Below are 115343 nucleotides of genomic sequence, written 5' to 3' on the forward strand. Positions count from 1 at the left end.
GCAGGTCACCAAGGAAGTGGGCCCCGTCGATGTTCTGGTGAACAACGCCGGCATCACGCGCGACATGACTTTCAAGAAAATGAACAAGGCCGACTGGGATGCGGTGATCAGCACCAACCTCGACTCCGTGTTCAACATGACCAAGCAGGTCATGGAAGGCATGCTCGAGCGCAAGTGGGGACGTGTGATCAATGTGTCCTCGGTAAATGGTCAGAAAGGCGCATTCGGCCAGACCAACTATTCGGCCGCCAAGGCCGGCATGCACGGCTTCACAAAGGCGCTGGCGCTTGAAGTTGCGCGTAGCGGGGTGACGGTCAACACCATTTCGCCGGGCTATATCGGCACCAAGATGGTGATGGCGATTCCGCAGGAGATTCTCGACTCGAAGATCCTGCCCCAGATTCCGGTGGCCCGTCTGGGCAAGCCGGAAGAGATTGCAGGTCTGGTTGCCTACCTTTCTTCCGAGGAGGCGGCATTCGTGACGGGGGCCAATATCTCGATCAACGGCGGTCAGCACATGTTCTGAGCGGTCTTTGCCGCGATATGGACGGCCTGTCCCGGGAGGGGCAGGCCGTTTTTTCTTGCCCTATTGCAACGCAGCATTTCTGCAAGAGTGCGTTTATACTGTTGGTGTTATGTGGCTGACGCGCTGCCGCAAGACAGGTGTGGGCAGAGGCGGCATCAGGCTGCGCTGTCCGAAAACGATAACTCGATGCAGAAGGATTCGATGATGTCTCAGAAAATTGCACTCGTTACGGGCGCTATGGGCGGCCTCGGTACCGCAATTTGCCAATCCCTCGCAAATGGTGGGATGAAGGTTGTCGCCAACTGCCTGCCTGCTTTTCCCCAGAAAGATGAGTGGCTGATGCAGCAGAAGGAGCTGGGCTTCGATTTCGTGGCAGCTGAGGGTGACGTCTCCGACTATGAGTCGTGCAAGGCCATGGTTGCAAAGATCGAGGCTGAAGTGGGTCCGATCGACGTCCTCGTGAACAACGCCGGCATCACCCGCGACAAGTTCTTCCCGAAGATGGAGAAGGGCCAGTGGGATGCGGTGATCAACACCAACCTCAACAGCCTTTTCAACGTCACCCATCACATTTCGCCGAAGATGGCTGAGCGTGGCTGGGGCCGTATCATCAACATCTCCTCGGTTAACGGTGTCAAGGGTCAGGCGGGTCAGGCCAACTACTCCACGGCCAAGGCCGGTGTACTGGGCTTCACCAAGGCTCTGGCGTCCGAGCTGGCAACCAAGGGTGTGACCGTCAACGCGATCGCCCCGGGTTATATCGGCACCGACATGGTCATGGCAATCCGTGACGACATCCGTCAGGGCATCATCGACACCGTGCCGATGAAGCGTCTGGGCAAGCCGGAAGAGATCGGCGGGCTGTGCGCCTACCTGTCGTCCGAGCTGGCCGGGTACATCACCGGCGCGACGATCAATATCAACGGCGGCCTGCACATGTGCTGATGCCGCATCCGTGGATATTGCGGATTTGCGTAACCCCGTCCTGTGGCGGGGTTTTTCTTTTCGCAGCGCGGTATAATTTCAAAGACAAGTTAGAGCGGAACCCACCGCCGCCGAGGAGGACTTCACCATGGCCGACAAATCGCGCCTGATCAAGAAATACCCGAACCGTCGTCTGTACGACACCCGGACCAGTTCCTACATCACCCTGTCGGACGTGAAGGAGCTCGTGCTAGGAAACGAAGATTTCCAGGTGGTGGACGCCAAAACGGGCGACGACCTGACGCGCAGCATCCTGCTGCAGATCATCCTCGAGGAAGAGGCCGGTGGTGCGCCGATGTTCACCAGCGACCTGCTCTCGCACATGATCCGCTTCTACGGCAATGCGATGCAGGGCATGATGGGCAAGTACCTTGAGAACAACATCAAGGCCTTCACCGACATGCAGGGCAAGCTCCAGGAGCAGGCCCGCGGCATCTATGGCGAGAACAGCCCGATCAGCCAGGATCTCTGGGCCCAGTTCCTGAATTTTCAGGGGCCGGCGCTGCAGAGCATGATGGGCACCTACGTCGAGCAATCGAAGAAGATGTTCCAGCAGATGCAGGATCAGGTCGAGAGCCAGACGCGCAACATGTTTACCGGTTTCCAGTTTCCGGCCTATACACCGCCGACGGCGGAAGACAAGGCAGAAAACGCCGAACCCGACGTCAAGACCCGCACCGACAAATAAGGTGCAGCGCCCCGGACAAGGGGCGTTTTTTCTAACAGGCCGTACCCAGCATGACCACCCTCAAAAAACCTGACGTGCCGCGTGTCGGTTTCGTCAGCCTTGGCTGCCCGAAAGCGACAGTCGACTCCGAACACATCCTTACCCGGCTGCGCGCCGAGGGCTATCAGATTTCCGGTAGCTACGAAGACGCAGACGTGGTGGTGGTGAATACCTGCGGCTTCATCGATGCTGCCGTCGAGGAATCGCTCGATGCCATCGGCGAAGCGCTGGCCGAGAATGGCAAGGTAATCGTGACCGGCTGTCTCGGCGCCAAGGACGGGGTGGTCATGTCTGCTCATCCGCAGGTGCTCGCCGTTACCGGTCCGCATGCGACCGAAGAGGTGATGCAGGCAGTGCACAAGCACCTGCCCAAGCCGCACGATCCGTTCATCGATCTCGTGCCCGCGCAGGGCATTCGCCTGACGCCGCAGCATTACGCCTACCTGAAGATTTCCGAAGGCTGCAATCACCGCTGCACCTTCTGCATCATCCCGTCGATGCGCGGCGATCTCGTCAGTCGTCCCATTCACGAGATCATGCGCGAGGCCGAAACGCTGGCCGAGTCTGGCGTCAAGGAGATCCTGGTAATCTCGCAGGACACCTCGGCCTACGGCGTGGACGTCAAGTACCGCACGGGTTTCTGGAGCGGCAAGCCGCTCAAGACCAAGCTGTACGACCTGGCCAATGCACTCGGCGAGCTCGGCATCTGGATCCGGATGCACTACGTCTATCCGTATCCGAGCGTGGATGACCTCATCCCGCTGATGGCCGAGGGCAAGATTCTTCCCTATCTCGACGTGCCTTTTCAGCACGCCAGCCCGCGCATCCTGAAGGCAATGAAGCGTCCGGCAAATGCCGAGAATGTCCTCGAGCGGGTACAGAAGTGGCGCAGCATCTGCCCGGATCTGACCATCCGTTCGACCTTCATCACCGGCTTTCCGGGCGAGACCGAGGAAGATTTCGAGCAACTGCTGCAGTTCCTCGACCAGGCTCAGCTCGACCGCGTCGGTGCGTTCGCCTATTCGCCGGTTGAAGGCGCAACGGCAAACGAGCTGGCCGATCCCGTGCCCGACGAAGTGCGCGAGGAGCGTCGCGCACGCCTGATGGATTTCCAGGAGGACATCTCCACTCAGCGTCTTGAGGCCAAGATCGGTCGCGAAATGACCGTGCTGGTCGACGACGTCGATGAGGAAGGGGCGCTAGCCCGTTCGCCCGGCGATGCGCCGGAGATCGACGGCATGGTGGTGATTCCCGATGGCGACGATCTCGCACCGGGCGACTTTGTCCGCGTCCGGATTACCGACTGCGATGTGCACGACCTGTACGCAGAGCGTATCGAGGGCTGAGTTCATGCTTGGCCTCGAAGGCTTCGCGCACGTCTTCCATTCACGTCGGAGCTTGCTTGCATGACGGCGTTTCCGATGGTTTCGCACAGCGGCAGGCAGCCCGTCATTGGCTTGGCGCTGGGCAGTGGCGCGGCGCGGGGCTGGGCGCATCTCGGCGTCCTGCGTGCGCTGGAGGAGGAGGGGATCGTCCCTCAGGTGATCTGCGGCTGCTCGATCGGCGCATTCGTCGGGGCTGCCGCCGCTGCGGGAGAGCTCGGCAAACTCAGGCGCTGGGCCGATTCACTCAAGTGGAAGGATGTGATCGGCCTGCTCGATGTCAGCCTGCGCAGCGGCCTGATCAAGGGCGAGAAGCTGATCCAGTACTTCGAGCGCAATTTCACCGATCGGGACTTCACCGACTTGCCGGTTCGCTTCGCCTGCGTGGCAACCGAGCTGTCCTCCGGGCGTGAGATCTGGCTTCATTCCGGCAGTGTGTCCGAGGCGGTGCGTGCATCGATTGCGCTGCCGGGTCTGATGACACCGGTTGCTCGCGATGGCCGGCTGCTGGTCGATGGCGGTCTGGTGAATCCGGTGCCGGTGTCACTGTGCCGGGCGATGGGCGCGGATATCGTCATCGCGGTCGATCTCGGGTCGGACATGATCGGGCGGGCATGGCGGCACACATCCGCCGAACCCGCACCGGAAGAAGAGACCGAAGCGAGCTGGAGTGACCGTCTGCTGTCCCGGCTGGGGCTTGGGGGCACCGGGCTGGCGGGCAATGCTCATGGCGACGGTGGACCCGAGGAGAGCCTGCCTTCCCTGGTCTCCGTACTCAATGCCAGCATCAATATCATGCAGGTCCGAATTTCGCGCAGCCGTCTTGCCGGCGAGCCGGCCGATGTGCTCATCTCGCCCCGTGTCGGCCAGCTTGGCCTGATGGACTATCACCGTGCCGAGGAGGCGATTGCAGAGGGTGAGGCCGCCGTGGTGCGCGCGAAACCCTTGCTGCGATATGCGTTGGGGCGTGCAGACGACGCTGGCGCCTGAGGGAGCTCCTGATGGATGAATTTCTGAGTACGCTGGCCGCGATTGTCGGTCGTGACTACCTGCTTGTCGACGGCGCGGAAACGGCTCCGTATCTGAACGACTGGCGCGGCCGCTACCGTGGGGCTGCGCGCGCGGTTGTGCGTCCGGCCGACACTGCTCAGGTCGCCGCCGTGCTGGCAGCCTGCCATGCGGCTGCTGTGCCGGTCGTGCCGCAGGGCGGCAATACCGGTCTTTGCGGTGGCGCGACCCCACTGCCGGACGGGCGCTCGGTGCTGCTCAGCCTGTCGCGGCTCAATCGCGTTCGTGCGCTGGATCCGGACAACAATACCTTGTGCGTCGAGGCTGGCTGCAAGCTCTCTGCGGTGCAGGCGGCGGCGCACGAGGCCGGGCGCCTTTTCCCGCTTTCGCTTGCCTCCGAGGGAAGTTGCGAGATCGGCGGCAACCTCTCGACCAATGCAGGTGGGGTTCAGGTGCTGCGCTACGGCAACATGCGCGACCTCGTGCTCGGGCTCGAGGTGGTGCTGCCGGATGGCCAGGTGTGGGACGGCTTGCGTGGCTTGCGCAAAGACAACACGGGCTACGATCTGAAGCATCTGTTCGTGGGGGCGGAGGGCACGCTCGGGGTGATCACCGCTGCGACGCTCAAGCTCTTTCCGGCACCGCAGGCGCGCGCGACCGCCTGGGTTGCCGTGCCCGATCCTGCTGCGGCCGTTGCGCTGCTCGCGCATATGCGTGGCGGCTGCGGTGATCGCATCACCGCGTTCGAAATCGTCGGTCGTCCGGCGCTGGATCTCGTTCTTCAGCACATCGAGGGGGCGCGTGATCCGCTCCCCGGGTCGGCGCCATGGGCGGTGCTGGTGGAGCTCTCGGACACGCTGCCCGACGCCGCACTTGAAGACATGTTCGAGCGCGAACTCGGCGCCGCCATCGAAAAGGGCCTGGTGCTTGATGCGGCGGTCGCAGGCAGTCTGGCGCAGGCCGAGGCGTTGTGGGCCTTGCGCGAGAACATCTCCGAGGCGCAGCGCCTGGAAGGGGTCAGCATCAAGCATGACATTGCTGTGCCCGTCAGCCGTATCCCGGCGTTCCTGAGCGCTGCCGGGAGCCGCCTGAGGGCTGTCTGGCCCGATGTGCGCATCGTTGCGTTTGGTCATATCGGCGACGGCAATCTGCATTACAACCTGTCCAAGGCCGCGGCCGAAGAAAACGCCTCCTTCATCGCCAGAACGGAGGAGGCGAACCGGGTGGTTCATGATCTTGTGGCAGAACTTGGTGGCTCGATTTCGGCTGAGCACGGTCTCGGCCAGCTCAAGCGCGAGGAGATTCGCCGCTACAAGAGTGAGCTCGAGTTGCTGCTCATGCGCAAGATCAAATCGGCGCTGGATCCGGCTGGTTTGATGAACCCCGGCAAGCTTCTGTGAGTGCAGGGGAGGGACCGGCAAGGCGTGGTTTCAGGGTTTTTTGTGCAGGCCGGCAGATAATTGTCAGAAGGTGCTTTACAAGGCTGAAAGCGCTGCCTATAATGCGCGCTCTTTCGAAGGGGGTATAGCTCAGCTGGGAGAGCGCTTGCATGGCATGCAAGAGGTCAGCGGTTCGATCCCGCTTACCTCCACCATCGAAAAGTTGTATTGCGGTACTTAGGTCCCCATCGTCTAGAGGCCTAGGACACTACCCTTTCACGGTAGGTACCGGGGTTCGAATCCCCGTGGGGACGCCAGATTCGGCATGCTAGCCAAGGCGGGCATGCAATCCGGCAGAGATGTCGGGCAAGGTTTTGGAGTGGTAGTTCAGTTGGTTAGAATACCGGCCTGTCACGCCGGGGGTCGCGGGTTCGAGTCCCGTCCACTCCGCCAGCTACATAGCAAGACTTCGGTTTTGCAGGTTTCGAAAGTTTTACGAAACCATTGCGGTGAGCTTGATTCAGGAGTTATAATCGCCGGCTTGTTGTGGGGGTATAGCTCAGCTGGGAGAGCGCTTGCATGGCATGCAAGAGGTCAGCGGTTCGATCCCGCTTACCTCCACCAAAAGAATTTGTTTTACGGTACATAGGTCCCCATCGTCTAGAGGCCTAGGACACTACCCTTTCACGGTAGGTACCGGGGTTCGAATCCCCGTGGGGACGCCAGTAAAGGCGGATTGATCAGCGCGGTCAGTCAGCTTCGGCAGCAGTTGTTGCCGATACAGTCAAGCGCGGAGTGGTAGTTCAGTTGGTTAGAATACCGGCCTGTCACGCCGGGGGTCGCGGGTTCGAGTCCCGTCCACTCCGCCAACAAATCAAGCAGGAAGGGAAGCTACGGCTTCCCTTCCTGCTTTTTGCCGTTCACCTCATCTGCGCCGGGGCGAGTCTGTGCCGCCTGCCGGCGTCGCCTTTCGGTTTCCTGCAGATCTCGCCTGCGTGATCGGATGTCATGGCGCGCCTCCGCTTTGTCGCCACCGATTTGTCCTTTATGATGCGCTTCAGTTTGTCCAGGACAAAGCGAATTTGTGCCGGCTCAAGGTGTGATGGAGTGCCGATCTGCGGCATCGGTCTGCTTTCCATGTCGCTGAGTGCGCTGCGCTTCCGCGCATCCCGGCGAAGGGGGGGCTGGTCGGCGTTTCAATTGAGAGGTGTGTATCGCATGAAGGGAACATTGCATGTTGCTGTGGTGGGGGCGGGTATCGCAGGCCTGTCGTGCGCCGGGTTTCTGGCACAGGCCGGGCTGAGCCCCGTCGTGTTCGACAAGAGCCGCGGTCCGGGAGGGCGCATGAGTACCCGTCGAGGCGAGGGGTGGCAATGTGATCATGGTGCGCAGTACTTCACGGCCCGTGATCCTGATTTTCGCGCCGAGGTCGAGCGCTGGCTTCAGGCGGGTGTTGCGGCGCGGTGGGCGCCGCGCCTGCGGGTTCTGGGCGGCGACTTGGGGCATGATGCTGATTCGGGCCTGGCGCGATTTGTCGGTACGCCCAGGATGACTGCGCCAGCCCGGCTTCTTGCGGAACGACTTGAGCTTCAAGCCGGCACGACCATTCACCAGCTTGAACGCGGCGCAGAGGGCTGGCGTCTCCTGTCCGCCGAGCGGGGATGGGTGGATGGGTTCTACGATGCGGTCGTCCTGGCGCAGCCCGCGCCACAGGCTGCTTCGCTGCTGCGCCAGTCGTCCTTGCACAACGCCGCTGCGTCAGGCCTGGTGACGCTCGCCGAGGGCGTTGTGATGCGGGGCAGCTGGGCCTTGATGGTGCGCTTTGCGGACCCGGTTGCGCTTCCCTTTGATGCGGCCTTCGTCAACGCTGGTCCGCTGCGCTGGATTGCGCGCGATAGCAGCAAGCCGGGGCGCGACGGTGTCGAGTCCTGGTTGCTGCATGCGAATGCGCAATGGAGCGAGGCGCATATCGAGGATGATGCCGACGACGTTGCTGCAGCCATGCTGCAAGCCTTTCACGATCTGGGTGGCCCGCTGCCGCAGGCCTGGACGGCCCATCGCTGGCGCTATGCCGATAGCGAGCCCGCGGGCGACATGGTATGTGCGTGGGATGGTGACACGGGCGTCGGATTGTGCGGTGACTGGCTCAACGGTGGCAAGGTCGAGGGCGCCTGGCTGAGCGGAAGGGCGCTCGCGCAGCGGATTGTGGATGGTCTGCGCGTGGTCGGCTGACGTCGGCGGTCGGGATGCAGGCGGGCATCGAGCCGGAGATCGAATGACTGGCTGTGCTCACAGGGGTGCGTCGACATGATCACCGGGTCTGCTGTTGCCCCGTTCCGCGTTCGGGTCCGGGGCTGGCGCCACTCGTCAGCTTGCGTTACATTTACTCCATACGCAACGGTATGGAGTTGATGAGCCGGGGCGTGACCGCTAACAGGAGACAACAGGTATGAGCATCAGCAAGATTGGAGTCGTCGGCGCAGGCACGATGGGTAACGGAATCGTTCAGGCCTTCGCCGTCGCAGGCTACCCGGTGGTAATGACCGATATCGCCGACGCCGCCCTGCAGCGCGGACTGGGAACCGTTGCCGGCAGCCTGGATCGTCTGATCAAGAAAGAGAAAATGAGTACCGCCCAGAAAGAAGAGGCGATGGCCAAGATCTCGGTGTCGACCGACATGGGTGCCTTGTCCGACTGCGACCTCATCATCGAGGCGGCGACGGAGAATCTTGAACTCAAGCTCAAGATCTTCGCGCAACTCGACGCCGTCGCCAAGCCGGAGGCGCTGCTGGCCAGCAACACCTCCTCGATCTCGATCACCAAGCTCGCAGCCTCGACCAAGCGTGCTGACCGCATGATCGGCATGCACTTCTTCAATCCGGTGCCGATGATGGCGCTGGTCGAGCTGATCCGTGGCCTGCAGACCTCTGACGAGACCTATGCTGCGGTTGATGAGGTGGCGAAAGCGATCGGCAAGACGCCGGTGCAGGTGCGCAACAGCCCGGGGTTCGTGGTCAACCGGATGCTGTGCCCGATGATCAACGAGGCAGTTTTCGCGCTGGGCGAGGGCCTGGCCACGGCAGCGGAGATCGACGAAGCAATGAAGCTGGGGTGCAATCACCCGATCGGTCCGCTCGCACTGTGTGACATGATCGGTCTGGATGTCGAACTGGCCGTGATGCAGGTGCTGTTCGAAGGCTTCAAGGATCCGAAGTACCGTCCGGCACCCTTGCTGGTGGAGATGGTGGAAGCGGGCTATCTCGGCCGCAAGACGGGCAAGGGCTTCTTTGAGTACGGCAAGTAATCGCTACTCACAGACGAAAGAAAGCCACCTGCGAAGGTGGCTTTCTCATGTGGGGCGCCTGATTTCTCAGCGTCCCGAACGCATTGCGTCGAAGAACTCGGCGTTGCTCTTGGTGGCCTTGACCTTGTCCAGCAGGAACTCCATCGCGTCGATATCGTCCATGCCGTACAACAGCTTGCGCAGGATCCAGGCTTTCTGGAGGATGTCCGGCTTCATCAGCAGCTCTTCGCGGCGTGTGCCCGAGCGATTGACGTTGATGGCCGGATAGACGCGCTTCTCTGCCATGCGGCGGTCGAGGTGGAGCTCCATGTTGCCGGTGCCCTTGAATTCCTCGTAGATCACGTCGTCCATACGGCTGCCGGTGTCGATCAGCGCGGTGGCGATGATGGTCAGCGAACCGCCTTCCTCGATGTTCCGCGCGGCGCCAAAGAAGCGCTTGGGCTTCTGCAGCGCGTTGGCATCGACGCCGCCGGTCAGGACCTTGCCCGAAGCCGGTACGACCGTGTTGTATGCACGTGCCAGTCGCGTCAGGGAGTCGAGCAGGATGACGACATCCTTCTTGTGCTCGGTCAGGCGCTTGGCCTTCTCGATCACCATCTCGGCAACCTGAACGTGACGGGAGGCGGGTTCGTCGAAGGTGGAGGCTACAACCTCGCCCTTCACCGAGCGCTGCATTTCCGTCACTTCTTCCGGGCGTTCGTCGATCAGCAGCACGATCACCACGACGTCGGGGTGATTGGACGTGATTGCATGGGCGATATGCTGCAGCATCACCGTCTTGCCGCTCTTTGGCGGGGCGACGAGCAGACCACGCTGACCCTTGCCGATGGGCGCGATCATGTCGATGATGCGGCTGGTGACGTTTTCCTCGCCACGAATCTCGCGCTCAAGCTTCAGGCACTCCTGCGGATGCAGGGGCGTCAGGTTCTCGAACAGGATCTTGTGCTTGCACTCCTCGGGAGGGCGGCCGTTGATCTTGTCCAGCTTGACCAGTGCGAAATAGCGTTCGCCATCCTTGGGGGTGCGAATTTCACCCTCGATGGTGTCGCCGGTGCGCATGTTGAAACGCCGGATCTGCGACGGCGACACGTAAATGTCGTCGGTACCCGCGAGATAGGACGTATCGGGCGAGCGCAGGAAGCCAAACCCATCGGGGAGGACTTCGAGTGCGCCGTCGCCGCTGATCGGCTGGCCCTTGCGTGCGCGATTCTTCAGCAGCGCAAAGACGAGCTCCTGCTTGCGCAGGCGATTGGCGCCTTCGACATCATTTGCGACTGCCATCTCGAGCAATTCACTGACGTGCAGTGCCTTGAGCTCGGACAGGTGCAGGGCAGGGATGGCCGGATCGGTGGGCGTACCCGTCTCGCCAGACGATTCTGCGTCAAGCAGGTCGTCATCGGACGGAATGTTTTCGGGAGGATTACCGTCGCGGTGCCGGGGGCCCCGGCGGCGGGCGCGCGTCGCACCGCGAGAACGGGCCGGAGCGGTTTCCGGCTTAGATGTTGCTGTCAATGAAGGCTGTCAGTTGAGATTTTGAAAGGGCGCCGACTTTGGTCGCCTCGATGTTCCCGCCCTTGAAAAGCATCAGGGTGGGAATGCCACGAATGCCGTACTTTGCTGGCGTTTCCTGGTTTTCGTCGATGTTGAGCTTCGCGACCTTGAGCTTGCCGGCGTAGTCTTTGGCGACTTCGTCCAGGATCGGCGCGATCATCTTGCAGGGACCGCACCATTCAGCCCAGTAGTCGACGAGTACCGGCGTCTGGGACTGCAGCACTTCGGACTCGAAGTTGCTGTCGGTCACGTATTGAATATGCTCGCTCATGATTCCTCGCATCAGGGGGGAGATGTGTTGCGTAATACTTGATACTAGAGAGATGAAGGGTCGCTGGGGACCCGTTCGGCCAGGCACTGGGAAGGGTGCCCGGAAGAAGGTTTCCCGAAAGTTATGCGATGACGTCCGTCACGTCAAGGTGTTATCCGCCCAAAGCCCGGAAAAAGTGCATTGTCGTGGCGAAAAAGCAAAGCGCTGGACTATATTGTCGCCTGTGAGCACGAATGCCTATCCAGAGGCAGGTGTCGTTACCCGTGAGAGCAAAGCAATGACCTATGTTGTGACCGAAGCCTGTGTGCGCTGCAAATATACCGATTGCGTGGATGTCTGTCCCGTCGACTGTTTTCGCGAGGGGCCGAATTTTCTGGTCATCGATCCGGAGGAATGCATCGACTGTACGCTTTGTGTTGCCGAGTGTCCGGTCGAGGCCATTTTCGCGGAGGATGATGTGCCCGCCGGCCAGGAATCCTTCATCGCGCTCAATGCTGAACTGGCAAGCCAGTGGAAGCCGATTGTTGAGCGCAAGGACCCGCTTCCCGACGCTGACGAGTGGGCGAAGGTGAAGGACAAGCTCGGCGAGCTGAAGCGATGACCGTGCCCTGAAGGCCGGCCTCCGGCGCGGCTTTCAGGGAGTTCCCCAATGCACTAAGATGGCGCACAGCCTCAAACTGAACAAAATATCCGAGGAAAACTATCATGCTGGTAAGCGAGATTCTCGCGATCAAGGGGAAGGTGCTTTACACCATCTCGCCAAACAAGAGTCTGGCCGAAGCGGTGACGATCATGACCGAGCAGGACGTCGGTTCGCTGGTGGTCTTCTCCAAGGGTCAGATGGCCGGCATGCTGACTTTCCGCGAGGTGCTTCAGGCCGTTCAGAAAGGCGGAGCAGCCTGGGCCGACATGCTGATCGAGCAGGCCATGCTGGCCGTGCCCATGGTGGCTGCACCCAACATGGAGATGGACGAGCTGCGTCGCCTGATGGTTGATCACCATCAGCGCTACCTGCCGGTAATGGACGGCAGTACCTTGCTCGGTGTGGTGAGCTTCCATGATGTGGCCAAGGCGGTGCTCGAAGAACAGAGCTTCGAGAACCGCATGCTCAAGAACTATATTCGCAACTGGCCGGGCGAAGGCGCCGAGAGCTGATTTCGCGTTTGATCGTATTGGAGGCGACCTGCCGGAGTCGCGTCTGCGTCGAGTAAATGAAGCGCAACCCGCGTCAGACGGGGCGCTTCTGGTTGGAACGGGGCGGCTTGCTGCCTTGACGCCTCGGGAGGGCGGGCTTGTGCGACCCGTTGGTCGCGCCCAAGCTTTTTCCAGCGATACGAGGAGACAACGTGGAAAAGATCTGGCTCAAGAAATACCCGCCCGGTGTACCCGCCGAGGTGGATGTGAACGAATTCGCTTCGCTCGGCGATCTGTTCGAGCAGGGGGTTCGCAAGTTCGCAGACCGAACCGCCTTTGTCTGCATGGACAAGCGCATCACCTACAGGGAACTGGATCGCCTTTCTGCGAATTTCGGTGCGTACCTGCAGTCCGAACTCGGCTTGCCGCGCGGTACGCGTATCGCGCTCATGATGCCCAATCTGCTGCAGTACCCGGTGGCAATGTTCGGGGCGCTGCGGGCCGGTTACACGGTCGTCAACGTCAATCCGCTCTACACGGCGCGTGAGCTTGAGCATCAGTTGCGTGACGCCGGGGCGGAAGTGATCGTCATTCTCGAGAACTTTGCCCATACCCTGGAGCAGGTGCGAGATCGGCTGCCGCTCAAGCACGTGCTGGTGACCAGCATCGGTGCCATGCTAGGTTTTCCGAAAGGGCTGATCGTCAATTTCGTGATCAGGCGGGTCAGGAAGATGGTGCCGCCCTGGTCGTTGCGGGGGAGCATCGATTTCGGCGCGGCCGTGCGCAAGGGCGCGCATCATGCGCTCAAGCCGGTCGAGGTCGGTGCTGAAGACATCGCTTTCCTGCAATACACCGGCGGCACGACCGGGGTGGCCAAAGGCGCAGTGCTCACGCACGGCAACATCGTGGCCAACCTGCAGCAGGCACATGCCTGGATCAAACCCTTCCTGCATGAGGGCGAAGAGGTGATCATCACCGCGCTGCCGCTCTATCACATCTTCTCCCTCACCGCGAACTGCCTCACCTTCTTCAAGATCGGGGCGACCAACGTGCTGATCACGAATCCACGCGACATTCCGGGCTTCGTCAAGGAGTTGGCGAAGTACCGGTTTACCGCGATTACCGGGGTGAACACCCTGTTCAATGCCTTGCTGCACAACGCCGAGTTTGCCCGGCTGGATTTTTCCTCGCTGCGGATTTCGCTCGGAGGCGGGATGGCCGTGCAGCAGGCTGTTGCCGAGAAGTGGAAGGAAGTGACCGGTCTGCCGCTGATCGAGGCCTACGGGCTGACGGAGACTTCACCCGCAGTGACGATCAACCCGCTCGATCTGCCGGAGTTCAATCACGCGATCGGGTTGCCGATCTCGTCGACCGATGTGAGTATCCGCGACGACGACGGCACCGAGCAGGCGATCGGCCAGCGCGGCGAACTGTGCGTGCGCGGGCCGCAGGTGACGCGCGGTTACTGGAACCGGCCGGAAGATACGGCGCGTGCATTTACCGCCGACGGTTTCTTCCGCACCGGCGATGTTGCGGTGATGGACGAAGAGGGTTTCATTCGCATCGTCGATCGCAAGAAGGACATGATTCTGGTGTCCGGCTTCAACGTCTATCCCAACGAGGTGGAAGATGTCGTCGCCAGTCATCCGGGTGTGCTTGAGGTGGCCGCCATCGGCGTGCCGAGCGAGCACAGCGGCGAGGCGGTGAAGGTGTTCGTGGTGCGCAAGGATCCGGCGCTGACCAAGGCCGATCTGATCGCTCACTGCCGGCAGAACCTGACCGGGTACAAGGTGCCGCACATGATCGAGTTCAGGGACGAGCTGCCCAAGACCAATGTCGGCAAGATTCTCCGTCGTGTGCTGCGCGAGGGAGGCGACAAGGCTGACCAGGCTTAGCCCGGGGCAGATGCGCGGTCCGGAAAATGCTTGTTTTCGGGCCGCGTTTATGATTTCATTCGTGCCACAACTTGTCTGATCCGAACATGAACCGTCGTTTCCCGTCCCTCTCTGTATCCGTAGTACGCGTAGTAGTAGGCGTAGGGACGCGCGCGTCGTAGCGGATCAGGACAGGCAGTACCAAATCCAGAACCCCCGCCGGCGCGAAAGCCCGGCGGGGGTTTTCTTTTATGCCGCCGGTCAGAAACGCCGCAACATGACTTGAAGGAGATCAACATGAATCAAATGACCGGCGCCCAGCTGATATTGCGCCTGCTCGAACGCCAGGGTGTGCGCACTGCAGCGGGCATCCCCGGCGGCGCAATCCTGCCGCTTTATGACGCGCTGTCGGGCAGCGACGGCATTCACCATGTGCTTGCGCGTCACGAACAGGGCGCCGGGTTCATGGCTCAGGGCATGGCGCGGGTGTCGGGCAAGCCCGAGGTCTGCTTTGCCTCCAGCGGCCCGGGCGCGACCAACCTCGTGACCGCGATCGCCGACGCAATGCTCGACTCGATCCCGCTGGTGGCGATCACCGGCCAGGTGCCGCTGTCGATGATTGGTACCGATGCCTTTCAGGAGGTCGATATCTACGGCATGACGGTGCCGATCACCAAGCACAACTTCCTGGTCCGGTCGGCGGAGGAGTTGCTCGAGGTCATTCCCGAGGCCTTCCGGATTGCGATGTCGGGCCGTCCCGGTCCGGTGCTGGTGGATGTGCCCAAGGATGTGCAGTGCCAGCTCGTCACCTTCGACGAGTTCCCGCCCGTCGCGGTGCGTGACGCGGCGCCCCAGGCGCCGATCGAGCTCATCGAAGAAGCCGCGCGCATGATCAACGAAGCGGAACAGCCGGTGCTCTATCTTGGTGGTGGGGTGGTTCATTCCGGCGCTGCGCAACAGGCGGTGACCCTAGCCGAGCAGGCCGGGCTGCCGACGACGATGACACTGATGGCGCTCGGGGCGATGCCGATGGATCATCCGCTCTCGATCGGCATGCTGGGCATGCATGGCGCGCGCTACACCAACTTCGTGCTGGAAGAGGCAGATCTGCTGATCTGCGTCGGCGCGCGTTTCGACGATCGTGCAATCGGCAAGGCGGCGCAATTCTGCCCGCGGGCAAAGATCGTTCATATCGATGTCGACCCGTCCGAGCTGGACAAGATCAAGAACGCCCATGTCGCCATCAATGGTGATGTCGCCGAGGTGCTTGATGCGCTGATTCCGCGCGTGAAGGTGCAGTTGCGCAAGCGCTGGCTGTCGCATGTCGATAGTCTCAAGACGCGCTTTCCGATGCAGTTCGACGCGCTGGAGAATCCGCGCAGTCACTACGGGCTGATCAACGCCGTTGCCGCTGCGCTCGACGATGAGGCCATCATCACCACCGACGTGGGTCAGCACCAGATGTGGGTGGCTCAGGCCTATCCCTTCCGCCGTCCACGCCAATGGCTTACATCGGGGGGGCTCGGCACCATGGGCTTCGGCATGCCGGTAGCGCTCGGTGCGGCGCTGGCTGCGCCCGAGCGCACCGTGGTGTGCTTCAGCGGTGATGGCAGCATCATGATGAACATCCAGGAGCTGGCGACCCTTGCTGAGCAGGGGCTCAACGTCAAGATCGTGCTGATGAACAACAACGCGCTCGGTCTGGTGTACCAGCAGCAGAGCCTGTTCTATGGCAAGCGCACGTTTGCGTCGCGCTGTGCCGGGGCGCCGGACTTCATGAAGATCGCGGAGGGCTTCGGCATTCCTGCGGTCGATCTCGATCTCGCGGCCAACCCGCGCGCTTCGCTCGCACAGGCCTTGCAGACCCCGGGACCGTGCCTGATTCATGCCTCGATCGATCGCGAGGAGTTTGTTTACCCCATGGTGCCGCCGGGTGCGGCCAATACCGAGATGATCGGAGGTTGATGATGGAACAAGTTGCCGAACCGCTGCAGCAGTCGGGTTTTGCCAAGGTCGTGCTCGAGCTCGAAGTGAACAACCATGCAGGCGTGATGAGCCACATCTGCAATCTCTTCGCCCGGCGTGCTTTCAACATGGAGGGCATCATGTGCATGCCCATCCCCAACGGCAACCGGAGTCGCATCTGGTTGCTGGTGTTCGAGGATCAGCGCCTTGAGCAGATGATTCGCCAGCTGGAGAAGCTCGAGGACGTGCTGGCCGTAAATCGCCATGGCGCGGAGCACGAGGTATTCGTGCGCATGGAGGAGTTCTTCCTCTGAGTCTGGTGAGAGCGGGGTGGCTGGCGGCCTGTGCTAAACTCGCCGGCCTCCCCGCCAGAACGCTACGAGTCTCCCATGTCCGGCAATTCCATCGGCACGCTTTTCTGCGTCACGTCTTTCGGTGAATCCCACGGCCCGGCCATCGGCTGCATTGTCGACGGCTGCCCTCCCGGGCTCGCGATCAGCGCGGCCGAGATACAGCTGGAGCTCGATCGTCGCAAGCCGGGTACGTCCCGTCATGTGACGCAGCGCCGCGAGCCGGACGAGGTGGAGATTCTGTCCGGTGTATTCGAGGGTGTGACCACGGGTACGCCGATTGCGCTGCTGATCCGCAATCAGGATCAGCGCAGCAAGGACTACGGCAATATTGCCGACACCTTCCGTCCCGGCCATGCCGATTACCCCTACTGGCAGAAATACGGTATCCGCGATTACCGCGGCGGCGGTCGTTCATCCGCACGTGAAACCGCCGTGCGCGTGGCCGCCGGCGCAATCGCAAAGAAATGGCTGGACGAGAAGTTCGGCATCGTGATCCGGGGCTACATGGCCCAGCTCGGCCCGCTTTCGATTCCCTTCGAATCCTGGGACGAGGTCGATCGCAACCCCTTCTTTGCGCCCAATGCGTCCCTTGTGCCCGAACTCGAGCAGTACATGGACGAACTGCGCAAATCGGGCGACTCGGTCGGCGCCCGCATCAACGTGGTGGCCACTGGTGTGCCCGTGGGCTGGGGCGAGCCGGTGTTCGATCGTCTCGATGCCGAGATTGCCTACGCGATGATGAGCATCAATGCGGTGAAAGGCGTCGAGATCGGTGCCGGTTTCGACGCCGTGTCCCAGCTTGGCACGCAGCATGGTGACGAGATGACGCCCGAGGGCTTCCTCTCCAACAATGCGGGCGGTGTGCTTGGTGGCCTGTCCTCCGGGCAGGACATTCTGGTGAGCATGGCAATCAAGCCGACTTCCAGCATCCGGCTCGACCGCGCGTCGATCAATCGTCAAGGTGAGCCTGTCGTGGTCAATACCCACGGCAGACACGACCCCTGTGTCGGCATTCGCGCCACACCGATTGCCGAGTCCATGCTTGCGCTGGTGCTGATCGACCACGCATTGAGGCACCGGGCGCAGTGTGGTGATGTCGTCACCACCACGCCGCGCATTGCCGGACTGGCGCCGGCAGGGCATCAGGCGGTCCCCTCTCCCGTGCGGCGTTGAGGCGCGCGTCACGCGCTTTCCCGCGCAAGGCTTGCGGAGCCGGAGGTGGGCTGATTCGCGCCCGAATGTCTGTCGGCATCCGGGTGCGGTGTCCTGACGGGTGCCGCCGCCCCCTTGCCATGGGGCGCTGAGATGGGGACGACGCTGCCGTACTGGCGACTTTCGTTCTACTACTTCTTCTATTTCGCCTTCGTCGGCGCATTCTCGCCGTATTTCACGCTCTACCTTCAGTCGCTGCAATACCCTGCAACCGACATCGCCATCCTGATGTCGCTGATGCAGCTCATGCGTGTGCTGTCGCCAAACCTCTGGAGCTGGCTTTCCGAGCGCCTGGGCATGCGCCTGCCGATTGTCCGCCTGTCGGCTGCGATGAGCCTCGCGGGTTTCTCGATCTTCTTCATGACGCAGGCGTTCTCCGGCATTTTCGTCGGCATGGCGCTGATGGCCTTTTTCTGGAGCGCCGCGTTGCCGCTGGTCGAGAGCGTAACCTTCGTTCATCTCGGCGCGCAGGGGCATCGTTACGGCAGCATCCGCGTGTGGGGGAGTGTGGGCTTCATCGTGGCCGTACTCGGGCTCGGGCTTCTGCTCGATCATTTCGCAATCGATGTTGTCCTGTGGGTGACCGCGTCGATCCTGCTCGGCATTCTTGTGTGCGGGATCCTGGTGCCCGAGGCGAAGCCGAGCGTGAGTTCGCACGTGACCGCCAGCTTTGGTGCCACACTGCGTCGCCCGGAAGTGCTCGCGCTGTTCGGTGCCTGCTTTCTCATGTCCGCCGCACACGGCGCACTGTATGTCTTCTATTCGATCCTGCTGGTGGATCACGGTTATGACAAGGTTGTGGTCGGGTCGCTGTGGTCGCTCGGCGTGCTGGCTGAGATCGGGGTGTTCCTGGTCATGCCGCGCGTGATGCGCCGCTACTCGCTGCGCACCATCCTGCTGGTGGCGTTTGCCTGCGCCGTGCTGCGCTTTGCAACCATCGGCTGGGGTGTGGGCAGCATGCTGGTACTGATCCTTGCGCAACTGCTTCACGGCGCGACCTTCGGCGCCTACCATGCGGCGGCGATCGCGGCGGTGAACAAGTGGTTTCCCGGGCGTCTCCAGTCGAGCGGGCAGGCGCTCTACGGAAGTGTGTCCTTTGGTGCCGGCGGCATGCTGGGCGGCTTGATCAGCGGTTACACCTGGGACACTATCGGATCTGCGTGGACCTTCACGCTGGGGTCGGTTTTTGCGCTTGCGGGGTTTGTGTGGCTGGCGTTGAGCTGGCGGGAGCACGGCCCCGAGCGCACGATTTGAGAGGAGTGCTGAATGCTGATATTCAAGAAAAGCCTGTTTCCGGTGCTGATTGCCGCGCTGCTGAGCGTGGGATGCCAGACGGTGCAAACCACCGGCGGAGGCGCGGTCGGGGTGGACAGGGGGCAGATGATGATGATCCCGGCGAGCGATATCGAGCAGGCATCGTCGCAGCAATACCAGGAGATCATTTCCGAGGCGCGGAGCAAGAACCTGCTCAACCGTGACGCCCGACAGGTGCAGCGCGTGCGGCAGGTCGCCTCGCGGCTGATTCCCCAGACCGGCAATTTCCGTCGTGATGCGCCAGGCTGGAAGTGGGAGATCAACGTGCTCAAGTCCGATGAACTCAATGCATGGTGCATGGCCGGGGGCAAGATCGCCTTCTATTCGGGCTTGATCGACCGCCTCGGCCTGAGTGATGACGAGATCGCAGCGGTGATGGGGCATGAGATTGCACATGCGCTGCGCGAGCATGCGCGCGAGCGCGTGTCGAAGAGCATGGCGACCGGCCTCGGCATCTCGGTCGCTGGCGCCTTGCTCGGGGTTGGCGAAGTGGGGCAGGACCTGATGGGGTCGGTGGCGAAAGTGACTTTTGAATTGCCCAACTCGCGCCTGCACGAAACCGAGGCCGACCGCATTGGCGTGGAACTGGCTGCACGCGCGGGCTATGATCCGCGCGCGGCAGTGACGCTGTGGACCAAGATGGCTTCCCAGTCGTCGGGTGCGCCACCGCAATGGCTGTCCACCCACCCCTCGCACGACTCGCGGCAGAAGGATCTGGCCGAGTACGCTGCCCGGGTCATGCCGATCTACGAGCAGACACGGCGCAGATAGCGCCAAACGGAGCGCAGGGCGGGCGCTGCTACCCAGGCGCACGCCCCTGTGAAATAATCGAAACCTTTTCTTTCCGCGGAATACACTGGATGGAAGCCCAAACGCTGTACGAAAAACTCTGGTCGAGCCATGTCGTTCACCAGGAAGCCGACGGCACTGCGCTGATCTATATCGATCGCCACCTTGTACACGAGGTGACCAGCCCGCAGGCCTTCGAAGGTCTCAAGCTCGCGGGACGCAAACCCTGGCGGATCTCGTCCATCGTTGCGACTGCCGACCACAATACGCCGACCGATCACTGGGATCAGGGGATTCTCGACCCGGTCTCGCGTCAGCAGGTCGAAACCCTCGACAGCAATATCCGCGAAGTCGGTGCGCTGGCCTACTTCCCGTTTCGCGATGCCAAGCAGGGCATCGTGCATGTGATCGGACCCGAGAACGGTGCAACCCTGCCGGGCATGACGGTGGTGTGTGGCGACTCGCACACTTCGACCCACGGTGCGTTTGCCTGTCTGGCGCACGGTATCGGTACGTCCGAGGTCGAGCATGTGATGGCGACGCAGTGCCTGCTGCAGAAGAAGTCGAAGACGCTGCTGGTCAAGGTCGATGGCGAACTCGGGCGTGGCGTGTCGGCCAAGGATGTCGTGCTCGCGATCATCGGTCGCATCGGCACCGCGGGCGGCAACGGCTATGCCATCGAGTTCGGCGGCAGCGCTATCCGGTCGCTGTCCATGGAAGGGCGGATGACGGTGTGCAACATGGCGATCGAGGCGGGTGCCCGCGCCGGCCTGGTTGCCGTCGACGAAACCACTATTGCCTACCTCAAGGACAGGCCGTTCGCACCGAAGGGTGAGCAGTGGGACGCGGCGGTTGCCTACTGGCGCACGCTGACGTCGGATGCCGGCGCGAAGTTCGACAAGGTCGTCGAACTCAACGCGGCCGACATCCTGCCGCAGGTCACCTGGGGTACGTCGCCCGAGATGGTCACCACGATCGCCGGTCGGGTGCCCGACCCCGCAGGCATCAACGACCCGGTGCGCCGCGAAGGCATCGAGCGCGCGCTCAAGTACATGGGGCTGACGGCCAATACACCGATCAACGAGATCGCCGTAGATCAGGTCTTCATCGGTTCGTGCACCAATTCGCGCATCGAAGACCTGCGTGAGGCGGCTGCGGTCGCCAAGGGGCGGACCAAGGCGGCCAATGTGCGCCGCGTGCTGGTGGTGCCGGGGTCCGGGCTGGTCAAGCGCCAGGCCGAGGCCGAAGGGCTGGACAAGGTGTTCATCGAGGCAGGATTCGAATGGCGCGAGCCGGGCTGTTCGATGTGTCTGGCGATGAACGCCGACCGCCTGGAGCCGGGCGAGCGCTGTGCCTCGACCTCCAACCGCAATTTCGAAGGCCGGCAGGGCGCCGGTGGGCGTACCCATCTGGTGAGCCCCGCCATGGCCGCAGCCGCTGCGGTGGCCGGGCATTTTGCCGATGTGCGCGAGTTGCAATAAAAGGATCAGCAGAAGATGAAACCGTTTACCGTTCTCGATGCGCTGGTGGCGCCGCTCGATCGTGCCAACGTCGATACCGATGCGATCATTCCCAAGCAGTTCCTGAAGTCGATCAAGCGCAGCGGCTTCGGCCCCAACCTGTTTGACGAGTGGCGCTATCTGGATGTCGGTCAGCCCGGGCAGGACAACAGCAAGCGTCCGCTGAACACCGATTTCGTGCTCAATCAGCCGCGTTATCAGGGGGCGCAGGTGCTGCTCACCCGCGACAACTTCGGCTGTGGCAGCTCGCGCGAGCACGCGCCGTGGGCGCTGGAGGACTACGGCTTTCGTGCAATTATCGGCACCAGCTTTGCCGATATCTTCTTCAACAACTGTTTCAAGAACGGCGTCTTGCCGATCGTGCTTTTTGCAGAGGAGGTTGATGAGCTGTTCAGCCAGTGCGAAGCGACCGAGGGCTATCAGCTCAAGGTGGATCTGGCTGCCCAGACGGTCACCCGTCCCGATGGCAAGGTGATTGCATTCGACGTCGATGCCTTCCGCAAGGAATGCATGCTCAATGGCTGGGACGACATCGGCCTGACGCTGCGTCATGCCGACAAGATCCGTGCATTTGAAGACGCGCGTCGCGCCAAGCACCCCTATTATTTCGCCTGAGCCCTTGCGGCCCGGGTTTGCGTGGAGAAACCGGATGAAGATTTGTGTGCTGCCGGGTGACGGCATTGGTCCCGAGATCATGGCGGAAGCCGTGCGTGTTCTCAAGGCGCTCGACCTCAAGTTTGAACTGGAAGAAGGGCTGCTTGGCGGTTGTGCAGTCGATGCTACCGGCACGCCATACCCCGAGGCGACCCAGAAGCTCGCCCGTGAAGCGGATGCGGTGCTGCTGGGGGCTGTGGGTGGGCCGAAATGGGACAACCTCCCGCGCGAGCAGCGCCCCGAGCGCGGCCTGCTGGGCATCCGCAAGGATCTCAACCTGTTTGCCAACCTGCGTCCGGCGATCCTGTATCCGGAGCTTGCCAACGCCTCTTCGCTGAAGCCTGAAGTCGTGGCCGGGCTGGACATCCTCATCGTGCGCGAACTCACCGGCGATATCTACTTCGGTCAGCCGCGCGGTATCGAGGTGCGCGAGGTCAATGGCGAACAGCAGCGGGTGGGCTGGAACACCATGATCTACGCCGAGTATGAGATCCGCCGCATTCTGAAGGTGGCCTTCGAGGCCGCGCAGAAGCGTGGAAAGCGTCTGTGCTCGGTCGACAAGATGAATGTGCTTGAGTGCACTCAGCTTTGGCGCGATATCGCCGAAGAAGTGGCCAAGGACTATCCGGACGTGGAGCTGTCGCACATGCTGGTCGACAATGCAGCGATGCAGCTCGTGCGGGCGCCCAAGCAGTTTGACGTGATGGTGACCGGCAACATGTTCGGCGACATCCTCTCGGACGAAGCTTCGATGCTCACCGGCTCGATCGGCATGCTGCCCTCGGCTTCGCTGGATGCGAACAACAAGGGCTTGTACGAACCCTCTCACGGTTCGGCGCCGGACATCGCAGGCAAGGGCGTGGCCAATCCGCTGGCGACGATCCTGTCGGCTGCAATGATGCTGCGCTATACCTTCGGTCTTGAAGCGCAGGCTCAGCGTATCGAGGCAGCCGTCAAGCAAGTGCTTGCGCAGGGTTTCCGTACCGGCGATATTTTCGAGCCGGGCACGAAGAAGGTCGGCACCAGGGAGATGGGTGACGCGGTTCTCGCGGCGCTTTAAGGTTTTTCGATTCGAGGTGATGTGATGAAGCGAGTAGGTCTGGTTGGCTGGCGTGGCATGGTCGGTTCCGTGCTGATGCAGCGCATGGTGGACGAGGGCGATTTCGCCCATATCGAACCCGTGTATTTTTCCACCTCTGCGGCCGGGGGCAAGGCACCCGTTTTCGGCGGCAAGGAAGCGGCGCTGCCGCTGCAGGACGCGATGAGCGTCGATGCGCTCAAGGCCTGCGACATCATCATTACCTGCCAGGGCGGGGATTACACCAAGGAGGTGTTCCCGAAACTGCGTGCGTCCGGCTGGAGCGGCCACTGGATCGATGCTGCCAGCGCGCTGCGCATGGCCGACGATGCCGTGATCATCCTCGATCCGGTGAACATGCATGTGATCAAGGACGCCCTTGCCAAGGGTGGCCGCAACTGGATTGGCGGCAACTGCACGGTGTCGCTGATGCTCATGGGTCTCGGCGGCCTGTTCCGCAACGATCTGGTCGAGTGGGTGTCCGCGATGACCTACCAGGCCGCATCCGGCGCGGGTGCGCAGAACATGCGTGAGCTGATCGCGCAGATGGGCACCATCCACGCATCGGTGGCAGACCTGCTCGCCGACCCGGGTTCGGCAATCCTCGATATCGACCGCAAGGTTGCGGAGACGATTCGCTCCGATGCCTTCCCGAAGAAGAACTTCCGCAACACGCCGCTGGCAGGCAGCCTGATTCCGTGGATCGATGTGCCGGTCGAGCACGGGCAGTCGAAAGAGGAGTGGAAGGGCGGTGCCGAGTGCAACAAGATTCTTGGCAACCCCGCATTCCGCACCGCTGGCAGCATCCCTATCGACGGCCTGTGCGTGCGGATCGGTGCAATGCGTTGTCACTCGCAGGCGCTGACCATCAAGCTGAAGAAGGATGTGCCACTCGACGAGATCAGCGAGATCATCGCCGGGGCCAACGAGTGGGTGAAGGTTGTGCCGAACGAGCGTGAGCTCTCCGAGCGCGATCTGACGCCGGCGGCGGTGACCGGTACCTTGGCTGTTCCGGTCGGGCGCCTGCACAAGATGGCAATGGGGCCGGAGTATCTTGGCGCGTTTACGGTCGGTGATCAGCTCCTCTGGGGTGCCGCCGAGCCGCTGCGTCGCATGCTTCGCATTCTGCTTGAAGACTGAGGATGAACTGTGGCGGTCCGGATTGCCTGCATGAGGTCGAGCCGGGCCGCCCGTTCGGGGGGAAAGTTGCTTTCCCCTTTAGACATAATCAGTTGGTGCAGGTCCTTAATAAAAATGCTAGATTGCTAGCCCAAGTCCATGATGTATTGCCCTTTGCCGGCTTGGTGAAGGGGAGCGTGGTTTGAGGATAACTATGAAAACGTCGATTAAGGCATCCCTGATCGCAGCTGCGATCGCCTCGTTTCCACTCGGTGGCTTTGCTGCCGGGCTTGGTCAGATCAATGTTTTCAGTGGCTTGGGTCAGCCCTTGCGGGCCGAAATCCAGATCAGCGCGACGCCTCAGGAGTTGAGTTCGGTCACCGCAAAGGTGGCTTCGCCCGATGCCTTCAGACAGGCCGGCATTCCCTACCCGGGATTTTTGTCCGGGATCCGGGCATCGGTTGAGCGCAGCGGTCAGCGCCAGGTGGTCAAGCTCAGCAGTGACCGCCCGATCAACGAACCCTTTGTCGGGTTGCTGATTGAACTCGACTGGGCCTCGGGGCGCCTGTCGCGCGAATACACTTTCCTTCTTGATCCCGTCGATATTGCCGCGCCCAAGCCTGTGGCTGCGCGCATTGCCGCACCGGCCCCAGCGGCCGCTCCGCGCCAGGCGCCGATGGCTGCCCCGCCCGCGCCCCGGCCCGCCGCGGTGGACCGCTATACCGTCCAGCGTGGCGACACCCTGCGCCGCATCGCAGAGGCCAATCGCCCCGACGGCGCCAATCTCGACCAGATGCTGCTGGCCCTGTTCCGTGCCAATCCCTCGGCGTTTGACGGTGACAACATCAACCGTCTGCGCGCAGGCGCCATCATGACGATGCCGTCCGCCGACGCGGTTCTGGCAACCAGTCCTGCCGAGGCTCGCCGTGAGGTCGTGGCCCAGGCGGCTGACTTCGAGGCCTATCGCCAGCGCCTTGCGGGGACTGCGGTGGTGCGTGAGGCGGCTCCGGCGCCGGCCGAGCAGGCAAGTGCTGGCCGCATCGTACCCAAGGTCGAGGACGCGCGCGCGCCCGCTGTTGCAGGTGACGAGCTGCAGATCTCGAAAACCCAGGACGGCGAAGCCGGGATGGACAAGGCAGCGGTTGCCCGCCTGCATGCGCTCGAAGAAGAACTTGTCGCCCGTGAAAAGGGCCTCGAAGAGGCGAACGCACGCCTTGCTCAGCTTGAGCAGAGCATCCGCGACCTGCAGAAATTGCTTGAACTGAAGAGCGGTACGCTGGCGCAGCTGCAGCCCGACGCTGCAACACCCGGTGCTGCAACGGCAGGTGCTGCTGCAGTTGCCGGCGCTGCTGCGACCGCAGCGCCTGAGGCGGCTGCGGAGCCTGCCGCACCCGCAGTGACGCCGCCCGCAGAAGCGACGCCGGCAGCGCCGGCGGTGGAAGCAGCCGCGGTCGAGCCGCCCGCCGAGCCGGTTTCCCCTCCGCAAGCAGAGCCTGCGCCCGCGCCCGCTCCCGTGCCGCCAGCACCGGTGGCAGCAGCCCCTGAGGCCGAACCTGAACCCGACTTCATGCAGTCGCTGCTTGCCGATCCCGCCATGCTCGCGGCCGGTGGTGGCGTAATTGCGCTCCTGCTCGGTTTTGCCGCCTACCGTTCCCGCCAGCGCAAGCAGGCGATGGAGGCGCTGGACAGCTCGGCGCTGATGAGTGAGTTCCCGCCTGACAGCAGCGCCGTATTCGGTGCGACGGGCGGTCAGAGTGTCGATACCGGCAACAGCAGCATCCTGCAGACCGATTTCAGCCAGTCCGGTCTGTCGTCGATCGATGCGGATGAAGGTGTTGATCCGGTGGCTGAAGCCGATGTGTACATGGCCTATGGCCGTGACGCACAGGCTGAGGAAATTCTTGAGGATGCGCTCAAGGCTGATCCGAACCGCACGGCGATCTATCTCAAACTGCTTGAGGTGTTCGCACAGCGTCAGAGTCCGAAGCAGTTTGAAACCACGGCAAGCGAGCTTTATTCGCGCACTGGTGGCCAGGGGTCGGACTGGGAGAAGGCTGCGCAGATGGGGCGCAAGCTGGACCCCGATAACCCGCTATACAGTGCAGGCCCGGCAGAAGGCGAGCGTACCGTGCCGCCCGCCACCGAGCTGCCTGCAGCGTCCATTCCCGTTTCTGCCGCAGCTGCAGTGACTGCTGCCGCTGCAACGGCGACGGCTGCAGGTGCCGACAGCGCGGCGAAGCTTCCGGAAGTGGAAGCCGACACCAAAGATGCGGCTGACGAGCTCGGTCAGACCCTGTCCAGTCTCGACTTCACGACTTCGGTTCCGGTCGAGCCGAGTCCTTCGCAGCTCAAGGCTACCTGGACCATGCCGGGTGACCTCGGGCAGATCGCCAGTGGCGATGCCGAAGCGCCTGAGCAGACGTCCGATGCCGGGGCTGAGCAGGAGGAGCCGCTGTCGATCGATGTCGATGCGATCGATTTCGATCTTGGCGGTGATGTGGATGAGCCTGTCGCAGAGGCGGACGACACGTCCCTGCCCAAGATCGATGCGCTCTCTGATAGCGCACCGGACACCGACGCTGCTCCGGATTCGGAGATGGATCTGGAGCTGGATGGCGACGAGTTCACCCTCGAGGTCGGTGGCGGTGAGCCCGCAGAGGAGGCGCCGGCGCCCGCATCGAATACGGCAACGGTTGTGGGCGATGACGTTGCGCTCTCTGCAGCCGACGAGCCCGCACTCGAATTCGATCTGCCTGAGCTGGGCAAGTCGGCTGATGACAAGCAGGCCGCATTCGACATGAGCGCGACTGTGGTCCAGTCCGACGATGTCGATCCGGACGCCGACGATACCGTGATGGATCTTGAGAAGACCAGCTTCGATGCGGATCTGCTGGATTTCGATTTCGATCTCGAGACGCCGGTTGGTGGTGATGCTGTGTCGGCAGAGCCTGCAGGCATGGATCTGACCAGCATCGATCTGGACCTCGAGCCGTCGGAAGATGAACGGGCTGCACCCGAGACGGCTGCCGAATCCGAGGCGGTCCCCGAGGCGGTGAAGGAGGGTGAGGTCCCGCCGTCGGCAGCGCCCGCCGAGCCCGAGGGCGAGATCAATCACGAGGTTGAGACCAAGCTCGAACTCGCCCGCGCATACGACGAGATGGGTGACAAGGAAGGCGCGCTTGAGTTGCTCAACGAGGTACTCGCTGAGGGCGGCCCTGCGCAGCAGGCAGCAGCGCGGACCCTGATCGAAAAACTGGGGTGATTCCCGTCAATGTCGCCGCCGTGGGGCGCAGGCCTCGCGGCGGCGTTTTCTTTTGAGCATGCACGCGGGGCTGATCCTGTTGCTGTGGGTCGCGGGGGTTGCATCCGTGCAGCTCGCGAGTGGTGCGCTGCTGGCCGCGCTGGTTGCGGGCACGCTGGTGCTGGTGCTCGTGTTCGCCCGCATGCGCGGCGTTCGGCTGATTCGTCGCGTACGAGTGCTGCTGCTGGCCATATTCGTTCTGTTCGCGTGGTTTACACCGGGGGAGGCGCTGGTAAGTGCTTTTCCGGTGCTAAGCCCGACGCGGGAGGGGCTGACGCTGGCACTCGTTCATGCAGGGCGATTGCTTGTGGTTGTATGCTGCGTGGCCTTGCTCCTCGAGCGCCTGTCACCTGACCGGCTGGTGAGCGGCTTGTATGCCTTGTGCAGGCCGGGTGCAGCGCTCGGTCTGTCGGCGCAGCACGTTGCGCTGAGGCTTCTGCTGGTTCTGCGTTACGTCGATGACGCGCGGGGCGGCCGTCATGAGTGGAAGCAATGGCTGTTGGCGACCGACGAGCCGGTGGCGCCTGTCCATCTCGTGCGCGAGCGTTTTGGGGCGGCAGACCTTGTTGTCCTTGTTCTGGTGGGTGGATTGTTGGGGTGGTGGATGTGGTAAGGATTGCGCTCTGTATCGAGTACGCGGGCGATGCATTCGAAGGCTGGCAGAGCCAGCGTCATGGTCGAACCGTGCAGGATGTTCTTGAAGCTGCAATCGAGCGAATTGCGGGTGAGTTCGTACGTCTGCAGGTGGCAGGGCGCACCGATACCGGTGTGCATGCGACCGCACAGGTCGCCCATTTCGACACCACTGCGCGTCGTCCGGTCACGGCCTGGGTGCGCGGGGTCAATACCCATTTGCCGAGGACGGTCGTGGTGAAGTGGGCGGTCGAGGTCGACGATCGCTTTCATGCGCGTTTTCTCGCCTACGAACGCGCGTACCGTTACATTCTCTACAATTCGCCGTCGCGGCCGGCGGTGATGGCGGGGAAAGTGGGCTGGTTTCATCCGCCGCTGGATGAGTCGCGCATGGTCGAAGCGGCCAGCCTGCTGGTGGGGAAGCACGATTTCTCGGCCTTTCGGGCGTCCTGCTGCCAGTCGAAGACGCCCGTCCGGGTGATGTACGATGCGCGCGTTTCGCGTGCTGGCGATTATCTGGCGCTCGATTTCCGGGCCAATGGCTTTCTCCATCACATGGTCCGAAACCTGGTGGGTGCGCTGGTCTACATCGGCAAGGGACACTACCCGCCGGAGTGGCTTGGAGAGGTGCTGGAGCGCGGTGACCGTTCGATCGCTGCACCCACGTTCGAGGCGGCCGGGCTTTACCTCTGTGGTGTGGCGTACCCGCCGGACTGGCCGCTGCCTGGGGATGGGCGTATCATCTCCCAGCCTCAGCTTCCCCTCCTCTGAATGTCACGTACCCGAATCAAGATCTGCGGCCTGACCCGGCCGCAGGATGTCCGCGCGGCGGTTGATGCCGGTGCCGACGCCATCGGCTTCGTGCTCTATCCGCCCAGCCCGCGCCATGTCAGCTTCGATCAGGCGGCCGAACTCGCAGCCTTGCTGCCGCCCTTTGTCACGGCCGTCGGCCTGTTCGTCAATCCTGATCCCGGATTCGTCGATGAGGCCCTGCGCCGCGTGCCCTTGCAGCTGCTACAGTTCCACGGCGACGAAGCCGAGGCGGACTGTGCTCGCTATGGCCGTCCATGGATCCGTGCTGCGAGAGTGCGGGCGGGGGTCGATCTGTTAGAATTCGCAGCTTGCCACCCTGGCGCCCGCGGCATTTTGCTCGACGCATTTGTCGAGGGTTATGGCGGGGGAGGTAAGACTTTCGATTGGTCCCTCATCCCCGCGGGACTCGACAGGCCTCTCATCCTTTCCGGCGGACTCGATCCGGAAAACGTGCGTGAGGCGGTTCGTCGTGTGCGCCCCTGGGCTGTGGATGTGTCCAGTGGTGTTGAAGTGGCCAAGGGAATCAAGGACGCAGCCATGATGGCTGCGTTCATTGCCGGAGTTCGAGATGCAGATGGCTGACATGCAGTACCAGTTTCCGGATGAGAAGGGCCACTTCGGTCCGTACGGCGGCGTCTTTGTCGCAGAGACGCTCATGCCCGCGCTCGAAGAGTTGCGTCTGGCGTACGCCGAATGTATGGCCGATCCGGCTTTCATCGCCGAGTTCGAGCACGATCTGAAGCACTACGTCGGGCGCCCAAGCCCGATTTACCATGCCAAGCGCTGGTCCGACCTGCTCGGCGGCGCGCAGATCTACCTGAAGCGCGAAGACCTCAATCACACCGGTGCCCACAAGGTGAATAACTGCATCGGTCAGGCGATGGTGGCCCGGCGCATGGGCAAGCCGCGCGTGATCGCAGAAACCGGTGCCGGACAGCACGGCGTGGCAACGGCAACGGTTGCTGCCCGCTACGGCATGGAGTGCGTGGTCTACATGGGCTCGGAAGACGTCAAGCGGCAGGCGGCCAACGTCTATCGCATGAAGCTCCTCGGTGCGACCGTGGTTCCCGTCGAGTCGGGCTCCAAGACGCTCAAGGATGCGCTGAACGAGGCCATGCGCGACTGGGTGACCAACATCGCCAACACTTTCTACATCATTGGTACGGTTGCGGGGCCGCATCCCTATCCGATGATGGTGCGGGACTTCCAGACCGTCATCGGCAAGGAATGCCTGGTGCAGATGCCGGAGGCGGCCGGGCGCCAGCCTGACTACGTGATTGCCTGCGTCGGTGGCGGCTCCAACGCCATGGGCATCTTCCATCCCTACATCGGTGTCGAGGGCGTACGCCTGATCGGTGTCGAAGCGGCAGGTGACGGGATCGAGACCGGGCGTCACGCCGCACCGCTGACCGCCAACGTCAAGCCTGGCGTGCTGCACGGCAACCGCACCTATCTGATGCAGGATGAGGACGGCCAGATCACCGAGACGCATTCGATTTCCGCCGGTCTCGACTACCCCGGCGTCGGCCCAGAACATGCGTGGCTGAAGGATTCTTCACGTGCCGAGTATGTCGCGGTGACGGACAGTGAGGCGCTTCAGGCCTTCCACGATCTGTGCCGCTTCGAAGGCATCATCCCGGCGCTCGAGTCCTCGCATGCCCTTGCGCATGCGGCAAAGCTCGCAGCGACCTTGCCCAAGGACAAGGTTCTGCTCGTGAACCTTTCCGGACGTGGCGACAAGGACATGCACACGGTTGCCGAGCGTTCGGGAATCCAGTTCTAACCCGCTGCGGACCGCCCTGCGGTCCGCATTGCCGGACTTCATCATGTCGAAAATCCAGACCACCTTTCAGCGTTTGCAGGCCGAGGGTCGCAAGGCGTTGATTCCATTCATCACTGCGGGCGACCCGGACGGCGAGCTCACTGTGCCCTTGATGCATGCGATGGTTGCCGGCGGCGCCGACATCATCGAGCTTGGCGTCCCGTTCTCCGACCCGATGGCCGACGGCCCGACCATTCAGCGTGCTTCCGAACGCGCGCTCGCTGCGGGCATGACCCTGCGCAAGGTGCTTGCGATCGTGCGCACCTTCCGCGCCGAGGATCAGACGACGCCGGTCGTGCTGATGGGTTATGCCAATCCGATCGAGGCGATGGGTGAGGACACCTTCATCGCAGTCGCCAGCGAAGCGGGGGTCGATGGTGTGCTGGTGGTGGACTATCCGCCCGAAGAATGCACCCGCTTTGCTGCGCTGTCCAAGGCCGCCGGGCTCGATCCGATCTTCCTGCTGGCACCGACGTCGTCCGAGCAGCGCTTCCGCGATGTCGCCGAAGCCGGCAGCGGCTATATCTACTACGTGTCGCTCAAGGGCGTGACGGGGTCGGGGAATCTCGACTTCGACGAAGTGGCACGGCGCATTCCCCAGATCCGCGCCGCAGTGGGCATGCCTGTTGGTGTCGGATTCGGCATCCGTGATGCCGAGAGCGCCAAGCGCATTGGTGAAGTGGCCGACGCGGTGGTGATCGGCAGTCGCATCATCGAAGAGATCGAGCGCAGTCCCCGAGACGCGGTGGTGTCCAATGTATCCGCCTTCATCCGCGGCATTCGTGCCGCACTGGATGAGATTGCAGGAGCCAAACAATGAGCTGGTTGCAGAAACTGCTGCCGCCCAAGATCAAACGCAATGATCCGGGCGCACGAAACAAATCGATTCCGGAAGGGCTGTGGAGCAAGTGCCCGGCCTGCGAGGCGGTGCTCTATCGCTCCGATCTCGAAAGCAACATGAGCGTCTGTCCCAAGTGCGGCCACCATCAGCGTGTCCGTGCGCGTACGCGTCTCGACCAGTTGCTTGATCCGGAAGGCCGGCATGAGATCGGTGCGGAGGTGATTCCGGTCGATCCGCTCAAGTTCAAGGACTCCCGCAAGTACCCCGAGCGCCTGTCTACCGCCGCGGCCGATACCGGCGAAGCTGACGCAATGGTGGTGATGCAGGGTGCGATTCTTACCGTGCCTGTGGTCGTTGCCTGCTTCGAGTTCGAATTTCTCGGCGGTTCGATGGGGTCGGTGGTCGGGGAGCGTTTCGTGCGCGGTGCAAAGGCTGCACTCGAGCAGCGAATCCCGTTCATCTGCATTACCGCAACCGGCGGCGCGCGCATGCAGGAAGGGCTGTTCTCGCTGATGCAGATGGCGAAGACGACGGCCGTCATTACCCAGCTGGCGCAACGCAAGCTGCCCTTCATCTCCCTGCTGACCGATCCGACCATGGGCGGCGTCTCGGCGAGCTTTGCCTTCATGGGCGATGTGGTGATTGCCGAGCCCGGTGCGCTGATCGGCTTCGCCGGCCCACGCGTCATTGAACAGACCGTGCGCGAGACCCTCCCGGACGGCTTCCAGCGCTCCGAGTTTCTGCTTGAGAAGGGTGCGATCGACATGATTGTCGATCGTCGCGAACTGCGTCAGCGCATTGCCGAAATTCTTGCGCTGCTCAGCCGACAGCCCGCCGTCCATGCCTGATCTTCAGGAAGTGAGCGGCGTCACGCCGGATACGGTCGACAAGTGGCTCGCGCTGCTCGAATCACGTCACACCCAGACCATCCAGCTCGGACTCGAGCGGGTGGGTGCGGTGTGGGCGGCGCTCGGCCCGGACCCCGAAGGCCTCGTGGTGATCACGGTCGGCGGTACCAATGGCAAGGGCTCGACATGCGCGATGCTCGAATCCATTCTGCTCGCCGAAGGCTACCGCGTCGGCTGCTACACCTCGCCCCACCTGTTGCGCTACAACGAACGGGTGCGCATTGATGGCAAGGATGTCGAGGATGCCGCGCTGGTCGCGGCCTTCGATGCCGTCGAGCACGCGCGGGGCGACACCCCGCTGACCTATTTCGAGCATGGCACGCTGGCCGCGTGGGAAGTGTTCCGCACGCAAGGGCTCGACGTGGTCATCCTCGAAGTCGGGCTCGGAGGCCGCCTGGACGCGGTCAACGTGTTCGACTCCGACTGCGCGATCGTTACCGGGGTGGCCATGGATCACATGGACTACCTGGGTGACACCCGGGAAGCAATCGGCTTCGAGAAGGCGGGCATCTTTCGTGCCGGCCGGCCGGCCGTGTTCGGCGATCCGCAGCCGCCGCAGTCGCTGGTTGATCACGCGGCCGCGATCGGTACGCAGTTGTGGATCAGCGGGCGCGATTTCGGGTTCGGCGGTGACCGGCAGCAGTGGGGTTACTGGCGCTACGCGGCGCCACAGGCCAGCGGTGCGCTGACCAAGCGCGGGGGACTGGCCTATCCGTCCCTGCGCGGCGCCAATCAGCTGCTCAACGCCGCGGCGGTCATGACCGCGCTCGACACTCTGCGTGACCGGATTCCGGTGTCGATGCAGGCCGTTCGTGAAGGTCTGATGCTGGTCGAGGTGCCGGGCCGCTTCCAGGTGCTTGCCGGGCGGCCTACGGTCGTCCTCGATGTTGCGCACAATCCGCAGGCGGCCGGCGTGTTGTCCGAGAACCTTGCGGGCATGAGTTTCCACCCCGAAACTGCCGCCGTGCTGGGCATGTTCGGCGACAAGGATGTCGAAGGCGTCGTTGCACGACTGCGAGACCGGGTGGACCGCTGGTTTCTCGCCGATCTGCCTGGCCCGCGCGGACTGAGCGCGGACGAGCTTGCCGTGCGCGTGCGCGCTGCAGAGGCGAAAGGCGACATTCAATGTTTCAAAACGCCTGCCGAGGCATTTTCCGCAGCGCGGAAAAGTGTTGAGGAGGGTGATAGAATCGTCGTCTTTGGTTCATTCCTGACAGTGGCCGATGTGCTGGCAACGATTCGTGCAGAGCGGCACTGAAGAGGTTTTCCGGTGAGTGACGCAGACAACCTCGAGATCAAGAAGCGGGCACGCAGGCGCCTGGTAGGTGCGGCCGCGCTCGCGCTGCTGGCCGCGATCGTATTGCCGATGGCAATGGACCAGGAGCCACAACTGTCCTCCCAGGATATCCAGATCTCGATTCCCGACCGCGACGCGACCGCCAGCCAGGCGCGCCCGATTGCGCCCAGCCAGCCTGCGGTGGCTAGCGAGCCTGATGTGGCGCCCGCGCCCGTGGAACAGCCGCCCGGCAATTCACCGCCGCCTGCCGTTGCCGCGACCGCTCCGGCGCCCGCGCCGGTCGCAGAAGCGCCGGCCGCAGCCCCTAAGCCAGCCGCGTCGCCTTCGCGCGAAGAAGAGGAAGCCGCCAGGGTAAAGGCCTTGCTGAGCGGTGCGGCCGTTCCGGCAGCGGTGGCTTCATCCGAATCCTTCGTCATTCAGATTGGTGCTTTCAGTGACGAAGTCAAGGCATCGGCGCTGGCCGCCGAGCTGAAAAAGAAGGGCTTCGCCGCCTACACTGAAAAGGCAGGCAAGGTTACGCGCGTTCGTGTCGGCCCGGTGCCGGCGCGGAGCGACGCCGAGAAGCTCGCAGCGAAACTGCGTTCGCAGGGACACAACGCGGTGCTCGCGGCGCGCTGATTGGTTGCAATGACGGTTTTCGACTACGTTTTTCTGGCCGTGCTCGGCCTGTCGGCTGCCGTCGGATTGTGGCGCGGGCTGGTGAGCGAGGTCATGGCCCTGGTGGCGTGGCTTGCCGCATTGCTGGCCGCGTGGCGTTACTCGGGCGAAGCGGCGGGCTTGCTGAGCGGCATCATCAGTGACCCCGCATGGCGGCAGATTGCGGGCTTTGCCGCAATCGTCGTCGTTGTGCTGTTGCTGGCGGCGTTTTTGCGCTTCCTGTTGCGAGAGTTGCTCAAGGCTGCTGGCCTGGGCGCAACCGACCGTTTTTTTGGCGCACTGTTCGGCCTGGCCCGCGGCCTGGCGATCACGTTCGCAGTTGTGTTGATTGGTGGTCTGGTGGGGGTGTCGCGTGAGCCGTGGTGGGCAAATGCGATGTTTTCGCCGCCGCTGGAGACGGCAGTGATTGCTGCCAAACCGTGGCTACCGGATGCGGTAGCCGACAGAGTTCGTTTCAGATAGGCAGGGTTTCCATGTGCGGAATTCTTGGGGTCGTCGCGACTTCCCCGGTTAATCAGTTGCTCTATGACGGTCTTCAGGTGCTTCAGCACCGGGGCCAGGACGCGGCGGGGATCGCCACGGCCGAGGGCGGTCGTTTTCACATGCACAAGGGTTCCGGCCTGGTGCGGGACGTGTTCCGTACGCGCAACATGCGAAACCTGGAAGGTAACTGGGGCATCGGCCATGTTCGTTACCCCACGGCAGGCTCGGCGTACAACGCTGCCGAGGCTCAGCCTTTCTACGTCAATTCGCCTTTCGGGCTGCTGCTGGCACACAACGGCAACCTGACGAATTCGGAAGAACTCAAGCGCGAGATGTTTCTTGCCGATCTGCGTCACATCAACACCAACTCCGATTCGGAAGTGTTGCTCAACGTGCTGGCGCACGAACTGCAGGCGGCAGCCAACGGCCTCAAACTCGACGAAGACGCGGTCTTCCGTGCGGTGGCAGGCGTACACCGCCGCTGTCGTGGCGCCTACGCGGCCGTCGTGATGATTGCAGGCTATGGTCTGCTCGCCTTCCGTGATCCGTTCGGCATTCGTCCGCTGGTGATCGGACGCAATGACGTCGACGCTGGAACGGAGTGGATGGTGGCCTCCGAGTCGGTTGCACTCGATGTGCTCGGCTTCAAGTTGCTGCGCGACGTCGCGCCCGGTGAGGCCGTTCTGGTCGATATCGACGGCAATTTCCGCAGCCGTCAATGTGCCGAGAAGACGGTCGAAGCACCGTGCATGTTCGAATTCGTCTACCTCGCGCGTCCGGACTCGATCATTGACGGGGTGTCGGTGTACGAGTCGCGAGTCAAGATGGGCGAGTTCCTTGCCGAGAAGATGAAGCGCACGCTGCCGAACGTCCACATCGACGTGGTCATCCCGATTCCGGATTCGAGCCGGCCGTCGGCGATGGAAATGGCTCACCGGCTGAACCTTCCCTATCGCGAAGGCTTCGTCAAGAACCGCTACATCGGCCGCACCTTCATCATGCCGGGGCAGGCGACGCGGCGGAAGTCGGTGCGCCAGAAGCTCAACACCATTCATCAGGAGTTCAAGGGCAAGAGCGTGCTGCTGGTGGATGATTCGATCGTGCGCGGAACGACCAGCAAGGAAATCGTCAACATGGCTCGCGAGGCCGGTGCGAGCAAGGTCTATCTGGCTTCTGCAGCACCGCCTGTTCGTTACGCGAACGTATACGGCATCGACATGCCGACCCGCGGTGAGCTGATTGCGAGCGATCGCGACGAAGCCGAGATCTGTCGGCAGATCGGAGCCGATGGCCTGATCTATCAGGATCTCGATGACCTCAAGGCATCGGTGCGCGCACTGAATCCGTCGATCAAGTTCTTCGAGACGTCCTGTTTCGACGGCATCTATGTGACGGGCGACATCACGGCCGAGTACCTCAGCGGGGTTGAGAACCAGCGTTGTGAGGTCAAGCCGGCCTCGCGCGAGGACAGTGACAGCGACCAGATGGACCTGAACCTCATTACGCATCCGGACCAGTGACATCGATGGCCGATAGCAAAGACAACTACGATCTGGACACGCTTGCGGTGCGTGCCGGAATCGACCGCAGTCAGTTCAACGAGCACAGCGAGGCGATGTACCTGACCTCGAGCTTCGTGTTCGACAACGCAGCCCAGGCCGCAGCGCGCTTTTCGGGTGCGGAAGAAGGCAACGTCTATGCCCGTTTCTCGAACCCGACGGTGACCGCGATGCAGACGCGTCTGGCTGCGCTCGAAGGCGGCGAGGCCTGCATCGCGACGGCGTCCGGCATGTCCGCGATCCTGTCGCTGGCCATGTCGATGCTGCAGGCGGGCGATCATGTGGTGGCGTCGCTGGGGCTGTTCGGTTCCACTCAGCAACTCTTTGGCAACGTCCTGAGCAAGTTCGGCATCGAGACCACCTTCGTGCCGGCGACCGATCTTGCCGCCTACCGCGACGCCGTGCGTGCTTCCACCAAGCTGTTCTTCATCGAGACGCCGTCCAATCCGCTGACCGAGGTTGTTGATATCGCAGCGGTTGCCGCGGTCGCTCACGAAGCAGGGGCCATTCTTGCGGTCGATAACTGCTTCTGTTCGCCGGTGTTGCAGCGTCCGCTCGAACTCGGCGCAGACGTGGTCGTGCATTCGGCGACCAAGTATCTGGATGGGCAGGGACGCGTGCTCGGTGGCGCTGTTGTGGGTCCGAAGGTCATTACCGACGAGGTGTTCAAGTTCTTGCGCACTGCGGGACCGACGCTGTCACCGTTCAATGCCTGGGTCATCCTCAAGGGCCTCGAAACACTTCGCATCCGCATGGATGCGCAGTCCGCGAGCGCGCTTGAGTTGGCGCGCTGGCTTGAGGCCCAGCCGGGCGTCGCGCGCGTCTTCTACCCCGGGCTGCCTTCGCACCCGCAGCATGAGCTGGCAATGAGACAGCAGAAGAGTGGCGGTGCCATTCTGAGCTTCGAGGTCAAGGGTGGGCGCGAGGCGGCATGGAGGGTGGTCGACTCCACCAAGATGATTTCGATCACCGCCAATCTCGGCGACACCAAGACCACGATCACGCATCCTGCGACCACGACGCATGGGCGCATCTCGCCCGAAGCGCGTGCCGCAGCGGGCATTGGCGACGGACTGTTGCGCATCGCCGTGGGGCTGGAGTCGATTGACGACCTCAAGGCCGATCTGGCTCGAGGACTCGCAGGCTGACTCCCGCTGCAGGCGTGCCGTACCCCAGAAAGCGCTGGTTGCATGACCGGCGCTTTTTTTTTCGTCACGTTGTTCCGTCGCGGCTGTGCAGCAGTGACTGTCGAGGAATGCCTGCAGGCGGCCCGGCATCGCGATTGCGGTGCGTGTTGCGGGCGATTTGCGTAGACTGACGGTGGCAGGGCGTATGCGATCTGCGCCTTCGGCACCTGACAACATGGGCGACTTGAATGACGGATCACACAACGGGCAGCGTACATACCGAGATCGAGCAGATCATCGCGGCACTCGAACACGGGAAGTACAAGCGTGTTCGAAAGATGCTGCATCAGATGCATCATGCGAAGATCGCCGGGCTGCTCGAGGTGCTCGATCCCGAGCAGCGCCTTGCCGTGTGGCAACAGGTCGATTCCGGGCATGAGGCGCGCATTCTCGCTCACCTCAATCCCGCACTCGGGCGCCATCTGGTCAGCGAGTCGGGCGACCATGCCAGTCATCAGGAAGAGGAAGCGGAAAGCGAGGAGTCGTCCGCGGCAACTCAGATCCGGGAAGTGCGGGGCGCGCTGGCGCAGGGCAAGCTCAAACGCGTAGGCAAGATTCTGCGCGACATGCACCCGGCGAAGGCTGCCGGATTGCTGGAGTCACTCCCGCCAAAGGAGCGTGTCGCGGCGTGGGGCATGGTCGAGGCCGATCGCGCGGGCAAGGTTCTGACCTATCTGCATGGTGAGAGCTGCGCTGCGCTGGCGCTCGAAATGGATCACGAGGATCTGGTGATCGCGGCTGAAAGGCTCGATCTCGACGATCTCGTCGACCTTATTCAGGCCTTGCCCGACGAGAACGGGCAGCAACTGATGCGCGCCACCTACGGCCGTCGCCGCGAGAAGCTCGAGTCGATGCTGTCCTATCCCGAGGATTCGGCGGGTGGCCTGATGAACGCGGATCAGATCGTGGTGCGGCCCGATGTGCGTCTGGCAACCGTGCTCGGCTATCTGCGCCTGATCAAATCGTTGCCGGTGCAGACCGACATGCTGATGGTGGTCGACCGCAAGGGCATCTATCAGGGCGTGCTCAGGCTCAGTGCGCTGGTGACGGCCAAGCCGGAGTTCAAGGTGGCCGAGGTGATGGAAACCGAGCTTCCGGTCATCGCGGTGACCACGTCCTCCGATGAGGTCGCGCGCCTGTTTCAGGATCACGACCTGCTGTCTGCCCCGGTGGTGGACGAGAACGGCTTGCTGCTCGGGCGGATTACCGTCGATGACGTGGTCGATCTGATCCGCGAAAGCTCGGATCGCGCCATGATGCACATGGCCGGTCTGGACGAGGAGGCCGACATGTTTGCCCCCGTACTGACCAGTTCCCGGCGACGGGCGGTCTGGCTCGGGATCAATCTCGTGACCGCCTTCCTTGCCGCCTGGGTGATCGGGCTGTTCCAGACGACGCTCGAGCGCGTGGTTGCGCTCGCCGTGCTGATGCCGATTGTTGCCAGCATGGGGGGCATCGCCGGCAGCCAGACGCTGACGCTGGTGATTCGCGGCATGGCGCTTGGTCAGGTCGGGGGCAGCAACGCGCGGGCCCTGCTCGCGAAGGAAATCGGCATCGCGCTGCTGAACGGATTGCTGTGGGCGGTCGTCGTGGCATTGCTGGCCGTCGCCTGGTTTGGCGACTGGCAGATCGGCGGTGTCATTGGCGCGGCGATTCTGATCAATCTGCTGTTTGCTGCGCTCGCGGGTCTGGTGGTACCGATGGTTCTCGATCGCATGGGAATCGACCCCGCGCTGGCGGGCGGGGTGATTCTGACGACCGTGACCGACGTCATCGGTTTCTTTGCCTTTCTCGGGCTCGCCTCGATCGTGCTGTAGTCCCGGTCTGCAGACGGGATCGCGTTCAGGCGGCTGCGGTGGCGGGCTTGATCGGCGCTTCCTTGATCGGCAGGTTCACGAGCGCAGCGAAGGCGGCCAAGGCCATGTCGGCGTACCACATCCATGAGTAGTCGCCGAGCATGGTCAGGCTCAGGCCGCCCAGCCATGCCCCCAGAAAGCCGCCGATCTGGTGCGAGAGCAGGGTCATGCCGAACAGGGTGGCGAGGTAGCGCACACCGAAGAGCTTGCCGACGATGCTGGCCGTTGGCGGTACGGTCGCCAGCCAGGTGAAGCCGAGCCCGGCCGCAAAGGCGTAAAAGGTCCACTCGGTCTTCGGCAGCATCAGGTAGAGCGCGATCAGCAGCACGCGCGAGCCGTACATCGCCGCCAGCACATGCTTGCTGCGGTAACGGGATATCCAGGCGCCGGCATACAGGCTGCCGAAGATGTTCGCCAGGCCGATGATTGCGAGCGACCAGCTGGCAACCGACGGCGGCAGACCACACAGGTCGACTTCGCCCGGCAGGTGCGTCACCAGAAACGCGATATGGAATCCGCAGGTGAAGAAGCCCGCATGGAGCAGAATGTAGCTGCGGTCCTTGAGCGCATTGCGAATCGCACGCAGGGCGCCGGTGTCTTCTTCGTGGTGCTGGACGGGCTGCTGCTGTGTGCCGGTGAGTTTGTTGATCAAGGGCAGAGCAAGCAGGGTCATGGCCGCCATTGCCCACATTGCACCCATCCATCCGGTAAGCTGAATCAGCTTTTGCAGCAGAGGCGCAAAGACGAACTGGCCGAATGATCCGCCGGCATTGATCACGCCCGAGGCCGTGCCGCGGCTTTCCAGCGGAAGGCGCTGCGCAGCGGCGCCGATCAGCACCGAGAAGCTGGCCGCGCCCGATCCCATTGCGAACAGCAGACCAAGCGAGACAGTGAGGCCGAAGCTGGACTCGATGAAGGGAGTGATCGCACTCCCCAGAGCCAATGCAAGCACGCCGGCGATGAGCACCGCTCCTGGACCGTAGCGATCTGCAGCCGCACCGGCGATGGGCTGGATCGCGCCCCAGGTAAACTGGCCGATGGCCAGCGCAAAGCTGATGGTGGCAATGCCCAGTCCTGTGGAGGTGTTCATCGGGCTGATGAACAGCCCCTGCGACTGGCGGATACCCATCGTGATCGCAAGAATGCCGGCTGCGGCGAGGGTGACGGCAAGGGCGTCGGGCCGTCTTAAGGTACGAAACATGGTGGGCCTGTTTAGCGCAAGGTGAGATCGGTAAGGCGTCAGCATAGCCTGACGACAGCATGTCAAACAAATCGGGCATGACGCCGTGCGATCGTGTCTGGCGCCGCCTGCGCCGTCGCACGGTCGTTGCGCGCTGCCTCAGGTCTGAGTCGGGACGACTGCCTTGAAGTCCCTGCCGTCAAACGACAGCCAGGTGGCATGGCTGTGCCAGTCGGACAGAACCCAGCGCACGCAGTCGCGGCCGTCTACTCGATGCAGGTGACGTGCCGGGCGGTGAGTGTGGCCGTGAATCAGGGCCGGATGTCCGTACTGGCGCAGGATGACTTCTACCGCACCGGCATTGACGTCCATGATGGTCATCGTCTTTTCCTGCTTGGCGGTTTCGCTCTGCTTGCGCAGGCTTTCGATGAAGGCCTTGCGGGCAGCGAGCGGCTGGGACAGGAAGCCGGCCTGCCACGCGGGATCGCGGACCTGCCTGCGATAGGCCTGATAGGAGAGGTCGTCAGTGCACAAGGCGTCGCCATGGCTGAGGAGGATGCGTTGCGAGCCCAGTACGAGCAGGGACGGGTCGGGCAGCAGTCGCATGCCCGTCATGCGGGCAAAGTCGTCGCCGGCCAGCAGGTCGCGGTTGCCCGTCATGTAGAAAAGCTGGACGCCGCTATCGGAGAGCGCGCGTAGCGCAGCGCACATCTGACGATTGAAGGGGGCGTCGACATCATCGTCGCCGGCCCAGTACTCGAACAGGTCGCCGAGGATGAACAGGCTGCCGGCTTCACGTGCCGGGCCGCGGAGAAAACCGAGAAAGGCTGCGACCGTCTCCGGGTGGTCCTCGGCGAGATGCAGGTCGGAAATGAACAATGCCGGAAGCGCCGCATGAAGGGCCTCCGGCATTGTGGCGCCATGCCCGCCACTGACGGCGGACATGGCTGCGCCTGAATCAGACAACTTCGGCGCGCTCGATGATCACGTCTTCCTTCGGCACGTCCTGGTGGAAGCCGCTGGAACCGGTCTTCACCGCACGGATCTTGTCGACCACGTCCATGCCATCGCTGACCTGGCCGAACACGCAGTAGCCCCAGCCCTGCAGGTCGGGCGAGCGATAGTTGAGGAAGTCGTTGTCGGAGAGGTTGATGAAGAACTGGGCCGATGCGGAGTGCGGTGCCTGGGTGCGGGCCATGGCAACGGTGCCGCGGTTGTTCTTGAGGCCGTTGTCGGCTTCGTTCTTGATCGTGTCGCGCGTGGCCTTCTGCTTCATGCCGGGCTCGAAACCACCGCCCTGGATCATGAAGCCGTCGATGACGCGATGGAACACGGTGTTGTCGTAGTGGCCGGCTTCAACGTAGGCAAGAAAGTTCTCGACCGTGACGGGCGCCTTTTCGGCATCGAGTTCGAGGGTGATTACGCCGAAATTGGTGTGCAGTTTGACTGCCATGCTGTTCTCCTGTGGGCTTATTTGCTGGGGGTCGTTGCAGCGTCGAGGACGCGCGCCGACTCGATGGTGACCGGTTCGAGCGGTACGTTCTGATGCATGCCGGCGTTGCCCGTTTTTACCTTGGCGATCTTCTCGACCACATCCATGCCGCGGACAACCTTGCCGAATACCGCATAGCCCCAGCCGTCGCGTGACGGATAGTCGAGAAAGGTGTTGGGCACGAGGTTGATGAAGAACTGTGCCGAGGCCGAATGCGGGTCAGCCGTGCGTGCCATGGCCAGCGTGCCGGGCAGGTTCTTGAGGCCATTCTTCGCCTCGTTCTCGATCGGGGCACGAGTCGGCTTCTGCGTCATCTTTGCGTCGAAACCGCCGCCCTGGACCATGAAGCCATCGATGACGCGGTGGAACACGGTGTTATCGTAGTGGCCGTCCTTGACGTACTGGACGAAGTTCGCGGACGACTTTGGTGCCTTCTCGGCATTGAGTTCGACCACGATGTCGCCGTGGTTCGTCTTGAGCTCAACCATGGGGTTGGCTGCGAAAGCCTGAATGCTGCAGCTGATGAAAGCGATCAGTGCAAGAGCCTGCTTCTTCATGCGGTCTCCGGGAGATGGGTAACGGCAGGGTTGCCGGATGAGGTGCGAGCAGTCCCTCCTGGCGCCAAGGCGCATGGAGGGTCGGCAAAAGTTCGCAATTATGCGCCGTGCTATACTTTTGGCGGGTGATCCGGGCTGCTAACCAGCCCCGGATTCTACCAACAAGCGGCAAGCACTCATAGTTTCCTGTGTCGCGACGCTGACAGCGGTAACACAACGGAGCGGGTCCGGTCGGAGCCCGCTTTTTTGCTGCCGCGACTGACGAATCACACTGTTTCGCGGCTGTCGCCGCGAGCGCTTTTCGGTTATCTGCATGCTCACCATCTACAACTCGCTCACCCGCAAGAAGGAACACTTTCAACCCATCGATGCCGGCAAGGTCCGCATGTATGTCTGCGGCATGACGGTGTACGACTACTGTCACCTCGGCCACGCACGGGTGATGGTGGTCTTCGACATGGTGACGCGCTGGTTGCGCGCGAGCGGGCTTGATGTGACCTATGTGCGCAACATCACCGATATCGACGACAAGATCATCCGGCGGGCGCAGGAAAACGGCGAAAGCATCCGTGCGCTGACCGATCGCTTCATTGCGGCGATGCATGAGGATGCGGACGCCCTCGGTGTGTTGCGCCCTGACCACGAGCCGCGGGCAATGGATTACGTAGCCGGCATGCAGAGCCTGATCAGCCGCCTCGAGGCCAAAGGGCTGGCCTATGTCGCTGCCAACCGTGACGTGTGCTTTGCAGTGCGCAAGTTCGACGGTTACGGCAAGCTGTCGGGCAAGTCGATCGACGAACTGCGGGCCGGCGAGCGTGTTGATGTGGTCGGCGACAAGAACGATCCGCTCGATTTCGTGCTGTGGAAGCATGCCAAGGCGGAAGAGCCGGAAGAGGCGAAGTGGGCCTCGCCCTGGGGAAGTGGTCGTCCGGGCTGGCACATCGAGTGCTCGGCGATGAGTGCCGATCTGCTCGGCGAGCAATTCGACATTCACGGTGGCGGGCAGGATCTCCAGTTTCCGCATCACGAGAACGAGATTGCGCAGTCGGAAGGTGCGCATGGTCACGCTTTCGTCAACTACTGGATGCACAACGGTTTTGTACGGGTCGACGACGAAAAGATGTCGAAATCCCTGGGCAATTTCTTCACCATCCGTGAGGTGCTGAAGCAGTACGATCCCGAGGTCGTGCGCTTCTTCATCCTGCGTGCCCATTACCGCAGTCCGCTGAACTACTCGGATGCCCATCTCGACGATGCGCGTCAGGCGCTGACGCGGCTGTATACGGCGCTCAAGGCCGTGCCGGTCACGGACGCCGAGCCTGACTGGAGCACGCCATGGGCGCAGCGTTTCCAGGCTGCGATGGACGACGATTTCAACACCGCCGAAGCGCTTGCCGTGCTGTTCGAGCTTGCCAACGAGGTCAATCGTGGCGCAGCCCCAGCGCTTGCGCAGCAGTTGCGCGCGCTGGGCAAGGTGCTCGGTTTGCTCGAACGCGACGCAACAGCCTTCCTGCAGGGCGGGGTGCAGACGGAAGGTGGGCTGGACGTCGCCGAGATCGAGCGCATGATCGAAGCCCGGGTCAGCGCGAAGAAGGGTCGCGATTTTGCCGAAGCCGACCGCCTTCGTGCGGCCTTGCTCGAAGCCGGGATCGTGCTCGAGGACAGCGCTCAGGGCACGACCTGGCGTCGCGCCTGAATCCTCGCCCGCAACAGGCACGAAAAAGGGGCTGCACCTGTCAGGGTGCAGCCCCTTTTTCTGGCCATCGCCGCGCTCAGTTTCCGAAGCTGCCTTTGCCGATCACCGTCAGGTCAACGAAGTTCAGCCCGCTCCTGTTGCGCGCGGAAAACGCCAGACGCAGGCCGCCGGCATCCCAGTCACCGAGGCTCTCCAGCGCACTGATCAGGCGCTCACGGTTGAGCTCGCGGCCTGCACGGCGGAGACCTTCGCTGAAGCTGCGTGCGGCAAGATAGCCTTCGAGGGCGGTGTAGGAGTAGCTTTGTCCCGCCTTGTCGGCCGCCTGCCGGTATTCGCGCACCATCGGATAGTCGATGCGAAAGGGCGAGGGCATGACCTGGGCGATCACCATGCCGCGCGCCTTGTCCCCGAGCTCGCGGATCAACTGGCGGCTGCTGATCACGGAAAGGCCGAAAAGCATCGGACGGTAATCGGTTTCGAGAAGCGCCCGCATGAAGGCCGGGGAGCTGTTGCCCGCGGTCACCAGAATGACCGCCGCGGTGTTGCCGGCAACGACCGTGCCAACTGCTTCGGCCGCGTTGCTGCCGTCGGATGCGATCGGTGCAACGACCGGTGCGGGCAGGCCACGACGGGTAAGGGCTGCAGTTGCGGCCTCGAGCCCGGCCTGTCCAAAGGGGTCGGCATGGTGCACCACTGCGATCGATTTCACCCCGATGTTTGCCAGATGGTCGACCATCTTTTCGATCTCCTGCGAATACGAGGCGCGCAGGTGAAAGACGAGCGGGTTGCCAGGGCTGCGGACCGCATCGGCCCCTGTGTAGGGGGCGAAAAAGGGCACCTTGGCAGCGGTGGCAACCGGAATGGCCTTCAGGCTGGGGCCGGTGCCAAAGCACGCGAACAGTGCCAGCACCTGATCCTTTTCGATCAGCTTGCGGACATTTGCTGCCGCGCGATCCGGGTTGTAGGCATCGTCTTCGGTGATGAGCTCGATCCTGCGACCATTCACGCCACCGCGGGCATTGAGCTGGTCGAAGTGAAGCATCGCACCGGAAAGATATTCCTTGTTGAGTTCGGCCAGCGGCCCGGTGAGGGCGCCGGAGTGCCCAAGCGTGATGCTGTCGTTGTCGACGCCCTGCTGGGCGTGCGCAGCACCGACCGGAAGCAGTGGCGCAAGGGCCACGAGCACCGCAGTCAGTAGCGGACGTATTACTTTCATAGTGTCTCCATCAAGGTCTCTTCGCGGACCCGTTCATCATATCCTGCAGCGTCCAGTTTGTGGACGAAAAACGCCGACGCAGGCGCGAAGCCTTGATGGGCTGTCGCGCGTGCGTCGGCGAAGATCGTGCCGCAGTCGTCGGTCAGGTGCCGAAGAACTCGCGTACCTTGTCCATCCAGCCTTTGGCTTTCGGATTATGCCGGTCGACGTTGCCGCTGGAGATGGATTCGAACTCCTCCAGCAGTTCGCGCTGGCGCTCGGTGAGCTTGACCGGCGTTTCGACCAGCACATGGCACATCAGGTCGCCATGGGTGTGCGAGCGCACGTTCTTGATCCCCTTGCCACGCAGACGGAAGACCTTACCGCTCTGAGTCTCGGCCGGAATCTTCAGGCGTGCCATGCCTTCGAGTGTCGGGATCTCGATCTCGCCACCCAGTGCAGCGGTGGTGATGCTGATCGGCATCTCGCAGTGCAGGTCGTCGTGGTCGCGCTCGAACACCGAGTGCTTGCGAATGTGGATCTCGACGTAGAGGTCGCCGGCAGGACCGCCATTGACGCCCGGCTCGCCGTGACCGCCGTGACGAAGGCGCATGCCCTCGTCGATGCCCGCCGGAATCTTCACTTCGAGCGTCTTCTGCTTCTTCACCCGGCCTGCGCCACCGCAATCGCGGCAGGGGTCCGGGATGATGCGGCCGCTGCCATGACACTTCGGGCAGGTCTGCTGGATCGAGAAGAAGCCCTGCTGGATACGGACCTGGCCCGCGCCGCCACAGGTGGGGCAGGTCTTGGGCTGGGTGCCGGGCTTGGCGCCGCTGCCGTGGCAGGAGCCGCATTCTTCGACGGTCGGAATGCGGATCGTCTTTTCTGCGCCGCGCGCGGCTTCCTCGAGCGAGATCTCGAGGTTGTAACGCAGGTCGGCGCCGCGATAGACGTTGGAGCGGCCGCCGCGCCCGCCTGCACCGCCGAAGATGTCGCCGAAGATGTCGGAGAAGGCATCGCCAAAGCCTTCAAAGCCCTGGCCGCCACCGCCCATCGACTGATCGACGCCCGCATGACCGTAGCGGTCATAGGCGGCTTTCTTCTGCGGTTCGGAGAGGATCTCGTAGGCCTCCTTGGCCTCCTTGAACTTCGCCTCTGCGTCCTTGCTGTCCGGATTGCGGTCCGGGTGATGTTTCATGGCCAGCTTGCGGTAGGCCTTCTTGATCTCATCGTCGCTGGCGTCGCGGTTGACGCCGAGTACTTCGTAGTAATCCCGTTTGGACATGATGTTTCGCTCAGGCTTTTTGGGGGCTCGGCAATGCAGCGTGGCTGTTTGCACCGGCCTTGTGGGGCCGGGGCCTGCCATGCACGTCGTGCTTGCTCATCGCTGCTGTCCGAGAAGTCCCTATTTCGTGCAAAGGCCGAGCCGGCCGGAGCGGGTGCTCCGGCGGGGGCTCGGCCGTTAAGTCTGCCGTCGGGCGAGACGCTTACTTCTTGTCCTTCACTTCGGTGAACTCGGCATCGACGACGTCAGCGTCATCGGCCTTGTTGCTGCCACCTGCCGAGCCCGCAGGCTGCTCACCCGCTTCAGCGCCACCCTGCTGACCGTACATGGCTTCGCCGAGCTTCTGGCTGGCCATGGCAAGGGCCTGGGTCTTGGCTTCGATGCTGTCCTTGTCGCCGCTCTGGATGGCTTCTTCGGCTTCCTTGATCGCAGCTTCGATCTTGGCCTTGTCCTCTTCGCCGACCTTGTCGCCGTGCTCGCCCAGTGCCTTCCGGGTCGTGTGGATCAGGGTGTCGCACTGGTTGCGTGCGTCGACCAGTTCGCGCGCCTTCTTGTCTTCGTCGGCGTGCGATGCAGCGTCCTGGACCATGCGCTCGACTTCAGCGTCGGACAGACCGGAGTTGGCCTGGATCTTGATCTTGTTTTCCTTGCCGGTGGCCTTGTCCTTGGCCGATACGTGCAGGATGCCGTTGGCGTCGATGTCGAAGGTGACCTCAATCTGCGGCATGCCGCGCGGTGCCGGCGGAATGTCGGACAGGTTGAACTGGCCCAGGCTCTTGTTGCCGGCAGCCATTTCGCGCTCGCCCTGCAGCACGTGGATGGTCACGGCGCTCTGGTTGTCGTCAGCGGTGGAGAACACCTGGCTCGCCTTGGTCGGGATCGTGGTGTTCTTCTGGATGAGCTTGGTCATCACGCCACCCATGGTCTCGATGCCGAGCGACAGCGGGGTCACGTCGAGCAGCAGCACGTCCTTGACTTCACCTTGCAGCACGCCGCCCTGGATGGAGGCGCCAACTGCAACGGCTTCGTCCGGGTTCACGTCCTTGCGCGGTTCCTTGCCGAAGAATTCCTTAACCTTTTCCTGCACCTTGGGCATGCGGGTCTGACCGCCGACCAGGATGACGTCATCGATGTCGGACACCTTGAGGCCGGCATCCTTCAGCGCAACGCGGCAGGGCTCGATCGAGCGCGTGATCAGCTCTTCGACCAGGGATTCGAACTTGGCGCGGGTGATCTTGACTGCAAGGTGCTTCGGGCCGGAGGCGTCTGCGGTGATGTAGGGCAGGTTCACTTCGGTCTGGCTGCCCGACGACAGTTCGATCTTGGCCTTTTCGGCAGCTTCCTTCAGGCGCTGAAGGGCGAGCACGTCGTTCTTGAGATCGACGCCCTGTTCCTTTTTGAACTCGGTGACGATGTAGTCGATGATGCGCTGGTCGAAGTCTTCGCCGCCCAGGAAAGTGTCGCCGTTGGTAGCCAGCACTTCGAACTGGTGCTCGCCGTCGATGTCGGCGATCTCGATGATCGAGATGTCGAAGGTGCCGCCGCCGAGGTCATACACGGCGATCTTGGAGTCGCCCGGCTTCTTGTCCATGCCGAAGGCGAGGGCAGCTGCGGTCGGCTCGTTGATGATGCGCTTCACTTCCAGACCGGCGATCTTGCCTGCGTCCTTGGTGGCCTGACGCTGGCTGTCGTTGAAGTAGGCCGGCACGGTGATGACCGCTTCGGTGACTTCTTCGCCGAGATAGTCTTCGGCGGTCTTCTTCATCTTGCGCAGCACTTCGGCAGAAACCTGCGGCGGGGCAATCTTCTTGCCGCGCACTTCAACCCAGGCGTCGCCGTTGTCGGCCTTCGCGATCGTGTAGGGCATCATGGCGATGTCCTTCTGCACTTCCTTCTCTTCGAAGCGGCGGCCGATCAGGCGCTTGATGGCGAACAGGGTGTTCTTGGCGTTGGTAACGGCCTGGCGCTTGGCCGGCGCACCGCACAGAATCTCGCCGTCTTCCGCGTAGGCGACGACGGACGGGGTGGTGCGGCCGCCTTCGGAGTTTTCGATGACCTTGGGCTTGCCGCCTTCCATGACGGAGACGCAGCTGTTGGTCGTGCCGAGGTCGATGCCGATGATCTTGCCCATGATTGTGTCCTTTAGTTCCTGAATTTGTATGAGAGCCGTGCTTGCCGGCTCAGCCTTGATTCGAATATGGGGCGGGGTGGCCGTGTTTCAAGCCACCGGTGCGCCGAATTACGCTGATTTTGCCTTCGACACCATCACCATGGCGGGACGGATCACGCGGTCGTTCAGCAGGTAACCCTTCTGCAGTACGTTGATCACCGTGTTCGGCTCGGCGTCCGACTCGAGTGCGCCGATGGCCTGGTGCTTGTTGGGGTCGAACTTCTGGCCGGCCGGATTCTCTTCGGTGAGGCTGGCGCCCTCGAATGCGGAGACCAGTTGCTTGAGCGTCAGCTCGACACCTTCGCGCAGCTTTTCCAGGGTCTGGTTCTCGGTGCCGAGTGCGGCTTCGAGGCTGTCCTTGACCGGCAGCATCGCCGTGGCGAACTTCTCGGCTGCAAACTTGGAGGCCTTGGCGATGTCGTCCTGCGCGCGGCGGCGAACGTTCTCGGTTTCAGCCTTGGCGCGCAGCCAGGCGTCGTGGTGCTCGGAGGCCTTGAGTTCGGCTTCGCGCAGGCTCTGTTCGAGGCTGGGCATCACGTCCGGTGCTGCATGCTCGCCGGTCGGGTTTTCCGTCGTGGCGTCCGCGGCGGGCGCCTGTTCGAGTTCCGCTGCGTTTTCCGGCGTAGGCTTCTGTTCCTGCATGGATGGTCGCTCCCTGTGTTCATCAATCGCCCAACAGCTTGGGGCGCGTGCAGGGATTTCAAGTGCGGGGCGAAGATTTTTTTACGCGCGAGATGACGTGCTGCTGCAATCGTCTACTGTCGTCAAGGTAGTGAAGCCCTTGCGCATGCTAAAATTGCACGCTTTTGGTTCAAGCGGGTTTTACCGCCTCAGAGCATGACACAGTTCGCCAAGGAAACACTCCCGATCAGCCTCGAGGAGGAGATGCGCCACTCCTATCTCGATTACGCCATGAGCGTGATCGTGGGGCGCGCGTTGCCCGATGCGCGCGACGGTCTCAAGCCGGTACACAGGCGCGTGCTGTTTGCAATGCACGAGCTCTCCAATGACTGGAACCGTGCATACAAGAAGTCCGCCCGTATCGTCGGTGACGTGATCGGTAAATACCATCCACACGGCGATACCGCGGTGTACGACACCATCGTGCGGATGGCGCAGGACTTTTCGCTGCGCTACATGCTGGTCGACGGCCAGGGCAACTTCGGTTCGGTCGACGGCGACAACGCTGCAGCGATGCGATACACCGAAATCCGCATGGCGCGGATCGGTCATGAACTGCTGGCGGATATCGACAAGGAAACCGTCGATTTCGGGCCGAACTACGATGGCTCTGAAAAAGAGCCGCTGGTCATGCCCGCGCGCATCCCCAATCTGCTGATCAACGGTTCTAGCGGTATTGCGGTCGGCATGGCGACCAACATTCCGCCGCACAACCTCGGCGAGATCATCGATGCCTGTCTGAAGCTGCTCGAAGATCCCGAGACGGATATCGAAGCGCTGATCGAAATCGTCAAGGCGCCCGACTTTCCGACCGCCGCACTGATCTATGGCCTGCACGGCGTGCACGAGGGTTACCGCACCGGCCGCGGCCGTGTGGTCATGCGTGCGCGCACCCACTTCGAGCCGATCGGCAAGAGCGACCGGCAGGCGATCATCGTCGACGAGCTGCCCTATCAGGTGAATAAGCGCACCCTGCAGGAGCGCATGGCCGAGCTGGTCAACGAAAAGAAGATCGAGGGCATCAGCGAGATCCGCGACGAGTCCGACAAATCAGGCATGCGTCTGGTGGTCGAGCTCAAGCGTGGCGAGATGCCCGAGGTGGTGCTGAACAAGCTGTTCAAGCACACCCAACTGCAGGACAGCTTCGGCATGAACATGGTGGCGCTGGTCGACGGCCGTCCGCGCCTGCTCAACCTCAAGCAGATGCTGGTGTGCTTCCTCGAGCACCGGCGCGAGGTCATCACCCGCCGCACCATTTTCGAGCTGCGCAAGGCGCGCGATCGTGGGCACATCCTCGAAGGTCTGGCGGTTGCGCTGTCCAATGTCGACGAGATCATCGCGCTGATCAAGGCGGCACCGTCCCCCGCCGACGCCAAGCGCGGCCTGATGGATCGCACCTGGCGCTCGCCGCTGGTGGAAGAGATGCTGGCGCGCGCACTGGCGGACAGCTACCGGCCGGAAGGGCTCGACCCGCAGTTCGGTCTGTCGGCCCAGGGCTACCGCCTGTCAGAGGCCCAGGCTCAGGCCATCCTCGAGCTGCGCCTGCAGCGCCTGACCGGCCTCGAGCAGGACAAGATCGTCAACGAGTACCGCGAAGTGATGGACATCATCACCGACCTGCTCGACATCCTGGCCCGCCCGGAACGCATCACCGAGATCATCGTTGCCGAGCTCACCGGCATTCGCAACCAGTTCGGCGACCCGCGTCGCTCCGAGCTGGTGATGAATACCTCCGAAATCAACATCGAAGACCTGATCACGCCGGAAGACATGGTGGTGACCCTGTCGCACACCGGCTACTTCAAGCGTCAGCCGCTGGCGGATTACCGTGCCCAGCGTCGTGGCGGTCGTGGCAAGCAGGCGACCTCGATGAAGGACGAGGATTTCATCGATCACCTGTTCGTGGCCAATACTCACGACACCGTGCTGTGCTTCTCCAGCCGTGGCCGTGCCTACTGGCTGAAGGTCTATGAAGTGCCCGAGGGTACGCGCAACTCGCGTGGCAAACCGATCGTGAACCTGTTCCCGCTGATGGAAGGGGAGAAGATCAACGCCGTGTTGCCGGTGCAGGCCTTCGACGACGACCACTTCGTGTTCATGGCGACCTCTGCCGGAACGGTCAAGAAGACCGCGCTGACCGCCTTCGCCAACCCGCGCAAGGCTGGCATCATTGCGGTGCACCTGGACGATGGCGATCACCTGATCGGCGTCGAGATCACCGATGGTGCCTGCGATGTGATGCTGTTCTCCGACGCCGGCAAGGCAGTGCGCTTTGCCGAGAGCGACGTGCGTCCGATGGGGCGCGAAGCGCGCGGTGTGCGCGGCATGACGCTGGAAGATGGTCAGCGCGTGATCGCAATGCTGGTGGCCAAGGACGAATCGCAGTCGGTTCTGACTGCAACCGAAAACGGTTACGGCAAGCGCACGCCAGTCGCCGAGTACACCCGCCATGGCCGCGGCACCAAGGGCATGATCGCGATCCAGACTTCCGATCGCAACGGCAAGCTGGTGGGCGCGGTGCTGGTCGAGCCGACCGGCGAAGTCATGCTGATCTCCACTGGCGCGGTGCTGATCCGCACCAAGGTCCAGGACATCCGTGAGCTCGGCCGGGCAACCCAGGGCGTGACCCTGATCAGCCTGGACGAGGGGACTTATCTCGCCGGTATCGAGAAGGTTGCCGAGTCGGATGAGGATGAGCTCGTAGGCAGCCTGGATGAGGCGCCGGAGGGCGGTGAAGAGGGCAACGTGGAAGCGGGCGAGGGCCCGGTCGCAGACGCTGGCGGAGATGCGCCGGCCGAAGGCGAAGGTGAGGAAGGAAACGAAGCATGAGTCGGGTGTGGAATTTCAGCGCCGGTCCGGCAGCACTGCCTGAGCCGGTATTGCGCCAGGCCGCCGAGGAGATGCTCGACTGGCATGGTGCCGGCATGGGCGTGATGGAGATGAGCCACCGCGGCAAGGAGTTCATGTCCATCGCCGAGGCGGCCGAAGCCGATCTGCGCGAACTGCTCGCGGTGCCGTCGAATTACCGCATCCTGTTCATGCAGGGCGGTGCGATTGCCGAAAACGCGATCATTCCGATGAACCTGCTTGGTGAAAAGCGGGTGGCGGACTATGTCGTTACCGGTTCGTGGTCGCAGAAGGCGCAGAAGGAAGCGCGGCGCTACTGCGAGGTCAATATCGCCGCGAGCGCCGAGGCGAACGGCTTCAGGTCCGTGCCGCCAATGGCAGAGTGGAAGCTGTCGGCCGACCCTGCCTATGTGTTCACCTGCACCAACGAGACCATCGGTGGCGTGGAGTATCCGTTTGAGCCGGATCTGGCCACGATCGGACGCGGCGAGGTGCCGGTGGTGGCCGACGTGTCATCGCACATCCTGTCGCGCAAGGTCGATATCTCCAGGTACGGCCTGCTGTTTGGCGGTGCACAGAAAAACATCGGCCCTGCCGGCTTGACCATCGTGATCGTGCGCGACGACTTGCTCGGTCGTTCCGTGCCGGATTGCCCGACTGCCTTCGACTACAAGACGGTTGCCGATAACGGCTCGATGTACAACACGCCGCCGACCTATGGCATCTACATCGCCGGACTGGTATTCCAGTGGCTCAAGCGCCAGGGCGGGGTCGCCGCCATCGAGGCGCAGAACATCGCCAAGGCCGAACTGCTCTATGGCTATCTCGATGGCAGCGACTTTTACGAGAATCGCATCGATCCCGCGTGCCGCTCGCGAATGAACGTACCGTTCTTTCTCAAGGACGAAGCACTGAATGACGCCTTCCTCGCCGAATCGAAGGCCGCAGGTCTGGTTCAGCTGAAGGGGCATAAATCGGTCGGGGGCATGCGCGCCTCGATCTACAACGCGATGCCGCTTGCCGGAGTGCAGGCGCTGGTGGATTTCATGCGCGACTTTGCCGCGCGCAGGGCCTGAGCCCGATCGGGCGTTTTGAGAGCTGAGCATGAGCGACGAACTGCTGAACCTTAGAAACCGGATTGACAGCCTCGACGAGGAGATCCTCGCACGTCTTTCCGAGCGTGCCACCTGCGCCCAGCGTGTGGGCGAGATCAAGCATGGCAACATCTATCGCCCGGAGCGTGAAGCCCAGGTGCTGCGCCGTCTGGCCGACATCAACCCCGGCCCCTTGCCCGGTGGCGCGGTGCAGCGGATTTTTCGCGAGATCATGTCGGCCTGCCTGGCGCTCGAGCAGCCGCTGAAGGTGGCCTATCTGGGCCCCGCCGGCACCTTCTCCGAGAGCGCCAGCCGCAAGCACTTCGGTTCGGCCCCCAACTTCCTGCCCATGGCCGCCATCGACGACGTGTTCCGCACGGTCGAGCAGGGCAATGCCGACTACGGCGTGGTGCCGGTGGAGAACTCCACTGAGGGCGCCGTCGGCGGCACGCTGGACCTGCTGCTCGCAAACCCGCTCAAGGTCTGCGGCGAGGTCAAGCTGCGCATCCATCAGCATCTGCTGTCGCGTGCCGAAGGCATCGGTGGCGCCAAGCGGCTGTATTCGCATGCGCAGTCGCTCGCCCAGTGTCACGAGTGGCTCAATCGTCATCTGGCCAATCTGCCGCGCATCCCGGTGGCGAGCAATGCCGAGGCCGCGCGGCTGGCTGCGGAAGATCCTGAGTCGTGCGCCATTGCGGGCGAAGCCGCCGCCGAACTTTACGGCCTGAACAAGCTCGCATCCAATATCGAGGACGATCCCAACAATTCGACCCGTTTCCTCGTGATCGCGCATCACGAGGCCGGTCCGTCGGGCAAGGACAAGACCTCGGTGGTGTGTTCGGCGCCGAACCGGCCCGGCGCAATGTATGCGCTGCTCGAGCCGCTCGCCCGTCATGGTGTCGACATGACCAAGCTGCAGTCGCGGCCTGCCCGTGGCGGGCTGTGGGAATACGTGTTCTATGTCGACCTGCAGGGACATCAGACCGACGCCGATGTCGCCGTCGCGCTCAAGGAACTCGGCGAGCGTGCCGCCTTCGTCAAGGTGCTGGGGTCCTACCCCGTCGCCGCGATCTGAACAAGCTGGAGACAAGCATGAGTGTTGCTGGAAATGCGCCGGAGTACATCCGCGCAATCATGCCTTACCTGCCCGGCAAGCCGGTTTCCGAACTGGCCCGGGAGATGGGCATTGCCGAAGGGAGCATCGTCAAGCTCGCGTCCAACGAGAACCCGCTCGGGATGAGTGCGTGTGCCCGCGACGCGATCACCGGCGTGCTGTCGGAGGTTGCCCGCTACCCGGACGGGAATGCCTTTGCGCTGAAGGCGGCGATCTGCAGCAAGTTCGGCGTGCGTGCCGAGCAACTGGTGATCGGGAACGGCTCCAACGACATTCTCGAGCTTGCCGCGCGGGCGTTCATGGCGCCAGGTTGTGCCGCGGTGTTCTCGCAGCACGCCTTTGCGGTGTATCCGCTGGCGACGAACGCGGTGGGGGCGAAGTGTATCGAGGTGCCGGCCCGGGACTTCGGGCACGATCTCGATGCCATGGCTGCGGCGATCACGCCCGAAACCCGCATCGTCTTCGTCGCGAACCCGAACAATCCGACCGGGACCTTCCTGTCCGGCGAACAGCTTGAAGCCTTCCTCGGGAATGTGCCGCGCGATGTGCTGGTGGTGCTGGATGAGGCCTATACCGAGTATCTCGCGCCGGAGCAGTCCTATGACGCCCTTGGCTGGCTGGCACGCTTTCCGAATCTGCTGATCTCGCGCACGTTTTCCAAGGCATATGGCCTGGCGGGGCTGCGTGTGGGCTACGCGATTGCGCATCCCGAGGTGGCCGATCTGATGAACCGGGTCCGGCAGCCCTTCAACGTTTCGAGCATCGCGCTCGCGGCGGCGGAAGCAGCGCTCGGTGACGACGAGTTTCTGGCGCAGAGCGCCGAGGTCAACCGTCGCGGCATGATGCAGATCACCGGAGCACTGTCCGAACTGGGGCTGGAGTGGATTCCGTCGTCGGGCAATTTCGTGGCTTTCAGGGCAGGCGATGCGGCTGCCGTGAACCTTGGGCTGCTAAAGCGCGGGGTTATCGTGCGCCCGATCGCCGGCTACGGCATGCCCGAATGGTTGCGGGTCTCGATCGGACTGTCCGAAGAAAACACGCGGTTCATTGAGGCCTTGCGCCAGATTCTGGCGTGAGCGCCCGAGGAGAAGGTATGGCGCAGATCGGCAAACTGGTGGTGTGCGGCGTCGGTCTGATCGGCGGTTCGTTCGCGTTGGGTCTGCGCAAGGCGGGTGTGGTTGAGCGCATCGTCGGAATTGGCCGGACAGCGAGCGCGCTCGAAAGGGCGCGAGAGCTGGGCGTGATCGACGAGGTCGCCACCGACTGGGCATCTGCGCTCGATGGTGCCGATCTGGTGCTGCTTGCGGCGCCCGTCGGACAGATGGGCAGCATCATGGCGGCAATGGCGCCGCATCTCGCCCCCGGCACCGTGGTGACCGATGCCGGCAGTACCAAGCGTGACGTGATCGAGGCGGCCTACCATCATCTCGATAGCCGGTTGTCGCACGTCGTGCCGGCGCATCCGATTGCCGGCGCCGAGACCAGCGGTGTGGATGCCGCCTTCGGCGAGCTCTACCGTGATCGCAAGGTCGTGATGACCCCCTTGCCCGAGAGCGACGCTGACGCTGTGGCGCTGGTGCGGTCGGCGTGGGAGGCCTGTGGGGCAACGGTGGTCGAGATGGCGCCCAATGACCACGATAGGGTGTTCGCCGCCGTCAGCCACCTTCCGCATCTGCTCGCCTTTGGCCTGGTGCACGACCTTGCCGGTCGTGCGAATGCCGAATTGCTGTTTTCCCATGCTGCCAGCGGTTTCCGCGACTTCACCCGGATTGCCGGTAGCCATCCCGAAATGTGGCGCGACATCTGCATCGCCAATCGTCAGGCGCTGCTTGGCGAGCTCGATCAGTATCTGGCCGAACTGGCCTATGTACGCGCCCTCCTGATGGCGGGCGACGGCAAGCGACTCGAAGAGCTCTTCGACGAGGCCCGCGTTGCGCGCAATGCCTGGGCGTCGCAGTTCCCGCCTACCTCATCTGCTGAGTAAGTCATGCAATTTCTAGATCTGCCTCCCGTGCTCGAGGCCAGTGGAACGGTGCGTCTGCCGGGCTCCAAGAGCATCTCCAACCGGGTCCTGCTGCTGGCCGCGCTGGCCGAGGGCGAAACAGACATTCGTGACCTTCTGGCCTCGGACGACGTCGAACGCATGCTCGATGCGCTGCGTGCGCTCGGGGTCGACTGGCGGCATGCGCCCGGCACCAACAATTACCGCGTGCGTGGTGCCGGTGGGCCGTTTCCGGTCAAGGTCGCAGCGCTCTTTCTGGGCAATGCGGGGACCGCCTTTCGGCCACTGACGGCCGCACTTGCGCTGTCCGGTGGCAGCTATCAGCTGTCTGGCGTGGCGCGCATGCACGAGCGTCCGATCGGGGATCTGGTCGATGCGCTGCGTCAGATCGGTGCGGATATCGACTACCTCGGCAACGACGGTTTCCCGCCGCTGCAGCTGCGCCCGGCGACGATTCGGCGCGGCGGTGTGGTCAAGGTGCGGGGCGACGTCTCGAGTCAGTTTCTGACGGCCTTGCTGATGGCGCTGCCGCTCACCGGTGAAGAGGTCGCGATCGAAGTGGTGGGCGAGCTCATTTCCCGGCCTTACATCGCGATCACGCTCGATCTGATGGCGCGCTTCGGCGTACGGGTGACGCATGAGAACTGGGGGCGTTTCATCGTTCCTGGCGGTGCCCGTTATGTCTCGCCCGGCACCCTGTTCGTCGAGGGCGATGCTTCATCGGCTTCCTATTTTCTCGCCGCTGGCGCCATCGGTGGCGGGCCGGTTCGTGTCGAGGGGGTAGGCAGCAGCAGCATTCAGGGCGATGTCCGCTTTGCCGAGGCGCTGGAGCAGATCGGCGCGCGCATCAGCATGGGCGACAACTGGATCGAAGCTTCTGCGCCAGCGTCTGGTCGTCTGCGCGCCTTCGATCTCGATCTGAACCACATTCCCGATGCCGCCATGACGCTTGCGGTGGCGGCGCTCTTCGCTGACGGCCCGTGCCGGTTGCGCAATATCGCCAGCTGGCGGGTCAAGGAGACCGACCGCATCGCGGCCATGGCCATCGAGTTGCGCAAGGTCGGAGCCGACGTGGAAGAGGGTGCCGACTACATTCGCGTCACCCCGCCTGCGACGCTGCAACCCGCTGCGATCGACACCTACGACGATCACCGCATGGCCATGTGCTTCTCGCTGGTGAGCCTGGGGGGCTGCAGGGTGCGGATCAATGATCCGAAATGCGTCAACAAGACCTTCCCCGACTACTTCGCTGCGCTCTCCGGCGTCGTGACACCGGTCCCGGTGGTGGCAATCGACGGTCCGTCCGCATCGGGCAAGGGAACGGTCGGCGCCCGCGTGGCCGAGGCCTTGGGCTGGCATCATCTCGACAGCGGCACGCTGTACCGGCTCACCGCGCTGTCCGCGATCCGCCGTGGCGTCGATCTCGGTGACGCGGCGGCGCTGTCCGCGCTGGCGGCGGCCCTGCCGGCCCGCTTCGATGGCGGCCGCGTGCTGCTCGGCGACGAGGATGTCAGCGATGAGATCCGGGAAGAGGCCTGCTCGGTCGGTGCCTCCAGAGTTGCCGTGCTGCCGGCGGTGCGCGACGCCCTGTTCGGGCGCCAGCGCGACTTCAGGCAGGGGCCGGGGCTGGTGGCGGAAGGCCGCGATATGGGGTCGACGATCTTCCCCGATGCGCAGGTCAAGGTGTTTTTGACGGCCTCTGCCGAGGCGCGCGCGGAGCGCAGATATAAGCAGTTGATCGAAAAGGGTTTGCCTGCTAAGCTTGAGAGCTTGATGCAGGATCTCCGTGAACGGGATGCGCGTGATGCCGCCCGATCCGTTGCTCCATTGCAGCAACAGCCGGACGCGGTACTGCTCGATACCACTTCAATGGATGTCGATGCGGCCGTGGCTTTCGTGCTCGATCTCGTGCGGGATCGGGGACTGGCGACCGGTTGAGTTTTACCATGCCCGGGCAAGGGTGCCCGGTGCGTGTCCATCAACTTACTTTGCTTGCCGTCGCACGCCGGTTCCGGATTCTTTCTCTTTATGTCAACTGCCACCCCCGCCTTCGAAGAAAGCTTTGCCGACCTGTTCGAAGAAAGCCTTGCCCTTCAGGAAATGCGTACCGGTGAAGTCATCACCGCCGAAGTCGTACGCATCGACCAGAATTTTGTCGTCGTCAATGCCGGCCTGAAGTCCGAGAGCTATGTTCCCATCGAGGAATTCCGCGACGATCGCGGCGACCTCGAAGTCAATGTCGGCGATTTCGTCCACGTTGCGATCGATGCACTTGAAGATGGTTTCGGTGAAACCCGCCTGTCGCGTGACAAGGCCAAGCGTATCTCGGCGTGGAACGACCTTGAGAAGGCACTGAACGAAGGCACCCTGGTGAAGGGCGTGATCTCCGGTCGCGTCAAGGGTGGTCTGACCGTCATGACCAACAGCATCCGCGCCTTCCTGCCGGGTTCGCTGGTTGACATGCGTCCGGTCAAGGACACCACGCCGTACGAAGGCAAGGAATTCGAATTCAAGGTCATCAAGCTCGATCGCAAGCGCAACAACGTTGTCGTTTCGCGTCGTGCAGTGCTCGAAGAGTCGATGGGCGAAGAGCGCGAGAAGCTCCTCGCCAACCTCAAGGAAGGCACGGTCATCAAGGGTATCGTCAAGAACATCACCGACTACGGTGCGTTCGTTGACCTCGGCGGTATCGACGGCCTGCTGCACATCACCGACCTGGCCTGGCGTCGTGTGCGTCATCCGTCGGAAGTGCTCAACGTCGGCGACGAGATCGAAGCCAAGGTGCTCAAGTTCGACCAGGAAAAGAACCGCGTTTCCCTGGGCCTCAAGCAGCTCGGCGAAGATCCGTGGGTGGGCATCTCCCGCCGTTACCCGCAGAGCACCCGCCTGTTCGGCAAGGTCACCAACATCACCGACTACGGCGCCTTTGTCGAAGTCGAGCAGGGTATCGAGGGCCTGGTTCACGTGTCCGAAATGGACTGGACCAACAAGAACATCCATCCGACCAAGGTTGTCCAGCTGGGCGACGAAGTCGAAGTGATGATCCTCGAAATCGACGAAGACCGTCGTCGTATCTCGCTGGGCATGAAGCAGTGCGCTTCGAACCCGTGGGACGATTTCGCCCTGAACCACAAGAAGGGTGACAAGGTCCGCGGCCAGATCAAGTCGATCACCGACTTCGGTGTGTTCATCGGTCTGGAAGGCGGCATTGACGGCCTGGTTCACCTGTCCGACCTGTCGTGGAGCGAGTCCGGTGAAGATGCCGTGCGCCGCTTCAAGAAGGGTGACGAGGTTGAGGCCATCGTTCTGGCAATCGACGTCGAGCGTGAGCGTATCTCGCTGGGCATCAAGCAGATGGAAGGCGACCCGTACACCAACTTCATCGCTACCCACGAGAAGAACAGCCTCGTGACCGGTACGGTCAAGTCGGTGGAAGCTCGCGGTGCCGTGATTGCGCTCGGTGAAGAAGTCGAGGGCTACCTGCGTGCTTCCGAAGCGGCTGCTCATCGTGTTGATGATCTGACCTCCGTGCTGAAGGAAGGCCAGGAAATCGAAGCAGTTGTGATCAACGTTGATCGCAAGACGCGTTCGATCAACCTGTCGATCCGTGCCAAGGATCAGGTTGAGCAGTCCGAAGTCATGAACAAGATGGCCTCCGAAAGCGCTGCTTCGTCCGGCACGACCAACCTCGGTGCGTTGCTCAAGGCCAAGCTGAACGAGCAGAAGCAGTAATCTAACCGATCATGACCAAATCGGAGCTGATTGCCCAGCTGGCGGCACGTTTCCCGCAGCTGGTGGCAAAGGATGCCGATTACGCGGTCAAGATGATTCTCGATGCGATGACCGACGCGCTGGCGCGTGGTGATCGCATCGAGATCCGCGGGTTTGGAAGTTTTGCGCTGAACTATCGTCCTCCCCGAACAGGACGCAACCCCAAGTCCGGTGATAAGGTGCACGTGCCTGAAAAGTACGTACCGCACTTCAAAGCCGGCAAAGAGTTGCGCGAGCGGGTGGATATTGGCGGTTGACCGCGCGGCGATCGGTGGAATGAATCAGGGAAGGCGGCTTAGGCTGCCTTCTTTTTTGTCATGTGCTCGGGGATAATGTCGATATGCGCGCATTGATGTGGTTACTCCGCCTCGTTTTGTTTTTTCTCCTTTTCGGCTTCGCGGTCAAGAATGACCAGCTGGCGAGCCTGAGATTCTTCTTCGGCAGTGAGTGGCAGTTGCCCATTGTCTTCATCATCCTGATTGCATTTGCGGCCGGCTCCCTGCTGGGTGTGACGGCAACTTTCGGTTCCCTGTTGCGGCAGAAGCGTGAGATCTCACGCTTGCGCAAGCAGATTGACCGGGCAAAACGCGAGCGTGCAGAGTCGCCCGTTCCCGTCGCCGAAGCCCAGGCTCCCGAGACACTCTGACATCTATGGAAATCGAATTCTGGTGGCTGCTTGCGCTGCCACTGTTTTTTGCCTTGGGCTGGCTGGCGGCACGCATTGACATCCGGCAGGTCGTCCACGAGTCCAGAGCCTTGCCCCGCTCCTATCTGAGCGGGTTGAATTTTCTTCTCAATGAACAGCCCGACAAAGCCATTGATGCCTTTGTCGAGGCGGTGCGCATCGATCCGCAGACCATCGAGCTGCATTTCGCGCTTGGCAGTCTGTTTCGTCGTCGTGGCGAGACCGATCGTGCGATTCGCATGCACCAGCTCCTCGTTGATCGGGAAGATCTGTCCGAAGAACAGCGCCTGCAGGCGCTCGGCGAGCTCGGACAGGATTTTCTCAAGGCCGGTCTGCTCGATCGGGCCGAAGCCGTGTTCATGAGACTGCGTGGCACGCGCGCCGACGATGTCGCGCTGCGTTATCTGCTCGAGATCTATCAGCAGGAAAAGGACTGGGCCAAGGCGATCGAGATTGCGGGCTTCCTGACCGATCACGACAGCCTGCACTGGCGCACGGACGTAGCCAACTTCCATTGCGAACTCGCGACCCAGGCGCTGGCCAGTTCCCGCTTCGACGAGGTTCGTCGGCATGTGGAAGAGGCGCTGGCGATCAACCGCCGCTGCGTGCGTGCGAGTCTGATTCAGGGCGACCTTCTGCTTGCCGAAGGGCGTGACGAGGATGCGCTCGAGGCATGGAAGCGGATCGAGAGTCAGGATCCGGTCTATCTTGCGTTGGCGGCGCAACGGGTCATGGATGTCTATGGACGGCTGGGTCGGATCGAACAAGGTCACCAGTTGTTGCGTTCCTGGCTTGAGCGCCACCCCTCGCTCGATCTGCTCGATGAGCTCTTCCACTGGGAAATCGACAAGCTTGGCGCCAAGGCGGCCTATGATCTGGTGCGCGAGGAGCTGCGTCGCAATCCGACCCTGCTGGGGCTGGACAAGCTGCTTGAGGCTGCCTTGCTGACGGCGCCGAGCGAGTTGCGGGGCGACATCGACATGATCAAGCAGCTGATCCACGGTCATACCCGCAAGGTTGCTCGCTACCGTTGCGACGCCTGCGGGTTCAAGGCGAGACAGTTTCACTGGCGGTGTCCGGCCTGTGGCGGCTGGGAGACGTATCCGCCGCGCAGGACCGAGGAATTCGATCTTACGCCGTGAGCCTCCGGTTCCGGCATTGATGAGGGAAGTCGCATGAAGGTTACGGTTGTCGGTACGGGGTATGTGGGGCTCGTCAGCGGTGCGTGCCTTGCGGATGTCGGCAATGACGTGCTCTGCCTCGATGTGGATCCGAACAAGATCCGCATCCTCGAGGAGGGTGGGATTCCGATTCATGAGCCGGGGCTGCTCGATGTGGTTCGACGCAACGTCGAAGCCGGGCGTCTTTCGTTTACGACTGACGTCGAAAAGGCTGCGCGTTTCGGGACCATACAGTTCATCGCCGTCGGTACGCCGCCCGATGAGGACGGCTCGGCCGATCTGCAGTACGTGCTCGCGGCGGCGCGCAACATCGGGCGCTACATGGATGATTACCGGGTGGTGGTCGACAAGTCCACGGTGCCTGTCGGTACCGGTGACAAGGTGCGTGCCGCCATTACCGAAGAGCTTGGCAAGCGTAAGGCCGCGATTGAGTTCTCGGTGGTGTCGAACCCCGAGTTCCTGAAGGAAGGTGCGGCAGTCGACGACTTCATGCGCCCCGACCGCATCATTGTTGGCGCTGACGATGAGCGTGCCATCGACTTGATGCGTCAGCTCTACGGTCCCTTCCAGCGCAACCATGAAAAGCTGCTGGCAATGGATGTAAAGAGTGCCGAGCTCACCAAGTACGCGGCGAACGCGATGCTGGCGACCCGTATCAGCTTCATGAACGAGCTGGCCAATCTGGCCGAGACCCTGGGCGCTGACATCGAACTCGTGCGTCAGGGCATCGGTTCCGATCCGCGTATCGGCTGGCATTTTCTCTATGCAGGTTGCGGCTACGGCGGTTCCTGCTTCCCGAAGGACGTGAAGGCGCTGGTGCGTACCGGGCGCGAGAGCGGGCACGACCTGCTGCTGCTCAACGCGGTCGAAGCGGCCAACGATGCACAGAAGATGCTGCTTGTGCGCAAGATCGTGGCGCGTTTCGGAGAAGACCTCAGCGGGCTGCATTTCGGCCTGTGGGGACTCGCGTTCAAGCCCAATACCGACGACATGCGCGACGCCCCCAGCCGGGTCATCATCCGCGAACTGTTCGAGCGTGGCGCCACCGTGACGGCCTACGATCCGGTGGCAATGGACGAGGCAAAGCGGATCTTCGGCGACGAACCGCGCCTGCGCTATGCCCAGCGCCCGATGGCCGCAGTGGAGGGGGCGGATGCGCTGGTGATCGTGACGGAATGGAAGGAGTTCCGCAGTCCCGATTTCGATGCAATCTGCCAGACACTGAAGAGCGCGGTCATCTTTGATGGGCGCAACATGTACGATCCCGCCGTGATGCGCAGAATCGGCATCGAATACCACGGTATCGGTCGCCGCTGAGCTCAGGCGCTGGCCTTGCAGGTCTGAAAGGGTAATCAAATGGAATTCAAGACGCTCGAGGATTACGTTGGGCAGACGCCGCTGGTTCGACTCAAGCGAATCGAGGCGGGGCGCAACAATTTGATCCTGGCCAAGCTCGAGGGCAACAACCCGGCGGGATCGGTAAAGGACCGGCCGGCGCTGTCGATGGTGATGCATGCCGAGGCGCGGGGGGCGATTCATCCCGGTGACTGCCTGATCGAGGCCACCAGCGGGAATACCGGCATCGCACTGGCGATGGTTGCGGCGATGCGGGGCTATCGCATGATTCTGGTCATGCCGGAGAACCAGAGCGTCGAGCGACGACAGACCATGCGGGCATTTGGCGCCGAACTGGTGCTCACCCCCAAGGAAGGCGGCATGGAAATGGCGCGCGACGTTGCGGTGAAAATGCGCGACGAGGGGCAGGGCGTCATTCTCGATCAGTTCGCGAATCCGGATAACCCCCTGGCACACTACGAGGGCACCGGCCCCGAGATCTGGGAGCAGACCGGCGGGCGCATCACGCACTTCGTCAGTTCGATGGGGACGACCGGCACCATCATGGGAACCTCGCGTTTCCTGAAGGAACAGAATCCGGCCATCCAGATCGTGGGTTGCCAGCCGGAAGAGGGGTCGCAGATCCCCGGTATCCGGAAGTGGCCGGAAGCCTACCTGCCGAGCATCTACGAGAAGCCGAGGGTCGACCGGCTCGAGTACGTTGGGCAGGCCGACGCCGAGGAGATGACCCGCCGACTGGCGCGGGAAGAAGGCATCTTCGCAGGCATCTCGTCCGGCGGCTCCCTGCATGTGGCGCTGCGCCTCGCTCAGGAAGTCGAGAATGCGGTCATCGTGAGCATCGTTTGCGACCGGGGTGATCGTTATCTGTCGACGGGCGTTTTCCCGGGCTGAGCGTCCGCTCTGGTGCCATGCATGGCGATGGCTGTGCGTGGCGCTGCTGTCCCTGCCCTTGACGGCGGCTGCGCTCGGCACCCTTGTCCTCGCGGTCGATCGCGTCGAGCATCCAGCCTTTGCCCTGCAGGGGCTTCAGTTCAGTTTTCCCGCCGGCGGGCGCGCGAGCCTGAGTATCGGGCACTTGCGTGTGGCCGATCGGCACTGGCGCAATGTGCGGCTCGATTGCGCGCGCGGCAGTCTCGACGGCGCAGTCGTGCGCTGCGAAGACGGCGTGTTCCGTCTCCCCGGGTTCCCGCACCCACTTCAGGTCTCGTTCCGGTTCGATCTCTCCGCCCGCACGGGCACGCTCGGTCTCGGCACCCCGGACGGTGCGCGGTTGAATGCGCACCTGCTCGGCGATGGCAGTGTGCGGGCGAAGCTGCTTGGGCTGGATCTCACGGCGCTGCCTGCGTGGCTGCCGCTGCTCAAGGCGTGGTCTCCGGCGGGACGATTCGATGGTGAGCTCGAGTGGCATCCGACCCGCATGTTCGAGCTCACGGGGCGTCTGGCGGGTGGCGCTTTCGGATCTGCAGATGGTCTTCGCGCCGCGGAGAAGCTTGCGCTCGATGTGCGTGTCGATGCGGCGCTGAAGTCAGGCGGCTGGGAGTGGGAGGCTGAACTGGGCTGGGGGGAGGGCGCGGCCTACCTGCACCCCGTTTTCATCGAGGCCGGCCCGTCGCTGCGCGCTCACGGGCAGTTGCGACAGGGCGTGCTCGAGGTCCGCGAGGCGTCGGTGGCGCTCGCGGGTGTCGAACAGCTCGCGGCTTCTGCGTTGCTCGATCTGCGCACGGGGCAGTTGGACCGCCTCGCGATCTCGCTTGCCGGTGCCGATCTGGCGCTTGTCGGGCCGCGCTGGCTGGCGCCCCTGGTGGCGCCTGCAGCAGGGGCGCGTTTGCGTTTTGCAGGGCGGGTCAGTGGTGCGCTGGAGTTCGAGCGCGGTCAGCTGCGCTCGCTCGATGCGGTCTTCGATGAGGCCGGCTTCAGCCTTGCTGGCGGCGACGGTGGTCCGGGGCTGGCCTTCGGGCCGCTGAGCGGCCATGTGCCATGGCGGCATGGCCTGCCGACCCGCGGCACGCTGCAGGTGGGCGGGGGGCGCTGGCAGAAGCTCGCGCTGGGCGCTTTCGATCTGGGTGTCAGCATCGACGATCGCACGCTGCGTGTCGACCGGCTCCGCATTCCGTTGCTCGACGGCGGCCTCGTCTTCGACGGCATGGTCCTGCATGCCGGCGATGCAGGCTGGACGGGCGAGGGCAGTCTGGTCATCGAGCCGGTGTCGATGCGCCTGCTCACCGATGCGCTGGGGCTGCCATCGATGTCCGGCGTGCTGTCGGGCTCGATACCGGGCTTGCGTGCCTCGCCGGCTGAGGTCGTGCTCGACGGGACCACCGTGGTATCCGTCTTCGATGGCTATCTGCGGGCGACCGGGCTCAGGGTGCTCGAACCCTTTGGTGTGGGCTCGCACCTCACCGGCGACATCGAGGCGCGTCACCTTGATCTTGCGCAGCTGACCGAAACCTTCAGCTTCGGCAGCATTACCGGCTTTGTGGACGCCGACGTTCGCGGGCTGGAGCTGGTGCGCTGGCGTCCGGTCGGGTTCGATGCCAGGGTGAGCAGCAGCGCCGGGCGGTATCCGCGGCGTATCAGTCAGCGTGCGGTACAGAACATCAGCGCGCTGGGCGGTCCGGGGGCGATGGCAGCGATTCAGCGCAGTCTGCTCGGCTTCTTCGATACCTTTGGCTACAGTGAGATCGGGCTTGGCTGTGTCCTGAAAGCGGGAGTGTGCGAGATGAGCGGCATTGGTGACGGCGCGGAGGCGGAGCGCTTCGTGATCGTCAGCGGTGGTGGAATCCCGGCTCTGGATGTCATCGGCTACAATCGACGCGTGGATTGGCGCGAACTTGTCGAGCGCCTTCAGCGCGTCATCGAAGGCAATGCTGCCGCCGAAGTGCGCTGAACCGGGCGGTGCGAAGTGCCGCGTAACGAAGGAGGTGACATGTCGCCGAGCTTGCGAAAGTTGTTGTTGGGCGCCCTGGTTCTGACCAGCAGCGCCTGTGTCACGATCAATATCTATTTTCCGGCCGCTGCGGCAGAGAAGGCGGCAGACCGGATCATCGACGAAGTGTGGCAGCTGCGTGAAGGCGCTGCTGAGCCCGCCCAGCCGCCTGCGGAGGAAAAGAAACCATGAAACTCGCACCCCTGATCTGTGCGGTGCTTCTGAGCGCTTCGCTCTCGGTCGCCGCGCAGGGCAATCTTGAGATCGACTCTCCGGCAATCGGCGCGCTCAAGCAGTCGATGCAGCAACGCCATTCGCAACTCGCGCCGCTGTACCAGTCGGGAGCGGTGGGTCTGGCAGCCGATGGTACGGTTGCGCTGCGCAGTGCAGGCAATGTGCCGCTGGCGCAGCGTGGCCAGGTCAATGCCCTGATTGCAGCCGAGAATGCCGACCGCCGTGCGCTCTATCGCGAAATCGCACGCGCCAACGGGCATCCCGAGTGGGAGTCGGATGTGCGCAACACCTTTGCCCAGCGCTGGGTGCAGCGCGCACAGCCGGGCTGGTGGGTGCAGCAGGGTGGAGGCTGGGTTCAGAAGTGATGCCGACCCTGATTTTCGATATCGAAACCATTCCCGATGTGGACGGTATCCGGCGGCTCAACGAGTTGCCGGACGATCTGTCCGATTTCGAAGTGGCGGAGTTTGCCTTTCAGCAACGACGGGCGAGCCACGGGAACGATTTCCTGCCCCACCATCTGCAACGAGTGGTGACGATTTCGTGCGCCATGCGCGATGCGAGCCAGTTCCGCGTGTTCTCGCTGTCCGAGCCGGAGTCGAACGAAGGGCAGATCATCCAGCGCTTCTTTGACGGGGTGGAGCGCTTCACTCCGCAGATCGTGTCCTGGAATGGGGGGGGGTTTGACCTTCCGGTGCTGCACTACCGCGGCATGCTGCATGGCGTGTCCGCGCCACGTTACTGGGATCTCGGTGACGGCGACTACGCCGATTCGCGCGATTTCAAGTGGAACAACTACATCAGCCGCTATCACACCCGGCATCTCGACCTGATGGACATGCTGGCAATGTACTCCCCGCGTGCCAATGCGCCGCTGGACGACCTCGCCAAGCTCATGGGCTATCCCGGCAAGCTCGGCATGGACGGATCGGCCGTATGGAGCGCCTGGCAGGAGGGGCGCATTGCTGAAATCCGCGACTACTGCGAGACCGATGTGGTGAATACCTACCTCGTGTACCTGCGCTTTCAGTGCATGCGCGGACATCTGGATGCGGCCGGGCTGGCAAGCGAACAGGCTGTTGTGCGCGAGGCGCTGGGCCGGATCGGCGCTCCGCACTGGGAGGCGTTTCTGGCCGAATGGACCGAAACTTAAGTTTTTTGAAGAAAGTTCTAAAAATAGTTTGACACCTGCCGTGAAGTGCCTATAATTCGCGGCTCTTAGCAGGCGCGTAGCTCAGCTGGTTAGAGCACCACCTTGACATGGTGGGGGTCGTTGGTTCGAGTCCAATCGCGCCTACCAACACTTGGAGTCGATTTGCCATGTTCCGAACTCATACCAAGGCCGGAAACTGAACAGGTCGGGTCCGCTTGTCTGCTTGAGGAAAAAGTGCGGTTCGACCGCACTTTTTTTTCGTCCACGTTTTGTGCAGTGCAACCAAGGTCGCATTACCAGAGCTGTCACTTTTCATCAGCTCACCCAGTCTAGAGGCTAGAGATCATGCTGAATATCACGCTTCCCGATGGCTCCACTCGTCAGTTCGACCATCCGGTTACTGTGGGCGAGGTCGCCGCTTCGATCGGTGCGGGGCTGGCCAAGGCTTCGCTGGCGGGGCGTGTCGATGGTCGCCTGGTTGATCTCTCGCACCGCATCGAATCCGATGCTGCGCTGGCAATCATTACCGACAAGAATCCGGAAGGTCTCGAGGTCATTCGCCATTCGACGGCGCACTTGCTGGCGCACGCGGCGAAAGAGCTGTTCCCGGAAGCTCAGGTCACGATCGGACCGGTGATCGACAACGGCTTCTACTACGACTTCTCCTACCACCGCCCGTTTACCCCGGAAGATCTGGCCGCCATCGAGCAGCGCATGGGCGAGATCGTCAAGCGCGAACTGCCGGTGCTGCGTGAGGTGTGGCCGCGGGACAAGGCGGTCGAGTTCTTCAAGAGTATCGGTGAGAACTACAAGGCCGAGATCATCGCCTCGATCCCGTCCGACGAGGATGTCTCGCTCTATCGGCAGGGCGACTTCGTCGACCTGTGTCGCGGTCCCCATGTGCCGACGACGGGCAAGCTGAAGGTGTTCAAGCTCACGAAGCTGGCCGGTGCCTACTGGCGCGGCGACTCGAAGAACGAGATGCTGCAGCGGGTCTACGGTACGGCGTGGGTGAAGAAGGAAGATCTCGAGTCCTACCTGCACATGCTGGAAGAGGCCGAGAAGCGCGATCACCGCAAGCTGGGTCGTCAGCTCGATCTCTTCCATCTGCAGGAAGAGGCGCCGGGTATGGTGTTCTGGCATGCCAAGGGGTGGACGCTGTGGCAGCAGGTCGAGCAGTACCTGCGCAAGACCATTGGCGATGTCGGCTATCAGGAAGTGAAGACGCCGCAGATCGTTGATCGCTCGCTGTGGGAGAAGTCCGGTCACTGGGGCATGTACGCCGACCTCATGTTCACCACGCAGTCGGAAAAGCGCGACTACGCAGTGAAGCCGATGAACTGCCCGTGCCATATCCAGATCTTCAATCAGGGCTTGAAGAGCTACCGCGATCTGCCGCTGCGGATGGCCGAGTTCGGCTCCTGCCACCGTAACGAGCCGTCGGGTGCGCTGCACGGGATCATGCGCGTGCGCAACTTCGTGCAGGACGATGCGCACATCTTCTGTACCGATGCACAGGTGCAGGACGAAGCGGCCGAGTTCATCCGTCTGCTGCAGCGAGTCTATGTCGACTTCGGTTTTACCGATGTGCTGATCAAGCTGTCGACGCGCCCGGACAAGCGGGTGGGCAGCGACGAGCAGTGGGATGCGGCCGAGGCGGCGCTTGCGGCTGCGCTTGATGCCCAGGGGCTTGAATATGACCTGCAGCCGGGCGAGGGCGCGTTCTATGGTCCCAAGATCGAGTTTTCGCTGAAGGACTGCCTCGGACGGGTGTGGCAGTGCGGTACGCTGCAGCTCGACTTCAACCTGCCGGTGAGGCTCGAGGCCGAGTACGTCGCCGAGGACAACACCAAGAAGTACCCGGTGATGTTGCATCGCGCAATCCTGGGTTCGCTGGAGCGATTCATCGGCATCCTGATCGAGCACTACGCCGGGGCGCTGCCGCTGTGGCTGGCGCCGGTTCATGCGGTGGTGATGAATATTTCGGAAGGTCAGGCCGAATACGCGCAGGAAGTCACTCAGAGACTGAAGAAAGCCGGTTTCCGGGTCGAGACGGATTTGCGTAACGAAAAGATTAACTATAAAATTCGCGAACATAGCGTGCACAAGCTGCCTTACCAGATCGTAATCGGCGAGAAGGAAAAGTCCGCCGGGGTGGTTGCTGTGCGCGTCCGGGGTGGCCAGGATCTTGGCCAAATGTCCCTAGATTCGCTGATCGAGCGCTGGCATCGTGAAATTGAAGCGAAAGCCGGCTCGGTCTGATATTGGCCTTTATGGAGAACTGAACCATCGCTCAAGATAAAAAGCAGCGCGTCAACGGGGAGATCACCGCGCCGGAAGTCCGGCTAGTCGGTGAAGACGGTGAACCGCTGGGTATTGTCCCCCTGAGAATTGCCCTCGAAGCAGCAGAAGAAATCGGGCTGGACCTTGTCGAGATCGCGCCAATGGCGGAACCCCCGGTTTGCCGGGTAATGGATCTGGGCAAGTTCAAGTATCAGGAGCAGAAGAAAGCCCACGAGGCGCGTTCCAAGCAGAAGCAGATTCAGATCAAGGAAGTCAAGCTGCGTCCGGGTACGGACGAGAACGACTACCAGATCAAGCTGCGCAACCTGAAGCGCTTCCTGGATGAAGGTGACAAGTGCAAGGTCACGCTTCGCTTCCGCGGACGAGAGATGGCGCACCAGGAATTTGGTCTGCGTCAGCTTGAGCGAGTCAAGGCCGATCTCGAAGAGCTCGGTCAGGTTGAGCAGATGCCCAAGATGGAAGGGCGTCAAATGGTCATGGTCATCGCGCCGATCAAGAAGAATCGCTGATCGGGCGGTTGCAGGATTTGCCGCCGGGTAACCGGTGGCAAGACCGCAGACATCCAGCTGTGGAGGTCTGCGGAAAACAAGTGGTGTTGGGTGTAAAACGTACCTGAACCGGTACTACCTGACGGCATTCTATAAACTCGGAGTCTAAGCAATGCCCAAGATGAAGACCAAGAGCGGAGCCAAGAAGCGATTCAAGGTTCGTGCTAGCGGTGGGATCAAGCGGTCCTCGGCGTTCAAACGCCACATCCTTACCAAGAAGACCACCAAGAGCAAGCGCCAGCTGCGCGGCATGAAGGAAATTCATGCAGCCGACGAAAAGCTGATCCGCGCCATGCTGCCTTACGCTTGATAGGAGACCGCTATGCCCAGAGTTAAACGTGGTGTAACAGCCCGCGCACGTCACAAGAAAGTTCTCGTTCAGGCCAAGGGTTACCGCGGCCGTCGCAAAAACGTCTATCGCATCGCCAAACAGGCGGTGATGAAGGCCGGCCAGTACGCTTACCGCGACCGTCGTCAAAGGAAGCGTCAGTTCCGTGCCCTGTGGATCGTCCGTATCAACGCCGCTGCGCGTGAGTGCGGTCTGACCTACAGCGTATTCATGAATGGCCTGAAGAAGGCCGCTGTCGAAGTGGACCGCAAGGTTCTGGCCGATCTGGCCGTTTTCGACAAGCCCGCGTTTGCAGCGCTCGTCGCGCAAGCCAAGGCCCAAATCGCTGCGTAAGTCGTCGCAGCCCGAAAAAAGGAGGCCTGGCCTCCTTTTTTTTTCTGATTTTCCCGAGATGGCAGGGACATGGATAAGCTCGATCAACTGGTTCAACAGGCCGAGGAGGCGTTCTCCGCGGCAGCTGATGGCGCCCAGCTTGAGCAGGCAAAAGCGCGCTTTTTTGGCAAGAGCGGGTCGCTCACCGAACAGATGAAGGCGCTGGGCAAGCTGGCGCCTGAACAGAAACGCGAAGCTGGCGCTGCAATCAACCGTGCAAAGGTCGCGATCGAAGCTGCGCTCGAAGCGCGCCGCGAATCCTTGCGCGAAGCCGCGCTGCTGGCTCAGCTCGCCGCGGAAGCACTCGACGTCACCCTGCCGGGGCGCGGCTCGGTTTCCGGTGGTTTGCACCCGGTCAGCCGCACCCTTGAGCGTATCGAAAGCCTGTTCCGCTCCGTCGGTTTCGTGGTGGCGGATGGTCCCGAGATCGAGACCGACTGGCACAACTTCACCGCGCTCAACACGCCTGAGAATCACCCAGCGCGTTCGATGCACGACACCTTCTATCTGGAAGGCCGGGACGACGTCCTGCTGCGTACCCACACCAGTCCGGTGCAGAACCGGGCGATGATGGCGCACGTCGAGCGCTACAAGCACCTGGACACCATGCCCGATATTCGCGTGATTGCGCCGGGCCGGGTCTACCGGGTGGACTCCGATGCCACGCATTCGCCGATGTTTCATCAGGTCGAGGGCCTGTGGGTGGGTGAGAACGTCAGCTTTGCCGACCTCAAGGGCGTGATTGCCGATTTCCTGCGCAAGTTCTTCGAGACCGAAGACCTGCAGGTGCGCTTCCGTCCGTCCTTCTTCCCCTTTACCGAACCTTCGGCTGAAATCGACGTGGCCTTCATGAGCGGTGCGCTCGAAGGTCGCTGGCTGGAGATCGCCGGTTGCGGCATGGTCCATCCGAACGTGCTCAGCCTCGGCGGCATCGACCCCGAGCGCTATACCGGCTTTGCCTTCGGCATGGGGCCGGACCGCCTGACCATGCTGCGCTACGGCGTCAACGATCTGCGCCTCTTCTTCGAGGGCGATCTGCGTTTCTTGAGCCAATTCAGGTAAGTGAATCATGCAATTTTCCGAACACTGGCTGCGGACCTTCACCAATCCGCTTCTTGATAGTGCCGCGCTGGGTCACCTGATGACCATGGCGGGCCTTGAAGTGGAAGAAGCCGAACCCGTGGCGCCGGCTTTTACCGGCATTGTCGTGGCGCAGATCGTCGAAGCCGAAAAGCATCCGAATGCGGACAAGCTCAAGCTGTGCAAGGTCGACGCGGGCACCGGAGAGCTCCTCCAGATCGTCTGCGGCGCACCCAATGCGGCTGTCGGCATGAAGGTGCCGTGTGCCAAGGTGGGCGCGATGCTGCCAGGCGATTTCGCCATCAAGGCGGCCAAGCTGCGTGGTGTCGAATCCTTCGGCATGCTGTGCTCCGAGCGTGAGCTTGGACTGTCCGACGAGCATGGCGGTCTGTACGCGCTGCCCGACGATGCGCCGGTGGGTGTGGACATCCGCGAGTACCTGGCGCTCGACGATACCCTGTTCACCATCAAGCTCACGCCGAATCGTTCGGACTGCCTGAGTCTGACCGGGGTGGCGCGCGAGGTCGCGGCGCTTACCGGCGTCGCGCTGGTGCGTCCCGAGTTCGCTGCCGTGGTGCCGACGATCGACGATCGGCGCGCGATCGTGCTCGATGCACCCCAGGCCTGTCCGCGCTATTGCGGTCGTGTGCTCAAGGGCGTCGATGCCAAGGCGCCGACGCCGGACTGGATGAAGCAGCGCCTGCAGCGCAGTGGCATCCGGTCGATCAGCGCGCTGGTGGATATCACCAACTACGTCATGCTTGAGCTCGGGCAGCCGCTGCACGCTTTCGACAACACCCGGCTCAAGGGCGCAATCCATGTACGCCTTCCGGTGGAGGGCGAGCAGGTGCTGCTGCTCAACGAACAGACGGTGACCCCGGTTGCCGACACGCTGCTGATCGCCGACGAACACTGCGCGCTCGCGCTCGCCGGCATCATGGGCGGTGAAGAGAGCGGTATCACGCTGGAAACGTCCGAGGTCTTCCTCGAAAGCGCGTTTTTCGCGCCCGAGGCAATCGCAGGGCGTGCCCGTGCCTACGGCTTCTCGTCCGATGCCTCGCATCGTTTCGAACGCGGTGTCGATTTCGCACTCGCCCGCCCGGCGCTGGAGCGCGCCACCGGTCTCATCCTAGAGATCTGTGGCGGTGCTGCTGGTCCGGTTGAAGAGGCGCTGGCCGCCGATGCATTGCCTGCCCGTCCGCCGGTGCGTCTGCGCCCTGCACGTGCTCGCCGTGTGCTCGGCATCGACATGGCAGATGACGCAATGCAGGCGCTGCTTGAGCGCGTCCATCTTGAAGTGAGCCGGGACGGGGATGCGCTGCTCGTGAGCCCGCCTTCCTTCCGTTTCGACATCGAGATTGAAGAAGACCTGATCGAAGAGCTTGCCCGCCTCCATGGGTATGACAACATTCCCGCGGTCGCACCCTTGGGCCGGCTGGTGATGCTGGATCGCAGCGAGTCCGATCGCAGCGAATGGGATGTCCGCCATCTGCTCGCAGCGCGTGGCTTCCAGGAAGTGGTCAACTTCGCCTTCGTCGAAGAGGCGTGGGAGCGCGACTTCTGTTCAAACGATGATCCGATCCGTCTTGCCAACCCGATCGCGAGTCAGATGAGCGTCATGCGCTCAAGCCTGATTCCGGGACTGGCTGCCAATCTGGTCACCAACCGCAAGCGCCAGCAGAACCGTGTTCGCGTGTTCGAACTCGGGCGCTGCTTCGAGCGCAAGGCTGACGGTCAGCCGGTAGCCGGCTTCCATCAGCCGCGGCGCATTGCCGCGCTTGCCGCCGGTCCGGTCGTGCCCGAACAATGGGGCGAGCGCAGCAGGACGACCGACTTCTATGATCTCAAGGGGGATCTCGAAGCCTTGTTCGCGCCGCGCGAACTCAGCTTTGAATGCCTGGCCGACCCCGCGCTGCACCCGGGGCGGGCGGCAGTTGTCATGCTCGATGGTCGCCGCATCGGTGTGATCGGCGAACTGCATCCGATCTGGGTGCAGCGCTACGATCTCGGGCCTGCACCGGTGGTGTTCGAGGTTGAGCTTGATGCCGCACTGGAGGCGATTCTGCCTGCATCGGGCAGTGTGTCGCGCATGCCGGCGGTTGCCCGCGACCTGGCCCTGGTGGTCAATCAGGAACTCAGTGCGACGCGTGTTCTGGCAGTGCTGCGTGAAGCGGCGCCGAGCCTGGTGCGCGAGATCAGCCTGTTCGACGTCTACCATGGCAAGGGCATTGACCCTGACAAGAAGAGTCTTGCTTTCAGTGTGTTGATGCAAGATACTCAACGGACCCTTGAAGATGCCGAGGTGGAAGCCGCAATGTCAGCATTACTCCGCCACGCCGAGCTCACGCTGGGCGCGAGACTGCGTGGATCGGGAGAATGAACGTGACCTTGACCAAAGCGGAACTGGCCGATCTGCTGTTTGAGCAGGTGGGACTGAACAAGCGCGAAGCCAAGGACATGGTGGAAGGCTTCTTCGAGGAAATCCGGACGGCGCTGGAGCGCGGCGACAGTGTGAAACTGTCCGGGTTCGGCAACTTTCAGTTGCGTGACAAACCGCAGCGTCCGGGGCGCAACCCCAAGACTGGCGAGGAAATTCCGATCACTGCCCGTCGGGTGGTCACCTTCCACGCCAGCCAGAAGCTCAAGGCCGCGGTAGAGGAACTCAGCGATGCAAGCAAGCAACCCTGAAACCGGTACGGCAGCACTGCCGCCGATTCCCGCCAAACGTTACTTCACCATCGGTGAGGTAAGCGAACTGTGCGGGGTCAAGGCGCATGTGCTGCGTTACTGGGAGCAGGAGTTCACCCAGCTCAAGCCGGTCAAGCGCAGTGGCAACCGTCGCTACTATCAGCACCATGAAGTCATGCTGATCCGGCGTATCCGCCATCTGCTGTACGAAGAAGGTTTCACCATTTCCGGGGCGCGCAACCGTCTCGGCGAGGCCGCAATACAACAGCACGAAGAGACCGAGGCGGAAGCGCGCTACAAGGCCTTGATCGCGGATTTGCGGCAGGAAATCGAGGCCACGCTGGCGGCACTGAAAGGCTGATTTTTTGCTGGTAAAGTTTTTTTGGCCTGCTATAATGCCGGCTTGTGTCGGGGCGTAGCGCAGCCTGGTAGCGCACTTGCATGGGGTGCAAGGGGTCGTGAGTTCGAATCCCACCGCCCCGACCAAACGAATCAGACAAAAGCCAATCCTTCGGGGTTGGCTTTTTGTTTTTCCGGCTCAGTCCATTCGGTCACGTCTGCATCTTCTTGCAACGATGGAACGGCGGGGCGGTGCTGGCAGCGATGACTGAAGACCGAGGCGGATGCAATCAGCGGAGGCAGAATTCATGAAGTACGGATACAGCGAAGCGAGGCCCTACATCACGAAGGACGGTTCGACGATTCGCGAACTGATGCATCCGGACGTACATGGCAACAAGGCACAGAGCCTGGCCGAAGCCACCGTCCCCGCAGGGACGAGAACGCAGTTGCATCGCCACGCCCTGACCGAGGAGCTGTATCACATCACGTCGGGAACGGGGCGGATGCAGCTCGGCGACGCGCGTTTCGACGTGGCGGCCGGCGATACCGTCTGCATTCCGCCTGGCACGCCGCACTGCATCGAAGCGCTTGGAGATGCCCCGCTGAAATTGCTGTGCTGCTGTGCACCGGCATACGCTCATGAAGATACCGAGCTTCTTGAACCGGGGGCTTCTTGAGCCGGGTCTGAGCTAGCCCGTGTCGGGTGTGCGGCCGAGCAGTGTTCTGGCGTGTGCGAGCAAGCCCTTTTCCAGCAGCAGTCTCTTCATGCTCTTTGCCAGCCGGACACGCAGTTGCGCGTCGTCAGACCAGGCGAAGCCATCGACTTCCGGCGCACGCTTGCCGGTCACGTAGTGGTCGAAGTAGCTCGTGCACCGGCAATGCTCGGGACGGGTCTCGGTGGATGTGGTGCCGACGCAGAACAGATGAAGGTCCTTGCCGCGGTAGTAGGCGTAACGGCCCAGTTCAACCAGGCGCCCGGTCGGGAACTCGAGTCCGAACTCCTCGCGAGCCTCGCGCAGGGCGCAAGCCATGGCGCTCTCACCCTCATCGATGAGGCCCTTGGGCAGGTCCCAGTGCGTGCTTCCGGTGGAATGACCCACAAGCAGTTCGCCGCGTTCATTGATCACCAGCAGGCCGCAGGAAAGTTGCGTCGCCATCATGTGCCTGCGGCCTGTTTGAGAACACCGGCTCCCGGCGCCGGTGCCGAGTCGCTTGCTTCCATGAACACCTCCTTCACGCCACATTGTGCGGCAAAAGGAGGGCGGACGAAGCTGCGGGTGCGCAATCCGGCTCAGGGCTCTCCGGCACTGCGCCGACTCTTGCTGGCGCCTGCCATCATCGTGAACGGTCCTTTCCGCGTGCCGGTCATCGATGCGCGCACTGTGCCGGGACCCCGCCTTTTCGCAAACGACGTTTTGCTCAGCCCCTGCGCCAGGCGTGGAAGCGTTCGACCCAGGCCAGCAACTGTTGCGGTGCATGCGCCTTCTTCCAGTTGCCTGCGACGTACTTGTTGGCCTCGGCCAGTGTCGGGTAGATATGGATCGTGCCGAGGATCTTGTTCAGGCCGATGCCTTGTTTCATGGCCAGCACATACTCGGCGATCAGGTCGCCCGCGTGCTCGCCGACGATGGTCACGCCGAGAATCCTGTCCTTGCCAGGGACGGTGAGTACCTTGATGAAGCCATGTGCCTCGCCGTCGGCGATGGCGCGGTCGAGATCGTCGATGCCGAAATTGGTCACCTCAAAGGCGATGCCTTGTGCCTTTGCGTCCTGTTCGTTCAGGCCGACGCGGGCGACTTCGGGTTCGACGAAGGTGGCCCAGGGGATCACGGAGTAATCCGCCTTGAATTTCTTCAGCGGGTCGAAGAGGGCGTTGACCGCGGCGTACCAGGCCTGATGGGCGGCGGTATGCGTGAACTGGTAGGGGCCGGCGACGTCGCCTGCAGCGTAGATGTTGGGGTAGTTGGTCTGCAGGAACACGTTGGTGTCCACCGTTCGTCCGGTCGGAATACCCAGTTCTTCGAGGCCAAAGCCTTTGAGGTTGGCTGCGCGGCCGACGGCAACCAGCACGGCGTCGAAGGCGATGCGCACATCCTTGCCGTCGTGCTCCGCGATCAGGATCTTCTCGCCGTCTTCGATGAGGAATTCCTTGGCCCTGTGCCCGGTCAGCACGGCGACGCCTTCGGCGCGGAAGCGCTCGGTGACGAGGTCCGAAACCTCTGGGTCTTCGCGACCCATGATGCGCGCCTCCATCTCGACCTGGGTCACGCTGGCGCCAAGCCGGGCGAAGGCCTGGGTCAGTTCGCATCCAATCGGCCCGCCGCCGAGCACGATCAGGCGCTGCGGCATTTCCCGCAGTTCCCATACGTTGTCCGAAGTCAGGTAGCCAACGGTATCGATGCCCGGAATAAGCGGCACGAAGGGGCGGGCGCCGGTGGCGATGACGATGCTGCGGGTGGTCAGGCGCTGCGTGCTGCCGTCCTCGCGGGTGATGTCGACCTCCCACGGCGAGACAATCTTTGCCGCGCCCTGTACGACATCGACGCCGAGCCCGGTGTAGCGCTCGGCCGAGTCGTGCGGTTCGATTGCCTTGATTACGGACTGAACCCGCTTCATGACGTCGGCAAAATCGACCTCGGCCCGTGCTGACTTGATGCCGAACTCCTGCGACCTGCCGACGTGGGAGAGGAACTTGGCCGAGCGAATCAGCGCCTTCGAGGGCACGCAGCCGGTGTTGAGGCAGTCCCCGCCCAGTTTGTGTTTCTCGACCAGCGTGACCTTGGCCTTGACCGCAGCGGCGATGTAGGAGGTCACCAGTCCGGCACTGCCGCCACCGATGACCACGAGGTTGCGGTCGAAGCGCGAAGGCTTCGTCCAGTTGGCGAATACCTTGTTCATGCGAATGACCTCCAGGAGTTTGCGCGCAATCAGCGGGAAGATGCCGAGCAGGACAAAGGAGCCGAGCAGGCCCGGCGAGAGGATGCCGGACAGGGACTCCAGCTTGCCCAGCTGGGTACCCGCATTGACGTATACGATGGTGCCGGCAAGCATGCCGAGCTGGCTCACCCAGTAGTAGGTGCGGGTCTTCATTGCCGTCAGGCCGAGCAGCAGGTTGACCAGGAAGAACGGGAAGGCCGGCACCAGACGCAGCGTAAACAGATAGAACGCACCTTCGCGGCGAACCCCGGCGTCGATGGCCTGCAGACGCTGGCCAAAGCGTTGTTCCACCCAGTTCCGCAGCAGGAAGCGCGACATCAGGAAGGCGAGCGTGGCGCCGATGGTCGAGGCAAAGGAGACGATGACCGTGCCCCACAGCAGGCCGAACACTGCACCGCCCGCCAGTGTCAGCAGGGCTGCGCCGGGGAGGGACAAGGCCGCCATCAGCACGTAGATGACGAAGTAGATGCTGACGCTCAGGAGCACGTTCTCGTCGCGGAACGCTTCGATGGCGGCCTGCTGATCCTTGAGGTTCTGCAGGTTCAGGTACCGGCCCAGGTCGAGGATGAAGAACAGCGCAATGGCCGACGCGACGGCTGCCACGACTGCCAGTTTTCGAGCTTGCATGAAAGACCTCGGTGAATGTGAAGAGCGAGGGCTGCCGCCCTCCGCCTGTGCATTACTCAGTCGGATGGATGCTCGATTACTTACACATCGCGTACGACACATGCGCGCACGGGATTGCGCTCAGCGGAAGGGACGTGATTGGGTGGGAACGACATGATCTGACGCGAGCCGGCACCGCCGGACCGGCTCGGTCGTCACTTGGATCACGTCCTTACGGCTTCCGGCATGGGCGCTGCGGGCGGGCAGGCGGCGGCGGTGAACAGCACGTCGGTGGAGGAGTTAAGCGCCGTTTCGGCAGAGTCCTGCAGTACGCTGATGACAAAGCCGATCGCGACCACCTGCATGGCAACATCGGTCGAGATGCCGAACAGGTTGCACGCCATCGGGATCAGCAGCAGCGAGCCGCCGGCCACGCCGGAAACGCCGCAGGCGGCGAGTGCCGACACGATGCACAGCAGGAGTGCGGTCGGCAGGTCGACGCTGACGCCCAGGGTGTTCGCCGCGGCCAGCGTCATCACCGTGATGGTGATGGCGGCGCCGGCCATGTTGATGGTCGCGCCCAGCGGGATCGAGATCGCGTACGTATCTTTGTGCAGGTTCAAGCGCTTGCACAGCTCCATGTTGATCGGGATGTTGGCGGCTGAACTGCGGGTGAAGAATGCGGTGATCGCGCTTTCGCGCAGGCAGGTCAGCACCAGCGGGTAGGGATTGCGGCGGGTCTTCAGGAATACGATCAGCGGATTGACGACCAGGGCAACGAAGATCATGCAGCCGACGATGACCAGCAGCAGCCTGGCGTAGTCGAGCAGGGCGTCGAGTCCGGACTCCACGAGCGTGCTGGCCACGAGGCCGAAGATGCCGAGCGGGGCGAAGCGGATCACGAGCCTGACGATCTTCGATACGGCTTCGGATAGGTCGGTGAGCATCGTCCGGGTGGTGTCGGACGCGTGGCGCAACATGATGCCGAGGCAGATCGCCCAGCTCAGGATGGCAATGAAGTTCGCTTCCATCAGGGCCTTGGCGGGATTCGAGACCGCACTCAGCAGCAGGTTCTTGAGTACGCCGAGGATGCCGCCCGGTGGCGTGCCGCTCACTGCGGGCGCGTCGAGAACGAGGGTGGTGGGAAACGCAAAGCTGGCGGCGACCGCGACTGCCGCGGCACCGAGCGTACCGAGCAGATAGAGGATCAGCACCGGGCGGATGTGTGTGGGCTGACCGCGCCTGTGGCTGGCGATCGACGCGATCACCAGCAGGAAGACCAGTACCGGCGCCACCGACTTGAGCGCAGAAATGAAGACGTCTCCGAGGAGCGATACGGAGCGTGCCAGGTCGGGGGCGAGCAGGGCGAGGGCGATGCCGCAGATCAGGCCGACGACGATCTGGGTGATGAGGCTGGTTCTCAGCATGAAAACGGGGGAACGGCTTACTGCGGTGTTCATGACGTGTTTCCTGTCGTGTCGCGTGTGTGGCGGTTAGAAAGGCCACGCAGCCGGGTGGGGCTGCAGGGCCTGCGGCGGAGCGGTCAGCACTCGGTAAAGTTGACCGCCAGCCCGCCGCGCGAGGTTTCCTTGTACTTGTCCAGCATGTCACGGCCGGTGTCGCGCATGGTGCGGATCACCTGGTCGAGCGAAATGGCGTGCGAACCGTCTCCGCGCAGCGCCAGTTGTGCAGCGTTGATTGCCTTGATCGAGGCCATTGCGTTGCGCTCAATGCACGGCAGTTGTACCAGCCCGGCAACCGGGTCACAGGTCAGGCCCAGGTTGTGCTCAAGCCCGATCTCCGCCGCATTCTCCACCTGTTCGGGCGTGCCGCCCATGATCTGCGTCAGGCCGGCGGCCGCCATCGCGCACGCCGAGCCGACTTCGCCCTGGCAGCCAACCTCGGCGCCGGAGATCGAGGCGTTCTTCTTGCACAGGGTGCCGATCGCCGCTGCGGTCAGCAGGAAATCGACCACGTCCGCTTCGTCGCTGCCCGGATGAAAGTTCATGTAGTAGTGCAGAACGGCAGGGATGATGCCCGCCGCGCCATTGGTCGGCGCAGTCACCACGCGGCCACCCCCCGCATTTTCTTCATTCACTGCGAGCGCATACAGATTGACCCAGTCGAGCGCGGCCAGGGTGTCGCTGATGAAGTTGCGGCCGTGTTCGAGCCCGCTCAGTTTTTCGTGCAGGGCATGTGCACGACGCCGCACCTTGAGGCCACCCGGCAGCACGCCCTGCTGTTCGATACCGCGCGCCACGCAACTGCGCATGGCGGCCCAGATCTGCAGCAGCGCAGCACGTGTCTCGTCCTCACTGCGCCACGCGAGTTCATTCTCCAGCATGACCTCGCTGATACGCAGCGATTGCTTCTTGCAGATCGCGAGCAGTTCCGCTGCGCTGTCGAATTCGTGCCGCAACGCCGTCTGTGGCACCAGGCCCGCATCTGCCGCGGCCTGGGCCTCGTCGATGACGAAGCCACCGCCGATCGAGTAGAAGGTGTTCTCGTACACCACGCCAGTGTCACCGTGCGCGATGAGTTTCAGTGCGTTGGGGTGATAGGGGAGGCTCACCGGCAGCAATCGCATGTCGCGATCCCAGTGAAAAGGCAGGGCATGGGTTCCGCCAAGGCGCAGGCTCGCGGTCTGCCGGACCTCGGCCACTGCGGGGGCGATGAAGTCCGGGTCTACTTCGTCCGGGCGCTGGCCCATGAGGCCGACGATCACCGCATGATCGGTGCCGTGCCCGATTCCGGTCGCGGACAGCGAGCCATACAGCCTTGCCTCGATGCGGCTCACGCTGCCGGTGAGTTGTCTCGCGTCGAGCTCCGCTGCGAAGTCGTGCGCCGCCCGCATCGGCCCGATGGTGTGTGAGCTCGACGGGCCGATGCCAATCTTGAACAGATCGAGAACGCTGATGGACATGGCGGCACCTTCATGAAAATGGCGGATTCAGGGCCGTCAGACCGCCGACCCTGAGCCGCGATTCTGTGGTGCGGGGCCGGGCTTTTCAATTGGTGATTGTCCTCTCCCCTGATTTCTGCCAGCTCGCCCCGGCGCGGCGCGGCTGTGCGACGCCGGGTACGCAGCGATCAGCTGCTTTTCGGAAGTGGAAACCATCTTGCCTGGGCGGACCGCCGGCAGATTTTCATTGTCTGATTAACATTTTGATTATCAAGCGGAAAGTCATTTTACTGGGCTTTGGCATGGTTCTTGTGTTGTCTCCCGGCATGTGCCGCCGCGCTGCCTGGCTGCGGGGTCAGAAGAAAGACCTTCGAGGGAGACATTCCATGACTGAAACCTTCTACGACGTGCTGCGCCGCCAGGGCATCACACGTCGCAGTTTCCTCAAGTTCTGCAGCCTTACCGCGACTTCGCTGGGGCTGGGTTCGGCCGCTGCGCCGCAGATCGCCCATGCGCTGGAGACCCGGCCGCGCACGCCCGTACTGTGGCTGCACGGGCTGGAGTGCACCTGCTGTTCGGAGTCCTTCATCCGTTCTGCACATCCGCTGGCCAAGGACGTGGTGCTGTCGATGCTCTCGCTCGACTATGACGACACCCTGATGGCTGCGGCCGGACACCAGGCCGAGGCCATCATCGAAGAGGTCAAGCGCAAGTACAAGGGCAATTACATCCTGGCGGTGGAGGGCAACCCGCCGCTCAACGAGGATGGCATGTACTGCATCCACGGTGGCCGTCCCTTCATCGAGGTGCTGAAGGAAACCGCTGCCGACGCCAAGGCCATCATCTCGTGGGGCTCGTGTGCTTCCTGGGGCTGCGTGCAGGCGGCCAAGCCCAATCCCACCCGGGCCACGCCCGTGCATAAAGTCATTTTCGACAAGCCCATCATCAAGGTGCCGGGCTGTCCGCCGATCGCCGAGGTCATGACCGGCGTCGTCACCTACATGCTGACCTTCGATCGAATCCCCGAACTCGACCGTCAGGGGCGGCCGAAGATGTTCTACGGCCAGCGCATTCACGACAAGTGCTATCGCCGGCCGCACTTTGACGCCGGCCAGTTCGTCGAGGAGTGGGACGACGAAAACGCGCGCAAGGGCTACTGCCTGTACAAGGTCGGCTGCAAGGGGCCGACCACTTACAACGCCTGCTCCACAGTGCGCTGGAACAGCGGTGTGTCCTTCCCCATCCAGTCCGGCCACGGCTGTATCGGCTGCTCGGAAGACGGCTTCTGGGACAAGGGCAGCTTCTACGACCGGGTCACCGACATCAAGCAGTTCGGCATCGAGGCCAATGCGGACAAGGTCGGCGCCACCGCGGCCGGCGTGGTCGGTGCATCGGTTGCAGCGCACGCGGCCGTGACCGCACTGGCGCGAGCGCGCAGCACGCCCGGACTCGACAACAAACCGCAAGCGGGAGACAAGTGATCATGGGCTCGTACGAGACGCAGGGCTTCAAGCTCGACAACACCGGCAAGCGCGTGGTGGTCGACCCGGTCACCCGGATCGAGGGCCACATGCGGGTCGAGGTCAACCTCGACGAAAGCAATGTGATCCGCAACGCGGTGTCGACGGGCACCATGTGGCGCGGGCTGGAGGTGATTCTGAAGGGGCGCGATCCGCGCGATGCATGGGCCTTTACCGAGCGCATCTGCGGCGTGTGTACCGGCACTCATGCACTCACCTCGGTGCGCGCGGTGGAAGATGCGCTGAAGATCGACATCCCCGAGAACGCCAACTCGATCCGCAACATCATGCAGCTCACACTGCAGGTGCATGACCATCTGGTGCATTTCTACCACCTGCACGCGCTCGACTGGGTCGATGTGGTGTCGGCGCTCAAGGCCGACCCCAAGGCCACGTCGGCGCTCGCGCAAAGCATCTCGAACTGGCCCAACAGCTCGCCTGGCTATTTCCGTGACATCCAGAACCGGCTGAAAAAATTCGTCGAGTCCGGTCAGCTCGGCCCCTTCATGAACGGCTACTGGGGCAATCCTGCCTACAAGCTGCCGCCCGAAGCCAACCTGATGGCGGTCACGCACTACCTGGAAGCGCTCGACTTTCAGAAGGAAATCGTCAAGATCCACACCATCTTCGGCGGCAAGAACCCGCATCCGAACTGGCTGGTGGGTGGGATGCCATGCGCGATCAATGTGCACGACACCGGCGCGGTGGGCGCGATCAACATGGAGCGCCTCAACCACGTCAGCTACATCATCGACCGCTGCATCGAGTTCGTCGACCAGGTCTACGTGCCCGACCTGACCGCCATCGCGAGCTTCTACAAGGACTGGCTCCATGGTGGTGGCATCTCCTCGCTGTCGGTCATGTCCTACGGTGACATTCCCGACCGCGCCAACGACTACTCCGCGTCCAACCTGCTGCTCCCGCGCGGCGCCATCATCAACGGCGACCTGTCGAAGATTCACGAGATCGATCTGCGTGATCCGGATCAGGTGCAGGAGTTCGTCACCCACAGTTGGTACAGCTATCCGGACGAGACCAAGGGCCTGCACCCCTGGGACGGCATCACCGAGCCCAACTTCGTGCTCGGCAGGAACACCAAGGGCACGAAGACGCGCATCGAGTCGCTGGACGAGGAGGGCAAGTACTCCTGGATCAAGTCGCCGCGCTGGCGCGGACACGCGATGGAAGTCGGCCCCCTGTCGCGTTACATCATCGGCTACGTGCAGAACAACCCGGAGTTCAAGGAGCCGACCGACAAGCTGCTGACCGATCTCGGCCTGCCGCTGCAGGCCTTGTTCTCCACGCTGGGACGTACCGCCGCGCGTGGCCTGGAGGCCTCGTGGGCGGCGCACAAGATGCGCTACTTCTTCGACAAGATGATGGCCAACATCAAGGCGGGCGATGAGTCCACCGCCAATGTCGACAAATGGGACCCGTCGCGCTGGCCGGCCGAGGCCAAGGGCGTCGGCTTCACCGAGGCACCGCGCGGCGCGCTTGGGCACTGGGTCCGCATCAAGGCCGGCAAGATCGACAACTATCAGGCCGTGGTGCCCACCACCTGGAACGGCAGCCCGCGCGACGACAAGGGGCAGATCGGTGCCTTCGAGGCGTCGCTGATGAATACCCCTGTGGCCAAGGCCGACGAGCCGCTCGAGATCCTGCGTACCCTGCATTCCTTCGATCCCTGCCTGGCGTGCTCGACGCATGTCATGAGCCCGGACGGACAGGAGTTGAGCAAGGTGAAGGTGCGCTGAATCCCACGCTTCGACGGATTGCGCCGCTGCCGCTCAAACGGCGCGGTCGTCGGGAAAAGGAGAACGACATGCTGGCAGAACAAGATGCATTCGAGGCCGAGCGTCAGGCGCGGCTGGTCAAGGCCGTCTATGTGTATGAGGCGCCCTTGCGGCTGTGGCACTGGGTCAATGCGCTCGCCATCACCGTGCTGGCCATCACCGGCTATTTCATCGGGCAGCCGCTGCCGTCGGTGCCGGGCGAAGCGAGTGCGAATTTCCTGATGGGCTACATCCGTTTCGCACACTTTGCAGCAGCCTACATCTTCGCCGTCGGCTTTCTCGGCCGGATCTACTGGGCCATGGTGGGCAATCACCACGCCCGGCAGATCTTTCTGGTGCCGGTGTGGAGTCTGAAGTGGTGGAGCGAGGTGTTCTACGAACTGCGCTGGTACCTCTTTCTCGTTCGCGAGCCGAAAAAGTACGTCGGCCACAACCCGCTTGCCCAGCTGATGATGTTCCTGTTCTTCACCATCGGGGCGGTGTACATGATCTGCACCGGCTTCGCGCTGTATGGCGAGGGGCTGGGTGAAGGCAGCTGGGCGGATTCGATGTTCGGCTGGGTCATCACGGCAGTGGGCGGCAACAGCCTGCAGGTACACAGCTTCCACCGGCTCGGCATGTGGGTCACCGTCTGCTTCGTGATCGTGCACGTCTATGCTGCCATCCGCGAGGACATCATGAGCCGCCAGAGCCTGATTTCCACCATGATCTCCGGCTGGCGGATGTTCAAGGACTGAAGCCCGTCCTGCCTTTCGCAAAGATTTCGCGCCTTTCCCCTTTCGTCTCTCTCTCCTCATGATGACGATCGTTCGCGCGGGCTCCGGCCCGCGCATCTTTTTGCCTGTGGTTCGCGGCCCCGCCAGGGCGCCCACGCATCCGGGGCGCTTTCTCGAAACCCGCTTCATGCGCCCGGCTGGTATCTCGCAGGATGCGCTGGCCCGGGCACTTGGCGTCTCGCGTCGGCGGGTGAATGAGCTGACCCGCGGCAGGCGCGCCTTCACGCCAGACACTGCGGTGCGTCTGGGCGTCTTCTTCGGTACCGACCCGCTGCTGTGGATGCATCTGCAGGCTGCGTGGGATACCCATATCGCGTGGCGCAGCCTGTGCGGCGCGGTTGATGGATGAATGCCGAAGTGGAAAGAAGGTTTGCGATTTGATGTAAAGCTGATCGACGCAACCCCAGTCTGAGTTTCCACATTGCCAGCCGGATTTTCTTCAAGTGATTGATTGTGCGTTGATTCATGCGCGCGCCCCGGGCTGGCACGGCACATGCAACTGTAACCCCACTCGTTACACCCGGAGCCAGCATGCACACACAGTCCAGTTCAGTCCTGATTCTTGGTATCGGCAACCTCCTGTGGGCTGACGAGGGCTTCGGCGTGCGCTGTGTCGAGGCGCTTGATGCGGCCTGGCAGTTCGGTGCCGAGGTGACCGTGATGGACGGCGGTACCCAGGGCCTGTACCTGCTGCCGTATGTCACGGAAGCCCGCCGCCTGATCGTTTTCGATGCGGTGGACTATGGCCTCGAGCCGGGCACGATGCGCCTGGTCGAGGACGGCGAAGTGCCCCGCTTCATGGGGGCGAAGAAGATGAGCCTGCACCAGACCGGCTTTCAGGAGGTGCTGGCCTCGGCGCAGATGCTCGATCGTCTGCCCGAGTCCATGCTGCTCATCGGGGTGCAGCCGGTCGAGCTCGACGATTTTGGCGGCAGCCTGCGTGCTGTCGTGCGCGCCTGTATCGAGCCGGCCGTTGCACATGCGGTGGCGCGCCTGCGGCGCTGGGGCGTGAGTGTCGAGCCCCGTGCCGACGCGGTGCTGCGGCTCAACGACGTTGCGCTTGCCATGGATGCCTACGAAGCAGGTCGCCCCCCGCCCGAGGCGGCCTGCAGGCACGGCGATCTGCGTTTTGTCACGACCTCAGGGGAGACCTGAGATGTGTGTCGGCATTCCGCTGCAGGTGCAGCGCATGGAGGGCAGCGTTGCGGTCTGCACCGGCCTCGATGGTGCCGAGCACTGCATCGACACGCTGCTCGTGGGGCCGCAGGCCCAAGGCGTCTGGCTGATGACGTTCCTCGGCGCGGCACGGGCGGTGATCGATGGTGCCGAGGCGGCCCGGGTCGGCGCTGCCCTCAATGCCTTGTCGGACTTGATGGCCGGCCAGCCCGTGGATCTGGACGCAGCCTTTGCCGATCTCGTTGGCCGCGAACCCCAACTTCCGGAATTTTTGCGAGGACCCCGAACATGAACGACTATGCCGCACCCAATCTCGATTCCCTCGCCGCGTTGCTCGAACGCCAGGCACTGCGGCATGGCATCGCCTGTGTCGATGCAGCTGGCCTCGGCGCGTTCGTCGCCAAGGGGGGCGACGTGCTGATCCTGCTCACTGAAGACCCTGCCCGCAGTCCCGAGACCTGGGATGTGGCGGTCATCCTTCCCGAGATCCTCAAGACGTGCGGGCGTCGGCTGCGAGCAGCTGCCCTGATGCCCGCTGACAGCCGCGAAGTGGCCGCGCGTTACGGTATCACCCGCTATCCGGCGCAGTTGTTCCTGCGTGACGGTGACTACGTCGGGGTGCTCGAAGGCATGCTCGACTGGGAGGCATGGGGCGGGGCGGTGGCACGCAAGCTTGCTTTGCCTGTCGGACGTGCGCCTTCGGTCGGCATTCCGGTGCGTGGTCCCGCATCCGATTCCGCCTGCCACTGACCGGAGCAAGACAATGAAAGCCTTTCCCATCCCCGTCGTGGCCTTCGGTCCCGGATCGCAGGACGAAGACGATACGCTCGAGTACATTCCGTCACCAGGCGCAATGAGCACATTCAATGTGCCACGCATGCCCGAGGCGATCGACCCAGCCGTGCGCGACGAGGTGCTCGGCGTGCTTGGGCGCCTGCTCGACGCCATGCGTGCCTGGTCGTTTGGCGATCCGGATTATCCCGAAATCGATCTCGCAGGGCTTTCGGCTCCTGGGCTCAAGTTGGTCAACGAGGCCTTGGGGCAGGGCGAGGTCAGCATCGTTGTAGAGGCCGGTGAAGGTACGCTGCGCATTCAGGAAACGGTGTTTGCCGGCGTCTGGCGCGAACTCGGATTCGACGTCGCGAAGCAGCAGGTGCGCGATGTGGTGTCGGCCGCGCCGGTGCCCGGGGCTGTCGGGGTCTGCGCGCGGCTTGCAGGCAGCGTCGGGATTTCGGTGCCGCCACCGCCACCAGGCGTGATGAACGCACCCTCGGTCCTGGCCGAACTGGTCGATGCCGCCGCGCGGTGGAAGTCCGGCGATGGTGCCCACATTGTCAATCTCACCCTGCTGCCGCTGGTACCTGACGACCTTGCCTACCTCGACGGCGCACTGGGTGCGGGCAGCGTGCTGGTGCTCTCCCGCGGGTACGGGAACTGCCGCGTCAGCAGCACCCGGCTCGCCAACACCTGGTGGGTGCAGTACTTCAACAGTGCCGACAACCTGATTCTCAACACCATCGAGGTGACCGACATGCCCGATGTGGTGCCGGCCGCTGCCGAAGACTTCGGTGACAGCGTCGAACGCCTCGCCGAATGGATCGAGACGCTCAGGTTTGAATGATGCGGGCTGACCCGACTGCTCCTCTCCGTGGCTTCGGCGTACCATCGGGTTGCATGAGGGCAGGTGGTGCATATGGACGCGCACGACAACAGGAATTCCGACCATGTTTGAAGGCAGCTATCTCGGCGACGGCAGTCGCATTTCGGACGGAGCCCGTCTCGAGTGCGGCATCTGCTGGCATGTCTATGATCCGGCCGAAGGCGACGAGGTGTGGCAGATCCCGCCCGGCACGCCGTTCTCGGCCTTGCCCGAGCACTGGTCCTGCCCCAACTGTGACGCGCCGCGTCACAAGTTCATGGTGGTGGACGCCCTATGAGCCCCACGACGTCTGCAGATCGTGCTGGCTTTGCGCACGATCCCGCGCCCCGGCTCAGGGCCTGTTTTGCTGCGATCGCGGCGGGGCCGATGGCCGGGTTGCCGCTGTGCAATCCGGCGCTCGAGGTCGCGGCCATTGGATTTCGGCCGTGGCAGGGCGAGTGGCTGGGCGCGCTGCTGACACCATGGTCGCTGAGTCTGGTGCTGATCCCGGGCGGTGGCGGTGTGTTCCGCCCCCTGGCGGCGGACGAGCGTCAGTGCTGGACCTTTCCCTCGGGCGAATATGCGTTCCTGGGCAACAGCGAACCGGAGATCGGGCCCTACCAGATGTGCTCCCTGTATTCGCCGGTGTTCGAGTTCGAAAGCCAGGCCGATGCAGAAGCCGTGGCGCATGCGGCGCTCGACGCCTTGTTTGTCGCGGCCGATGGGGCGTCCGAAGCCGACGCTGCTGCCGAGCAGGCACGGCTGCAGGGCGAATCCGTCGCCGCCGCGCCGGTTTCGCGGCGCGACTTCCTGCGTGGCGGACTCTTGCTGCGGGGGCGGGGATGAGTGGTGCTGGCAACCTGAATATCGTGGTCAGTCTCGACGGCGGGCGCAGTCTGACGGCGCGGGTCGAGAACACGCGGCCGCGTGCCGCAGCGGTGCTGGTCGGACGGCATGTGGATGAAGTGCTGCGCATGGTGCCGGTGCTGTTCAGCCTGTGCGGCCGGGCGCAGGGCATTGCAGCGCGGGCCGCGGTGGCTGCCGCACGCGGCGAGGCCTGTGCGCCGAGCATCGAAGACGAGCGCGCAATCAGCTGCGAGGCTGCCCAGGAACACCTGTGGCGGCTGCTGCTCGACTGGCCGACGCGCTTCGGCCGGTTGCCGCAACGCGTTCGCTTCGCGCAACTGCATCATCGTCTGGCGCAGGTGAACGACACTGCAGCGGCTTTCGATGTCGGCGGCGTGCTGCTCGACCTGGTTGCCAAGGAACTGCTGTCGGGCTTCTTCCTGTCCATGCGCGAACCCGCCAATCTGGCCGAGTTCGTCAGTGCGACGCGCTACGGCGGGTTTGTCGGCGAGACGCTCGCCGAACTGATCGAGGCGGGACGGTGGACGCCCGAAGGCGACAAGGTCGCGCCGCTGCTGACCCCGCATACGGCACAGGAGTGGGCGCAGATGTTGGGCGGCACGCTGCCCGCGCCCGAGTTCGACCGCGCCCCCGCGTGGCATGGCGGCGCCAGCCCCGTCGTCTGTGAAACCGGCGCGCTTGCGCGTCAGAGCAGATCGCCACTGGTCGCGGCGCTGCTGGGCTACGGGCATCGTATTGCAGCACGCGTGTTTGCGCAGGTGGTGGACCTGTCGGACCACGCCAGCCGCCTGCGTCATCCGCTTGCGTGCGACATGCAGCCCTGCTTCGATGCCGCGCCGCTGGGCGAGGGGGCCGGGCTGGCCTGCGTCGAAACCTCACGCGGTGTGCTGCTGCACGCCTTGCGGCTGGAGGGCGACATCGTGGCCGACTATCACATCATCGCCCCCACCGAATGGAATTTTGCACCGGGCGGCGCCTTCATGCAGGAGGCGACCGGCTGGGAGGCCGAGGGGCGCGACGCGGCGCTGGCGCGGCTCGACTGGCTTGCCCTGTCGCTCGACCCCTGTGTCGCATTCACCGTCACGCAGGAGGCAGCGGAGGATGCATGAGATGTCGCTGGCCGAAGGTATCCGCAGCATCGTCGATGATGCAGTGAGTACTCAGCAGCTCGGTCGGGTCAAGACGGTCGTGGTCGAGATCGGCGAGCTGTCGGCAGTTGAAGTCGATGCGCTGAGTTTCTGTTTCGATGCGGTGATGCGCGGCAGTGCGGCTGAAGGCGCACGGATGGAGGTGGTCAGGGTGGCGGGGAGCGGCTGGTGCATGCAGTGCGCGCAGACGGTCGCGGTGAGCAGGCAGTATGACCCGTGTCCGCAGTGTGGCAGCTATCAGGTCCAGCCGACGGGGGGCACCGAGATGCGGGTGCTGGAACTGGAAGTCGAGTAGTGATTCAGAAGCGAATGCTGAAACCGAGGCAGTAACTGAGAGGCAGCGTGACTGCCCGGGTGATTGAGGAGCAGAGAGCATGTGCACGGTATGTGGTTGCGGAACAGGTGAGATCAGAATCGGTCAGGCCGTCGCCAGGCCGAGGGCCAAAGCCGGGGCGACCGTGGCCTGGCGCGCCGTGGCAGCGCATGAGCACGACCATGATGATCATCACGGTCACACTGCGCACGATCCGCATGGCGATGCGACCGGGCATGGCCCCCGTGTTGAGGGCGACAACGTGGACTACGGCACTGGCCCGGCGCACGCACATGCGCCCGGACTCAGTCAGGGCCAGATGGTGAGGATCGAGCAGGACATTCTCGGCAAGAACGACCGCCTCGCCGAGGCCAACCGTCGCTGGCTGGGCGAGCGCGGCATCTTTGCGCTCAATCTGGTGTCGAGTCCGGGTTCGGGCAAGACGACCCTGTTGTGCCGCACGATCACCGAACTGGGCGGCAGATTGCCGGTGGCCGTGGTCGAGGGCGACCAGCAGACCGATTTCGACGCCGAGCGCATCCGCGCGACCGGCGTGCGCGCACTGCAGATCAATACCGGCAAGGGCTGCCATCTTGATGCACACATGGTAGGTCAGGCATTGCCGCGCCTCGAGCTTGCGGATGATTCGCTGCTGCTGATCGAAAACGTCGGCAACCTGGTCTGCCCGGCAGCCTTCGACCTTGGCGAGGCGCACAAGGTGGTGATCCTGTCGGTGACCGAGGGAGAGGACAAGCCGCTCAAGTATCCCGACATGTTCGCCGCCGCCGATCTGATGCTGGTGAACAAGGTCGATCTGCTGCCCTACCTGAGCTTCGATGTGGACAGGGCGGTGGAGTTTGCGCTGCGGGTCAATCCGCGCCTGCAGGTGATGAAGGTGTCCGCGACCACCGGCGAAGGTTTCGATGAGTGGCTCGCCTGGATTGGTGCAGGCGTGGAGGCGGCCTCGGCTGACCGGTCGCCGTCGCAAGTGGCCGCAGCAGGTGTCGTGGCTTGATGGCGCAGGACTTCTCCCAGCCCAGGCTCGAGCGCCGGCATATTCGCGTGCGCGGCGTGGTTCAGGGCGTGGGTTTCAGGCCCTTCGTCTATCGTCTGGCTCAGACGCTGGACCTCTCCGGCTGGGTCAGAAACGACGGTGATGGCGTCGAGCTCGAAGGGCAGGGGCTGCCCGGCAATCTCTCGGCGCTGATTGCGCGGATCCGTTCGGAGGCGCCCAGCCTTGCGCGGGTCGATTCGATTCACACTCGGCTGTGCGATGCCGATCCCGCAGATCAGGGCTTTACCATCCGGACCAGCGAGAGCGGCGCGGTCAGCACCACCATCGGCCACGACAGCGCCGTGTGTGCAGACTGTCTTGCGGAACTGTTCGATCCTGCCGACCGGCGCTGGCGCTATCCCTTCATCAACTGCACCCACTGCGGTCCGCGCTACACCATCACCCGTGCGCTGCCCTATGACCGCAGCAACACGAGCATGGCGACCTTTGCGCAGTGTCCGGCATGTCAGCGCGAATACGATGCCCCCGTGCATCGGCGTTTTCATGCCGAGCCCAATGCGTGCGCGGACTGCGGGCCGCAGCTGAGCCTGCTCGAAGCGGCCGGCGTGCGGGTGGCGACGCGCGACCCGATTGCCGACACCCTGCTGCGCCTGCTCACCGGCGAGATCGTCGCGATCAAGGGGCTCGGCGGCTTTCACCTGGTGTGCGATGCGCGCAACCCGGAGGCGGTCGAGCGTCTGCGCGCGCGCAAGGGGCGCGGCGGGAAGCCGTTTGCGGTGATGGTGGCCAATCTCGCGTCGGCCCGGCGCTGGGCGCGACTGGCTTCCGCCGAAGAAGCCTTGCTGGCTGGCGCCGAGCGACCCGTCGTGCTGTGCGAAAAGCGTCCGAGCGTCGACAACGAGCTCTGGGGCCTTGCCCCGGATCTCGGCAGCATCGGGCTGATGCTTCCCTATACGCCGCTTCATTACCTGCTGTTCCACGACAACGCAGGACGCCCTTCGGGGACGGACTGGCTCGGCGAGGTGCAGGATCTGGCGCTGGTGATGACCTCGGCCAACCCCGGGGGCGAGCCGCTGGTGACTGACAACCAGGAAGCCCTGCAGCGCCTCAAAGGGATCGCCGACGCTTACCTGATGCACGATCGTGACATCCTGAGCCGTTGCGACGATTCGGTCATGGTCGCCGAGCGCAGCGCGCTTGCCGGGGCACGGGAAACGCCGCGCTTCGTTCGCCGCGCACGCGGTTTCACCCCGCGGTCTATCCGGCTGGCACAGAAAGGCGTGCCGGTACTGGCCTTTGGCGCGTGGCTGAAGAACGCGGTGTGCCTCACCCGTGGCGACGAAGCCTTCCTCTCCGAGCACATCGGCGATCTCGACAATCCGGGTGTGTGCGTGGCGATGGATCAGGCGGCAGAGCATCTGCAGCGCATTCTGGCCATCCAGCCCGAAGCCGTGGCGCACGACCTGCATCCGGATTTCCATTCCACCCGTGCCGCGCTGGCGCTGGCGGACCGCCTCGGTGTGCCAGCGATCGGGGTGCAGCATCACCATGCCCATATCGCCGCGGTACTTGCCGAGCATCGCCGTTCGGGCCCGGTGCTCGGCGTCGCGCTCGATGGCGTCGGCCTCGGCAGCGACGGCAGCGCGTGGGGTGGCGAGCTGCTGACGGTGGATGGCGCAGCGTTCGAGCGCGTGGGCCATCTCGCGCCGCTGGCGCTGCCCGGTGGCGACCAGGCCGCCAGGGCGCCGTGGCGAATGGCCGCATCCGCGCTGCACCGGATGGGAAGAGGCGCCGACATCGCGCCGCGCTTTGCCACGCAACGCGGAGCTGCGCAGATCAAGGTCCTGCTGGACAAGCCCCACCTGTGCCCGACCACGACCAGCATGGGGCGCTGGTTCGACGCTGCAGCCGGACTCCTCGGTGTATGCGAGCGCATGGACTACGACGCCGAGGCCGCGATGCGACTGGAGAGTCTTGCCGCAAGCTATGGTTCGGCGCTGCGCGCGCATCGAGGGTGGGCTGTGCGCGAAGATGAGTCCGGCGCCGAACTTGACCTCCTGCCGCTGCTTGCCGAGCTTGCGCGCGAGCGCAATCCGGCGCGTGGCGCAGCGGTCTTTCATGCCACGCTGCTGGCCGCACTCGAGGACTGGATCGTCGCTGCCGCGCGGCACGAGCGGCTGTCGACGGTCGCGCTCGGCGGCGGCTGTTTTCTCAACCGCCAGCTTGCATTCGAGCTCCCGCGCCGGCTCTCGGCACGCGGGCTCGAGGTTCTTACTGCGCGCCAGGCCCCCTGCAACGACGGCGGTATCGCCCTCGGTCAGGCGTGGGTGGCGATCCAGCAACTGCAACCCGGAAACTGAGCCATGTGTCTTGCGATTCCCGCCCGTGTCGTCGAACTGCTCGACGGTGACAATGCCCGCATCGATCTCGGTGGGGTAAAGAAGGAGATCTCGCTCGCCCTGGTCGAGGACGTCGCCGTGGGGGATTACGTGATCGTCCATGTCGGCTACGCCCTGTCCCGGCTCGATGCGGAGGAGGCCGAGCGCACGCTCGCCCTGTTCGCCGAGGCCGGCATCGGCGGCGCGCCGGGCGCCGGAGTGGGCGGATGAAGTACGTGGACGAGTTCCGTGACGGCGGTCTTGCGCAGAAGCTCGCGACCGCGATTCGCGCCGAGGCCGATCCGGCGCGCGAGTATGCGTTCATGGAGTTCTGCGGGGGTCATACCCATGCCATCTCGCGTTATGGTGTGACCGACCTGTTGCCGCCCAATGTGCGCATGATCCACGGACCCGGCTGTCCGGTATGCGTGCTGCCGATCGGCCGCATCGACATGGCGATCGGACTGGCGCTTGCGCGGCCCGAGGTGATCGTGTGCACATATGGCGACTGCCTGCGGGTGCCGGCCTCCGACGGGCTGTCGATGCTCAAGGCCAAGGCGCGTGGCGCCGATATCCGCATGGTGTATTCGGCGGCCGACGCAGTGGCGCTCGCTCAGGCCAACCCGGCGCGCGAAGTGGTGTTCTTCGCCATCGGCTTCGAGACCACGACGCCGCCCACCGCGCTCGTGATTCGCCAGGCCGAAGCGCTCGGGCTGAACAATTTCAGTGTGATCTGCAACCACGTGCTCACGCCGTCGGCCATCGTCACCATCCTTGAGTCGCCCGAGGTGCGGGAGATCGGCAGCGTGCCGCTGGACGGCTTCATCGGGCCGGCGCATGTGTCGACCATCATCGGCAGCCGCCCGTATGCCTTCTTCGCCGAAGAGTATCGCAAGCCGGTGGTGATCGCCGGATTCGAACCGCTCGACGTGATGCAGGCCGTGCGCATGCTGATCCGCCAGGTCAACGAAGGTCGCGCCGAGGTCGAGAACGAGTTCACCCGCGCCGTCACCGAGGACGGCAACCTCAAGGCGCAGGCGCTGGTGAGCGACGTGTTCGAACTGCGTCGGAGCTTTGAATGGCGCGGTCTGCACGAGGTGCCGTATTCGGCGCTGCGCATTCGGGCGCGCTTCGCCGCCTTCGATGCCGAGGCGAAGTTCGACATCGCCTACCGCAGCGTGGCGGACAACAAGGCCTGCGAATGCGGTGCGATCCTGCGCGGGGTGAAGAAGCCGACCGACTGCAGGATCTTCGGCACGGTGTGCACGCCGGAGAATCCGATGGGCTCGTGCATGGTGTCGTCCGAAGGTGCGTGCGCGGCCCACTACAACTATGGTCGCTTCCGCGATATTCCGGTGGTGGCTGCGTGACTGGAGGCTGGAGTGCGACGCTGGAGGCCCCAACATGGGTGAGGTAAAGAAAGGCTATGTCCGCCCGCTGGATCTGAAGCAGGGCCGGGTGGATATGGGACATGGTGCGGGTGGCCGGGCGATGGCGCAGTTGATCGACGAGGTGTTTGCGCGCGCCTTCGCCAACGAGTGGCTGGGGCAGGGCAATGATGCGGCGGTGCTGCCTGCACCCGCAGCGGGCGAGCGGCTGGTGATGGCCACCGATGCGCACGTGGTGTCACCGCTGTTTTTCCCCGGCGGCGATATCGGTTGCCTGTCGGTGCACGGCACCATCAACGATGTGGCCGTCATGGGCGCCCGCCCGCTCTACCTTGCGGCGAGCTTCATTCTGGAAGAAGGCTTTGCGCTGGCCGATCTGGTACGCATCGTCAATTCGATGGCCGCGGCGGCGCGCGAGGCCGGCGTGCCGGTGGTGACCGGAGACACCAAGGTGGTCGAAGCCGGCAAGGGCGACGGTGTGTTCATTTCCACCACCGGCGTCGGGGCCTTGCCGGCGGGGCGCGACATTGGCGGCGCGAATGCGCGCGCGGGCGATGTGGTGATCGTGTCCGGCAGTATCGGCGACCATGGCACGGCCATCCTGTCGCAGCGCGAATCGCTCGCCTTCGACACCGAAATCGTGTCCGACACGGCCGCGCTGCACGGCCTGATCGCCCACCTGCTCGAGCTTGTGCCCGGCGTCCGGGTCATGCGCGACCCCACCCGCGGCGGGCTGGCGACCACGCTCAACGAGATTGCGGTCCAGTCCGGGGTCGGGATCAGCCTCGAGGAGGCGGCGATACCGGTTCATCCGCAGGTGGAGGCCGCGTGCGAGTTCCTCGGCCTCGACCCGCTGTATGTGGCCAACGAGGGCAAGCTGGTGGTGATATGTGCCGCGGCCGATGCGGACGCAGCCGTTTCCGCCCTGCGCGCGCATCCGCTTGGCACCGAGGCCGCGCGCATCGGCGAGGTGATCGACGACCCCAACCACTTCGTGCAGATCCGCACCGGGTTTGGCGGGCGGCGCATGGTCGACTGGCTGTCGGGCGAGCAATTGCCCCGCATCTGCTGAGGCCGAACGGATGCGCATCCTGTTTCTGACCCACGCCTTCAACAGCCTGAGCCAGCGTCTCTTTGCCGAACTGAGTGCCGACGGGCATCGGGTGTCGGTGGAGTTCGACATTGCCGACGCGGTGGCCGAAGAAGCCGTGGCCTTGTTCCGGCCCGACGTGATCGTGTGTCCTTTTCTCAAGCGCGCGGTGCCGGCCTCGATCTGGCGCGAACACCTCACCCTGATCGTGCACCCGGGCATCGTCGGCGACCGCGGGCCATCGGCGCTGGACTGGGCCATTCATGACGGGTTGCGCGAATGGGGCGTGACGGTGCTGCAGGCTGAAGCCGAAATGGACGCCGGCCCGGTGTGGGCGGCGCGGCGCTTTCCGATGCGGGTGGCGACCAAGGCCAGTCTTTACCGCAACGAGGTGACCGATGCCGCGCTCGCAGCGGTGCGCGAGGCGCTGGCGCGCGTCGCCGCGTGGCGAGCAAGACGGTGGCAACCCTGTCCCATCCACGACTGGACGGGCGCGAACGGAACCTGGCACCCACCCATGCAGCAGGCGGATCGCAGCATCGACTGGGCCGCTGACAGCACGGCCACGGTGCTTGCGCGGCTGCGTGCGGCTGACGGCTATCCGGGTGTGGCCGATACGCTTTTCGGTGAAGACTGCCGGCTCTTCGACGCACAGCCCGCGCAGGTGCAGCACGAGGCCGCGGCAGGCGAGGTCGTGGGGCGGCGGGCCGATGGCGCGGTGTTGCGCGCAACGGTCGATGGCGCAGTGTGGATCGGTCACGTCAGGCGCAGCAATGGCGAACACCGATTCAAGCTGCCGGTCGCGGACGCCTTTCCGCAACAGGTCGCGGCTTTGCCCTTGCTCGCCGACCCGGATGCCGATGCGATCGGCTACCGCGAGTCTGCCGACGGTCGCGTTGGCTTCCTGCGCTTCAACTTCTACAACGGTGCAATGAGTACCGCCCAGTGCGGGCAGTTGCGTGAAGCCATCGAACAGGCCAATGCACGGCCGACGCGGGTGCTGGTGCTCGAAGGCGGACGTGATTTCTGGTCCAACGGGATTCATCTCAACACCATCGAGGCGGCGCGCTCGGTGGCCGACGAGTCGTGGACAAACATCAACGCCATGGACGATGTCTGTCTGGCACTGCTGCAGACGAGCGACAAACTGACCGTTGCGGCGATGCGCGGCAATGCCGGCGCGGGCGGCTGCTTTCTGGCGCTGGCTGCGGATTTCGTCTGGGCGCGCGAGGGCGTGGTCCTCAATCCGCACTACCGCAACATGGGCAACCTCTACGGCTCCGAGTACTGGACCTATCTGCTGCCGCGCAGGGTTGGCCCGGAAACCGCGCGCACGATCATGTCCAGCCGCTTGCCGCTGCTGGCCGAACGTGCCGTGGAGGCGGGGCTGATCGACGCCTGTTTCGGTCGCGATTTGCCCGGCTTCGAGCGTGAGGTCGCCGCACGCGCGGATGCGCTTGCGCGTGCCGCGGACTACCCGGACCGGCTGGCGGACAAGCAGAGCCGCCGTGCTGCCGACGAAGCCATCAAGCCGCTTGCCGCCTATCGCAACGACGAACTTGAACAGATGCGACGCAACTTCTTCGGCTTCGATCCGAGTTTTCACGTGGCGCGCTACCACTTCGTGCACAAATCGGCGCAGTCGTGGACGCCGAGGCATCTGGCCCTGCACCGCGAACTGGGGTGGCGGGTGCCGGAAGGCGCAACGGAGGCGGGTGCATGACGAGCGAATTGCCAGGCGTGCTGGTGGTGGATGACGAACTGCGCTCGCAGGAAGCCCTGCATCGCACGCTGGAAGAGGATTTCAATGTCTTCACCGCCTCGTCTGCGGCCGAAGCGGCCGAGATCATGGCGCGCGAGTGGATACAGATCGTGCTTTGCGATCAGCGCATGCCCGGGGTGTCCGGCGTGCAGTTTCTGCGCGAGGTGCGCGACAAGTGGCCGGACGCGGTGCGCATCATCATCTCGGGCTACACCGAGTCCGAGGACATCATCGCCGGCATCAACGAGGCAGGCATCTATCAGTACCTGCTCAAACCCTGGCAACCGGAGCAGCTGCTGCTCACCCTGCGCGGCGCAGCGGAGATCTACCGGCTGCAGACCGAGAACCAGCGCCTGTCGCTCGACCTGAAGGTGACGGGGCCGGTGATGCGCCAGCGGGTGGCGAGCAAGCGCCAGGTGATCGAACGCAAGTTTGCGCTGGACACCTTGCTGCGTGCGCCGGACTCGCCGATGAACGCGGTGTGCGAACTACTGTGCAAGGTGGCGCGGCTCGATGTGCCGGTGCTGCTCACCGGTGAGTCGGGTACCGGCAAGGAACTGCTCGCGCGCGCGCTGCATCTGGCCAGCCCGCGCCGTTCCGAGCCCTTCGTCACCGAGAACTGCGGTGCGGTGCCGGATCAGCTGCTCGAATCCGAACTGTTCGGCTACAAGCGTGGCGCGTTTACCGGCGCCTACGAGGATCGGGTCGGGCTGTTCAAGCAGGCCGATGGGGGCAGCATCTTTCTCGATGAGATCGGCGAAACCACACCGGCCTTCCAGGTCAAGCTGTTGCGGGTGCTGCAGGAAGGGGAAGTGCGACCGATCGGTGCGCCTCGTCCGCTGCCGGTCGACCTGCGCGTGGTGGCGGCAACCAACCGCGACCTCGAGGCCGACGTGCGCGCCGGTCGTTTCCGCGAGGACCTCTACTACCGTATCGCCGCGATCACCATTCAGGTGCCGCCGCTGCGCGAGCGGCCGATGGATATCGGCCTCATCGCGCAGACCTTCGTCGACGAAACCCTGTCCGCGGCGGGGCTGGCGCCACAGCGGCTTGGGCACGATGTGCTTTCCTGTCTGACTGCGTACCGCTGGCCCGGCAACGTGCGCGAACTGCGCAACGAGGTACTGCGCATGGTCGCACTGGCGGATGACGGCGAATTGCGTGCGGCCGATCTCAGCCCGCGTGTGCTGCGGGCTGCCGCGGTGGAGCAGGAGCCGGCCCTCGAGCTGTTGTCAGGGCTCGACGGTGATCTCAAGACCCGGCTCGACGCGCTCGAGGCCCGCATCGTCAGGGAGAGCCTCGTGCGCCATCGCTGGAACAAGACCCATGCTGCGCGCGAGCTCGGCCTGTCGCGCGTGGGGCTGCGCAACAAGCTCACCCGCTACGGGCTCGACAAGGACTGATCCTGTGCTTCAATACCGCTCATGAACGTGCTCTGGCTTCAATCCGGCGGCTGTGGTGGCTGCACCATGTCCCTGTTGTGCGCCGAGTCGCCCGACGTGCTCGCCACGCTCGAGGGCGGTGGCGTGTCACTGTTGTGGCATCCGAGCCTGTCCGAGGCCAGCGGCCCGGAGGTCGTGGCCATCCTCGAATCCTGTATCGCCGGGACGACCCCGCTCGACGTCCTCTGCGTGGAGGGCGCGCTGCTGCGCGGACCGCATGGCAGTGGCCGTTTTCATGTGCTGGCGGGTACCGGGCGGGCGATGATCGACTGGGTCCGCGCCCTGGCGGCGCGCGCACGTCATACCGTGGCGGTGGGCACCTGCGCTGCGTTTGGCGGGGTGACCGCCGCCGGCTGCAACCCGACCGATGCCTGCGGCCTGCAGTACGATGGCAACGCGGCAGGCGGCCTGCTCGGTGCCGGCTATCGCAGCGCAAGCGGCTTGCCGGTGATCAATGTCGCGGGCTGCCCGACGCATCCGGGCTGGGTGCTGGAAACCCTGCTGGCGCTTGCGCTCGACGGCATCGCCGCGGTCGACCTCGATGCGCTCGGGCGTCCGCGCTTCTATGCAGACCAGCTGGTGCACCACGGCTGTTCGCGCAACGAGTTCTACGAGTTCAAGGCCAGCGCGGAGAAGGCGTCCGATCTTGGCTGCATGATGGAGCACATGGGCTGCAAGGGCACGCAGGCGCACGCCGACTGCAATGTGCGCCCATGGAACGGAGCCGGTTCATGTACCAGCGGGGGCTACCCCTGCATCAGCTGTACCGAACCCGGTTTCGAGGAGCCCGGCCATCCCTTCTTTGAAACGCCCAAGGTGGGCGGCATTCCCATCGGCTTGCCGACCGACATGCCAAAGGCCTGGTTTGTCGCACTCGCGGCGCTGTCGAAGTCGGCCACGCCGAAGCGGGTGCGAACCAATGCGACGGCGGATCACCCGGTGGTGACGCCGGTCATCCGCAAGACCGGGTTCAAGTAACAGGGTGTGAAATGACCTTGAAGGTTGCAAGTGTGATCGTCCGGATGATGGATCGCGGATTCGCTCGACGTAGCGTGCCGGTGCGCCGGCGTGTGCAGGTGCGCTCATGAGCCGTCGTGTGCTGGGCCCGTTCAACCGCGTCGAGGGCGACCTCGAGCTCAGCCTCGATACCGAGGATGGCGTGGTTTCGGCTGCGCGGGTCAATTCGCCGCTGTATCGTGGCTTCGAGCAGATTCTCGAAGGCAAGGCGCCGGCTGACGCAATGGTCATCGTGCCGCGCATCTGCGGTATCTGCTCCGTATCCCAGTCGGTGGCGGCTGCGACGGCCCTCGCCGATGCGATGGGCGTGACGCCGCCGCCCAATGGCGCGCGTGCGACCAACCTGATGCTTGCTACCGAGAACCTCGCCGATCACCTGACCCATTTCTATCTGTTCTTCATGCCGGATTTCGCGCGCGACGCGTATGCCGGCGCGCCGTGGTTTGCGTCGGCCGAAGCGCGCTTCAAGGCGATCCGGGGGGCGGCTGCGGCCGACGTCCTGCCCGCACGGGCGCAGTTCATGCACCTGCTCGGCACGCTGGCCGGCAAGTGGCCGCACACGCTGAGCGTGCAGCCTGGCGGGTCGGCGCGCGCTGTCAGCGCGACCGAGCGCGTGCGGATGGTGTCCCTGATCCGAAGTTTTCGCGCCTGGCTGGAGCGCCATCTGTTCGGCGATGCACTGGAGGCCATCAGTGGTATCGGCTCCGAGGCGGCCCTGTGGGCGTGGCTCGATGCGAAGGGGCCGGAGCGTGGGGATTTCGCCCGTTTCCTTGCCATTGCGCGCAACCTCCGGCTCGATCGCCTGGGGCGCTGTGAGGGGGGCGAACGCTACCTGAGCCATGGCAATTACGTGTTCGAAGGCGAGCGCCTCTTCGCCCGCGGCGTGTGGGATGGGGCGTCGGCCAGCCTGCTCGACTTCGCCCATGAAGATGTGACCGAGGACGTCTCCCATGCATGGATGGCGGGGGAGGGGGCCTGCCATCCGCTCTCCGGTTTCACCCAGCCCGATATCGCGCGCGAGTCCGGCTACAGCTGGTGCAAGGCGCCGCGCTGGCGGGGCGAGGTGGTGCAGTGCGGCGCCTTGTCGCGGCAGGTGGTGGATGCCCATCCGCTGGCGCGCGATCTCGTGGCTGCGGGTGGCGGAAACGTGTTCAGCCGGGTGGTCGGGCGCTTGCTCGAAATCGCGCGGGTGGTGCCCGAGATGGAGCGTTGGGCGCTTGCGATCGAGCCTGGCGAACGTTTCTGCACCGAAGCCGGCGTGCCCGATTCGGCGCAGGGCGTGGGCCTGATCGAAGCCGCGCGCGGTGCGCTCGGACACTGGGTCGTCATCCGCAAGGGGCGGATTCAGCGCTACCAGATCATCGCGCCCACGACCTGGAACTTTTCCCCTCGCGACGGCCGCGGTACGCCCGGCGCGCTCGAACAGGCTCTGGTGGGCACGCCCGCGTGCGAGTCGGATGAAATGCCGCTTGCGGTGCAGCATGTCGTGCGCTCCTTCGACCCCTGCATGGTATGCACGGTGCACTGAGGAAGACTGCATGAAAAATACCCCTGAGTCTTCCCTCGACGTCGGCCATACCGGACATCCTGGCGAACTCGTCGGTGTGGGCGAGGACGTGTGGATGGATGTGATCCACAAGATGGACGAGGTCTATTCCGATCTGCTGCAGTACGAGGTCGCTCTCGAGGAAAAGAACGCCAAGCTTGAGGAGTCGCAGCAGTTCATCCTCAGCGTGCTGACTGCGATGTCCGACATTCTGGTGATCTGTGGGCGCGACGGCACCATCGAGGACGTGAACCCGGCGCTGGAGGTGATCACCGGGCGCAAGGCCGCAGATTTGCGCGGCACCTCGGTGTTCGACCTGTTTGCCGATGCCGACGCGCGCGTGCTGGCGCGTGCCCGGCTCAACGTGAGCTGTGGCGATGACGAAGTGCACGATTGCGAACTTCCGCTGCGCGCGCATGACGGCGCGTCGGTGCCAGTTTCCTTCAACTGTACGCCGCGCTTCAATGCGGTGGGCAAGTCCCTGGGCATGGTCGTAACCGGGCGCCCGGTCGGCGAATTGCGCAAGGCCTATCAGGCGCTTACCCAGGCGCATGACGACCTGAAGCGTACCCAGCAGCAACTGCTGCATTCGGAAAAGATGGCCTCTCTTGGGCGCCTGGTGGCCGGCGTGGCGCATGAGCTGAACAACCCGATCAGCTTCATCATCGGCAATGTGCACGCGCTGCGCCGCTATGCAGAGCGTCTCGGGCAGTACCTTGCCGCCGTGCATGAGGGGGTGCCGGCCGAGGAGGTCGAACACCTGCGCAAACGTCTGCGCATCGACCGCATCCTGGTCGATCTCGATCCGCTGATCGAGGGCACGATCGAGGGTGCCGAGCGTACGCGTGAGATCGTGGATGGATTGAAGCGCTTCTCTGCGGTTGATCGTAACGAGCAGCAACGCTTCGATCTTGCAGAGGTCATCGAACGTGCGGTGCGCTGGGTGTGTCAGGCTGAGCGCAAGACCTTCAAGGTTGCGATGGAGTTTTCCGGCCCGCTTCCGGTGATCGGGTCGGCAGGGCAGATGCAGCAGGTGGCAATGAACCTGGTTCAGAACGCTGCAGATGCCACCCGTCTCACCGACTTGCCGACGCTGCGGATTGCCGCGGAGCAGGTTTCAACGGCACAGGGGCCGCGCATCCTCTTGCGCTTCGTGGACAACGGCCCGGGTATCGCGCCGGCGCATCTGGCTCATGTGTTCGATCCCTTCTTCACCACCAAGCCGGTGGGTCAGGGTACCGGGCTCGGACTGTCCATCAGCTACGGCATCGTCGAGCGGCATGGTGGGTCGCTGCGCGCCGAAAACCTGCCTGCGGGCGGCGCGGCATTCACGCTCGAACTGCCGCTTGCGCGCTGACGGCCCCGGTGCGCGCAGTGGAAAGCGTGTGACCGGCTTGGGCTGCACGCCGTCAGCGGCGCGTCCGGTGCAGCGTCAAAAGGGTTCCGGATTGCCAGCAGGCAGTGGGGGGCGCTTGCTGGCACGCATCTTGTATCAATCGATGACAGTTTGCTCGACAGCGCCAATAAATGAGGAGATTTCCATGCTTCGCTCTCGTGTTCTGATTGCTGCCGTACTCAGCCTTGGCGCCGGATCGGTGTTTGCACACTCGGGGCATGCGGATGCGGGATTCGCGTCGGGTCTGATGCATCCGGTGACCGGCCTCGACCACCTGCTCGCAATGCTTGCCGTGGGGCTGTACGCCGCGGGTCAGCGCGGCGCGGCGCGGTGGGGCCTGCCCCTGGGCTTCGTGCTGGCGATGCTCGGTGGATCGCTGCTGGGGATGGCGGGCATCGCCCTGCCGGCCGTCGAGGGGACGATCGCAGCGTCGGTGATCGTGCTCGGGCTGTTGCTGAGTTCGCTGACAAGTCTGTCACTGGCCTTGACCCTTCCGCTGATCACGATCTTTGCAGTGTTTCATGGCCATGCCCATTACGCCGAGATCGGCGACGCGGGTTTCATGCGTTACGCGGGTGGCTTCGTGCTCGCTACGGCTGCGCTGCATCTGGCGGGGTTTCTCTGTGCGCGCTGGTTTCCCGAATCGCGCACCGGGCTGGCCGTGAAGCGGACCGTCGGCGTCGTCGTGAGCGGTGCCGGCGTGCTGATGCTCGGAAGCTGATGGGGCGTGAAGGGCCGGCCCGACCGCCTAAGAAATGGTTCTTGCGAGGCTGGCGTGCGATAATCGCCCCGCTTTTCATTTCGAGCAGCGGCCTTTCCGATCGGCGGCCTGATGATCTGTGCGATGTGGCGAAGCGCGGCGTGTCCGATTCGCCCGCTGCAGGCCGTCTCAGGGTGGCGGGTTCCGGATCCGGAGCCCGGCCCAAACGAATTCAAACCGGCGCAGGCCGGTTTTTGTTCTGGCGCGTCCGGAAGGCATGCCTGCTGCTGTGCTAACATCGGCCGACCTTGTCGATCGACGGGGTCTCATTCCGAACGGGTTCAAGATGCGTATTCTGGTCAGTAACGACGACGGCTATTTCGCGCCAGGGCTTGCAGCGCTCGTAGCGGCGCTGGCAGAAATCGGCGAGGTAACTGTCGTTGCGCCCGAACGTGACCGCAGCGGTGCGAGCAACTCCCTGACGCTCGATCGCCCGCTTTCACTGCGTCGTGCGGCCAATGGGTTCTACTTCGTCAACGGTACGCCAACCGACTGCGTGCATCTCGCGGTTACGGGCATGCTCGACCATATGCCCGACATGGTGGTGTCTGGCGTCAATCATGGCGCCAACATGGGTGACGACACCATCTACTCTGGCACTGTTGCGGCTGCCACCGAAGGCTTCCTGCTGGGCGTGCCTTCGATCGCGGTGTCGCTGGTCAGCAAGGGCGCGTCGGATTTTTCGGCCGCGGCGCGCGTCGCGCGTGACCTTGCCGAGCGCTTCATGCGCCAGCCCTGGCCGCGGCCCGCCTTGCTCAACGTCAACGTGCCCGATCTGCCCTATGAGCAGATCAAGGGGACGCAGGTGACCCGTCTGGGCAAGCGTCACAAGGCCGAGCCGGTTATCCGCAGCGTGACCCCGCGCAACGAAACCGTTTACTGGGTGGGTGCTGCCGGCGGTGCAGCAGACGCCGGCGACGGCACCGACTTCAATGCGGTGACAAGCGGCATGGTGTCGATCACGCCCTTGCAGATCGACCTCACGCACACCGCACAGATTCATACTGTAAAGGACTGGCTGGCACAATGAATGCGCGGACGCCGGATGCAGTGCGGACCCGGGCCAGAATGGTCGATCGCCTGCGTGCGCAGGGAATCCGGGACGAGAAAGTCCTCTCGGCCATGGCCCAGATCCCCCGTCACCAGTTTGTCGAGGAAGGGCTGGCCTACGGCGCCTATGACGACACTGCGCTGCCGATCGGCTTTCAGCAAACCATTTCCCAGCCCTTTGTCGTCGCGCGCATGATCGAGTTGTTGCGTGCGGGCCGGGAACTTGGCCGCACGCTGGAAATCGGAGCCGGTTGTGGTTACCAGGCTGCAGTGCTTTCCAAGATTGCGACGGATGTCTATGCGGTAGAGCGCATACGCCCGCTGCTGGATCGTGCACGCAACAATCTGCGTCCGCTGCGTCTGCCGAATGTACGTTTGAAATATGCTGACGGCAGCGTAGGCTTGCCCGAGGCAGCACCGTTTGACACGATTATTGTCGCTGCCGCAGCCGTCGGTGTGCCCCAGGCGCTGAAAGATCAGCTTGCGCCTGGCGGGCGCCTGATGATTCCTGTGGGCAGCGGCGAACAACGCCTGTTGCTGATCGAGCGGCAGGGTAACGTATTCAAGGAAAGCTGGTACGAAGCAGTGCGCTTCGTGCCGCTATTGACTGGTACAGAATGAACAAAGAAATTTTTCGTCGTCGCGCAGCCCTGTTCGGGATGGTTTCGCTGCTCGCATTGACCGCGGGCTGCGCCAGTCGCGTTTCCGCTCCGGTTCGTGACGGGACGCAGCCTCCTGCCGCAGCCGCGCCGGTTGAGCGCGTGGGTTTTCACGTGGTGCGCCCCGGTGAGACGGTGTTGGCGCTGTCCCGCATGTACAACGTCAGCGTGGCAGATATCGTGGGCTGGAATGGCCTGACGAACCCCAATCAGATCCACGTCGGGCAGGAACTGCGGGTTGCGCCCGAGACGCCCGTGGTGGCGCAGGTGATTCCGATCACGTCCGAGCCTGTGGTGATTTCGCCGGTTGTTCCGCAGACCGGCGGTGCCGCACCGATCAAGCAGGAACCGCGTGGTGGCAAGCAGCCGTACTCGGATGAGGCGTGGGAAAAAATGCAGCGCCCGGGCGATGTCGCGGTTGCAGAGTCGAAGCAGCCGGTTGCGCCCGCTGCGCCTGAAACCCCGCGTTTGCCGGGGCCTGATGGTGACTGGCTGTGGCCGGTGAAGGGCAAGGTCATCGTCGGTTTCGACGAACCGGTCGCGGGCGATGCGAAGCTGCGCAACAAGGGGATCGACATTGCAGGAACTCCGGGTACGCCCGTACTTGCCTCGGCAGGCGGCAAGGTGGTCTACTCAGGCAGCGGCTTGCGTGGTCTCGGAAAACTGGTCATCATCAAACACGATGCCAATTACCTGACGGCTTATGCGCACAATCAGCAACTGCTTGTGAAAGAAGCTGAAACCGTGACAAAGGGTCAGAAGATTGCAGAGCTTGGCAGTACCGACGCAGATCGGCCGAAGTTGCATTTCGAGATTCGCAAGCAGGGGCAGCCGGTTGATCCGCTGAAATACCTGCCCGCACACTGACGAGGAGGCACATGGAAGAGCCGGCAAACCCTGACGATATCGATAGTCAAGAACCGGATCTTCCCCTTGAGGTGGAGGTTTTCTCCGACCGTCAGGCGCCGGTGGTCGAGAATGAGTTTCTCAGCGACGTCACCCAGATCTATCTCAACGAGATCGGTGCCAATCCGCTGCTGACGGCCGAAGAGGAAGCGGCCTTGTCGCGCAGGGTGAGGCTGGGTGATTTTGAGGCGCGGCAGACGATGATCGAGCGCAATCTCCGGCTCGTCGTCAATATCGCCAAACACTACCTGAATCGCGGTATTCCGCTGCTGGATCTGGTCGAGGAAGGCAATCTCGGCCTGATCCACGCGCTGGAAAAGTTCGACCCCGAGCGCGGATTCCGCTTCTCGACCTACGCGACCTGGTGGATTCGGCAGAACATCGAGCGCGCGATCATGAATCAGTCGCGCACGATCCGGCTCCCGGTGCACGTGGTCAAGGAACTGAACCAGGTGTTGCGCGCCCAGCGCAGCATTGAGGCGAATTCCAACGGGGAATCAACCCTGGAGGAGATCGCCCAGCGTCTCGACAAACCCATCGAGACCGTTCGCGCCATTCTTGCGCTGAGCGAACATACGGCCTCGCTCGATGCGCCGCTGGACATCGATCCGAGTCTGTCCATCGGTGAGTCGCTTGCGGACGACCACGCAGAATCCCCCGAAGTGCTGATTCACGGTGCTGAAATCGAAACGCTGCTGCGCACCTGGATCGACATGCTCAACGAGAAGCAGCGTCTGGTCATCCGTCACCGTTACGGCATCGACGAATGCGAAATGCTGACCCTCGAAGAACTCGCCGCCCGGCTCGAGCTTACGCGTGAGCGTGTGCGCCAGATACAGCTCGAGGCGCTGGGCCAGCTCCGGCGCACGCTCCGGCGCCGCGGGATCTCCAAGGACGCGTTGTTCTGAGCGCTTGCGCGTCAGCGCACCGTGCCGGCGCACCCGCCGAGGCGGGCACCTTCCGTTCATGTTCGCTGTGGCGCGCTCCTGCGGCCCGGAACTAGCCCGAGGCCGCCACATTGCGGGCCAGCCTGCGCGCCCGGATGGTCTGTGCGAGCTCGAAGACCGACATCGCATAGAAGCTGCTGCGGTTGTAGCGGGTGATGACGTAGAAGTTGCGGTAACCCAGCCAGTATTCGACATCTGCGCCCGGGGTTTCAAGGTCGACGAGCGTGACTGGCGCGGTGACCGCTTCGCCATCGGCTGCCATGATGCCCGCGTCGCGCAGCGTGTCGGCACTCAGGGTCGGTTCGATTCCCGCAGCCACCAGCGGAGCAGGGCTTGCATCCAGACTCAGGCGGGCACGCACCGCCACCGGCGCCTGCGGCTGCCATCCGTGGGCGTGGAGATAGTTGGCCACGCTGCCAATGGCGTCGAGCGGGTTGTCCTCGAAATCGATCACACCGTTGGCGTCAAAGTCCACGGCGTAGGCACGCATGCTGCTGGGCAGGAACTGCGGGTAGCCGAGTGCGCCGGCATAGGAGCCCGAGTAGCTCGTCGGCTCGCGCCCCTGCTCCCGGGCGAGCAGGAATAGTTGCTCAAGTTCGCGGCGAAACAGGTCGGCACGCGGCGGGTAGTCGAACGCGAGTGTGGTCAGCGTCGACAGGGTTTCAAAATTGCCGGTATGGCGGCCGTAAACGGTCTCCACCCCGATGATGGCGACGATGATCTCGGCCGGCACGCCATAGCGTTCTTCGGCAGCCTGCAGGATCGGGGCGTACTCATCCCAGAAGTCGAGTCCGCGCTCGATGCGGACGCGCTCGATGAACCGCGAACGGTAGCGCTCCCATGAGCGCACGCCGCGCTTGGTTGGCGGGGTGATCAGCGAGATCACACGGGGGAGCTTCTGGGCTTGGCCGATCGTCCTGCTCAGCTGCCCGGCATCGAAGCCATGGCGCGCGGACAGGTCGCTGATGAAAGCCTGCACATCCTCGCGTTCTGCATAGTTTTCGGTGTCTGCGCTGGCGCTGCCGAGTCCGAATGACAGGCTCAGTGCGAGGGTGCAGGCGAGGCGGGACAGGGGTAGATGTGCAGTGATTCCAGTCATGTCAGTTTCAGTATCCGGATGCGTCGTTTCAGTTCGCGAACCGCCTCGGGGCTGGCAGGGGGGCGGTAGCGCAGGTTTGCATAGCGCGTCGTAATGTCGGTGATCTCGGCTGCGTCGTCCGGCAGGGCCTGCGCAAGGCGGCGACCGTAATCGAGCGGACCTTCGGCCGGGCGCCGGTTCAGTCCGCGGCGGGCAAGCCTGGCGGAAAACGCGGCCCAGGCCCGGTCAAGCGGGTCGGCCGCACGTGCCTGTCTGAGCGCCCATGCAAAAAGCAGCCCCATCAGACCGGCAGCCATGACGCCCAGAACACCGATCCAGGTCGACCAGCTGAGTTCGCCCAGACCCAATCGTGACAGAAATTCGCGCTGCCGTTCAGGATTGTAGCCAAGAACCCATTGGTTCCAGCTGTTCGACACGGCTTCCCAGCGGAAACGCAGATCACGCAACCACGAAAGATGTGGGCGCATGAACAGCGGGAGGACTTCGCCTGCCGGCAGCGCGCCAGCCATGCCGGACTCGATGCGTCCGGGGGCGGCAAGGGCGGTGGGGTCGACCCGCACCCACCCGCGCTGTGGCAGCCATACCTCGGCCCAGGCGTGCGCGTCCGACTGGCGCACGATCATGCTGCCGTCCACCGGATTGATCTCGCCGCCCTGATAGCCGGTGACGACGCGCGCCGGAACGCCAGCGGCGCGCATCATGAACACGAAGGCCGATGCGAAGTGCTCGCAGAAACCGCGACGGGTGTCGAACAGAAAGGCGTCCACGCCATTGGTGCCGGTCAGTGGCGGGCGCAGGGTGTAGGTGAGGTCGATCTCGCGCATGCGAGCAAGCGTCCTCGCGAGGATGTCTTCGGGCGATGTCGATCCCGCGGCGAGTTGCTGCGCCAGCGCCTGGGTGCGCGGGTTGCTGTCGGGCGGCAGGCGCAGCGCGGTGTCGAGTACGTGGGCATGTTCATTGAGGCCGACGACGGTTTCCGGGTAGGCAACCAGGTCGAGTCGTGTGCGGCTGCGCAGCGGTTGCCTGTACATGGCCTGGAAGGTGCTGCTGTAGCGCACGCCGTCCGGAGACCCGGCAGGAAAGTCGAGTGCCAGCAGCCAGCGCTGGTTGTGGGCCTCGAGCGTGATGCGGTAATCAAGCCGCGGCCCGGATGGCTCATAGGGTGGGCGGTCGCCTTCGAGGTGGCGTGCGGCGCGCCAGGTGGTGCCATCGAAAACGCTCAGCACAGGACCGCGCCAGTAGCGCTGCGCAGGCTGGGGCGGGATACCCGCGAAATCGGCCCTGAAGGCGATCGCTTCGGACAGGCTGAGGTCGCTGATTGAGCCCGGAGCCATGGTGTTGGAGAGGCCGCTCATGCCGCTGTGGGCGTCGGCAGGAAGGCCCCATAAGGGCCCCTCGATACGCGGAAACAGCACGAAGAGCACCAGCATGAAGGGCAGCCCCTGCGCCAGTAGCAGCGCGCTGGTGCGCAGACGCTCGCGGGTGCCGGCCGCGGGGTCGGACAGGGACAGCAGGGCGCCGATCGAGAGCAGGCTGGCACAGAGGGCGAGCCCCGCAACCGGCAAGCTCTGGTTGTCGAAGAACACGCCCAGTTGCAGGAAGAAGCACAGCAGGATGGCCGCCCGGATGTCGCGCATGCTGCTCGTTTCCAGCAGCTTCAGTCCGAGCAGCAGTGCCAGAAAGGCGAGGCCGGGATCCTTGCCGAAGAAGTGTCCGAAGGCCACACGCACACCGATGCCCGCGGCGACGGCAATCAAAAGGATGAGGTAAGTGTTTGGTGTGCGGCCGCCCTGCCACAGCAGGCTGGCGCGCCAGCCCAGCAGGAGCACACTCAGCGCCGATACCCAGAGCGGCAGGGTGAGGAGGTGGGGTGCAAGCGTCAGTGCCGCCGCGCTCAGCAGCCATGCACCCTGGTCCCGGCGCAGCGCGGCTTGGGCGCTCGAGTGTGGCGGTGTTCCGGCCCTGCGCCTAAACATCGCTGCTCCCGGCATGCGGCTGGCCATGCAGCGCCAGCGCGCGCAGGCACTGATGAAGATGCACGCGTCCGCTGCCGCGTGGAAAGTAGCGCGACGGCAGCTGCAAGGCGTAACGCTGTCCGCTGCGTTCGGCCATCAGCAGCCAGGCGGTCAGTCGTGACAGCCTCGCCTCGTCGTCGAGCGTCGACGGCAGGGACGACCATTCGAGGGACACGTCGCCGCCCTCAAGCGAGGAGAACTGCTTGGTCATCAGGGGCCCGCCGCGGGCGAGCACCTTCCACGCCAGGTGTTGCGGCGAGTCCGACTGCTGATGATTGCGCAGGCCGGCGAAATCGTCATCGCCTGCCCGCAGGCTGCGCTGACCGTGGGCGTCGCCGGCGGTGAGGCCGGGCAGTGGCGGTGGGTCGGCTTCGGGCGCGGGATAGACGAGACCGGTGGTGTCCGGAATGAACACGCTCCAGGCGCGGATCAGGCCGAGCGGCCAGCGGGTTTCGAGTGTCGTGCGCCCGAGCGGAAAGGGCCCGCGAGCCTTGGTCGGCAGGGCAAGGCTGACTTCGGTGACAGTGCCGGGCGCCAGGTCGAAGGCGGTCGATCCTCCCTGCGCGCGCAGGCACAGTGCGGGTCGTCGCGCCGGGCGGTGATTGTCGATGAGGAGATGGAAGACGATATTGTCGCCACAGAACGTGGGTTCGGTGCGGCCGTTGCGGATGGAGAGCTGGAGCAGGTTGCGAAAGGCATGGACGATGCTGGCGACAGCCACGCCCCCGATCAGGAAGGTCAGGCCGTAACCCAGGCTGAGGTTGTAGTTGATCGAGGCGATCAGCATCACCAGCAGGGCGAGGGCGAAGGCGTATCCGGCCGCGGTCGGCAGAACGTAGATGCGGCGCTGATAGAGAATGATCGGCGCGGCTTCCGGCCGCCGCAGGCGGAACAGCCAGCGGTCGACCAGTCGCCGGGCGCCGCCGGTCAAGGCGTCGACGCCCATCTTCAACTCACCGGAACGGATTGCAGCAGACGGTCGAGGGCGGCGGGGGCTGGCGGGCGGCCGTCGCCGGCGAGGTGGAGACGGTGCCCGGCGACATGCGGGAACATGCGCTGCACGTCTTCCGGCAGCACGTGGTCGCGTCCTTCGATCAGCGCCCAGGCGCGCGCCGAAGCCAGCAGGCCGAGTCCTGCGCGCGGGCTCAGGCCGCCCGCGAACTCGTTGCTCTGGCGTGTGGCTGCGAGCAGGTTCTGCACGTAGTCGATCAGGCGGTCGGCCACCTGAAGCGCCTGTGCGGCATGCTGCAGTTCGATCAGGTCGTCGGGCGTGATCACGGGCTGCTGGCGTTCGATCAGCTCGCGCCGTGCTTCGCCCATCAGCAATGCACGCTCTGCTGCGCGATCGGGGTAGCCGATGCGAATGCGCATCAGGAAGCGGTCAAGCTGGCTCTCGGGCAGGGGGAAGGTGCCGATCTGGGTCGAGGGGTTCTGCGTGGCAATGACGAAAAACGGGTCGGGGAGCGGCAGGGTGGCGCCGTCGGCGGTGATCTGGCGCTCTTCCATGGCTTCGAGCAGGGCGCTCTGCGTCTTTGGCGTGGCGCGATTGATCTCATCGGCGAGAATCAGCTGGGCGAACACCGGCCCGGCATTGAAGCGAAAGCTGCTGGTCTCGCGGTCGAATACCGATACCCCGACGATGTCTGCGGGCAGCAGGTCGCTGGTGAACTGGATGCGCTGGAAATGCAGGCCGACCAGACGCGCGAGGACATGCGCAAGCGTGGTCTTGCCCACGCCCGGCATGTCCTCGATCAGCAGATGCCCGCGTGCGATGAGGCATGACAGGGCCAACTGCAATTCATGCTCCTTGCCGAGGATGATCTGGCTGGCGGCTTCAAGGAGTCTGCTTGCATGGCGTTGGGGCATGAGTTCGCACATTGTGGAATTGGCTGGGAAGCGGTGATAATAGACGACAAAGACAGCGAGCCCGTAACATGGGCCATCACCGCAGCCCGTTTGAATCGGACTGTCAGGGAAAGTTCGCCCGTTTCAGGAGAGGAGGGGTATGACAACAACGGCGTTCATCACGCACCGCGATTGCTGGTTGCATGACATGGGGGCTCATCACCCGGAATGTGCGGACAGGCTGGGGGCGATCAACGATCGTCTGATTGCCGCAGGGCTTGATCTCTACCTGTCCTTCTTCGATGCGCCGCTGGCGACCGCCGAACAGATCACGCGTGTTCATCCGGCGAGCTACTTCGACGAATTGATGAGCAGCGTGCCGGAGCACGGCATCCGCCACCTCGATCCTGACACGGCCATGAGCCCCAACACCATGAAGGCCGCGCTGCGGTCCGCAGGGGCTGGCGTGCTGGCGACGGATCTGGTGCTAAAGGGCGAGATCGAGAATGCATTCTGTGCCGTGCGCCCGCCCGGTCATCATGCCGAGCGTGCGAAGGCAATGGGGTTCTGCTTTCTCAACAACGTCGCGATCGCGGCGCGGCATGCGACGGATTTTCATGGCCTGGAGCGGGTGGCCATCGTCGACTTCGACGTGCACCATGGCAACGGTACCGAAGAGGTGTTCCGCGATGATCCCCGGGTCATGATGGCGAGCATCTTCCAGCATCCGTTCTATCCATACAGCGGCACCGAGAACCAGCCCGCACACTTCTGCAACGTGCCGGTCCCTGCAGGTACGCGCGGTGATGCGTTCAGGCAGGTCGTGAGCGACATCTGGGTGCCTGCGCTGCGCGAGCACAATCCCCAGGCCATCTTCATTTCGGCGGGTTTTGATGCGCACTATGAAGACGACATGGGTTCGCTCGGCCTGGTCGAGTCCGACTACATCTGGGCGACCCAGCAGATCAAGGGGGTCGCGGAAGATTGCGGCCACAAGCGCATCGTCTCCGTTCTGGAGGGGGGCTACTCGCTGAGCTCGCTCGCCCGGTCGGTCGTTTCCCACATCAAGGCACTGGCCGACCTCTGATCCGCCTCCGGTCAGCCCCGCATGACGTGTCGTGGGGCTGGCTGTGTTGCGGCGATCGGTTAGAATCAGGTTTTTACTGTTTTGGCCCCTGCCATGATTACCGGATCGATTGTCGCCATCGTCACGCCGATGAATGAGGATGGCAGCCTGGATTTCCCCCGCTTGCGCAGTCTGATCGACTGGCACGTTGCCGAAGGCACCGACGGGATTGTTATTGTGGGCACCACGGGCGAGTCGCCCACGGTGAATGTCGATGAGCACTGCGAGCTGATCCGCACGACGGTCGAGCATGCGGCCGGTCGCATTCCCGTCATCGCCGGCACCGGTGCCAACTCGACAGCCGAGGCCGTCGAACTTGCGCGCTACGCTCAGCAGGCCGGCGCCGCCGCCCACCTGTCCGTGGTTCCCTATTACAACCGCCCGACGCAGGAAGGCCTTTATCAGCACTTCCGTACCATCGC

Annotated in this window: 106 protein-coding genes and 8 tRNA genes (2 of these 114 cut by a window edge); 96 read left to right on the forward strand and 18 right to left on the reverse strand. The window is 63.5% G+C overall.

Annotation, left to right across the window (positions count from 1 at the left end; genetic code table 11):
* The 14 genes from CEW83_RS00275 to CEW83_RS00345 form a co-directional block, all read left to right on the forward strand.
* A protein-coding gene (locus tag CEW83_RS00275) for a beta-ketoacyl-ACP reductase (protein ID WP_108947560.1) crosses the window boundary here: on the forward strand, positions 1–526 show its 3' portion. Its footprint begins 215 nt before the window's first position; the window shows 526 of its 741 coding nt (coding positions 216–741); its start codon lies beyond the left edge, outside the window; it ends in the stop codon at positions 524–526.
* Between the two features lie 204 nt (positions 527–730).
* Complete coding sequence (locus CEW83_RS00280) at positions 731–1471, forward strand: beta-ketoacyl-ACP reductase (RefSeq protein WP_108951097.1); 741 nt, start codon at positions 731–733, stop codon at positions 1469–1471.
* Between the two features lie 127 nt (positions 1472–1598).
* Entirely contained in the window at positions 1599–2198 is a 600-nt protein-coding gene (gene phaR / locus CEW83_RS00285; RefSeq protein WP_108947561.1) for a polyhydroxyalkanoate synthesis repressor PhaR, read from the forward strand.
* Between the two features lie 50 nt (positions 2199–2248).
* Positions 2249–3583 carry a 30S ribosomal protein S12 methylthiotransferase RimO gene (rimO, locus tag CEW83_RS00290; RefSeq protein WP_108947562.1) on the forward strand — a complete coding sequence of 445 codons (1335 nt, stop codon included), beginning with the start codon at positions 2249–2251 and terminating at the stop codon, positions 3581–3583.
* 60 nt (positions 3584–3643) lie between these two features.
* Positions 3644–4609 (forward strand): patatin-like phospholipase RssA, encoded by a 966-nt coding sequence (gene rssA / locus CEW83_RS00295; RefSeq protein ID WP_108947563.1) that lies wholly within the window; start codon positions 3644–3646, stop codon positions 4607–4609.
* 11 nt (positions 4610–4620) lie between these two features.
* Complete coding sequence (locus CEW83_RS00300) at positions 4621–6027, forward strand: FAD-binding oxidoreductase (protein ID WP_199915176.1); 1407 nt, start codon at positions 4621–4623, stop codon at positions 6025–6027.
* A 118-nt stretch (positions 6028–6145) separates the two neighbouring features.
* Positions 6146–6221 (forward strand) — tRNA-Ala (locus CEW83_RS00305).
* Between the two features lie 26 nt (positions 6222–6247).
* A tRNA-Glu gene (locus CEW83_RS00310) sits at positions 6248–6323 on the forward strand.
* Between the two features lie 59 nt (positions 6324–6382).
* Positions 6383–6459, forward strand: a tRNA-Asp gene (locus tag CEW83_RS00315).
* Positions 6460–6554: 95 nt separating this feature from the next.
* Positions 6555–6630: transfer RNA gene (locus tag CEW83_RS00320), tRNA-Ala, on the forward strand.
* Positions 6631–6655: 25 nt separating this feature from the next.
* Positions 6656–6731: transfer RNA gene (locus CEW83_RS00325), tRNA-Glu, on the forward strand.
* Between the two features lie 67 nt (positions 6732–6798).
* Positions 6799–6875 (forward strand) — tRNA-Asp (locus CEW83_RS00330).
* Between the two features lie 349 nt (positions 6876–7224).
* On the forward strand, positions 7225–8238 hold the full coding sequence (locus tag CEW83_RS00340; RefSeq protein ID WP_108947566.1) for an NAD(P)/FAD-dependent oxidoreductase: 1014 nt from the start codon (positions 7225–7227) through the stop codon (positions 8236–8238).
* Positions 8239–8455: 217 nt separating this feature from the next.
* The gene (locus tag CEW83_RS00345) at positions 8456–9310 is read left to right on the forward strand and encodes a 3-hydroxybutyryl-CoA dehydrogenase (RefSeq protein ID WP_108947567.1); all 855 of its coding nucleotides are present in this window, start codon (positions 8456–8458) and stop codon (positions 9308–9310) included.
* A 66-nt stretch (positions 9311–9376) separates the two neighbouring features.
* Here CEW83_RS00345 and rho read toward each other — a convergent pair whose 3' ends face one another.
* Together rho and trxA are read right to left on the reverse strand one after the other, a co-directional pair.
* On the reverse strand, positions 9377–10639 hold the full coding sequence (gene rho, locus CEW83_RS00350) for a transcription termination factor Rho (RefSeq protein WP_108951098.1): 1263 nt from the start codon (positions 10637–10639) through the stop codon (positions 9377–9379).
* A 166-nt stretch (positions 10640–10805) separates the two neighbouring features.
* The gene (gene trxA / locus CEW83_RS00355) at positions 10806–11132 is read right to left on the reverse strand and encodes a thioredoxin TrxA (RefSeq protein ID WP_108947568.1); all 327 of its coding nucleotides are present in this window, start codon (positions 11130–11132) and stop codon (positions 10806–10808) included.
* A 277-nt stretch (positions 11133–11409) separates the two neighbouring features.
* Between trxA and fdxA the strand changes: the two genes are divergently transcribed.
* From fdxA to mgtE, 25 genes are all read left to right on the forward strand, one after another.
* Positions 11410–11733 carry a ferredoxin FdxA gene (fdxA, locus tag CEW83_RS00360; RefSeq protein ID WP_108947569.1) on the forward strand — a complete coding sequence of 108 codons (324 nt, stop codon included), beginning with the start codon at positions 11410–11412 and terminating at the stop codon, positions 11731–11733.
* A gap of 104 nt (positions 11734–11837) precedes the next feature.
* On the forward strand, positions 11838–12287 hold the full coding sequence (locus tag CEW83_RS00365; protein WP_108947570.1) for a CBS domain-containing protein: 450 nt from the start codon (positions 11838–11840) through the stop codon (positions 12285–12287).
* A 191-nt stretch (positions 12288–12478) separates the two neighbouring features.
* The gene (locus CEW83_RS00370; RefSeq protein ID WP_108947571.1) at positions 12479–14161 is read left to right on the forward strand and encodes a long-chain-fatty-acid--CoA ligase; all 1683 of its coding nucleotides are present in this window, start codon (positions 12479–12481) and stop codon (positions 14159–14161) included.
* Between the two features lie 276 nt (positions 14162–14437).
* Complete coding sequence (ilvB, locus tag CEW83_RS00375; RefSeq protein WP_108951099.1) at positions 14438–16105, forward strand: acetolactate synthase large subunit; 1668 nt, start codon at positions 14438–14440, stop codon at positions 16103–16105.
* Complete coding sequence (gene ilvN, locus CEW83_RS00380; protein WP_199915177.1) at positions 16105–16419, forward strand: acetolactate synthase small subunit; 315 nt, start codon at positions 16105–16107, stop codon at positions 16417–16419. The genes ilvB and ilvN overlap by 1 nt, the downstream gene beginning before the upstream one ends.
* A gap of 75 nt (positions 16420–16494) precedes the next feature.
* On the forward strand, positions 16495–17631 hold the full coding sequence (gene aroC, locus CEW83_RS00385; protein ID WP_108947573.1) for a chorismate synthase: 1137 nt from the start codon (positions 16495–16497) through the stop codon (positions 17629–17631).
* 132 nt (positions 17632–17763) lie between these two features.
* On the forward strand, positions 17764–18924 hold the full coding sequence (locus tag CEW83_RS00390) for an MFS transporter (RefSeq protein WP_108947574.1): 1161 nt from the start codon (positions 17764–17766) through the stop codon (positions 18922–18924).
* Between the two features lie 12 nt (positions 18925–18936).
* Positions 18937–19755, forward strand: a complete 819-nt coding sequence (locus tag CEW83_RS00395) for a M48 family metallopeptidase (RefSeq protein WP_108947575.1) — start codon at positions 18937–18939, stop codon at positions 19753–19755.
* A gap of 89 nt (positions 19756–19844) precedes the next feature.
* On the forward strand, positions 19845–21254 hold the full coding sequence (leuC, locus tag CEW83_RS00400) for a 3-isopropylmalate dehydratase large subunit (protein ID WP_108947576.1): 1410 nt from the start codon (positions 19845–19847) through the stop codon (positions 21252–21254).
* Between the two features lie 15 nt (positions 21255–21269).
* The gene (gene leuD / locus CEW83_RS00405) at positions 21270–21908 is read left to right on the forward strand and encodes a 3-isopropylmalate dehydratase small subunit (protein WP_108947577.1); all 639 of its coding nucleotides are present in this window, start codon (positions 21270–21272) and stop codon (positions 21906–21908) included.
* Positions 21909–21942: 34 nt separating this feature from the next.
* On the forward strand, positions 21943–23007 hold the full coding sequence (gene leuB, locus CEW83_RS00410) for a 3-isopropylmalate dehydrogenase (protein ID WP_108947578.1): 1065 nt from the start codon (positions 21943–21945) through the stop codon (positions 23005–23007).
* A 24-nt stretch (positions 23008–23031) separates the two neighbouring features.
* Positions 23032–24165 carry an aspartate-semialdehyde dehydrogenase gene (asd, locus tag CEW83_RS00415; RefSeq protein WP_108947579.1) on the forward strand — a complete coding sequence of 378 codons (1134 nt, stop codon included), beginning with the start codon at positions 23032–23034 and terminating at the stop codon, positions 24163–24165.
* A gap of 193 nt (positions 24166–24358) precedes the next feature.
* Complete coding sequence (locus tag CEW83_RS00420; RefSeq protein ID WP_108947580.1) at positions 24359–27406, forward strand: FimV/HubP family polar landmark protein; 3048 nt, start codon at positions 24359–24361, stop codon at positions 27404–27406.
* Positions 27407–27464: 58 nt separating this feature from the next.
* Complete coding sequence (locus CEW83_RS00425; protein WP_108947581.1) at positions 27465–28058, forward strand: CbiQ family ECF transporter T component; 594 nt, start codon at positions 27465–27467, stop codon at positions 28056–28058.
* Positions 28052–28849: a tRNA pseudouridine(38-40) synthase TruA gene (gene truA, locus CEW83_RS00430; protein WP_108951100.1), complete on the forward strand. Its 798-nt coding sequence runs from the start codon at positions 28052–28054 to the stop codon at positions 28847–28849. Before CEW83_RS00425 ends, truA begins: the two co-directional genes overlap by 7 nt.
* A complete protein-coding gene (locus CEW83_RS00435; RefSeq protein WP_108947582.1) occupies positions 28850–29473 on the forward strand; it encodes a phosphoribosylanthranilate isomerase in 624 nt (207 codons plus the stop codon). It abuts the gene before it with no gap.
* The gene (gene trpB, locus CEW83_RS00440) at positions 29460–30674 is read left to right on the forward strand and encodes a tryptophan synthase subunit beta (protein ID WP_108951101.1); all 1215 of its coding nucleotides are present in this window, start codon (positions 29460–29462) and stop codon (positions 30672–30674) included. Before CEW83_RS00435 ends, trpB begins: the two co-directional genes overlap by 14 nt.
* A gap of 43 nt (positions 30675–30717) precedes the next feature.
* Positions 30718–31533, forward strand: coding sequence for a tryptophan synthase subunit alpha (gene trpA, locus CEW83_RS00445; RefSeq protein WP_108951102.1), 816 nt, complete (start codon positions 30718–30720; stop codon positions 31531–31533).
* On the forward strand, positions 31530–32402 hold the full coding sequence (gene accD / locus CEW83_RS00450; protein WP_108947583.1) for an acetyl-CoA carboxylase, carboxyltransferase subunit beta: 873 nt from the start codon (positions 31530–31532) through the stop codon (positions 32400–32402). Before trpA ends, accD begins: the two co-directional genes overlap by 4 nt.
* A complete protein-coding gene (gene folC / locus CEW83_RS00455) occupies positions 32395–33720 on the forward strand; it encodes a bifunctional tetrahydrofolate synthase/dihydrofolate synthase (protein WP_108947584.1) in 1326 nt (441 codons plus the stop codon). Before accD ends, folC begins: the two co-directional genes overlap by 8 nt.
* A gap of 12 nt (positions 33721–33732) precedes the next feature.
* Positions 33733–34377: an SPOR domain-containing protein gene (locus CEW83_RS00460; protein ID WP_108947585.1), complete on the forward strand. Its 645-nt coding sequence runs from the start codon at positions 33733–33735 to the stop codon at positions 34375–34377.
* A gap of 9 nt (positions 34378–34386) precedes the next feature.
* Positions 34387–34878, forward strand: coding sequence for a CvpA family protein (locus tag CEW83_RS00465; protein WP_108947586.1), 492 nt, complete (start codon positions 34387–34389; stop codon positions 34876–34878).
* Positions 34879–34889: 11 nt separating this feature from the next.
* A complete protein-coding gene (gene purF / locus CEW83_RS00470) occupies positions 34890–36419 on the forward strand; it encodes an amidophosphoribosyltransferase (protein ID WP_108947587.1) in 1530 nt (509 codons plus the stop codon).
* A 5-nt stretch (positions 36420–36424) separates the two neighbouring features.
* Positions 36425–37606 (forward strand): O-succinylhomoserine sulfhydrylase, encoded by a 1182-nt coding sequence (locus CEW83_RS00475; RefSeq protein ID WP_108947588.1) that lies wholly within the window; start codon positions 36425–36427, stop codon positions 37604–37606.
* Between the two features lie 227 nt (positions 37607–37833).
* Complete coding sequence (gene mgtE, locus CEW83_RS00480; protein WP_108947589.1) at positions 37834–39462, forward strand: magnesium transporter; 1629 nt, start codon at positions 37834–37836, stop codon at positions 39460–39462.
* Between the two features lie 25 nt (positions 39463–39487).
* Here mgtE and CEW83_RS00485 read toward each other — a convergent pair whose 3' ends face one another.
* The 4 genes from CEW83_RS00485 to CEW83_RS00500 form a co-directional block, all read right to left on the reverse strand.
* Entirely contained in the window at positions 39488–40702 is a 1215-nt protein-coding gene (locus CEW83_RS00485; protein ID WP_108947590.1) for an MFS transporter, read from the reverse strand.
* A gap of 138 nt (positions 40703–40840) precedes the next feature.
* On the reverse strand, positions 40841–41593 hold the full coding sequence (locus CEW83_RS00490; protein ID WP_108951103.1) for a UDP-2,3-diacylglucosamine diphosphatase: 753 nt from the start codon (positions 41591–41593) through the stop codon (positions 40841–40843).
* 46 nt (positions 41594–41639) lie between these two features.
* Positions 41640–42134 carry a peptidylprolyl isomerase gene (locus CEW83_RS00495; protein WP_108947591.1) on the reverse strand — a complete coding sequence of 165 codons (495 nt, stop codon included), beginning with the start codon at positions 42132–42134 and terminating at the stop codon, positions 41640–41642.
* Between the two features lie 17 nt (positions 42135–42151).
* Positions 42152–42730: a peptidylprolyl isomerase gene (locus CEW83_RS00500; protein ID WP_108947592.1), complete on the reverse strand. Its 579-nt coding sequence runs from the start codon at positions 42728–42730 to the stop codon at positions 42152–42154.
* A 313-nt stretch (positions 42731–43043) separates the two neighbouring features.
* Between CEW83_RS00500 and cysS the strand changes: the two genes are divergently transcribed.
* Entirely contained in the window at positions 43044–44426 is a 1383-nt protein-coding gene (gene cysS / locus CEW83_RS00505) for a cysteine--tRNA ligase (protein WP_108947593.1), read from the forward strand.
* A 76-nt stretch (positions 44427–44502) separates the two neighbouring features.
* On the opposite strand, the gene CEW83_RS00510 is transcribed toward cysS, so the two are convergent.
* From CEW83_RS00510 to grpE, 4 genes are all read right to left on the reverse strand, one after another.
* Complete coding sequence (locus CEW83_RS00510; protein ID WP_108947594.1) at positions 44503–45642, reverse strand: ABC transporter substrate-binding protein; 1140 nt, start codon at positions 45640–45642, stop codon at positions 44503–44505.
* A gap of 142 nt (positions 45643–45784) precedes the next feature.
* Positions 45785–46906, reverse strand: a complete 1122-nt coding sequence (gene dnaJ / locus CEW83_RS00515; RefSeq protein WP_108947595.1) for a molecular chaperone DnaJ — start codon at positions 46904–46906, stop codon at positions 45785–45787.
* Between the two features lie 202 nt (positions 46907–47108).
* A complete protein-coding gene (gene dnaK, locus CEW83_RS00520; protein WP_199915178.1) occupies positions 47109–49037 on the reverse strand; it encodes a molecular chaperone DnaK in 1929 nt (642 codons plus the stop codon).
* A 108-nt stretch (positions 49038–49145) separates the two neighbouring features.
* Positions 49146–49718 carry a nucleotide exchange factor GrpE gene (gene grpE / locus CEW83_RS00525; RefSeq protein WP_108947597.1) on the reverse strand — a complete coding sequence of 191 codons (573 nt, stop codon included), beginning with the start codon at positions 49716–49718 and terminating at the stop codon, positions 49146–49148.
* 195 nt (positions 49719–49913) lie between these two features.
* Here grpE and gyrA point away from each other — a divergent pair, with 195 nt between their 5' ends.
* The 27 genes from gyrA to CEW83_RS00660 all read left to right on the forward strand — a co-directional run bounded on the left by gyrA (position 49914) and on the right by CEW83_RS00660 (position 76480).
* Entirely contained in the window at positions 49914–52586 is a 2673-nt protein-coding gene (gene gyrA / locus CEW83_RS00530; protein ID WP_108947598.1) for a DNA gyrase subunit A, read from the forward strand.
* Positions 52583–53680, forward strand: coding sequence for a 3-phosphoserine/phosphohydroxythreonine transaminase (gene serC, locus CEW83_RS00535; protein WP_108947599.1), 1098 nt, complete (start codon positions 52583–52585; stop codon positions 53678–53680). The genes gyrA and serC overlap by 4 nt, the downstream gene beginning before the upstream one ends.
* Positions 53681–53708: 28 nt before the next feature.
* Entirely contained in the window at positions 53709–54773 is a 1065-nt protein-coding gene (gene pheA, locus CEW83_RS00540) for a prephenate dehydratase (protein ID WP_108947600.1), read from the forward strand.
* A gap of 17 nt (positions 54774–54790) precedes the next feature.
* Positions 54791–55888, forward strand: a complete 1098-nt coding sequence (gene hisC / locus CEW83_RS00545) for a histidinol-phosphate transaminase (RefSeq protein ID WP_108947601.1) — start codon at positions 54791–54793, stop codon at positions 55886–55888.
* A gap of 17 nt (positions 55889–55905) precedes the next feature.
* Positions 55906–56796, forward strand: a complete 891-nt coding sequence (locus CEW83_RS00550) for a prephenate dehydrogenase (RefSeq protein WP_108947602.1) — start codon at positions 55906–55908, stop codon at positions 56794–56796.
* 3 nt (positions 56797–56799) lie between these two features.
* Entirely contained in the window at positions 56800–58752 is a 1953-nt protein-coding gene (locus tag CEW83_RS00555) for a bifunctional 3-phosphoshikimate 1-carboxyvinyltransferase/cytidylate kinase (protein WP_108947603.1), read from the forward strand.
* 90 nt (positions 58753–58842) lie between these two features.
* Complete coding sequence (rpsA, locus tag CEW83_RS00560; protein WP_108947604.1) at positions 58843–60546, forward strand: 30S ribosomal protein S1; 1704 nt, start codon at positions 58843–58845, stop codon at positions 60544–60546.
* Between the two features lie 11 nt (positions 60547–60557).
* Positions 60558–60842 carry an integration host factor subunit beta gene (locus CEW83_RS00565; protein ID WP_108947605.1) on the forward strand — a complete coding sequence of 95 codons (285 nt, stop codon included), beginning with the start codon at positions 60558–60560 and terminating at the stop codon, positions 60840–60842.
* Between the two features lie 83 nt (positions 60843–60925).
* The gene (locus tag CEW83_RS00570; RefSeq protein ID WP_108947606.1) at positions 60926–61231 is read left to right on the forward strand and encodes a LapA family protein; all 306 of its coding nucleotides are present in this window, start codon (positions 60926–60928) and stop codon (positions 61229–61231) included.
* A gap of 5 nt (positions 61232–61236) precedes the next feature.
* A complete protein-coding gene (gene lapB, locus CEW83_RS00575) occupies positions 61237–62412 on the forward strand; it encodes a lipopolysaccharide assembly protein LapB (RefSeq protein WP_108947607.1) in 1176 nt (391 codons plus the stop codon).
* Positions 62413–62445: 33 nt separating this feature from the next.
* On the forward strand, positions 62446–63768 hold the full coding sequence (locus CEW83_RS00580) for a UDP-glucose dehydrogenase family protein (protein WP_108947608.1): 1323 nt from the start codon (positions 62446–62448) through the stop codon (positions 63766–63768).
* A gap of 39 nt (positions 63769–63807) precedes the next feature.
* The gene (gene cysM / locus CEW83_RS00585) at positions 63808–64698 is read left to right on the forward strand and encodes a cysteine synthase CysM (protein ID WP_108947609.1); all 891 of its coding nucleotides are present in this window, start codon (positions 63808–63810) and stop codon (positions 64696–64698) included.
* A 37-nt stretch (positions 64699–64735) separates the two neighbouring features.
* Complete coding sequence (locus CEW83_RS00590) at positions 64736–66694, forward strand: hypothetical protein (RefSeq protein ID WP_234418947.1); 1959 nt, start codon at positions 64736–64738, stop codon at positions 66692–66694.
* A 39-nt stretch (positions 66695–66733) separates the two neighbouring features.
* Complete coding sequence (locus CEW83_RS00595) at positions 66734–66925, forward strand: hypothetical protein (RefSeq protein ID WP_108947610.1); 192 nt, start codon at positions 66734–66736, stop codon at positions 66923–66925.
* A complete protein-coding gene (locus CEW83_RS00600; RefSeq protein WP_108947611.1) occupies positions 66922–67332 on the forward strand; it encodes a YdbL family protein in 411 nt (136 codons plus the stop codon). Before CEW83_RS00595 ends, CEW83_RS00600 begins: the two co-directional genes overlap by 4 nt.
* Entirely contained in the window at positions 67332–68120 is a 789-nt protein-coding gene (locus tag CEW83_RS00605; RefSeq protein ID WP_199915179.1) for a 3'-5' exonuclease, read from the forward strand. The genes CEW83_RS00600 and CEW83_RS00605 overlap by 1 nt, the downstream gene beginning before the upstream one ends.
* Positions 68121–68190: 70 nt before the next feature.
* Positions 68191–68267 (forward strand) — tRNA-Val (locus tag CEW83_RS00610).
* 198 nt (positions 68268–68465) lie between these two features.
* Positions 68466–70382 carry a threonine--tRNA ligase gene (gene thrS, locus CEW83_RS00615; RefSeq protein WP_108947613.1) on the forward strand — a complete coding sequence of 639 codons (1917 nt, stop codon included), beginning with the start codon at positions 68466–68468 and terminating at the stop codon, positions 70380–70382.
* A gap of 26 nt (positions 70383–70408) precedes the next feature.
* A complete protein-coding gene (gene infC, locus CEW83_RS00620; RefSeq protein WP_108947614.1) occupies positions 70409–70933 on the forward strand; it encodes a translation initiation factor IF-3 in 525 nt (174 codons plus the stop codon).
* A 151-nt stretch (positions 70934–71084) separates the two neighbouring features.
* A complete protein-coding gene (rpmI, locus tag CEW83_RS00625) occupies positions 71085–71282 on the forward strand; it encodes a 50S ribosomal protein L35 (RefSeq protein WP_108947615.1) in 198 nt (65 codons plus the stop codon).
* Positions 71283–71294: 12 nt separating this feature from the next.
* A complete protein-coding gene (gene rplT, locus CEW83_RS00630; protein WP_108947616.1) occupies positions 71295–71654 on the forward strand; it encodes a 50S ribosomal protein L20 in 360 nt (119 codons plus the stop codon).
* Between the two features lie 69 nt (positions 71655–71723).
* Positions 71724–72755 (forward strand): phenylalanine--tRNA ligase subunit alpha, encoded by a 1032-nt coding sequence (gene pheS / locus CEW83_RS00635; protein WP_108947617.1) that lies wholly within the window; start codon positions 71724–71726, stop codon positions 72753–72755.
* A gap of 7 nt (positions 72756–72762) precedes the next feature.
* Positions 72763–75153, forward strand: coding sequence for a phenylalanine--tRNA ligase subunit beta (gene pheT / locus CEW83_RS00640; protein WP_108947618.1), 2391 nt, complete (start codon positions 72763–72765; stop codon positions 75151–75153).
* On the forward strand, positions 75150–75461 hold the full coding sequence (locus CEW83_RS00645; protein WP_108947619.1) for an integration host factor subunit alpha: 312 nt from the start codon (positions 75150–75152) through the stop codon (positions 75459–75461). Before pheT ends, CEW83_RS00645 begins: the two co-directional genes overlap by 4 nt.
* Positions 75442–75822 carry a MerR family transcriptional regulator gene (locus CEW83_RS00650; protein ID WP_108947620.1) on the forward strand — a complete coding sequence of 127 codons (381 nt, stop codon included), beginning with the start codon at positions 75442–75444 and terminating at the stop codon, positions 75820–75822. The genes CEW83_RS00645 and CEW83_RS00650 overlap by 20 nt, the downstream gene beginning before the upstream one ends.
* A gap of 48 nt (positions 75823–75870) precedes the next feature.
* Positions 75871–75947, forward strand: a tRNA-Pro gene (locus CEW83_RS00655).
* A 161-nt stretch (positions 75948–76108) separates the two neighbouring features.
* Positions 76109–76480 (forward strand): cupin domain-containing protein, encoded by a 372-nt coding sequence (locus CEW83_RS00660; RefSeq protein ID WP_108947621.1) that lies wholly within the window; start codon positions 76109–76111, stop codon positions 76478–76480.
* A gap of 12 nt (positions 76481–76492) precedes the next feature.
* On the opposite strand, the gene CEW83_RS00665 is transcribed toward CEW83_RS00660, so the two are convergent.
* The 4 genes from CEW83_RS00665 to CEW83_RS00680 form a co-directional block, all read right to left on the reverse strand.
* Positions 76493–76963, reverse strand: coding sequence for an NUDIX hydrolase (locus CEW83_RS00665; RefSeq protein WP_108947622.1), 471 nt, complete (start codon positions 76961–76963; stop codon positions 76493–76495).
* 259 nt (positions 76964–77222) lie between these two features.
* Entirely contained in the window at positions 77223–79367 is a 2145-nt protein-coding gene (locus CEW83_RS00670; protein WP_108947623.1) for an FAD-dependent oxidoreductase, read from the reverse strand.
* A 203-nt stretch (positions 79368–79570) separates the two neighbouring features.
* On the reverse strand, positions 79571–80806 hold the full coding sequence (gene sstT, locus CEW83_RS00675) for a serine/threonine transporter SstT (protein WP_108947624.1): 1236 nt from the start codon (positions 80804–80806) through the stop codon (positions 79571–79573).
* An 83-nt stretch (positions 80807–80889) separates the two neighbouring features.
* On the reverse strand, positions 80890–82269 hold the full coding sequence (locus CEW83_RS00680; RefSeq protein WP_108947625.1) for an L-serine ammonia-lyase: 1380 nt from the start codon (positions 82267–82269) through the stop codon (positions 80890–80892).
* A gap of 365 nt (positions 82270–82634) precedes the next feature.
* Here CEW83_RS00680 and CEW83_RS00685 point away from each other — a divergent pair, with 365 nt between their 5' ends.
* From CEW83_RS00685 to rpoS, 27 genes are all read left to right on the forward strand, one after another.
* A complete protein-coding gene (locus CEW83_RS00685; RefSeq protein ID WP_108947626.1) occupies positions 82635–83729 on the forward strand; it encodes a hydrogenase small subunit in 1095 nt (364 codons plus the stop codon).
* 2 nt (positions 83730–83731) lie between these two features.
* Positions 83732–85522, forward strand: coding sequence for a nickel-dependent hydrogenase large subunit (locus CEW83_RS00690; RefSeq protein WP_108947627.1), 1791 nt, complete (start codon positions 83732–83734; stop codon positions 85520–85522).
* 68 nt (positions 85523–85590) lie between these two features.
* Positions 85591–86298, forward strand: coding sequence for a Ni/Fe-hydrogenase, b-type cytochrome subunit (cybH, locus tag CEW83_RS00695; protein ID WP_108947628.1), 708 nt, complete (start codon positions 85591–85593; stop codon positions 86296–86298).
* Positions 86299–86356: 58 nt separating this feature from the next.
* Positions 86357–86686: a HigA family addiction module antitoxin gene (locus tag CEW83_RS00700; protein WP_108947629.1), complete on the forward strand. Its 330-nt coding sequence runs from the start codon at positions 86357–86359 to the stop codon at positions 86684–86686.
* A 182-nt stretch (positions 86687–86868) separates the two neighbouring features.
* Entirely contained in the window at positions 86869–87492 is a 624-nt protein-coding gene (locus CEW83_RS00705) for a HyaD/HybD family hydrogenase maturation endopeptidase (RefSeq protein WP_108947630.1), read from the forward strand.
* A 1-nt stretch (position 87493) separates the two neighbouring features.
* Complete coding sequence (gene hypC / locus CEW83_RS00710; RefSeq protein WP_108947631.1) at positions 87494–87805, forward strand: HypC/HybG/HupF family hydrogenase formation chaperone; 312 nt, start codon at positions 87494–87496, stop codon at positions 87803–87805.
* Positions 87802–88263: a hydrogenase gene (locus CEW83_RS00715; protein ID WP_108947632.1), complete on the forward strand. Its 462-nt coding sequence runs from the start codon at positions 87802–87804 to the stop codon at positions 88261–88263. Before hypC ends, CEW83_RS00715 begins: the two co-directional genes overlap by 4 nt.
* A gap of 13 nt (positions 88264–88276) precedes the next feature.
* The gene (locus tag CEW83_RS00720; protein WP_108947633.1) at positions 88277–89134 is read left to right on the forward strand and encodes a hydrogenase expression/formation protein; all 858 of its coding nucleotides are present in this window, start codon (positions 88277–88279) and stop codon (positions 89132–89134) included.
* Between the two features lie 103 nt (positions 89135–89237).
* Positions 89238–89450 (forward strand): rubredoxin, encoded by a 213-nt coding sequence (locus CEW83_RS00725; protein WP_199915181.1) that lies wholly within the window; start codon positions 89238–89240, stop codon positions 89448–89450.
* Entirely contained in the window at positions 89447–89998 is a 552-nt protein-coding gene (hybE, locus tag CEW83_RS00730; protein WP_108947634.1) for a [NiFe]-hydrogenase assembly chaperone HybE, read from the forward strand. The genes CEW83_RS00725 and hybE overlap by 4 nt, the downstream gene beginning before the upstream one ends.
* Positions 89995–91128: a nickel-dependent hydrogenase large subunit gene (locus CEW83_RS00735; protein WP_108947635.1), complete on the forward strand. Its 1134-nt coding sequence runs from the start codon at positions 89995–89997 to the stop codon at positions 91126–91128. The genes hybE and CEW83_RS00735 overlap by 4 nt, the downstream gene beginning before the upstream one ends.
* Complete coding sequence (gene hypA, locus CEW83_RS00740) at positions 91121–91462, forward strand: hydrogenase maturation nickel metallochaperone HypA (protein WP_108947636.1); 342 nt, start codon at positions 91121–91123, stop codon at positions 91460–91462. Before CEW83_RS00735 ends, hypA begins: the two co-directional genes overlap by 8 nt.
* A gap of 79 nt (positions 91463–91541) precedes the next feature.
* Entirely contained in the window at positions 91542–92495 is a 954-nt protein-coding gene (gene hypB, locus CEW83_RS00745) for a hydrogenase nickel incorporation protein HypB (RefSeq protein WP_108947637.1), read from the forward strand.
* Positions 92495–94855 carry a carbamoyltransferase HypF gene (hypF, locus tag CEW83_RS00750; protein ID WP_108947638.1) on the forward strand — a complete coding sequence of 787 codons (2361 nt, stop codon included), beginning with the start codon at positions 92495–92497 and terminating at the stop codon, positions 94853–94855. Before hypB ends, hypF begins: the two co-directional genes overlap by 1 nt.
* A gap of 3 nt (positions 94856–94858) precedes the next feature.
* Positions 94859–95104 (forward strand): HypC/HybG/HupF family hydrogenase formation chaperone, encoded by a 246-nt coding sequence (locus CEW83_RS00755; protein WP_108947639.1) that lies wholly within the window; start codon positions 94859–94861, stop codon positions 95102–95104.
* Positions 95101–96243: a hydrogenase formation protein HypD gene (gene hypD, locus CEW83_RS00760; RefSeq protein ID WP_108947640.1), complete on the forward strand. Its 1143-nt coding sequence runs from the start codon at positions 95101–95103 to the stop codon at positions 96241–96243. The genes CEW83_RS00755 and hypD overlap by 4 nt, the downstream gene beginning before the upstream one ends.
* Positions 96244–96277: 34 nt before the next feature.
* Positions 96278–97333: a hydrogenase expression/formation protein HypE gene (hypE, locus tag CEW83_RS00765; RefSeq protein WP_108947641.1), complete on the forward strand. Its 1056-nt coding sequence runs from the start codon at positions 96278–96280 to the stop codon at positions 97331–97333.
* A gap of 10 nt (positions 97334–97343) precedes the next feature.
* The gene (locus CEW83_RS00770) at positions 97344–99074 is read left to right on the forward strand and encodes a hydrogenase maturation protein (RefSeq protein WP_108947642.1); all 1731 of its coding nucleotides are present in this window, start codon (positions 97344–97346) and stop codon (positions 99072–99074) included.
* A complete protein-coding gene (locus CEW83_RS00775; RefSeq protein ID WP_108947643.1) occupies positions 99071–100516 on the forward strand; it encodes a sigma-54-dependent transcriptional regulator in 1446 nt (481 codons plus the stop codon). The genes CEW83_RS00770 and CEW83_RS00775 overlap by 4 nt, the downstream gene beginning before the upstream one ends.
* Before the next feature lie 21 nt (positions 100517–100537).
* Entirely contained in the window at positions 100538–101533 is a 996-nt protein-coding gene (locus tag CEW83_RS00780) for a HupU protein (RefSeq protein ID WP_108947644.1), read from the forward strand.
* A 106-nt stretch (positions 101534–101639) separates the two neighbouring features.
* Entirely contained in the window at positions 101640–103100 is a 1461-nt protein-coding gene (locus tag CEW83_RS00785; RefSeq protein WP_108947645.1) for a nickel-dependent hydrogenase large subunit, read from the forward strand.
* 10 nt (positions 103101–103110) lie between these two features.
* Positions 103111–104475, forward strand: a complete 1365-nt coding sequence (locus tag CEW83_RS00790) for a PAS domain-containing sensor histidine kinase (protein ID WP_108947646.1) — start codon at positions 103111–103113, stop codon at positions 104473–104475.
* A 184-nt stretch (positions 104476–104659) separates the two neighbouring features.
* A complete protein-coding gene (locus CEW83_RS00795) occupies positions 104660–105235 on the forward strand; it encodes a HupE/UreJ family protein (RefSeq protein ID WP_108947647.1) in 576 nt (191 codons plus the stop codon).
* A gap of 325 nt (positions 105236–105560) precedes the next feature.
* Positions 105561–106304 (forward strand): 5'/3'-nucleotidase SurE, encoded by a 744-nt coding sequence (gene surE / locus CEW83_RS00800; RefSeq protein ID WP_108947648.1) that lies wholly within the window; start codon positions 105561–105563, stop codon positions 106302–106304.
* Positions 106301–106945, forward strand: a complete 645-nt coding sequence (locus CEW83_RS00805) for a protein-L-isoaspartate(D-aspartate) O-methyltransferase (RefSeq protein ID WP_199915182.1) — start codon at positions 106301–106303, stop codon at positions 106943–106945. Before surE ends, CEW83_RS00805 begins: the two co-directional genes overlap by 4 nt.
* On the forward strand, positions 106942–107850 hold the full coding sequence (locus CEW83_RS00810; protein ID WP_108947649.1) for a peptidoglycan DD-metalloendopeptidase family protein: 909 nt from the start codon (positions 106942–106944) through the stop codon (positions 107848–107850). Before CEW83_RS00805 ends, CEW83_RS00810 begins: the two co-directional genes overlap by 4 nt.
* 11 nt (positions 107851–107861) lie before the next feature.
* The gene (rpoS, locus tag CEW83_RS00815) at positions 107862–108797 is read left to right on the forward strand and encodes an RNA polymerase sigma factor RpoS (protein WP_108947650.1); all 936 of its coding nucleotides are present in this window, start codon (positions 107862–107864) and stop codon (positions 108795–108797) included.
* A gap of 91 nt (positions 108798–108888) precedes the next feature.
* Here the strand turns inward: rpoS and mltB are convergent, their stop codons facing one another.
* The 4 genes from mltB to CEW83_RS00835 are packed head-to-tail and all read right to left on the reverse strand — an operon-like array spanning position 108889 to position 113816.
* Positions 108889–109935 (reverse strand): lytic murein transglycosylase B, encoded by a 1047-nt coding sequence (mltB, locus tag CEW83_RS00820; RefSeq protein ID WP_108947651.1) that lies wholly within the window; start codon positions 109933–109935, stop codon positions 108889–108891.
* Positions 109932–111911, reverse strand: a complete 1980-nt coding sequence (locus tag CEW83_RS00825; RefSeq protein ID WP_199915183.1) for a transglutaminase TgpA family protein — start codon at positions 111909–111911, stop codon at positions 109932–109934. The genes mltB and CEW83_RS00825 overlap by 4 nt, the downstream gene beginning before the upstream one ends.
* On the reverse strand, positions 111904–112896 hold the full coding sequence (locus CEW83_RS00830; RefSeq protein WP_108947652.1) for a DUF58 domain-containing protein: 993 nt from the start codon (positions 112894–112896) through the stop codon (positions 111904–111906). The genes CEW83_RS00825 and CEW83_RS00830 overlap by 8 nt, the downstream gene beginning before the upstream one ends.
* 2 nt (positions 112897–112898) lie before the next feature.
* Positions 112899–113816 carry an AAA family ATPase gene (locus CEW83_RS00835; RefSeq protein WP_108951108.1) on the reverse strand — a complete coding sequence of 306 codons (918 nt, stop codon included), beginning with the start codon at positions 113814–113816 and terminating at the stop codon, positions 112899–112901.
* Between the two features lie 139 nt (positions 113817–113955).
* Between CEW83_RS00835 and CEW83_RS00840 the strand changes: the two genes are divergently transcribed.
* Positions 113956–114882 (forward strand): histone deacetylase family protein, encoded by a 927-nt coding sequence (locus CEW83_RS00840; RefSeq protein ID WP_108947653.1) that lies wholly within the window; start codon positions 113956–113958, stop codon positions 114880–114882.
* Positions 114883–114975: 93 nt separating this feature from the next.
* Positions 114976–115343 carry the start of a 4-hydroxy-tetrahydrodipicolinate synthase gene (gene dapA, locus CEW83_RS00845; protein ID WP_108947654.1) on the forward strand. It continues 511 nt past the right edge of the window, so the window shows 368 of its 879 coding nt (coding positions 1–368); the start codon lies at positions 114976–114978; its stop codon lies beyond the right edge, outside the window.

The sequence above is a fragment of the Parazoarcus communis genome (assembly GCF_003111645.1).
Taxonomy (GTDB): Bacteria; Pseudomonadota; Gammaproteobacteria; order Burkholderiales; family Rhodocyclaceae; genus Parazoarcus; species Parazoarcus communis_A.

Coding starts and splice junctions, on each gene's coding strand:
- CEW83_RS00280 (WP_108951097.1), top strand. CDS start 731: ATGTCTCAGAAAATTGCACTCGTTACGGGCGCTATGGGCGGCCTCGGT.
- phaR (WP_108947561.1), top strand. CDS start 1,599: ATGGCCGACAAATCGCGCCTGATCAAGAAATACCCGAACCGTCGTCTG.
- rimO (WP_108947562.1), top strand. CDS start 2,249: ATGACCACCCTCAAAAAACCTGACGTGCCGCGTGTCGGTTTCGTCAGC.
- rssA (WP_108947563.1), top strand. CDS start 3,644: ATGACGGCGTTTCCGATGGTTTCGCACAGCGGCAGGCAGCCCGTCATT.
- CEW83_RS00300 (WP_199915176.1), top strand. CDS start 4,621: ATGGATGAATTTCTGAGTACGCTGGCCGCGATTGTCGGTCGTGACTAC.
- CEW83_RS00340 (WP_108947566.1), top strand. CDS start 7,225: ATGAAGGGAACATTGCATGTTGCTGTGGTGGGGGCGGGTATCGCAGGC.
- CEW83_RS00345 (WP_108947567.1), top strand. CDS start 8,456: ATGAGCATCAGCAAGATTGGAGTCGTCGGCGCAGGCACGATGGGTAAC.
- trxA (WP_108947568.1), bottom strand. CDS start 11,132: ATGAGCGAGCATATTCAATACGTGACCGACAGCAACTTCGAGTCCGAA.
- fdxA (WP_108947569.1), top strand. CDS start 11,410: ATGACCTATGTTGTGACCGAAGCCTGTGTGCGCTGCAAATATACCGAT.
- CEW83_RS00365 (WP_108947570.1), top strand. CDS start 11,838: ATGCTGGTAAGCGAGATTCTCGCGATCAAGGGGAAGGTGCTTTACACC.
- ilvB (WP_108951099.1), top strand. CDS start 14,438: ATGAATCAAATGACCGGCGCCCAGCTGATATTGCGCCTGCTCGAACGC.
- ilvN (WP_199915177.1), top strand. CDS start 16,105: ATGATGGAACAAGTTGCCGAACCGCTGCAGCAGTCGGGTTTTGCCAAG.
- aroC (WP_108947573.1), top strand. CDS start 16,495: ATGTCCGGCAATTCCATCGGCACGCTTTTCTGCGTCACGTCTTTCGGT.
- CEW83_RS00390 (WP_108947574.1), top strand. CDS start 17,764: ATGGGGACGACGCTGCCGTACTGGCGACTTTCGTTCTACTACTTCTTC.
- CEW83_RS00395 (WP_108947575.1), top strand. CDS start 18,937: ATGCTGATATTCAAGAAAAGCCTGTTTCCGGTGCTGATTGCCGCGCTG.
- leuC (WP_108947576.1), top strand. CDS start 19,845: ATGGAAGCCCAAACGCTGTACGAAAAACTCTGGTCGAGCCATGTCGTT.
- leuD (WP_108947577.1), top strand. CDS start 21,270: ATGAAACCGTTTACCGTTCTCGATGCGCTGGTGGCGCCGCTCGATCGT.
- leuB (WP_108947578.1), top strand. CDS start 21,943: ATGAAGATTTGTGTGCTGCCGGGTGACGGCATTGGTCCCGAGATCATG.
- asd (WP_108947579.1), top strand. CDS start 23,032: ATGAAGCGAGTAGGTCTGGTTGGCTGGCGTGGCATGGTCGGTTCCGTG.
- CEW83_RS00420 (WP_108947580.1), top strand. CDS start 24,359: ATGAAAACGTCGATTAAGGCATCCCTGATCGCAGCTGCGATCGCCTCG.
- CEW83_RS00425 (WP_108947581.1), top strand. CDS start 27,465: ATGCACGCGGGGCTGATCCTGTTGCTGTGGGTCGCGGGGGTTGCATCC.
- CEW83_RS00435 (WP_108947582.1), top strand. CDS start 28,850: ATGTCACGTACCCGAATCAAGATCTGCGGCCTGACCCGGCCGCAGGAT.
- trpB (WP_108951101.1), top strand. CDS start 29,460: ATGCAGATGGCTGACATGCAGTACCAGTTTCCGGATGAGAAGGGCCAC.
- trpA (WP_108951102.1), top strand. CDS start 30,718: ATGTCGAAAATCCAGACCACCTTTCAGCGTTTGCAGGCCGAGGGTCGC.
- accD (WP_108947583.1), top strand. CDS start 31,530: ATGAGCTGGTTGCAGAAACTGCTGCCGCCCAAGATCAAACGCAATGAT.
- folC (WP_108947584.1), top strand. CDS start 32,395: ATGCCTGATCTTCAGGAAGTGAGCGGCGTCACGCCGGATACGGTCGAC.
- CEW83_RS00465 (WP_108947586.1), top strand. CDS start 34,387: ATGACGGTTTTCGACTACGTTTTTCTGGCCGTGCTCGGCCTGTCGGCT.
- purF (WP_108947587.1), top strand. CDS start 34,890: ATGTGCGGAATTCTTGGGGTCGTCGCGACTTCCCCGGTTAATCAGTTG.
- CEW83_RS00475 (WP_108947588.1), top strand. CDS start 36,425: ATGGCCGATAGCAAAGACAACTACGATCTGGACACGCTTGCGGTGCGT.
- mgtE (WP_108947589.1), top strand. CDS start 37,834: ATGACGGATCACACAACGGGCAGCGTACATACCGAGATCGAGCAGATC.
- CEW83_RS00485 (WP_108947590.1), bottom strand. CDS start 40,702: ATGTTTCGTACCTTAAGACGGCCCGACGCCCTTGCCGTCACCCTCGCC.
- CEW83_RS00490 (WP_108951103.1), bottom strand. CDS start 41,593: ATGCCGGAGGCCCTTCATGCGGCGCTTCCGGCATTGTTCATTTCCGAC.
- CEW83_RS00495 (WP_108947591.1), bottom strand. CDS start 42,134: ATGGCAGTCAAACTGCACACCAATTTCGGCGTAATCACCCTCGAACTC.
- CEW83_RS00500 (WP_108947592.1), bottom strand. CDS start 42,730: ATGAAGAAGCAGGCTCTTGCACTGATCGCTTTCATCAGCTGCAGCATT.
- cysS (WP_108947593.1), top strand. CDS start 43,044: ATGCTCACCATCTACAACTCGCTCACCCGCAAGAAGGAACACTTTCAA.
- CEW83_RS00510 (WP_108947594.1), bottom strand. CDS start 45,642: ATGAAAGTAATACGTCCGCTACTGACTGCGGTGCTCGTGGCCCTTGCG.
- dnaJ (WP_108947595.1), bottom strand. CDS start 46,906: ATGTCCAAACGGGATTACTACGAAGTACTCGGCGTCAACCGCGACGCC.
- dnaK (WP_199915178.1), bottom strand. CDS start 49,037: ATGGGCAAGATCATCGGCATCGACCTCGGCACGACCAACAGCTGCGTC.
- grpE (WP_108947597.1), bottom strand. CDS start 49,718: ATGCAGGAACAGAAGCCTACGCCGGAAAACGCAGCGGAACTCGAACAG.
- gyrA (WP_108947598.1), top strand. CDS start 49,914: ATGACACAGTTCGCCAAGGAAACACTCCCGATCAGCCTCGAGGAGGAG.
- serC (WP_108947599.1), top strand. CDS start 52,583: ATGAGTCGGGTGTGGAATTTCAGCGCCGGTCCGGCAGCACTGCCTGAG.
- pheA (WP_108947600.1), top strand. CDS start 53,709: ATGAGCGACGAACTGCTGAACCTTAGAAACCGGATTGACAGCCTCGAC.
- hisC (WP_108947601.1), top strand. CDS start 54,791: ATGAGTGTTGCTGGAAATGCGCCGGAGTACATCCGCGCAATCATGCCT.
- CEW83_RS00550 (WP_108947602.1), top strand. CDS start 55,906: ATGGCGCAGATCGGCAAACTGGTGGTGTGCGGCGTCGGTCTGATCGGC.
- CEW83_RS00555 (WP_108947603.1), top strand. CDS start 56,800: ATGCAATTTCTAGATCTGCCTCCCGTGCTCGAGGCCAGTGGAACGGTG.
- rpsA (WP_108947604.1), top strand. CDS start 58,843: ATGTCAACTGCCACCCCCGCCTTCGAAGAAAGCTTTGCCGACCTGTTC.
- CEW83_RS00565 (WP_108947605.1), top strand. CDS start 60,558: ATGACCAAATCGGAGCTGATTGCCCAGCTGGCGGCACGTTTCCCGCAG.
- CEW83_RS00570 (WP_108947606.1), top strand. CDS start 60,926: ATGCGCGCATTGATGTGGTTACTCCGCCTCGTTTTGTTTTTTCTCCTT.
- lapB (WP_108947607.1), top strand. CDS start 61,237: ATGGAAATCGAATTCTGGTGGCTGCTTGCGCTGCCACTGTTTTTTGCC.
- CEW83_RS00580 (WP_108947608.1), top strand. CDS start 62,446: ATGAAGGTTACGGTTGTCGGTACGGGGTATGTGGGGCTCGTCAGCGGT.
- cysM (WP_108947609.1), top strand. CDS start 63,808: ATGGAATTCAAGACGCTCGAGGATTACGTTGGGCAGACGCCGCTGGTT.
- CEW83_RS00595 (WP_108947610.1), top strand. CDS start 66,734: ATGTCGCCGAGCTTGCGAAAGTTGTTGTTGGGCGCCCTGGTTCTGACC.
- CEW83_RS00600 (WP_108947611.1), top strand. CDS start 66,922: ATGAAACTCGCACCCCTGATCTGTGCGGTGCTTCTGAGCGCTTCGCTC.
- CEW83_RS00605 (WP_199915179.1), top strand. CDS start 67,332: ATGCCGACCCTGATTTTCGATATCGAAACCATTCCCGATGTGGACGGT.
- thrS (WP_108947613.1), top strand. CDS start 68,466: ATGCTGAATATCACGCTTCCCGATGGCTCCACTCGTCAGTTCGACCAT.
- rpmI (WP_108947615.1), top strand. CDS start 71,085: ATGCCCAAGATGAAGACCAAGAGCGGAGCCAAGAAGCGATTCAAGGTT.
- rplT (WP_108947616.1), top strand. CDS start 71,295: ATGCCCAGAGTTAAACGTGGTGTAACAGCCCGCGCACGTCACAAGAAA.
- pheS (WP_108947617.1), top strand. CDS start 71,724: ATGGATAAGCTCGATCAACTGGTTCAACAGGCCGAGGAGGCGTTCTCC.
- pheT (WP_108947618.1), top strand. CDS start 72,763: ATGCAATTTTCCGAACACTGGCTGCGGACCTTCACCAATCCGCTTCTT.
- CEW83_RS00645 (WP_108947619.1), top strand. CDS start 75,150: ATGAACGTGACCTTGACCAAAGCGGAACTGGCCGATCTGCTGTTTGAG.
- CEW83_RS00650 (WP_108947620.1), top strand. CDS start 75,442: ATGCAAGCAAGCAACCCTGAAACCGGTACGGCAGCACTGCCGCCGATT.
- CEW83_RS00660 (WP_108947621.1), top strand. CDS start 76,109: ATGAAGTACGGATACAGCGAAGCGAGGCCCTACATCACGAAGGACGGT.
- CEW83_RS00665 (WP_108947622.1), bottom strand. CDS start 76,963: ATGATGGCGACGCAACTTTCCTGCGGCCTGCTGGTGATCAATGAACGC.
- CEW83_RS00670 (WP_108947623.1), bottom strand. CDS start 79,367: ATGCAAGCTCGAAAACTGGCAGTCGTGGCAGCCGTCGCGTCGGCCATT.
- sstT (WP_108947624.1), bottom strand. CDS start 80,806: ATGAACACCGCAGTAAGCCGTTCCCCCGTTTTCATGCTGAGAACCAGC.
- CEW83_RS00680 (WP_108947625.1), bottom strand. CDS start 82,269: ATGTCCATCAGCGTTCTCGATCTGTTCAAGATTGGCATCGGCCCGTCG.
- CEW83_RS00685 (WP_108947626.1), top strand. CDS start 82,635: ATGACTGAAACCTTCTACGACGTGCTGCGCCGCCAGGGCATCACACGT.
- CEW83_RS00690 (WP_108947627.1), top strand. CDS start 83,732: ATGGGCTCGTACGAGACGCAGGGCTTCAAGCTCGACAACACCGGCAAG.
- cybH (WP_108947628.1), top strand. CDS start 85,591: ATGCTGGCAGAACAAGATGCATTCGAGGCCGAGCGTCAGGCGCGGCTG.
- CEW83_RS00700 (WP_108947629.1), top strand. CDS start 86,357: ATGATGACGATCGTTCGCGCGGGCTCCGGCCCGCGCATCTTTTTGCCT.
- CEW83_RS00705 (WP_108947630.1), top strand. CDS start 86,869: ATGCACACACAGTCCAGTTCAGTCCTGATTCTTGGTATCGGCAACCTC.
- hypC (WP_108947631.1), top strand. CDS start 87,494: ATGTGTGTCGGCATTCCGCTGCAGGTGCAGCGCATGGAGGGCAGCGTT.
- CEW83_RS00715 (WP_108947632.1), top strand. CDS start 87,802: ATGAACGACTATGCCGCACCCAATCTCGATTCCCTCGCCGCGTTGCTC.
- CEW83_RS00720 (WP_108947633.1), top strand. CDS start 88,277: ATGAAAGCCTTTCCCATCCCCGTCGTGGCCTTCGGTCCCGGATCGCAG.
- CEW83_RS00725 (WP_199915181.1), top strand. CDS start 89,238: ATGTTTGAAGGCAGCTATCTCGGCGACGGCAGTCGCATTTCGGACGGA.
- hybE (WP_108947634.1), top strand. CDS start 89,447: ATGAGCCCCACGACGTCTGCAGATCGTGCTGGCTTTGCGCACGATCCC.
- CEW83_RS00735 (WP_108947635.1), top strand. CDS start 89,995: ATGAGTGGTGCTGGCAACCTGAATATCGTGGTCAGTCTCGACGGCGGG.
- hypA (WP_108947636.1), top strand. CDS start 91,121: ATGCATGAGATGTCGCTGGCCGAAGGTATCCGCAGCATCGTCGATGAT.
- hypB (WP_108947637.1), top strand. CDS start 91,542: ATGTGCACGGTATGTGGTTGCGGAACAGGTGAGATCAGAATCGGTCAG.
- hypF (WP_108947638.1), top strand. CDS start 92,495: ATGGCGCAGGACTTCTCCCAGCCCAGGCTCGAGCGCCGGCATATTCGC.
- CEW83_RS00755 (WP_108947639.1), top strand. CDS start 94,859: ATGTGTCTTGCGATTCCCGCCCGTGTCGTCGAACTGCTCGACGGTGAC.
- hypD (WP_108947640.1), top strand. CDS start 95,101: ATGAAGTACGTGGACGAGTTCCGTGACGGCGGTCTTGCGCAGAAGCTC.
- hypE (WP_108947641.1), top strand. CDS start 96,278: ATGGGTGAGGTAAAGAAAGGCTATGTCCGCCCGCTGGATCTGAAGCAG.
- CEW83_RS00770 (WP_108947642.1), top strand. CDS start 97,344: ATGCGCATCCTGTTTCTGACCCACGCCTTCAACAGCCTGAGCCAGCGT.
- CEW83_RS00775 (WP_108947643.1), top strand. CDS start 99,071: ATGACGAGCGAATTGCCAGGCGTGCTGGTGGTGGATGACGAACTGCGC.
- CEW83_RS00780 (WP_108947644.1), top strand. CDS start 100,538: ATGAACGTGCTCTGGCTTCAATCCGGCGGCTGTGGTGGCTGCACCATG.
- CEW83_RS00785 (WP_108947645.1), top strand. CDS start 101,640: ATGAGCCGTCGTGTGCTGGGCCCGTTCAACCGCGTCGAGGGCGACCTC.
- CEW83_RS00790 (WP_108947646.1), top strand. CDS start 103,111: ATGAAAAATACCCCTGAGTCTTCCCTCGACGTCGGCCATACCGGACAT.
- CEW83_RS00795 (WP_108947647.1), top strand. CDS start 104,660: ATGCTTCGCTCTCGTGTTCTGATTGCTGCCGTACTCAGCCTTGGCGCC.
- surE (WP_108947648.1), top strand. CDS start 105,561: ATGCGTATTCTGGTCAGTAACGACGACGGCTATTTCGCGCCAGGGCTT.
- CEW83_RS00805 (WP_199915182.1), top strand. CDS start 106,301: ATGAATGCGCGGACGCCGGATGCAGTGCGGACCCGGGCCAGAATGGTC.
- CEW83_RS00810 (WP_108947649.1), top strand. CDS start 106,942: ATGAACAAAGAAATTTTTCGTCGTCGCGCAGCCCTGTTCGGGATGGTT.
- rpoS (WP_108947650.1), top strand. CDS start 107,862: ATGGAAGAGCCGGCAAACCCTGACGATATCGATAGTCAAGAACCGGAT.
- mltB (WP_108947651.1), bottom strand. CDS start 109,935: ATGACTGGAATCACTGCACATCTACCCCTGTCCCGCCTCGCCTGCACC.
- CEW83_RS00825 (WP_199915183.1), bottom strand. CDS start 111,911: ATGTTTAGGCGCAGGGCCGGAACACCGCCACACTCGAGCGCCCAAGCC.
- CEW83_RS00830 (WP_108947652.1), bottom strand. CDS start 112,896: ATGGGCGTCGACGCCTTGACCGGCGGCGCCCGGCGACTGGTCGACCGC.
- CEW83_RS00835 (WP_108951108.1), bottom strand. CDS start 113,816: ATGCCCCAACGCCATGCAAGCAGACTCCTTGAAGCCGCCAGCCAGATC.
- CEW83_RS00840 (WP_108947653.1), top strand. CDS start 113,956: ATGACAACAACGGCGTTCATCACGCACCGCGATTGCTGGTTGCATGAC.